Origin of the sequence: Bacteroides sp. AF32-8BH (assembly GCF_003435205.1) — a bacterium.
Lineage (GTDB): Bacteria > Bacteroidota > Bacteroidia > Bacteroidales > Bacteroidaceae > Bacteroides > Bacteroides ovatus.
Genome location: NZ_QVLZ01000013.1, coordinates 1 through 115,343, shown reverse-complemented (window position 1 = coordinate 115,343; position 115,343 = coordinate 1). Strand labels below are relative to the sequence as shown.

General features: G+C 41.6%; 89 protein-coding genes and 3 pseudogenes (1 of these 92 running past the window's edge). 35 read left to right on the top strand and 57 right to left on the bottom strand.

All coding sequences use genetic code 11. The features are described from left to right. A protein-coding gene (locus DWZ47_RS11460; protein ID WP_004306028.1) for a family 43 glycosylhydrolase crosses the window boundary here: on the bottom strand, positions 1-687 show its 5' end (the start). It extends 729 nt beyond the left edge of the window; the window shows 687 of its 1,416 coding nt (coding positions 1-687); it begins with the start codon at positions 685-687; its stop codon lies beyond the left edge, outside the window. A 380-nt stretch (positions 688-1,067) separates the two neighbouring features. On the opposite strand from DWZ47_RS11460, the gene DWZ47_RS11455 reads away from it, so the two are divergent. The 8 genes from DWZ47_RS11455 (at position 1,068) to DWZ47_RS11420 (ending at position 10,628) form a co-directional block, all read left to right on the top strand. After that, positions 1,068-1,337, top strand: coding sequence for a hypothetical protein (locus DWZ47_RS11455; RefSeq protein ID WP_004306027.1), 270 nt, complete (start codon positions 1,068-1,070; stop codon positions 1,335-1,337). Positions 1,338-1,344: 7 nt separating this feature from the next. Continuing rightward, positions 1,345-1,899: a 1-acyl-sn-glycerol-3-phosphate acyltransferase gene (locus DWZ47_RS11450; protein WP_004312020.1), complete on the top strand. Its 555-nt coding sequence runs from the start codon at positions 1,345-1,347 to the stop codon at positions 1,897-1,899. A 94-nt stretch (positions 1,900-1,993) separates the two neighbouring features. Then, positions 1,994-2,770 (top strand): amidohydrolase, encoded by a 777-nt coding sequence (locus tag DWZ47_RS11445; protein WP_004297370.1) that lies wholly within the window; start codon positions 1,994-1,996, stop codon positions 2,768-2,770. A gap of 148 nt (positions 2,771-2,918) precedes the next feature. Then, positions 2,919-4,910 (top strand): glucosamine-6-phosphate deaminase, encoded by a 1,992-nt coding sequence (locus DWZ47_RS11440; RefSeq protein ID WP_117513184.1) that lies wholly within the window; start codon positions 2,919-2,921, stop codon positions 4,908-4,910. Positions 4,911-5,104: 194 nt separating this feature from the next. Continuing rightward, positions 5,105-8,014 (top strand): xanthan lyase, encoded by a 2,910-nt coding sequence (locus DWZ47_RS11435; RefSeq protein WP_117513182.1) that lies wholly within the window; start codon positions 5,105-5,107, stop codon positions 8,012-8,014. Positions 8,015-8,093: 79 nt separating this feature from the next. Further along, positions 8,094-8,411, top strand: coding sequence for a hypothetical protein (locus tag DWZ47_RS11430; protein WP_117513180.1), 318 nt, complete (start codon positions 8,094-8,096; stop codon positions 8,409-8,411). Beyond that, complete coding sequence (locus tag DWZ47_RS11425; protein ID WP_004306023.1) at positions 8,411-8,635, top strand: sulfurtransferase TusA family protein; 225 nt, start codon at positions 8,411-8,413, stop codon at positions 8,633-8,635. The genes DWZ47_RS11430 and DWZ47_RS11425 overlap by 1 nt, the downstream gene beginning before the upstream one ends. Positions 8,636-8,741: 106 nt before the next feature. Then, positions 8,742-10,628, top strand: a complete 1,887-nt coding sequence (locus DWZ47_RS11420; protein ID WP_032843728.1) for a YgiQ family radical SAM protein — start codon at positions 8,742-8,744, stop codon at positions 10,626-10,628. 286 nt (positions 10,629-10,914) lie between these two features. Here the strand turns inward: DWZ47_RS11420 and mfd are convergent, their stop codons facing one another. Beyond that, positions 10,915-14,289: a transcription-repair coupling factor gene (mfd, locus tag DWZ47_RS11415; RefSeq protein ID WP_117513178.1), complete on the bottom strand. Its 3,375-nt coding sequence runs from the start codon at positions 14,287-14,289 to the stop codon at positions 10,915-10,917. A gap of 186 nt (positions 14,290-14,475) precedes the next feature. On the opposite strand from mfd, the gene DWZ47_RS11410 reads away from it, so the two are divergent. From DWZ47_RS11410 to DWZ47_RS11395, 4 genes are all read left to right on the top strand, one after another. Continuing rightward, on the top strand, positions 14,476-15,219 hold the full coding sequence (locus DWZ47_RS11410; RefSeq protein WP_004306020.1) for a polyprenol monophosphomannose synthase: 744 nt from the start codon (positions 14,476-14,478) through the stop codon (positions 15,217-15,219). Continuing rightward, entirely contained in the window at positions 15,216-16,553 is a 1,338-nt protein-coding gene (locus DWZ47_RS11405; RefSeq protein ID WP_004312024.1) for a dihydroorotase, read from the top strand. Before DWZ47_RS11410 ends, DWZ47_RS11405 begins: the two co-directional genes overlap by 4 nt. 25 nt (positions 16,554-16,578) lie before the next feature. After that, the gene (locus DWZ47_RS11400) at positions 16,579-17,487 is read left to right on the top strand and encodes a vitamin B12 dependent-methionine synthase activation domain-containing protein (protein ID WP_004297356.1); all 909 of its coding nucleotides are present in this window, start codon (positions 16,579-16,581) and stop codon (positions 17,485-17,487) included. Between the two features lie 68 nt (positions 17,488-17,555). Continuing rightward, entirely contained in the window at positions 17,556-18,068 is a 513-nt protein-coding gene (locus DWZ47_RS11395) for an RNA polymerase sigma factor (protein ID WP_004297355.1), read from the top strand. Positions 18,069-18,140: 72 nt separating this feature from the next. Here DWZ47_RS11395 and DWZ47_RS31380 read toward each other — a convergent pair. From DWZ47_RS31380 to DWZ47_RS11380, 3 genes and pseudogenes are all read right to left on the bottom strand, one after another. Beyond that, a pseudogene (locus DWZ47_RS31380) lies at positions 18,141-18,185 on the bottom strand (hypothetical protein); the annotation flags it as partial. 509 nt (positions 18,186-18,694) lie between these two features. After that, a complete protein-coding gene (locus DWZ47_RS11385) occupies positions 18,695-21,562 on the bottom strand; it encodes an AAA family ATPase (RefSeq protein WP_117513176.1) in 2,868 nt (955 codons plus the stop codon). After that, positions 21,559-22,812 carry an exonuclease SbcCD subunit D gene (locus DWZ47_RS11380; protein ID WP_044917747.1) on the bottom strand — a complete coding sequence of 418 codons (1,254 nt, stop codon included), beginning with the start codon at positions 22,810-22,812 and terminating at the stop codon, positions 21,559-21,561. Before DWZ47_RS11380 ends, DWZ47_RS11385 begins: the two co-directional genes overlap by 4 nt. Before the next feature lie 120 nt (positions 22,813-22,932). On the opposite strand from DWZ47_RS11380, the gene DWZ47_RS11375 reads away from it, so the two are divergent. Next, the gene (locus tag DWZ47_RS11375; protein WP_004297350.1) at positions 22,933-23,691 is read left to right on the top strand and encodes a lysophospholipid acyltransferase family protein; all 759 of its coding nucleotides are present in this window, start codon (positions 22,933-22,935) and stop codon (positions 23,689-23,691) included. 98 nt (positions 23,692-23,789) lie between these two features. Here DWZ47_RS11375 and DWZ47_RS11370 read toward each other — a convergent pair whose 3' ends face one another. The 3 genes from DWZ47_RS11370 to DWZ47_RS11360 all read right to left on the bottom strand — a co-directional run bounded on the left by DWZ47_RS11370 (position 23,790) and on the right by DWZ47_RS11360 (position 26,963). Next, entirely contained in the window at positions 23,790-24,266 is a 477-nt protein-coding gene (locus DWZ47_RS11370) for a hypothetical protein (protein WP_004306016.1), read from the bottom strand. A gap of 165 nt (positions 24,267-24,431) precedes the next feature. Then, a complete protein-coding gene (locus DWZ47_RS11365) occupies positions 24,432-26,186 on the bottom strand; it encodes a hypothetical protein (RefSeq protein WP_044918213.1) in 1,755 nt (584 codons plus the stop codon). Positions 26,187-26,228: 42 nt separating this feature from the next. Beyond that, on the bottom strand, positions 26,229-26,963 hold the full coding sequence (locus DWZ47_RS11360) for a DUF4369 domain-containing protein (RefSeq protein ID WP_117513174.1): 735 nt from the start codon (positions 26,961-26,963) through the stop codon (positions 26,229-26,231). A gap of 157 nt (positions 26,964-27,120) precedes the next feature. Here DWZ47_RS11360 and DWZ47_RS11355 point away from each other — a divergent pair, with 157 nt between their 5' ends. From DWZ47_RS11355 to DWZ47_RS11345, 3 genes are read left to right on the top strand one after another with little or no spacing between them, the layout of a single operon-like run. Next, positions 27,121-28,365 (top strand): anaerobic sulfatase-maturation protein, encoded by a 1,245-nt coding sequence (locus DWZ47_RS11355; protein WP_004319514.1) that lies wholly within the window; start codon positions 27,121-27,123, stop codon positions 28,363-28,365. Positions 28,366-28,397: 32 nt separating this feature from the next. Then, the gene (locus DWZ47_RS11350) at positions 28,398-30,557 is read left to right on the top strand and encodes a S46 family peptidase (protein ID WP_004306012.1); all 2,160 of its coding nucleotides are present in this window, start codon (positions 28,398-28,400) and stop codon (positions 30,555-30,557) included. Then, positions 30,558-32,714, top strand: a complete 2,157-nt coding sequence (locus DWZ47_RS11345; protein ID WP_004306011.1) for a S46 family peptidase — start codon at positions 30,558-30,560, stop codon at positions 32,712-32,714. 86 nt (positions 32,715-32,800) lie between these two features. Here the strand turns inward: DWZ47_RS11345 and DWZ47_RS11340 are convergent, their stop codons facing one another. Both DWZ47_RS11340 and DWZ47_RS11335 read right to left on the bottom strand, forming a co-directional pair. After that, entirely contained in the window at positions 32,801-32,983 is a 183-nt protein-coding gene (locus tag DWZ47_RS11340) for a type II toxin-antitoxin system HicB family antitoxin (RefSeq protein ID WP_004306010.1), read from the bottom strand. Further along, entirely contained in the window at positions 32,980-34,107 is a 1,128-nt protein-coding gene (locus DWZ47_RS11335; RefSeq protein WP_004297338.1) for a glycosyltransferase family protein, read from the bottom strand. The genes DWZ47_RS11340 and DWZ47_RS11335 overlap by 4 nt, the downstream gene beginning before the upstream one ends. Positions 34,108-34,275: 168 nt before the next feature. Between DWZ47_RS11335 and trxA the strand changes: the two genes are divergently transcribed. Further along, entirely contained in the window at positions 34,276-34,575 is a 300-nt protein-coding gene (trxA, locus tag DWZ47_RS11330; RefSeq protein WP_004306008.1) for a thioredoxin, read from the top strand. Between the two features lie 17 nt (positions 34,576-34,592). After that, a complete protein-coding gene (locus DWZ47_RS11325) occupies positions 34,593-35,057 on the top strand; it encodes a thioredoxin domain-containing protein (protein WP_004306007.1) in 465 nt (154 codons plus the stop codon). A 109-nt stretch (positions 35,058-35,166) separates the two neighbouring features. On the opposite strand, the gene DWZ47_RS11320 is transcribed toward DWZ47_RS11325, so the two are convergent. From DWZ47_RS11320 to DWZ47_RS11265, 12 genes and pseudogenes are all read right to left on the bottom strand, one after another. Next, positions 35,167-35,802, bottom strand: coding sequence for a SagB/ThcOx family dehydrogenase (locus DWZ47_RS11320; RefSeq protein WP_004306006.1), 636 nt, complete (start codon positions 35,800-35,802; stop codon positions 35,167-35,169). A 94-nt stretch (positions 35,803-35,896) separates the two neighbouring features. Continuing rightward, positions 35,897-36,457, bottom strand: coding sequence for an NADH peroxidase (locus tag DWZ47_RS11315; protein ID WP_004297333.1), 561 nt, complete (start codon positions 36,455-36,457; stop codon positions 35,897-35,899). A 22-nt stretch (positions 36,458-36,479) separates the two neighbouring features. Then, complete coding sequence (locus DWZ47_RS11310) at positions 36,480-36,908, bottom strand: Fur family transcriptional regulator (RefSeq protein WP_004297332.1); 429 nt, start codon at positions 36,906-36,908, stop codon at positions 36,480-36,482. Between the two features lie 203 nt (positions 36,909-37,111). Further along, positions 37,112-37,606 (bottom strand): lipocalin family protein, encoded by a 495-nt coding sequence (locus tag DWZ47_RS11305; protein ID WP_224440799.1) that lies wholly within the window; start codon positions 37,604-37,606, stop codon positions 37,112-37,114. Between the two features lie 21 nt (positions 37,607-37,627). Then, complete coding sequence (locus tag DWZ47_RS11300) at positions 37,628-38,386, bottom strand: DUF1573 domain-containing protein (protein WP_004297329.1); 759 nt, start codon at positions 38,384-38,386, stop codon at positions 37,628-37,630. Between the two features lie 8 nt (positions 38,387-38,394). Further along, positions 38,395-40,464: a S8 family peptidase gene (locus DWZ47_RS11295; RefSeq protein WP_008648327.1), complete on the bottom strand. Its 2,070-nt coding sequence runs from the start codon at positions 40,462-40,464 to the stop codon at positions 38,395-38,397. A gap of 10 nt (positions 40,465-40,474) precedes the next feature. Then, positions 40,475-42,181, bottom strand: a complete 1,707-nt coding sequence (locus tag DWZ47_RS11290; RefSeq protein ID WP_008648328.1) for a BACON domain-containing protein — start codon at positions 42,179-42,181, stop codon at positions 40,475-40,477. 27 nt (positions 42,182-42,208) lie between these two features. Further along, complete coding sequence (locus tag DWZ47_RS11285; RefSeq protein WP_008648329.1) at positions 42,209-44,866, bottom strand: DUF4458 domain-containing protein; 2,658 nt, start codon at positions 44,864-44,866, stop codon at positions 42,209-42,211. A 12-nt stretch (positions 44,867-44,878) separates the two neighbouring features. Then, on the bottom strand, positions 44,879-46,396 hold the full coding sequence (locus DWZ47_RS11280; protein WP_008648330.1) for a DUF5003 domain-containing protein: 1,518 nt from the start codon (positions 46,394-46,396) through the stop codon (positions 44,879-44,881). A 19-nt stretch (positions 46,397-46,415) separates the two neighbouring features. After that, positions 46,416-47,306, bottom strand: coding sequence for a DUF4984 domain-containing protein (locus DWZ47_RS11275; protein WP_004305993.1), 891 nt, complete (start codon positions 47,304-47,306; stop codon positions 46,416-46,418). A 25-nt stretch (positions 47,307-47,331) separates the two neighbouring features. Next, positions 47,332-48,852 carry a RagB/SusD family nutrient uptake outer membrane protein gene (locus tag DWZ47_RS11270; protein ID WP_004305990.1) on the bottom strand — a complete coding sequence of 507 codons (1,521 nt, stop codon included), beginning with the start codon at positions 48,850-48,852 and terminating at the stop codon, positions 47,332-47,334. A gap of 12 nt (positions 48,853-48,864) precedes the next feature. Further along, a pseudogene (locus tag DWZ47_RS11265) lies at positions 48,865-51,677 on the bottom strand (SusC/RagA family TonB-linked outer membrane protein). 766 nt (positions 51,678-52,443) lie between these two features. Between DWZ47_RS11265 and DWZ47_RS11260 the strand changes: the two are divergent. Then, positions 52,444-54,369 carry an NAD(+) synthase gene (locus tag DWZ47_RS11260; RefSeq protein ID WP_004296903.1) on the top strand — a complete coding sequence of 642 codons (1,926 nt, stop codon included), beginning with the start codon at positions 52,444-52,446 and terminating at the stop codon, positions 54,367-54,369. Between the two features lie 117 nt (positions 54,370-54,486). On the opposite strand, the gene DWZ47_RS11255 is transcribed toward DWZ47_RS11260, so the two are convergent. The 17 genes from DWZ47_RS11255 to DWZ47_RS11170 all read right to left on the bottom strand — a co-directional run bounded on the left by DWZ47_RS11255 (position 54,487) and on the right by DWZ47_RS11170 (position 76,327). Beyond that, positions 54,487-55,047, bottom strand: a complete 561-nt coding sequence (locus tag DWZ47_RS11255) for a dual specificity protein phosphatase family protein (protein WP_032852123.1) — start codon at positions 55,045-55,047, stop codon at positions 54,487-54,489. A gap of 29 nt (positions 55,048-55,076) precedes the next feature. Further along, entirely contained in the window at positions 55,077-56,201 is a 1,125-nt protein-coding gene (gene hisB, locus DWZ47_RS11250) for a bifunctional histidinol-phosphatase/imidazoleglycerol-phosphate dehydratase HisB (protein ID WP_117513172.1), read from the bottom strand. A gap of 3 nt (positions 56,202-56,204) precedes the next feature. After that, positions 56,205-57,302 carry a histidinol-phosphate transaminase gene (gene hisC, locus DWZ47_RS11245; RefSeq protein WP_008648343.1) on the bottom strand — a complete coding sequence of 366 codons (1,098 nt, stop codon included), beginning with the start codon at positions 57,300-57,302 and terminating at the stop codon, positions 56,205-56,207. Beyond that, entirely contained in the window at positions 57,262-58,551 is a 1,290-nt protein-coding gene (hisD, locus tag DWZ47_RS11240) for a histidinol dehydrogenase (RefSeq protein ID WP_008648347.1), read from the bottom strand. Before hisD ends, hisC begins: the two co-directional genes overlap by 41 nt. Positions 58,552-58,592: 41 nt before the next feature. Next, a complete protein-coding gene (hisG, locus tag DWZ47_RS11235; protein WP_004296908.1) occupies positions 58,593-59,444 on the bottom strand; it encodes an ATP phosphoribosyltransferase in 852 nt (283 codons plus the stop codon). Positions 59,445-59,702: 258 nt separating this feature from the next. Next, positions 59,703-60,194: a PaaI family thioesterase gene (locus DWZ47_RS11230; protein ID WP_004296910.1), complete on the bottom strand. Its 492-nt coding sequence runs from the start codon at positions 60,192-60,194 to the stop codon at positions 59,703-59,705. 73 nt (positions 60,195-60,267) lie between these two features. Beyond that, a complete protein-coding gene (locus DWZ47_RS11225) occupies positions 60,268-62,172 on the bottom strand; it encodes a fimbrillin family protein (RefSeq protein ID WP_117513197.1) in 1,905 nt (634 codons plus the stop codon). Positions 62,173-62,478: 306 nt separating this feature from the next. After that, positions 62,479-63,135, bottom strand: coding sequence for a DUF2490 domain-containing protein (locus DWZ47_RS11220; protein WP_022199201.1), 657 nt, complete (start codon positions 63,133-63,135; stop codon positions 62,479-62,481). A 206-nt stretch (positions 63,136-63,341) separates the two neighbouring features. After that, positions 63,342-64,709, bottom strand: coding sequence for an MFS transporter (locus tag DWZ47_RS11210; RefSeq protein WP_004310809.1), 1,368 nt, complete (start codon positions 64,707-64,709; stop codon positions 63,342-63,344). Between the two features lie 12 nt (positions 64,710-64,721). After that, complete coding sequence (locus DWZ47_RS11205; RefSeq protein ID WP_004305975.1) at positions 64,722-65,621, bottom strand: glycerophosphodiester phosphodiesterase family protein; 900 nt, start codon at positions 65,619-65,621, stop codon at positions 64,722-64,724. Positions 65,622-65,641: 20 nt separating this feature from the next. Beyond that, the gene (locus DWZ47_RS11200; RefSeq protein WP_004319543.1) at positions 65,642-66,700 is read right to left on the bottom strand and encodes an MBL fold metallo-hydrolase; all 1,059 of its coding nucleotides are present in this window, start codon (positions 66,698-66,700) and stop codon (positions 65,642-65,644) included. A 1-nt stretch (position 66,701) separates the two neighbouring features. After that, positions 66,702-67,583, bottom strand: a complete 882-nt coding sequence (locus DWZ47_RS11195; RefSeq protein WP_004310806.1) for a sugar phosphate isomerase/epimerase family protein — start codon at positions 67,581-67,583, stop codon at positions 66,702-66,704. Positions 67,584-67,589: 6 nt separating this feature from the next. Continuing rightward, the gene (locus tag DWZ47_RS11190) at positions 67,590-69,554 is read right to left on the bottom strand and encodes a PQQ-binding-like beta-propeller repeat protein (RefSeq protein WP_022199199.1); all 1,965 of its coding nucleotides are present in this window, start codon (positions 69,552-69,554) and stop codon (positions 67,590-67,592) included. Between the two features lie 27 nt (positions 69,555-69,581). After that, the gene (locus DWZ47_RS11185; protein ID WP_004305970.1) at positions 69,582-70,973 is read right to left on the bottom strand and encodes a RagB/SusD family nutrient uptake outer membrane protein; all 1,392 of its coding nucleotides are present in this window, start codon (positions 70,971-70,973) and stop codon (positions 69,582-69,584) included. Positions 70,974-70,996: 23 nt separating this feature from the next. Continuing rightward, positions 70,997-74,440 carry a TonB-dependent receptor gene (locus DWZ47_RS11180; RefSeq protein WP_117513170.1) on the bottom strand — a complete coding sequence of 1,148 codons (3,444 nt, stop codon included), beginning with the start codon at positions 74,438-74,440 and terminating at the stop codon, positions 70,997-70,999. Positions 74,441-74,648: 208 nt separating this feature from the next. After that, positions 74,649-75,638, bottom strand: coding sequence for a FecR family protein (locus tag DWZ47_RS11175; protein ID WP_004310803.1), 990 nt, complete (start codon positions 75,636-75,638; stop codon positions 74,649-74,651). 86 nt (positions 75,639-75,724) lie between these two features. Continuing rightward, on the bottom strand, positions 75,725-76,327 hold the full coding sequence (locus DWZ47_RS11170) for an RNA polymerase sigma-70 factor (protein ID WP_004305965.1): 603 nt from the start codon (positions 76,325-76,327) through the stop codon (positions 75,725-75,727). A gap of 195 nt (positions 76,328-76,522) precedes the next feature. Between DWZ47_RS11170 and DWZ47_RS11165 the strand changes: the two genes are divergently transcribed. Continuing rightward, entirely contained in the window at positions 76,523-77,227 is a 705-nt protein-coding gene (locus DWZ47_RS11165) for a pirin family protein (RefSeq protein ID WP_004296925.1), read from the top strand. A gap of 105 nt (positions 77,228-77,332) precedes the next feature. Here DWZ47_RS11165 and DWZ47_RS11160 read toward each other — a convergent pair whose 3' ends face one another. Both DWZ47_RS11160 and DWZ47_RS11155 read right to left on the bottom strand, forming a co-directional pair. Beyond that, a complete protein-coding gene (locus tag DWZ47_RS11160) occupies positions 77,333-79,390 on the bottom strand; it encodes a protein-disulfide reductase DsbD family protein (RefSeq protein WP_009000895.1) in 2,058 nt (685 codons plus the stop codon). A 15-nt stretch (positions 79,391-79,405) separates the two neighbouring features. Beyond that, entirely contained in the window at positions 79,406-79,705 is a 300-nt protein-coding gene (locus tag DWZ47_RS11155; RefSeq protein ID WP_008774925.1) for a Dabb family protein, read from the bottom strand. 108 nt (positions 79,706-79,813) lie between these two features. Here DWZ47_RS11155 and udk point away from each other — a divergent pair, with 108 nt between their 5' ends. Together udk and DWZ47_RS11145 are read left to right on the top strand one after the other, a co-directional pair. Then, positions 79,814-80,425 (top strand): uridine kinase, encoded by a 612-nt coding sequence (udk, locus tag DWZ47_RS11150; RefSeq protein ID WP_032848574.1) that lies wholly within the window; start codon positions 79,814-79,816, stop codon positions 80,423-80,425. A gap of 24 nt (positions 80,426-80,449) precedes the next feature. Continuing rightward, complete coding sequence (locus DWZ47_RS11145; RefSeq protein ID WP_004305959.1) at positions 80,450-81,841, top strand: transglycosylase SLT domain-containing protein; 1,392 nt, start codon at positions 80,450-80,452, stop codon at positions 81,839-81,841. A gap of 36 nt (positions 81,842-81,877) precedes the next feature. On the opposite strand, the gene DWZ47_RS11140 is transcribed toward DWZ47_RS11145, so the two are convergent. The 9 genes from DWZ47_RS11140 to DWZ47_RS11100 form a co-directional block, all read right to left on the bottom strand. Then, a complete protein-coding gene (locus DWZ47_RS11140; protein ID WP_004296930.1) occupies positions 81,878-83,425 on the bottom strand; it encodes a sodium:solute symporter family protein in 1,548 nt (515 codons plus the stop codon). Next, positions 83,422-83,547 carry a symporter small accessory protein gene (locus DWZ47_RS30945; protein WP_004296931.1) on the bottom strand — a complete coding sequence of 42 codons (126 nt, stop codon included), beginning with the start codon at positions 83,545-83,547 and terminating at the stop codon, positions 83,422-83,424. Before DWZ47_RS30945 ends, DWZ47_RS11140 begins: the two co-directional genes overlap by 4 nt. 71 nt (positions 83,548-83,618) lie before the next feature. Continuing rightward, a complete protein-coding gene (locus tag DWZ47_RS11135) occupies positions 83,619-84,218 on the bottom strand; it encodes a nitroreductase family protein (RefSeq protein WP_004310800.1) in 600 nt (199 codons plus the stop codon). Positions 84,219-84,229: 11 nt separating this feature from the next. Further along, the gene (gene metH, locus DWZ47_RS11130) at positions 84,230-86,977 is read right to left on the bottom strand and encodes a methionine synthase (protein ID WP_117513168.1); all 2,748 of its coding nucleotides are present in this window, start codon (positions 86,975-86,977) and stop codon (positions 84,230-84,232) included. An 89-nt stretch (positions 86,978-87,066) separates the two neighbouring features. Continuing rightward, positions 87,067-87,519 (bottom strand): SsrA-binding protein, encoded by a 453-nt coding sequence (gene smpB / locus DWZ47_RS11125; protein ID WP_008643258.1) that lies wholly within the window; start codon positions 87,517-87,519, stop codon positions 87,067-87,069. Between the two features lie 9 nt (positions 87,520-87,528). Then, positions 87,529-88,074: a Yip1 family protein gene (locus DWZ47_RS11120; RefSeq protein ID WP_008021718.1), complete on the bottom strand. Its 546-nt coding sequence runs from the start codon at positions 88,072-88,074 to the stop codon at positions 87,529-87,531. Positions 88,075-88,100: 26 nt separating this feature from the next. Next, a complete protein-coding gene (locus tag DWZ47_RS11115; RefSeq protein WP_128857879.1) occupies positions 88,101-88,883 on the bottom strand; it encodes a hypothetical protein in 783 nt (260 codons plus the stop codon). 82 nt (positions 88,884-88,965) lie between these two features. After that, positions 88,966-89,466, bottom strand: coding sequence for a DMP19 family protein (locus DWZ47_RS11110; RefSeq protein WP_004310795.1), 501 nt, complete (start codon positions 89,464-89,466; stop codon positions 88,966-88,968). 611 nt (positions 89,467-90,077) lie between these two features. After that, a complete protein-coding gene (locus DWZ47_RS11100) occupies positions 90,078-90,482 on the bottom strand; it encodes an HsmA family protein (RefSeq protein WP_117513166.1) in 405 nt (134 codons plus the stop codon). 238 nt (positions 90,483-90,720) lie between these two features. On the opposite strand from DWZ47_RS11100, the gene DWZ47_RS11095 reads away from it, so the two are divergent. The 5 genes from DWZ47_RS11095 to DWZ47_RS11075 all read left to right on the top strand — a co-directional run bounded on the left by DWZ47_RS11095 (position 90,721) and on the right by DWZ47_RS11075 (position 94,940). Beyond that, positions 90,721-91,422 (top strand): iron-sulfur cluster assembly scaffold protein, encoded by a 702-nt coding sequence (locus DWZ47_RS11095; RefSeq protein ID WP_004296942.1) that lies wholly within the window; start codon positions 90,721-90,723, stop codon positions 91,420-91,422. Positions 91,423-91,441: 19 nt separating this feature from the next. Continuing rightward, positions 91,442-92,452, top strand: a complete 1,011-nt coding sequence (locus DWZ47_RS11090; protein ID WP_008648383.1) for a GGGtGRT protein — start codon at positions 91,442-91,444, stop codon at positions 92,450-92,452. A gap of 341 nt (positions 92,453-92,793) precedes the next feature. Then, on the top strand, positions 92,794-93,147 hold the full coding sequence (locus DWZ47_RS11085) for a DUF1622 domain-containing protein (protein ID WP_004296944.1): 354 nt from the start codon (positions 92,794-92,796) through the stop codon (positions 93,145-93,147). Between the two features lie 128 nt (positions 93,148-93,275). Then, complete coding sequence (locus DWZ47_RS11080; protein WP_004325522.1) at positions 93,276-94,388, top strand: AraC family transcriptional regulator; 1,113 nt, start codon at positions 93,276-93,278, stop codon at positions 94,386-94,388. Between the two features lie 165 nt (positions 94,389-94,553). Continuing rightward, positions 94,554-94,940, top strand: a complete 387-nt coding sequence (locus DWZ47_RS11075; RefSeq protein WP_117513164.1) for a LytTR family transcriptional regulator DNA-binding domain-containing protein — start codon at positions 94,554-94,556, stop codon at positions 94,938-94,940. 24 nt (positions 94,941-94,964) lie between these two features. Here DWZ47_RS11075 and DWZ47_RS11070 read toward each other — a convergent pair whose 3' ends face one another. Continuing rightward, on the bottom strand, positions 94,965-95,366 hold the full coding sequence (locus DWZ47_RS11070; RefSeq protein ID WP_009000886.1) for an FKBP-type peptidyl-prolyl cis-trans isomerase: 402 nt from the start codon (positions 95,364-95,366) through the stop codon (positions 94,965-94,967). Between the two features lie 99 nt (positions 95,367-95,465). On the opposite strand from DWZ47_RS11070, the gene DWZ47_RS11065 reads away from it, so the two are divergent. From DWZ47_RS11065 to DWZ47_RS11035, 7 genes are all read left to right on the top strand, one after another. Then, positions 95,466-101,096, top strand: coding sequence for an alpha-2-macroglobulin family protein (locus tag DWZ47_RS11065; RefSeq protein WP_117513162.1), 5,631 nt, complete (start codon positions 95,466-95,468; stop codon positions 101,094-101,096). A gap of 14 nt (positions 101,097-101,110) precedes the next feature. Beyond that, complete coding sequence (gene pbpC, locus DWZ47_RS11060; protein WP_117513160.1) at positions 101,111-103,534, top strand: penicillin-binding protein 1C; 2,424 nt, start codon at positions 101,111-101,113, stop codon at positions 103,532-103,534. A 26-nt stretch (positions 103,535-103,560) separates the two neighbouring features. Beyond that, positions 103,561-104,736, top strand: a complete 1,176-nt coding sequence (locus DWZ47_RS11055; RefSeq protein ID WP_004305938.1) for an MFS transporter — start codon at positions 103,561-103,563, stop codon at positions 104,734-104,736. A 46-nt stretch (positions 104,737-104,782) separates the two neighbouring features. After that, positions 104,783-105,217, top strand: a complete 435-nt coding sequence (locus DWZ47_RS11050) for a hypothetical protein (protein WP_004305936.1) — start codon at positions 104,783-104,785, stop codon at positions 105,215-105,217. Positions 105,218-105,373: 156 nt separating this feature from the next. Continuing rightward, the gene (nhaC, locus tag DWZ47_RS11045) at positions 105,374-106,801 is read left to right on the top strand and encodes a Na+/H+ antiporter NhaC (RefSeq protein ID WP_117513158.1); all 1,428 of its coding nucleotides are present in this window, start codon (positions 105,374-105,376) and stop codon (positions 106,799-106,801) included. Between the two features lie 67 nt (positions 106,802-106,868). Further along, complete coding sequence (locus tag DWZ47_RS11040; protein ID WP_004305931.1) at positions 106,869-107,459, top strand: DUF4251 domain-containing protein; 591 nt, start codon at positions 106,869-106,871, stop codon at positions 107,457-107,459. Positions 107,460-107,548: 89 nt separating this feature from the next. Then, on the top strand, positions 107,549-108,208 hold the full coding sequence (locus tag DWZ47_RS11035; protein WP_052587863.1) for a response regulator transcription factor: 660 nt from the start codon (positions 107,549-107,551) through the stop codon (positions 108,206-108,208). Between the two features lie 42 nt (positions 108,209-108,250). Here the strand turns inward: DWZ47_RS11035 and mnmA are convergent, their stop codons facing one another. Next, the gene (mnmA, locus tag DWZ47_RS11030; protein ID WP_117513157.1) at positions 108,251-109,318 is read right to left on the bottom strand and encodes a tRNA 2-thiouridine(34) synthase MnmA; all 1,068 of its coding nucleotides are present in this window, start codon (positions 109,316-109,318) and stop codon (positions 108,251-108,253) included. A 180-nt stretch (positions 109,319-109,498) separates the two neighbouring features. On the opposite strand from mnmA, the gene DWZ47_RS11025 reads away from it, so the two are divergent. Further along, a complete protein-coding gene (locus tag DWZ47_RS11025) occupies positions 109,499-110,947 on the top strand; it encodes a S41 family peptidase (RefSeq protein WP_117513155.1) in 1,449 nt (482 codons plus the stop codon). Between the two features lie 621 nt (positions 110,948-111,568). Here DWZ47_RS11025 and DWZ47_RS11015 read toward each other — a convergent pair. The 5 genes and pseudogenes from DWZ47_RS11015 to DWZ47_RS30940 form a co-directional block, all read right to left on the bottom strand. Beyond that, positions 111,569-112,150 carry a DUF4948 family protein gene (locus DWZ47_RS11015; RefSeq protein ID WP_014774583.1) on the bottom strand — a complete coding sequence of 194 codons (582 nt, stop codon included), beginning with the start codon at positions 112,148-112,150 and terminating at the stop codon, positions 111,569-111,571. A 6-nt stretch (positions 112,151-112,156) separates the two neighbouring features. After that, entirely contained in the window at positions 112,157-112,897 is a 741-nt protein-coding gene (locus tag DWZ47_RS11010; RefSeq protein ID WP_008144979.1) for a toxin-antitoxin system YwqK family antitoxin, read from the bottom strand. A gap of 105 nt (positions 112,898-113,002) precedes the next feature. Beyond that, on the bottom strand, positions 113,003-113,461 hold the full coding sequence (locus DWZ47_RS11005) for a hypothetical protein (protein ID WP_008765525.1): 459 nt from the start codon (positions 113,459-113,461) through the stop codon (positions 113,003-113,005). A gap of 46 nt (positions 113,462-113,507) precedes the next feature. After that, a complete protein-coding gene (locus DWZ47_RS11000; protein ID WP_014774581.1) occupies positions 113,508-114,245 on the bottom strand; it encodes a DUF1266 domain-containing protein in 738 nt (245 codons plus the stop codon). Between the two features lie 336 nt (positions 114,246-114,581). Next, positions 114,582-115,343 (bottom strand): annotated as a pseudogene (locus DWZ47_RS30940) (mobilization protein); the annotation flags it as partial.

Sequence of the window (115,343 nt, the reverse complement as noted above, 5' to 3'; positions counted from 1 at the left end):
AATACCCTTCTTTTTAAACATGGCAGGCGACTCGCCACCAGGAGCCATATTCTTCACGAGTCTTTTTTCTGCAGAATGATAATCCTCGCTAAGACGATAGATATCTCCTTCATGAATCAACAAATAGCCCGTCCCATCGGTATCCTGAAAAGTTCCCATATCCCACATTCGGATAGGTTCATTCCCTATTTTAAAAGGTCCTTGGAATATGTACTCACCATTAATCGTTTTACTAGTGGCATACCCGATACAAGGATCACAGTATTTTGTATCATCGGTATGCATGTACATCACATATTCTCCAGTAGAAGGGCACTTCATGACCTTCACACGTTCACCAATCCTATTAGGACCTAACAATCCCTCTTTTTGTATTGGAAGCACGATACGTTCAAATTTCCAATTTGATAAATCGTCGGACGAATAGCAACTAAAACCAACAAAAGAATTCGTTTCATCCGAACGGTATTCTCCGAATAAATAATACCGTCCGGCATCTTCCACAATACATGCTCCATGAGCATTTACAATTCTTCCCTGATCATCAAACCAAGGAATACCATTACATATTATTTTCTCCAGATTTTGTGCACCACTACTCTGACTAACCAAACTAAAAGACATCCAAAGTAATATCATAGATATAAAATAGGAATGCCTTCTCTCCATCAAAAAACTTAAATCCATTGTCTTCCTTTTAATTTATTTAGATAAAAATTTGCCTGCTTATCACCTAGAAATAAGAATACTGTAAAAATACTCCTTTTATCTATTCCAAAGGTTCAATAATCTGTCAAAAAGGAATAGAAATAAATAAAGTTCTCCACATATTCATACCATTATACAATATCAGGACATATTCCATTCAATAACGTCTAAATTTAATTCATATCATATATCCCATACTCTGATTTAATACCACAATAAAGAAATGTTTATATACATATAAAAAAGATATTAAAAAACTCCCTTATCTTATTTTTTCCCCGTATAATTCGCCCAAATCAAAGAAAGTACCTATCTTTACCGCAAGTATTTTTTATTATTCACCATTAAATGTAAAGATTATGGCAAGTAGAAGAGAACTCAAAAAGAATGTAAACTATATCGCAGGAGAATTATTCACCGAGTGTTTAATCAACAGTATGTTCATCCCTGGCACAGACAAGGTGAAAGCAGATGAACTGATGGCAGAGGTACTGAAGATGCAGGATGAATTTGTTACTCGCATCAGCCACACAGAACCGGGCAACGTGAAAGGTTTTTATAAGAAATTCCGTGCTGATTTTAATGCAAAGGTAAACGAGATTATTGAAGCTATAGGGAAATTGAACTAACAACAGAATGAAAAAAGCAATTTATAGCTTTATCTATTACCGCCTGTTAGGGTGGAAGACAAACGTTACGGTGCCTAATTATGATAAATGCGTGATATGTGCCGCTCCACACACAACAAACCTTGATTTATTTATTGGAAAACTATTTTATGGTGCTATAGGCCGTAAGACAAGTTTCATGATGAAAAAAGAATGGTTTTTCTTTCCACTTGGAGTTTTTTTCAAAGCAGTTGGCGGAATTCCCGTCGACCGTAGCCGAAAAACTTCGCTAGTAGATCAGATGGTTCATAATTTTGCTAAATATAAAAAGTTTAATTTGGCTATCACTCCCGAAGGAACCCGCAAAGCGAATCCAAACTGGAAAAAAGGTTTTTATTTTATAGCTTTGAAAGCACAGGTTCCTATCGTCCTGATTGGTATTGATTACAGCAAGAAAACGATTTCGGCAACGAAAGCTATCATGCCGTCAGGAGATATTAATAAGGACATGAGAGAAATCAAACTTTATTTCAAGGATTTCAAAGGAAAACATCCGGAGAATTTTGCTCTTGGAGAAATATGATTTAAGTATTAGGTATTAAGTATTAATCGTAGCTTTTGATATACTTATCCGCACGGCTTAATACTTAATACTTATTACTTAATACTTAGTTATCATGGAGTCTATCCGTATTTCTATCATACAAACCGATATTGTTTGGGAAAATAAACAAGAAAATCTCCGTTTGCTCCACGAAAAGCTGCAAAGTCTTCGTGGAATAACGGAGATTGTTGTTTTACCGGAGATGTTTTCCACCGGATTCAGCATGCAGAGTAAAATGCTGGCAGAGCCGAACTCCGGAGCAACCATTACAATACTCAAACAATGGGCTGCCCAATTTCAGCTAGCCATTTGTGGAAGTTATATAGCAACTGAAAACGACCAGTTCTATAATCGGGCCTTCTTCCTGACACCGGAAGGAGAAGAATTCTATTATGACAAACGTCACCTGTTTCGTATGGGAAGGGAAGCCGAACATTTTTCGGTCGGTGACAAACGACTTATCATCCCCTATCGTGGATGGAATATCTGCCTGTTGGTTTGCTATGATCTCCGTTTTCCTGTATGGAGCCGGAACGTAAACAACGAGTACGACCTTTTAATATATGTAGCCAACTGGCCTATCCCCCGCCGTCTGGTTTGGGACACTCTGCTCCGGGCGCGTGCTTTGGAAAATCAATGCTATGTATGCGGTGTCAACAGGGTGGGTATAGACGGATATCAGCTTACATATAATGGAGGAAGTAGAGTTTATTCTGCTTTCGGAGAAGAAATCGGCTCATTTCCAGATGAAAAGGAAGGAATAGCTACTGTGAGTCTTAATCTGAACACTCTCAACCAATTCAGAGAGAAGTTCCCGGTATGGAAAGATGCAGACGAATTCCATCTGTAACATTGGCAAAATAACAAATGTTAAAAACAGATTCTTGCAGCAACAATACCTAGAACTCGGTAGTTAATTATATAGACTTCTTTTGTATCTTTGTCGTGAAAATACAGTCGTAAGGACGCTAATCTTACATAACTTAATTAACAACTTTATGAAAACAAATCTTAGTTCTCAAATCAGTCTCCACCGGGTCTCCCCCAGATACTACAGACCGGAGAATGCATTTGAAAAATCAGTCTTGACAAGACTCGAAAAAATCCCTACGGACATCTACGAATCCGTAGAAGAAGGTGCTAACTATATTGCGCGCGAAATAGCACAAACCATCCGCGAGAAACAAAAGGCAGGACGTTTCTGTGTATTGGCTCTTCCCGGAGGAGATTCACCCAGCCACGTATATACCGAGCTTATCCGTATGCATAAGGAAGAGGGACTTAGCTTCCGCAATGTGATCGTATTTAATATGTATGAGTATTATCCGTTGTCTCCCGATGCAATCAACAGTAACTTCAATGCTTTGAAGAGTATGCTGCTGGATCACATCGACATTGACAAGCAGAATATATTCACTCCCGATGGAAGCATTGCCAAAGATACCATCTTCGAATATTGCCGTCTGTATGAACAACGCATTGAAAGCTTCGGAGGTATTGATATTGCTTTGTTAGGGATTGGTCGTGTAGGTAACATTGCGTTCAACGAACCGGGTTCCCGACTGAATTCTACCACTCGTCTGATTTTGTTAGATAATGCATCACGAAACGAGGCATCCAAGATTTTCGGAACGCTGGATAATACGCCGATCAGCTCCATTACAATGGGAGTAGCTACTATTCTTGGCGCAAAGAAAGTTTATCTGCTTGCATGGGGTGAAAACAAAGCAGCTATGATTAAAGAGTGTGTGGAAGGTCCGATCACTGACACAATTCCTGCTTCTTATCTGCAAACTCACAATAATGCACATGTAGCTCTTGATCTTTCAGCCGCTATGAACCTGACACGTATCCAACGTCCATGGTTAGTCACTTCTTGCGAATGGAATGATAAATTAATCCGCAGTGCAATCGTTTGGTTGTGTCAGTTGACCGGCAAACCGATTTTGAAGTTGACAAATAAAGACTATAACGAAAACGGTTTGAGTGAACTTCTGGCACTTTACGGTTCTGCGTACAATGTAAATATCAAAATCTTCAATGATTTGCAGCACACCATTACCGGATGGCCGGGCGGTAAGCCTAATGCTGATGATACCTATCGTCCGGAACGCGCAAAACCGTATCCGAAACGTGTGGTCATCTTCTCTCCGCATCCGGATGATGATGTTATTTCAATGGGTGGTACGCTTCGCCGTTTGGTAGAACAAAAGCACGAAGTACACGTAGCTTACGAAACTTCCGGTAATATCGCCGTAGGTGACGAAGAAGTAGTTCGTTTCATGCATTTTATCAATGGATTCAATCAGCTCTTCAATAATAGCGAAGATTTGGTTATCAATGAAAAATATATAGAAATACGCAATTTCCTGAAGGAGAAGAAAGACGGTGATATGGACAGTCGTGATATTCTGACTATCAAAGGTCTGATTCGTCGTGGTGAAGCCCGTACAGCTTGTACTTATAATAATATACCGCTGGAACGTTGCCACTTCCTCGATCTGCCATTCTATGAAACAGGTAAGATTCAGAAAAACCCAATCAGTGAAGCAGACGTAGAAATTGTACGCAACTTGCTCCGTGAAATAAAACCTCACCAGATTTTTGTTGCTGGTGATTTAGCCGACCCACATGGAACTCACCGTGTATGTACAGACGCTGTATTTGCTGCTGTCGATCTTGAAAAAGAAGAAGGTGCCAAATGGCTAAAAGACTGTCGTATCTGGATGTACCGTGGTGCGTGGGCTGAATGGGAAATCGAGAATATTGAAATGGCAGTGCCTATCAGTCCGGAAGAACTTCGTGCAAAACGTTACTCTATCCTGAAACATCAGTCGCAAATGGAAAGTGCTCCGTTCCTGGGTAACGACGAACGTTTGTTCTGGCAACGTAGCGAGGATCGTAACCGTGGTACAGCTACTTTGTACGACCAATTGGGATTGGCTTCTTACGAAGCAATGGAAGCATTTGTAGAATATGTTCCATTATAAGAGTAATCATTCTTAATTAAGAGAATATAAAACAATGAAAGAAGAGTGGGAAGTTTCGATACTTCTCGCTCTTTTTTGTTTATTTTTGCGGGGAGAATTAAACGCGGATTAACGCAGATTTTCGCAAAGAAAAATAGAATAAAACAATCTGCGATAATCCGTGATAATCTGCGTTTAGCAAAAAAGCAACAAGTATGAAGAAAGTAATAGTATTTTTTCTAGGCCTTACATTCTGTGCAACTTTTCTTTTTGCGCAGGATATTGAAAGAAATGTAAAAGAGCGGCTGACGGATTACTTCAACCAATATACCGCAACAGCCAAAATCAGCACTCCTAAACTGAATAGCTTCGATATTAATTACGACCGTAAGACGATTGCAATCTATGCATCGGAGAGTTTCGCCTACCAGCCTTTCCGTCCGGAAACTGTAGAAAACATTTATAATCAAGTTAAAGAATTGCTTCCGGGTCCCGTTCATTATTACCAACTCACCATTTATGCGGATGGGAAACCCATTGAAGATTTGGTACCTAATTTCTACCGGAATAAGAAAAAGGATAAGGAGCGGTTATCCTTAAATGTAGATTATAAAGGAGCTCCCTGGGTAAAAAACACTTCACGTCCTAATGAAATCTCACGCGGACTACAAGACCGCCACATTGCAATCTGGCAAAGCCACGGCAACTATTTCAAAAATGATAAAAACGAATGGGGATGGCAACGTCCCCGATTATTCTGCACCACAGAAGACATGTTCACTCAATCTTTTGTCCTTCCTTATGTAATTCCAATGCTGGAAAATGCAGGAGCGATTGTCTATACTCCCCGCGAACGAGATACACAAAAGAATGAAATCATTGTAGATAATGATACCCCCAATGCTTCCCTTTATTTGGAAATGGGGGGTAAAAAGATTAATTGGGCAAATGCTCCGGTAAGAGGATTTGCTCAGAAGAAAACAATCTATAAAGATGGAGAAAATCCTTTCACTGACGGAACCTGTCGTTTTATTCCGACAGAGAGAAAGAAAAAGAAGAATAAAGACCAGGTATTTGCCGAATGGGTGCCTACTCTACCGGCAACAGGCAAGTATGCAGTTTATGTTTCCTACCAAACATTGCCCAACAGTGTAAGCGACGCCAAATATCTGGTATTCCATAACGGAGGAGTAACCGAATTTAAAGTTAATCAGAAAATAGGTGGAGGCACATGGGTTTACCTCGGAACTTTTGAATTCGATAAAGGGAGCAACGACTACGGCATGGTGGTACTTAGTAACGAGAGCAGCGAACATGGGGTTGTATGCGCCGATGCAGTACGTTTTGGAGGGGGAATGGGAAACATTGCCCGTGGAGGAAAAATCAGCGGGCTACCGCGTTACTTGGAAGGAGCACGCTACTCTGCTCAATGGGCGGGAATGCCATACGAAGTATATGCCGGACGAAAAGGTGAAAACGACTATACAGACGATATCAACACACGCTCTAACGTTATCAATTATTTATCGGGCAGTTCCGTCTATAACCCACAACAGTCGGGTCTGGGCGTACCTTTGGAAATGACGATGGCATTGCACAGTGACGCCGGATGTAGCAAAACAGACGAACTGATTGGATCACTCGGCATTTACACCACAGATTTCAATAATGGCAAACTGAATGCAGGAACAGACCGGTATGCCTCACGTGATCTGGCAGACATTCTGCTGACACAAATTCAGAAAGATATTTATTCAAGCTATAGCTTGCCTTGGATACGCCGCAGCATGTGGAACCGGAATTATAGCGAAACACGTCTTCCGGCTACACCTTCTACGATTATTGAATTACTCTCCCACCAGAACTTCGCAGATATGCAGTTAGGACATGATCCGAACTTTAAATTTACAGTGGGACGTGCCATCTACAAAGGAATTTTGCAGTTCATTACCAACCAGCACGATAAAGAATACATTGTTCAGCCTCTGCCTGTGAGCAATTTCGCCATTCAATTTGGAAAGAAAAAGAATACATTAGAACTTTCATGGAAAGGCGAAGACGATCCGCAAGAACCGACTGCACGACCACGGGAATACATTGTATATACCCGCATCGGTTATGGAGGTTTTGACAATGGCACTTTAGTCAGCAAAACGTCCCACACCGTTAAGATAGAACCGGGACTTGTTTATTCATTCAAAGTAACTGCTGTAAACCGGGGTGGGGAAAGTTTTCCTTCTGAAATCCTCTCCGCTTATAAAGCCAAACGTGAACAGGGAAAAGTAATCATCATCAATGGCTTTGACAGAATCAGCGGTCCGGCGGTCGTTAACACTTCTGATAAAGCTGGATTCGATCTAATGCAAGATCCCGGCGTTCCGTATATATCGAATATTTCATTTTGCGGAGCACAAACCGGCTTCGACCGTACACAAGCCGGTAAAGAAGGAAAAGGAAGTCTGGGACATAGCGGAAACGAATTAGAAGGAATGAAAATTGCAGGAAACACGTTCGACTATCCTTTTATTCACGGAAAAGCAATTCAGGCAGCCGGAAAATATAGTTTCGTATCATGCAGCGACGAAGCAGTAGAGAACGGGTTGGTTACATTAGAAGATTATCCAGTAGTAGATTATATTTTGGGACTGGAAAAAGAAGATCCTGCAAGTAAAGCATATTACAAGACATTCTCTTCGGCTATGCAACGGATTATGACCAGTTATTGCCAAGCGGGAGGTAACCTGTTTGTCAGTGGTGCTTATGTAGGAAGTGATATGAGTGGAACACAAGGAAACCGGGAGTTTACAGAGAAAATACTGAAATATGGTTATCAAGGTAGCCTGACGGATAAGAGTTCGAATCAGATTAAAGGATTGGGCCGTACTATTACAATCCCACGTCTGCCTAATGAAAGCAGTTATGCTGTACCTGCTGCCGATTGTATTGTTCCCGTAGATACTGCCTTCCCCGTATTTACGTATGCACCCGGCAATCAGAGTGCAGGTATTGCCTACAAAGGAAACTACCGTACTTTTGTATTGGGCTTTCCTTTTGAAAGTATCCAGTCCGAAGCAGACCGGGCAACCATTATGGCAGGCATCCTGGGATTCTTTACTCAAAAATAAAAAATATCCTTTTTTTTAATCCGTTTCTCATTTTAAATTCTATCTTTGCTACTATAATAACCTTTAAAACTAAAAAACAATGTATACTATACAAGCAAATCCCAGCGGTACACGCAGCATAGAAGTATCTAATGAAAACTTGAGAACGATTGAAAAATATGCTCTGTTCCGTCATCTTATCGACAGTACCGGTATTGTAGATGAAGCAGTTCTGGATAAGTTGAAACTTAATATCCGCTCCCTTATCGCCAGTCAGGAGGAAGACAGTAAAGACTTGCTGGACATTTGTATCGACGTGATTTATCACAATAATATGAAGGCATTCGGCTTGCAACAGCTCATCAAGCTTTATCTTACCTGGCTCTCCAGTCCGGAAGCGGAAGAAGAGGAGGAATAATGATTACGGTAGATACCTGCGGAATAACAGCATACAGTCCGCTGATTCCTGCAATAAAAGCGATGTGCACTGCCTCTCCGGGTGAAACGATAGAGATTATCATGAACCATGCTGATGCGTTTCAGGATCTAAAGGAATATCTGTCCGAGCAAGGTATCGGCTTCCGTGAAATCTATGACGGAGAACAAATGACATTACAGTTCACAATCAACGGGAAGTTTTAAGAAAACACTCCAATGATTGGAAGAAAACATCCTGATGATTGAAGTTAAACATCTCAATGAATAAAAAAATCATTGGGATGTTTTTTATTATCCGTATCTTTGCAGCATGAAAGAATATCAATTGACCGACTGGTTACCCACTACCAAAAAAGAAGTAGAACTTCGCGGATGGAATGAATTGGATGTCGTTCTATTCAGTGCTGATGCTTATGTGGATCATCCTTCTTTTGGTGCTGCCGTTATCGGACGCATTCTCGAAGCGGAAGGTTTGAAAATAGCCATCGTTCCCCAACCTAACTGGCGTGACGACCTGCGCGACTTCAAGAAGTTGGGACGTCCACGGCTATTCTTCGGTATCTCCGGCGGATGCATGGACTCAATGGTTAATAAATATACCGCCAACAAACGCCTACGCAGTGAAGATGCTTATACTCCGGACGGCCGACCGGATATGCGCCCGGACTATCCTTCTACAGTTTACAGCCAGATACTAAAGAAACTTTTTCCGGATGTTCCGGTAGTCATTGGAGGAATCGAAGCTAGCTTAAGGCGATTGAGTCATTACGATTATTGGCAGGACAAAGTACAAAAGAGTATTTTGTGCGACAGCGGAGCAGATCTGCTCATCTACGGAATGGGAGAAAAGCCTCTTGCAGACCTGGTGAAAAATATGAAAAGCCTGCTCACCACTGAAGAACCTGTACTGACAAGCAGCAAATTTAGAACAATTATCGGATCTGTGCCCCAGACAGCCTATCTTTGTCGTGCAACAGAATGGATATCTGCCGAAGACGATCTTCAACTTTATTCACACGAAGAATGTCTGGCAGATAAAAAGAAACAGGCTAGTAATTTCCGACATATCGAAGAAGAATCCAACAAATATTCGGCTTCACGAATCACACAAGCAGTAGGAAATAAGATAGTCGTAGTCAATCCTCCCTATCCTCCGATGAGCCAGAAAGACCTCGATCATTCGTTTGATTTACCATATACCCGCCTGCCTCATCCAAAATACAAAGGGAAACGGATTCCGGCATACGATATGATTAAATTTTCCATCAACATTCACCGAGGATGTTTTGGTGGCTGTGCATTCTGTACCATTTCCGCCCATCAGGGAAAGTTTATTGTCAGCCGAAGCAAAGAGTCTATACTGAAAGAGGTAAAAGAAGTTATTCAGTTACCCGATTTCAAGGGATATTTAAGTGATTTGGGCGGTCCTTCCGCTAATATGTATCAGATGAAAGGAAAAGACGAAGCTATTTGCAAGAAGTGCAAACGACCGTCATGTATCCATCCGAAAGTTTGCCCGAATCTAAATACCGACCATCGCCCCTTACTGGATATTTACCGTGCAGTAGATGCCTTGCCCGGAATAAAAAAATCGTTTATCGGTAGCGGAGTACGCTATGACCTGTTACTTCATCAAAGCAAAGATGAAACTACCAACCGTAGCACTGCCGAATATACCCGTGAATTGATAGTCAATCACGTGAGTGGCCGGTTAAAAGTGGCTCCGGAGCATACCAGTGACCGGGTATTATCTATAATGCGCAAACCTTCTTTTGAGCAATTTGAAACATTCAAAAAGATATTCGACCGCATTAACCGGGAAGAAAATCTGCGTCAACAACTGATTCCGTATTTTATCTCTTCGCATCCCGGATGCAATGAAGAAGACATGGCGGAACTTGCCGTTATCACTAAACGTCTGGACTTCCATCTGGAGCAAGTGCAGGACTTCACTCCTACTCCGATGACAGTGGCTACTGAAGCCTGGTATAGCGGATTCCATCCATACACGCTAGAACCGATATTCAGTGCCAAAACCCAACGGGAGAAACTTGCACAACGACAGTTCTTTTTTTGGTATAAACCGGAAGAACGAAAAAACATCATCAATGAGTTGAGACGTATCGGACGTTCAGATTTGATAGACAAGTTATATGGAAAAGGAAAGGACATGGAAAGAGGGAAAGGAAAAAGATAGAATGAAATAAATTATAAATCAAGCATAAGGCATGATTATGAATCAATTATAACTTGTGATCTTATTGGCTACTTTTAAGTTAGCGCTCTCCAATTGATATGTATTTGATTACCTAGTAAGTTTTCGTTTGACAATAGTCAAACGATAGTTCAACTATTGTCGGGCGTTAGTTCAACAACTGTCAAACGAAAACTCATTAGGCAATCGAGAAAATAATATAGGTAAGAGAAAGAAATAAAAGCTACATAGTAATGAGTTGTTGCCAATGATAGCATCTTCAACTCATTTATGCTTCCTTTACCGGCAAAGCCACAATCTCCTGCAACACACTGACCGCCGTTTCCACATTAGTAACATCCTTAATCAGCATACTCCGTCTGCCGTTCTGTTCACGCAAATCACAACGACGAGTATATTTCATCATATAGTCTATCACTTTACCAAAAGCCTTACTTTGATAGAACGGACTATCCGGATTGGAAACAAAGAACAAGGTCATCCGCCCACCTTTCAGGAAGATTTTCTCTGCACCCAAACGGGCTGCAAGACGGCGTAGAGGCACAATACGGAGTAGTTCTTCCGTTTCCCGGGGAACCGGTCCGAAGCGGTCTTCCAGACGAGCACGGAAAGCTTCCACATCTTTGTCCAATGTCAGTCCATCCAGTTCGCGATAGAGCAACATACGTTCGCTGCTGCCTGTTACGTAGTTGGCAGGCAACAATAGTTCGAGGTCGCTTTCTACCTGACACTCGTCTACAAACTCTTCTCCACTAATTTGTCCTTCGCCCTTGATTTCATCCGCATACAGTTCTGCAAACTCGTCTGTCTTTAACTCATGGACAGCTTCAGTAAGAATTTTCTGATATGTCTCATATCCCAAATCGGCAACAAATCCGCTTTGTTCGGCTCCCAGCAGATTTCCGGCTCCACGAATATCCAAATCCTGCATGGCGATATGAATGCCACTTCCCAAATCACTAAAGTTTTCAATTGCTTGAAGACGTCGCCTTCCTTCGGCTGTCAAACTACCTAACGGAGGAGCCAGCAGATAACAAAAAGCTTTTTTATTACTACGTCCTACCCGTCCACGCATCTGATGGAGATCACTCAATCCAAAGTTTTGCGCCTGATTGATAATGATAGTGTTGGCATTCGGAATATCAATACCACTTTCGATGATTGTAGTTGCCAAGAGTACATCATAGTCGTAGTTGACAAAATCCAGAATAATCTTCTCCAGCTCTGTCGGTTCCATCTGTCCATGTCCAATCGCTACACGGCAATCCGGGATATGACGTTCGATCATCGCTTTCAATTCCGGCAAGTTCGCAATCCGGTTATTGACAAAGAAGACTTGACCATTGCGGCTCATCTCAAAATTGATGGCATCCGTTATCACTTCTTCATTAAAAGTATGCACTTCGGTCTGAATCGGATAGCGGTTGGGTGGCGGAGTAGAAATCACACTCAAGTCGCGTGCACCCATCAATGAAAATTGAAGGGTACGGGGAATTGGAGTAGCAGTCATAGTCAGTGTATCCACATTCACTTTCAACTGGCGCAGCTTTTCTTTGACAGAGACACCGAATTTCTGTTCTTCGTCCACAATCAACAATCCCAAGTCTTTAAACTGGACATCTTTTCCCAAGATACGGTGGGTACCTATCAGAATACCGACATCTCCATCTTTCAATCCCTTCAATACAGCTTTGGTCTGTGCGGCAGTACGTGCGCGGCTTAAATATTCCACCCGACACGGTAACCCTTTCAGACGCTCACGGAAAGTCTGAAAATGCTGGTAAGCAAGTACTGTTGTCGGAACCAGAACGGCTACTTGTTTATTATCGGCAACGGCTTTGAAAGCCGCACGAATCGCAACTTCTGTTTTTCCAAATCCTACATCTCCGCAGATCAGACGATCCATCGGACGGTCACTTTCCATATCCGCCTTGACATCAATCGTCGCCTTACTCTGATCCGGTGTATCTTCATAAATAAAGGATGCTTCCAGCTCACGCTGCAAAAAACTATCGGGACTGTAAGAGAAACCTTTTTCCTGACGACGCTGCGAATACAATTTTATCAAATCGCGGGCAATGTCCTTGATTTTACTCTTTGTACGTTCTTTCAGTTTCTCCCATGCACCTGTACCTAATTTGTTAAGCCGGGGAGCCTCTCCTTCTTTACCTTTATATTTGGAAACCTTATGCAAGGAATGAATAGAAACGAACACCACATCTTCATTTTGAAACACCAGTTTCAAAACCTCTTGCGTAGTATCACCGTTCGGAATACGTACCAAACCGGAAAAACGTCCGATACCATGATCCGTATGCACCACATAGTCTCCCGGAGTGAACTGATTCAGTTCTTTCAAGGATAGTGCCACTTTTCCCGAACGGGCTTTATCACTTTTCAGATTATATTTATGGAAACGATCAAACAACTGATGGTCTGTGAAGATACAGAGCCGCAGTGTGTTATCTACAAAACCTTCGTGAATGGTACGTTCTACGGGAGTAAAATTAATCTTATCACCCCGATCTTCAAAAATCGCTTTGATACGATCTGTTTGCTTCATGCTGTCACTGCAGATATAAAGCGAATAGCCCTTTTCCAGATAATCCTTGAAAGAAGAAGCTACCAGATCGAAATTCTTATGAAAAATAGGCTGGGCAGATGTATTGAAAGTAACGCTGGCATTGGGCGTTCCGGTCGGTTTATTACCAAATTCCAACCGGCGGAAATCGAGTGCCCGTACAGTAAACTCGCTGCCGTCTATCAATTTCCCTTCCAATGTAATGCCACCATTCTCTTCGGCCTCCTGAACGGCTATTGCCTGTGGAGTCAGCGCCTCATCGTGTACCACCTGGATTCGCTCGCGCAACCAAAGAAAATCGCGCATTGCCAAAGTAGTCTCTTTCGGGATAAAATCCAGAAAAGAAGTCGTTACATCTCCTGTCACCGCCAAATCGGGAACGATAGACACTCCATCTTTCTTCTCACGGGATAATTGAGACTCCACTTCAAAGGTACGAACACTTTCCACTTCATCACCAAAGAAATCGATGCGATAAGGATATTCCGAAGCAAAAGAGAAAACGTCGATAATACTACCGCGAACAGCATATTGTCCCGGCTCATATACGTAGTCTACATATTCAAAACCATAACTATGCAACACATCGGTGATGAAAGTGGTATCCACTTTCTCTCCTACATTCAGCTTCAGCGTTTTATTACTCAATTCCTTGCGCGACACCACTTTCTCCGCCAATGCATCCGGGTACGTAACGATACATAATCCCTCTTCCCCCTTTTGCAAGCGGCTAAGTACTTCTGTACGCAAAATCTCATTGGCCGCATCTTTTTGTCCATACTTGATGGAGCGACGGAATGAAGATGGAAAGAACAATACTCTTTCCGTACCCAATATCTGCGTCAAGTCGTGATAGAAATATCCGGCTTCTTCAAGATCACCTAAAATAAATACAAACGGGCAACCACCCTCTTGCACCAGTACAGAAGAAAAAAGAGAAGCGGCGGATGCACACAGTCCTCCGCAAAAAACAGTCTGAACGGAAGTGTCCTTCAACAAGCGCTTCATTACTGCCATATTGGGATGGGCAGCATATTGTTGTTGCAACTCAGTTATTGTCATACCTATAAAATTTCCCCGCAAAATTACAAAAAAGATTGGGAGTATGCACCCAAAGAACAGAAGTATTATAATAAGGTATCTGCCGTCTTATTCCGCATGGGGCATGAAACACGTTAAATTTTCCTTAGTTCAGCTATAACTAAAGGAAAAAGAACTACTTTTGTTTCTAAATTTTATAGTATCTATATGCAGACATCGGATAGCATTGTAATTATCCCCACCTATAATGAACGGGAGAACATAGAAAATATCATCCGTGCCGTTTTCGGCCTTCCCCAAGTATTCCATATTCTGGTCATAGAAGACGGCTCTCCGGACGGAACGGCAGCCATCGTAAGAAAACTGCAACAAGAATTTCCCGAACAGCTTTTCATGATAGAACGTAAAGGAAAACTGGGACTGGGTACTGCCTACATTACCGGATTTAAATGGGCACTGGAACATGCATACGAGTATATTTTTGAAATGGATGCAGACTTCAGTCATAATCCGAATGATTTACCCCGTTTGTATCAGGCTTGTTCGGAACAAGGAGGAGATGTATCCATCGGTTCCCGTTATGTCAGCGGAGTGAATGTAGTGAATTGGCCGATGGGACGGGTATTGATGTCATACTTTGCCTCTAAATATGTGCGGTTTATCACCGGAATACCTGTACATGACACCACTGCCGGATTTGTTTGCTACCGCCGCCAGGTGTTGGAAACAATCGATTTAGATCATATTCGCTTCAAAGGATATGCCTTTCAGATTGAAATGAAATTCACTGCTTACAAGTGTGGTTTCAAAATTATCGAGGTTCCCGTTATCTTCATTAATCGTGAATTAGGGACTTCTAAAATGAATAGCAGCATCTTTGGAGAAGCCATATTTGGTGTGATAAAATTAAAAGTAAATAGTTGGTTCCATAAATTCCCACAAAAGAAATGAAACGTACACTGATTCAAAACGCCGTTGTTGTCAACGAAGGAAGAAAAGTTCTGGGTTCAGTAGTAATCGAGAATGAAAAGATAGCCGAAATATTGGTTGGCGGAGAAAACGCAACTGCCCCCTGCGACGAGATAATAGACGCAACCGGGTGTTATCTTTTGCCGGGTGCCATCGACGAACATGTGCATTTCCGCGATCCCGGACTGACTCATAAGGCAGATATCACCACAGAAAGTCGTGCTGCGGCAGCAGGAGGTGTCACCTCTATCATGGATATGCCCAATACCAATCCGCAAACTACCACATTGGAGGCTTTGGAGGAAAAATTTGTTCTGTTGGGTGAAAAGTCAGCAGTCAACTATTCCTGCTATTTCGGAGCAACGAATAATAACTATACCCAGTTTGCACAACTGGATAAACACCGGGTTTGTGGAGTGAAGTTATTTATGGGTTCAAGCACCGGCAATATGCTGGTAGACCGGATGGCCAGTCTGCGTAATATATTCGGTGGAACCGATCTGCTCATCGCTGCTCATTGCGAAGATCAGGGAATTATCAAAGAAAACACGGATAAATATAAGAAAGAATACGGAGACGACGTACCTTTGGCTCTTCATCCGCTCCTTCGTTCGGAAGAAGCTTGCTATCGTTCATCCGAACTGGCAGTGCAGTTGGCACGTGAGACAAACGCCCGCCTGCACATCATGCATATTTCCACAGCTAAAGAGTTGAGCCTGTTTTCTAATGTACCTTTGGTACAAAAAAAGATCACGGCAGAAGCCTGTGTTTCTCATCTGCTCTTTACGGAAGAGGACTATCAGACACTGGGTGCCCGCATCAAATGCAACCCTGCCATTAAGACAGCGCAAGACCGGAAAGCTTTGCGAGAGGCTGTCAATAGCGGTTTGATTGATGCTATTGCCACAGATCATGCCCCACATTTACTTAGCGAAAAAGAAGGCGGTGCCTTAAAAGCAATGTCCGGAATGCCGATGATTCAGTTCTCACTCGTCAGCATGTTGGAGTTGACAGAAAAAGGAGTGTTTACTATCGAAAAAGTAGTAGAAAAGATGGCTCATGCTCCTGCGCAGATGTATGAGATACAAAACAGAGGATTCATTCGCAAAGGCTATCAGGCTGACCTGGTATTAGTCCGTCCCGGAAGCGAATGGACTGTAACAACCGATTGTATTCTAAGCAAATGTAAATGGAGCCCATTAGAGGGACACACATTCGACTGGAAAGTAGAGAAAACATTTGTAAACGGACATCTGTTATATAACAACGGAGAAATAGACGAGACTTATCGCGGACAGGAATTAAGATTCAGATAAACAGCAGCTCGCTTTCAACAAGCCTATGAGTACCATTTTGTCTTATAAAATACATACAGTCACTCCCTACATCAACTGGATTTACTTTTTCCACGCATGGGGGTTCCAGCCACGTTTTGCAGCCATCGCCAACATTCACGGATGTGATGCCTGCCGTGCTTCGTGGCTGACAACTTTCCCGGAAGAAGAACGTAATAAAGCTTCCGAAGCAATGCAGCTATTCAAAGAGGCCAACCGGATGCTCGATCTGCTTGACCGGGATTATGAAGTAAAGACCATCTTCAAGCTTTGCAAGGCAAACTCTGACGGGGATAACCTGATTATTGAGAAAGAAAAAGACCGGTTCATCACTTTTCCTTTACTGCGCCAGCAAACGCCGAAAAGAGACGGTAGTCCTTTTCTTTGTCTAAGTGACTTTATCCGCCCGATCTCTTCCGGCATCCCGGATACCATCGGTGCTTTTGCCTCTTCCATTGATGCGGACATGGAAGGATTGTACGAACAGGACCCTTATAAACACCTGCTTGTCCAAACCCTCTCCGACCGACTGGCAGAAGCAGCAACAGAAAAGATGCATGAATATGTGCGCAAAGAAGCGTGGGGATATGCCAAAGACGAGAATTTAGGCATAGCGGACTTACTGGTCGAAAAGTATCAGGGCATTCGTCCTGCTGTCGGCTACCCGTCTTTACCGGATCAATCTGTCAACTTCCTGCTGGATGAACTGTTGGACATGAAGCAGATAGGCATTTCGCTGACCGAAAACGGAGCTATGTACCCGCACGCTTCTGTTTGCGGGCTTATGTTCTCACACCCGGCTTCCGAATACTTCTCCGTCGGAAAGATTGGAGAAGACCAATTGGAAGATTATGCCCGCCGTCGGGGAAAAAGTATCGAAGAAATGTGTAAGTTTCTGGCAGCTAATCTCCAATAGTCCTTATTCCCCTGTGATTTTTCTCCTTTTCTCACGACTAACTAACCAGAAAAGTAATCATAGATTCCATGAGAGAACAAACAGCAGAGGTTAGCGCCCCTATTGAACAAGAGTTTTTGTCGGTGATCCGCGAATATGAACGGGTGATCTACAAGGTATGCTATCTGTATGCCAATCCCAATGCTCCTCTCAATGATCTGTATCAGGATGTGGTATTGAACCTTTGGAAAGCCTATCCCAAATTCAGAAAAGAATGTAAGGTTTCCACCTGGATTTACCGTATTGCCCTCAACACCTGTATCAGCTTCTATCGTAAAGAAAAGAATGTGCCGGAAATAGTCAGCCTCACCAGAGATACCGACTGGGCCATAGAAGCACACGACCCGATCAACGAAATGTTGAAACAGCTTTATCAGATGATTAACCAACTGGGACAACTCGACAAATCAATTATCCTGCTTTATCTCGAAGACAAAAGTTACGAGGAAATAGCAGAAATCACCGGACTGACGGTTACCAATGTAGCGACCAAACTAAGTCGCATCAAAGACAAACTTAAAAGAATGAAAAAGGAGGAATAAGATATATGGAACTGGAAGAACTTAAAAAATCTTGGAATGCCCTGGATGAACACTTGAAAGACAAAGAGTTCATCAAAGAAGAAGAGCTTGAAAAGCTGATAAGGCATGCGGACAAAGGTATCCATGCCATTGCCAGACTGAACATCAAGCTTATTCTGATTTCTCTGCCGATACTGATCTTATTTTTAGCGGAGGTACTGTTGCACAACAGATTGAACCCGATCTATATCATTATCATTTTCGCATGGATTCCTGCCCTTTGCTGGGATATCGTCACCACCCGTTTCCTCCAACGGACACAAATAGACGAGATGCCTTTGGTAGAAGTAATCAGCCGCGTGAACCGTATCCATCGATGGACCATCAGGGAACGATTGATTGCTATTGCCTTTCTCCTGGTCCTGGCTATACTTTCATTTATCTACTGGCAAGTGTGGCAATATGGAATGGGGATGATCGCTTTCTTCATCCTGTTATGGGGCGGAGGACTGGGATTGATCTTATGGATTTACCGCAAGAAGTTCTTAAATCGTATCCACGAAATCAAAAAGAATTTAAGCGAACTGAACGAATTAATGTAAAAGAATCCAACCTGAATAATTCATACTAAGTAGTAAGGAGTGTGCTTACCCCACCACGGTAAGCACACTTTTTCCATTCACTTTCTTATGTACCTGCACCTGAACAGAAATCCGTTCACTCATCTCCTGCACATGAGAGATTACTCCTATTTTCCGCCCCTGCATCTGTAATTGTTCCAATGCTTCCATCGCTGTACGCAAACTTTCCGCATCCAAAGAGCCGAAACCTTCATCAATAAAAAGAGATTCAACTTTCAGATTATTACTTGACAAGGAAGACAAACCTAAAGCCAGTGCCAAAGAAATCAGGAACGATTCACCTCCTGAAAGAGAGTACACGGTCCGTATTTCATCACACATATCGCAATCTATTACCTGAAGTGCCAACGTATCGGGTACCTGTTGCAGCTTATAGCGTTTAGAGAGATAGGATAAATGTTGATTGGCATGAAGCAGCAACAAATTCAAAGTATAACTTTGAGCAATCACTTTAAATTTCGCTCCATCCGCACTGCCAATCAGTTTATTCAATTTTGCCCAACGTTCAGCAACAGTTTGTTTCTCTGCCAGTTCCTTCGCAATCTGTTCCACAGTCAGTTTATTCTTTGCTTGTTGTAGCAGGCGGGCTTCCATAGTAGAAAGGGCACGTTCTATATTCAGGTTTTCTTCCTGTTGCTTCTTTATTATTTCGGGAAGCAGTTCGGGAGACTCTATCTTTTTATACTGTTCCTGCAACTCTCCTATAGCTAGTGCAATTTGCTTCATCTCTCCTTGCAAACCGGAAAGCCGGTTGTGTACCGCCTCTACTTCTTTACGTGCTTTCTCCAAAGCGAGATTCAGTTCTTTCTCTCTTTTTGCTACGGCAGCTTCCGCTTCATCCGCACTTTTTCCTTTCAATAGCTGCGAACGTTCCTGACGAAGCACATTCAGCGCTTTCTCTATCACTTCAAATCTCTTTAGTTCGGCCGAAGCAGCATTCTGTAAGATTACCAGCTGTTCTTTGGCAGACGATACTTTCTGCATAGCCAAACGGCAGAGAGAAACATTTTCACGAAGAGCTTCACAATGTGCACGCATCTTTTTAATTTCTTCATCGCCGAGCTGCCATTCTGCGTAAAGATTACGATATTCCAAAATACATTTTGCCAGTTCCGCCAAACGGTGTTGTATTTGCTCTTCGTTTCCGGCTTCAATCCCTGCTTTATATAATGCTGCCAACTGTTCCGCGATCTGTCCGTCCACCGTTTTTTGATGCGCCAAATCACGTTGCAGAGCAATGCTCCGGTTATTCATCTGCTGATAGTTGGTTGATGCTACATTATACTCCTGCTCTATACTCCGGAAAAGAGTATCTACCACCTCCTGTTCCTGATGATAAGGATGCGCTGTGCTACCGCAAACCGGACAAGCCTCCCCTTCCTGTAATTGCCGGCGCAATGCTTTCACGTCTTTTCCCACTGCCATACGTGCATTTTCGTAAAGACGTTGAGTAACTTTCAATGCGGTTTCTTGCTCCGTCAATTGTTTCAGACAATTGGCCACTTCTTTCTCCAGTCTTTCTATTTCCGTCTTTGCTTTCGTCTGCGTTTCCGTTAATTGCCGGATATTCTGCTGACGAGTCAACTCTTTTTGCAACTTCACCTGTTCTTCGGCCAATAGCGGATATCCGAAAGAATTTAAGCGCAACAAACGTTCCTCATTCGTACTGGTAGCGGCAGCCAGTTTACTTTCTTCTTGCCGTAGAATCTCTTCCACCTGTTCAAGTTGCAGTGCTTCTTCTATCCCTACATGGCTTAATAAGCGGTTCAGAGAAGAATAAGACACCTGTAATTGTTCCGCAGCCACTCGCATTTTTTGCTCCTGCTCCGCCACCTGCCTGTTAGCCGCTTGTAAAATCTGCTGCGACTGTATATAGCTGCTTTGTTGAGACTGTATCTGTACATCCAATTGACGTGCTTTCTTCAAGTCTGGCTGTATGGCCTCCCATTGTGCCTTAAAATGCACCAATCCTTCCTCTTGGGAAGCCAATGCACCCTGCAATACTTTCTCCCTGGCCTGTTCCTCCTGTTCTTCCTGCTGCTTTTTCTTCCAAAGTTCTTCCTGTATTTTTAATGAACGAACCACATTCAGTTGTTCATTCTGTTCTGCCAGCAGTTTAATCCCTGCCGCGCGCTTTTCAATTGATAGTTCTTTCTCTTTTTGCAGAGCAAGCAGCTCTTCTTCCGGCATCAATTCGATCACATTCATTCGATTCTGAATCAAGGTCACCTCCTCTTGTGCCGCCTTATTCCGGGCATAGACCTCTTGAGAAATCCGGGAATACACGCCGGTTCCTGTCAACTTCTCCAGTAATTCTGCTTTTGCCGCCCCTTTTGATTTCAGAAATGTAGCAAAATCATTTTGTGCCAATAATACTGTACGGGTGAACTGTTCATACGTCAGGCCAACCAACTCCACCAACTGAATCAACAACTCTTTCTTGGTACCTTGAAATTCTTTCTCCGTATCCAGTTCTTTCACTTCCAGCGTTTGTGGCTGCAAAGAACCGTTTATCTTGTTTCTTGTCCGCCTCACCGACCAACGAGAACGGTAACGCCGTCCGTCAATACCTAAAAAATCGACTTCCGCATAACCGTCACTTGTCCCCCGGCGCAGCAAATTTCTAACATCAGACTGATTAATCTGATTGTCTCCCACATCTGCCAGATTCACATTTTCCACTGAAGTAGCAAAGCGGGGAGCCTTATCATACAATGCCAGGCATAAGGCATCTAATAAAGTAGACTTACCTGCACCGGTAGGTCCTGAAATGGCAAAGATACCTGCAGAATGTAATGGTTCTGCCATAAAATCCACTTCTACCGTTCCTTCTATCGAGGTCAGATTCTTCAATCGTATAGCTAGTATTTTCATTCTTCTTCCTCCTCTTCTTTACGGGTAGCAGCCAAATAGGCCTCTTCAAACAAACCTGTCAGTTCTACAGGCATTTCCACCTGATAAATCTTCTCAAAGGCAGACTGTGCAATCTGTAAGGGAGACATTTCCTGCAACCCCCTCTTCCAGTTTTCATTTTCTTTCGTCGTATTTCCAGTTTCAGTGCGATAGGTAGAAACAATACGCGCCAACCGATAGTTTTTATCTGCCAGTGCATCTTCAATCTCCTGCCGAAGCATGGGTTCCGGTTCCTCCAACAATACCTTTACTTCCAGATATGGGGCTACGGCTTCTGTCTCGGGTAGTTCCTTCAAGGCTTCCAAGATGGCTTCCGGTGAAACAGGTTCTCCGTTCGGGACACTCAACAAAGGTATTAATTTCGGGCATTCCAACCGTTCAATGTCCACCGCACAACCTCCGTCGAAAGTCACCATCACGACTCCATGATGATAATGTTTCTCGGCAAAAGACATCGGAATGGGACTTCCGGCATACCGCACATTCTCTCTTCCGGACACTCGCTGCGCTTTATGTATATGTCCCAATGCCGTATAAGCTATCTGTTCGGAAAAAGCTTCCGGAGATACGCACTCCAACCCACCAATCACGGTACGCTCGCTATAATCCTTCTCTGCAATCTCCGATCCTGTAGCCTGCAAATGACCGATGGCAAGAATCGCCTGATTCTCCGTCCTTCGCTTCCATAGCCTTTGCAAAAGTTGTGCATAAAGTTCGCGAACTCCCTCCGCATACGGATTGCCTTCCGTTTGCACGGCCGGATAATCTCCCTGACGCAGAAAAGGAACTGCCATGCAAAGCAATTCCACTTCCCCTTTCCGATTCTTCAGTTCCACAGTCAAATGGTCATAATCGATTTCTCCGCCTTCGAGCTTGCGAACTACCCCTCTGACTTCCGTCCGCATAGCTTGCAACAGAGGCAAAGGAGCTTCCAGGCGTGCTGCCGAATCATGGTTGCCGGCAACAATGACAATCTGCAAATACGGATTCTCTGCTGTCACCCGATAAATAAACTGATAATACATGCTTTGGGATGCAGCGGAAGGATTGGAAACATCAAAAACATCTCCGGCTATAATCAATGCATCAATCTCTTTCTGACGAATTTCTTCTGCCAGCCAATTCAGGAATACTCCATGTTCTTCCGTGCGATCATAACCAAAAAAGGTTTGTCCCAGATGCCAATCGGCAGTATGTAATATACGTATCATAATTTTATAACTATCTCTACTAACAAGAGGCAAAAATAACACAATCAAAAAGATTATATCACATCTGCCTCTCTTTTTTACCAATAATCATGTATATTTGCAGGATAAAAATCCAACCCTATGAAGATACTGTATTATATTTATCAGATTTGCATCGCTTTGCCTATTTTATTAGTGTTGACCATCCTCACGGCAATTGTCACTATTGTAGGTTCTCTCTTGGGAGGAGCCCACATCTGGGGATATTATCCGGGGAAGATTTGGTCACAATTAATTTGTCTGTTTCTATTGATTCCCGTGAAGATTGAGGGACGTGAAAAGTTGCATGACAAAACTTCCTATATTTTCGTACCTAACCATCAGGGTTCATTTGATATTTTCCTTATTTACGGCTTCATCGGAAGAAACTTTAAGTGGATGATGAAAAAAAGCCTGCGCAAACTGCCGTTTGTAGGAAAAGCCTGTGAAAGTGCAGGACATATCTTTGTAGACAGATCTGGTCCTAAAAAAGTATTGGAAACAATCCGGCAGGCAAAAGACTCATTGAAAGACGGGGTTTCTCTCGTAGTCTTTCCTGAAGGAGCGCGTACATTTACAGGACACATGGGATACTTTAAGAAAGGCGCTTTCCAGTTGGCTGATGATTTACAGTTGGCGGTTGTACCCGTCACCATTGACGGCTCATTCGAGATTCTGCCACGCACAGGCAAATGGATACACCGTCATCGCATGATTCTGACTATTCACGAGCCTATTCCTCCCAAAGGGAAAGGAATGGAAAATATCAAGGCAACCATGGCAGAGGCCTACGCTGCGGTTGAAAGCGCCCTGCCGGAACAATACAAGGGAATGGTGAAAAACGAAGATCAAGACCGATAGTCAGTACATAATCTTATATAAATATGGGGATGCTCACGCACCCCCATATTCCTAACCAGTTTTATGCATCAAACTATTAAATTAAGAAATTCAGATATTTAGATGTTTTGCAAGGTTATGGTTTGGTTTGACATCATTTGTAATTCTTGAAAAGTCAAATTAAAACTTTTATAAATTTCCTTTTCTAAATTCTCTAATGAGAAAGATTCATTTCTGACACCATTAATCTTCCCTCTAAACCGATTGTTATAATGCTTGCGGAATGTATCCGGAGTAACCAGACCTCCCAAGCCATAATCACCCACTACAATCACCGGCTTTCGGCGCAATACCCCTTCGTAAGCGGTAATCCCCGCACCAATAATCAAGTCGGCTTCTTCAATCAGTTTACCGATCTCACTCTCGGAGGATATATAATCCACCTGATACTCTGAATATTTACTTAATAGAATTCCTATCCGTAACCTGGTGCGAGAATTTGCTATTCCGACAACAATGCTGGCTTTTTGTTCTATTAACTGCAATTCGTCACCTCTCAAAGAAGAGGCGGCAGATAATTCATTAGGATTTTTCATATAGCTATTTGGTTTTTGTTGTGTCAAAAGTACAGCATGCATCCGAAAACACAAAAAAAGTCACCCGGACAAAATCAGTGCGCCTGATTTTTCGTAAACACTTACATTTCAATCAAATACAGATTAGCGTTCTATTAATGACCCGGACAATTCATTTTTTATTTATCAAAAATCCCTTAAAAACACATTCAAATCTTCTTGTGGAGAAATGCCTAATCGACCTTTCAGCCTTCCTTTTGCTTTGGTAACAGAATCGGAAGAGGTCTGAAAAATACGCGCCAGTTCTTCATTGGTCAGTCCAAATTTAAGAAAGCAACAGATCTCAAGATCATGTTTAGTTAATAAAGGAGTTTTGTCAAGCAACCGGGTAACGTAATTAGAATAGAGTAAATCAAACAGGCTAAACAATTTATAGCGTTCTCCATTAGACAATTTACCTCTTAATGTTCCCTCTTTGATAGCAAGCAGCAGACGAAAAGCGGATATGTACTGTTCAGAAGAGGGTCCGACAGTTAATTCTCCTCCCAGTTCTTTCAATAGTCCCGATAAGTTTTTGTTCTGCATACTTAGAAGTACAATCTTTCCATTCAACTCGCCTACCTTCATTCGATTTTCTTCCAGTATGCGGTTCTCTTCCAGTACTTGATCTTTCAACTCCTGGATTTCTTCCATCTCCTGCTGGTATCGCTTTATCTCCTCTTCATTATCTCTAATCTGGAATTCGATTTCGGCAATCTTCTTCCTGTGATTTTTACTTTTGTAGTAGTAATAACACATATAGAAGGCCACAATCAGGAAAATAACCGTACCGCAAAATATAAAAACTGTACGGTCCACTTTCAGTTGTAGATTATCATTCCGGAGTTTCTCGTTCTCGTACTGCTTTTGCAGTTCTGTTATCAACTCCTGCGAATCGACTTCATCCAATACATTCACGATAGAGTCCGCTTTTTCATGGTAGATAATCGCTTCTTCAAAATTATCAATATCTTTTTCAAGAAAGTATAAATTGTTATATGCGTCAATACGGGTATATTCTTTAGAAGAATTGATACTCATCTTAAAATATTTCCGGGCATTCTCTACATCGCCCATCTGTATATACAAATAGCCGAGAGACATACACTCCACGTATTTCCTTTCTTCATCCGTTTCTTTTTCATAAGCAGCAAGAAAATAGCGTTCTGACTTTTTCAGTTCTCCCATGGAACGGTACAGTATCCCCAACTCATGTAAAATGGAAACTTCAGACGGATATTGCTTTTCCCTAGCTAGTTCTAAAGCGTAAGTATAATAGAAATAGCAGCTATCCCATTTATTCTGAAACAAATAAGCCCGGCCTATATTTTGCCCGGCTCTGACAAGACTCAAAGAATCTTTCAACTCTTCATAGATCGTATATGACTCCCGAAAATTCTTCAACGACTCCTGATACAATTTCTTTTTCCGGTTAATCATCCCTATCTCATCAGTAGCCATTGCAAACATCTTACAACATTGAATATTCCCGAACATTTCTTTTGCCGAAGATAAAAACGTCAAAGCCTCTTCATCTTTGCCCAATTCACGCAGCACTCTTCCATAATAATACTGCGCTTTAGCACGCGTAACAGAGTCACCACGCTCTACAGTATAGTAATTCAGCGCCAGTGCAATCAATGAGTCAGAAGTAAACTTCACATAGTTCTGATCCATCGCCTGCGTCAATAAAAGTGCATAATCCGCCTGCAACTTTCCACGCAATTTTTCAGTATGAGGTATTGACTTTAATAGATACAGAGCTGTATCCGGAAGAGATTCCATGCACATTTCAATCCTCTGGAATGCCGCATCAGGGGCCTCCGAATCTCTATGACAAGAAACCGATAAGACTAAAATAAAAAAGAAAGCGGCGTATACCGAAACAGTAGTCGTTTTCACTTTACTTGAGTTTTGTGCAAAAATACACAAAAAACTCAAGTATTACTTATTTGTTGAAGCATTTTGTTCCAATCGTTGATGTTCTTCTATCAACTTCATGTTTTCTCTTGCTTTAGACAGGAACTCTCTAACCAGCTTATTATCTTTAAAAGAATAAGGAGCATCCTTGATTATATCATCAATCTGCGGAGTCATAATGGGATAGGGCAAAGAGCTGCAGAGCATCATAAACACACTGGGTCCCAGCACATTTTCGTAATTATCGGAGATGAACGTTTTCACATACTGATTCATCGCTTTCATCAGTGAGTCTCCTTCCACCACCAACTGACCGTGAATCTCATCCAGATCGCCTCCATCCAGTACCATACGGGTTTCCTTCTGCTCCAGTTCACCAATGTTTTCTTCCAATTGGTTTCTTTTGCTGATAAACTCGTACAGTGCATTATTTAAAGATGTTCCGACTGCCTTGAGGTCCGTATTGCTAATGGTAACAGTTATCTTCCCACTTTCCAACACAATCGGCATAATGCTTTCTTCATCCATATAAAGTGTCACCATCTGTACGGAATCTATTTTCCCTTTCATTGAGAACAGACCATGCACTACTTCAGCTGAATCCAGCTTCACCCACTCTCCATCACGAAGGGACTTAAGATACAACATCTTTCCATCCAGACTATTCACTGAAGAGGTTCCTTCAATCTTGTACTTACTGGTGCAGGAAGCCAAAAACGGAAGCAAAAGCAAAAAAGGCAAAATTTTATTCACGTTCATCTATTCATTAAATTCTGGGTACAAAGGTACAACTGATTCAGAATTCAAAGAAACATTTTATCAATATTTAAATCTTGTAAGACTCTTTTCTTTAATAATCCTTATAAACATAGGTATAAGGCTATTTTTTTCATTTAGTTTATCTAATTTTGCGGTCATGAAAACATCAACATTTGCCCCTTTTGCCAAACCGCTTTATGTAATGGTAAAGCCTGTAGGTGCCGTATGTAATCTAGCATGCGATTATTGCTACTATTTGGAAAAGGCCAACCTATACAAAGACAATCTGAAACACGTAATGAGCGATGAACTTCTGGAAAAGTTTATCGACGAGTACATTAACTCACAAACCATGCCGCAGGTGCTTTTCACCTGGCACGGAGGAGAAACGCTGATGCGACCGCTCTCCTTCTATAAAAAGGCGATGGAACTACAAAAAAAGTATGCCTGCGGACGAACGATCGACAACTGCATCCAAACCAACGGAACCATGCTCACCGACGAATGGTGCGAGTTCTTCCGTGAAAATAATTGGCTGGTAGGAGTCTCTATCGATGGTCCCCAGGAGTTTCATGACGAGTATCGCAAAAATAAAATGGGAAAACCCTCTTTTGTGAAAGTGATGCAAGGCATCAATCTTTTGAAAAAACATGGGGTGGAATGGAATGCGATGGCAGTTATTAATGACTTCAATGCCGACTATCCACTAGACTTTTATCGTTTCTTCAAAGAAATCGGTTGTCAGTATATCCAGTTCGCTCCTATCGTTGAACGTATTCTCTCACATGAGGACGGTCGTCACCTCGCTTCTCTTGCAGAAAATAAAGCTGGAACCCTTGCCGATTTTTCGATCACTCCGGAGCAATGGGGCAACTTCCTTTGTGCTCTTTTCGACGAATGGGTGAAAGAAGATGTAGGCAAGTACTATGTACAAATATTCGATTCGACTTTGGCGAACTGGATGGGCGAACAGCCTGGTATATGCACAATGGCAAAGACCTGCGGTCATGCCGGTGTGATGGAATTCAACGGAGATGTTTATTCGTGCGACCATTTTGTATTTCCCGAATATAAATTAGGTAACATTTATAGTAAAACTCTGGTGGAAATGATGCATAGCGAGCGTCAGCACAATTTCGGGAACATGAAATATCAGTCTCTCCCTACTCAATGCAAGGAATGTGAGTTCCTGTTTGCCTGCAACGGAGAATGCCCGAAAAATCGTTTCAGCCAAACGGCAGAAGGCGAACCGGGATTGAACTACTTATGCAAAGGCTATTACCAGTTCTTTAAGCATGTAGCTCCTTATATGGACTTTATGAAAAACGAACTGATGAATCAACGTCCGCCTGCTAATATCATGGAAGCACTGAAGAACGGAGATTTGAAAATTGAATACTAACCAATCATATATTTTAATTTTATCATTAAATAATGAACAGACTAAGACTTTATCTATTAGCGCTGGCTGCGCTTTTTGTATGTTCCGTTAAAGCGGATGAGGGTATGTGGCTATTGCAACTGATGCAACAGCAACACTCCATAGACATGATGAAAAAACAAGGATTAAAACTGGAAGCACAGGACCTATATAATCCGAATGGAATTTCTCTTAAAGATGCCGTAGGTATATTCGGAGGCGGATGTACCGGAGAAATTATCTCACCCGAAGGTTTGATTCTGACCAATCACCATTGTGGCTACGCCTCCATCCAGCAACATAGTAGTGTTGAGCACGATTATCTGACTGATGGTTTCTGGGCTACTTCCAGAGACAAAGAACTCCCTACTCCGGGATTGCAATTCACATTTATCGAACGTATCGAAGATATTACGGATATTGTCAATGCCAAGATTGCGGCGAAAGAAATCACCGAATCCGAATCATTCAGCAATATATTCCTTCAAAAGCTGGCTCATGATCTTTATTTTAAAAGTGACCTGGCAGACAAAAAGGGAATTGTTCCGCAAGCTCTTCCGTTCTATGCCGGAAATAAATTCTATCTTTTCTATAAGAAAATATATCCGGATGTACGTATGGTAGCCGCTCCACCCTCTTCTATCGGTAAGTTTGGTGGTGAAACAGACAACTGGATGTGGCCGCGTCATACCGGCGACTTTTCCATGTTCCGTATTTATGCAGATGCAAATGGTGAACCGGCAGAATACAGCGAGAGCAACGTCCCACTGAAAACCAAGAAACATTTGTCTATCTCTATCAAAGGATTGAAAGAAGGAGATTATGCAATGATTATGGGATTCCCCGGAAGTACGAGCCGCTACCTGACTGTATCAGAAGTAAAAGAACGTATGGAATCGGAAAACGATCCACGTATCCGTATTCGTGGTGCACGTTTGGCTGTCCTGAAAGAGGTAATGAATGCCAGTGACAAAATCCGTATTCAATATGCTAACAAGTATGCGGGTTCCAGCAACTATTGGAAAAACTCCATCGGCATGAATAAGGCCATCATCGATAATGATGTATTGGGAACAAAAGCTGCACAAGAAGCCAAATTCGCAGAGTTTGCAAAAGCACAAAACAATGCTGAATATGCAGCGGTAGTGAAGAACATTGATGACCTGGTAGCTAAGACAACTCCTCTCAACTATCAGTACACCTGTTTGAGAGAGACTTTCTTCGGAGCTATCGAATTTGGCAATGTGATGTTGACTAAAACACGCGAAGCATTGCTTGAGAAAAACGATTCTGTAATCGAAGCACGCATGAAAGCCTTGGAAAGCACTTACGAAAGCATCCATAACAAAGATTACGATCATGAAGTAGACCGCAAGGTAGCGAAAGCCTTGTTCCCCTTATATGCTGAAATGATTCCGGCAAACCAACGTCCTTCTATTTATAAGGTTATTGAGCAGAAATATAAAGGCGATTATAACAAATTCGTTGATGATATGTATGACAACTCTATTTTTGCCAACCGGGCAAACTTCGAGAAGTTTACAAAGAAGCCTTCAGTGAAAGCGATTGACAATGATCTGGCACTACAATACTGCCAGTCTAAATACGACTTGATGGATACACTGGCTTCCCAGCTCAAGGATATGGATCAGGAACTAGCTTTGCTGCACAAAACTTATATCCGTGGTCTAGGTGAAATGAAGTTGCCTGTACCTTCTTATCCGGATGCAAACTTTACCATTCGTCTGACCTATGGTAACGTGAAACCTTATGATCCGAAAGACGGCGTACACTACAACTACTATACAACCACTAAAGGTATTCTTGAAAAAGAAAATCCGGAAGACCGTGAATTCGTTGTACCTGCCAAACTGAAAGAACTGATCGAAAAGAAAGATTATGGCCGCTATGCTTTGCCAAATGGTGATATGCCTGTCTGCTTCCTGTCGACCAACGACATCACCGGTGGTAACTCCGGCAGCCCGGTACTGAATGAAAACGGAGAACTGATCGGTTGCGCTTTTGATGGCAACTGGGAATCATTAAGCGGTGACATCAACTTCGACAACAACCTACAACGTTGTATTAACCTGGATATCCGTTATGTCCTGTTCATTTTGGAAAAGTTAGGAAACTGCGGACACCTAATCAATGAAATGACAATCGTAGAATAAATGAGAAAACAAATCCTATTTGTCCTATTTTCACTGGCAACTCTTAGCATCCACGCCGACGAAGGCATGTGGATGCTAACCGATCTGAAAGCACAGAACGCTGTTGCCATGCGCGAACTTGGTCTCGAAATTCCGATAGAGGAAGTATACAACGCAAATGGCCTTTCTCTAAAAGACGCTGTTGTACACTTCGGAGGAGGATGTACGGGAGAAGTTATCTCTTCCGAAGGACTGGTACTGACTAACCATCACTGTGGTTATGGAGCTATCCAGCAACATAGTAATGTAGAACATGACTATCTGACAGATGGTTTCTGGGCTATGAACCGTGATGCGGAACTCCCTACTCCGGGATTGACCGTCACTTTTATCGACCGGATTCTCGATGTGACGGATTACGTCAACGAACAACTGAAAAAAGATCCGGACCCGGATGGTGTTAATTATCTATCTCCAAGTTATCTTGGCAACGTAGCAGAACGTTTTGCCAAAGCCGAGAATATAGAAATAACTCCTGCAACAAAGTTGGAGCTCAAGGCTTTTTATGGAGGAAACAAATATTATCTGTTCATCAAAACAGTATACAGTGATATTCGTATGGTAGGGGCTCCTCCTTCTTCCATCGGTAAATTCGGAGCTGATACCGACAACTGGATGTGGCCTCGTCACACAGGCGACTTTTCTCTCTTCCGTATTTACGCGGACAAGAATGGAAAACCGGCAGAATATTCTAAAGACAACGTTCCTCTGCAAGTGAAAAAACATCTGAAGATCAGCCTCGCCGGAGTTCAGGAAGGAGATTTCACCTTTGTCATGGGATTCCCCGGACGTAACTGGCGGTATATGATTGCCGACGAAGTGGAAGAACGGATGCAAACGACCAATTTCATGCGCCAGCATGTACGCGGAGCCCGTCAGAAAGTACTTATGGAGCAAATGCTGAAAGATCCGGCAGTGCGTATTCATTATGCAAGCAAATATGCTTCTTCGGCCAATTATTGGAAAAATGCAATCGGCATGAATGAAGGACTGATACGCCTCAATGTACTGGATACCAAACGTGCACAGCAAGAAGAACTATTAGCCCGCGGCCGTGAAAAGGGAGATGATTCGTATCAGAAAGCCTTTGATGAGATTCGCTCTATTGTATCTCACCGACGCGATGCGCTATATCATCAGCAGGCTATCAATGAAGCATTGGTCACCGCCCTTGATTTTATGCGTATCCCTTCCACGACAGAATTGGTTACCGCTCTGAAATCGAAAGATAAAGAGCAGATAAAAGAAGCAAAACTAAAACTGAAGAAAGAAGGTGATAAGTATTTTGCTTCTGTCCCTTTCCCCGACGTGGAACGGATGGTAGCGAAAGAAATGCTGAAGACTTATGCCAACTACATTCCTGCAGAACAACGAATCAACATCTTCGAAATCATCAATTCTCGTTTCAAGGGAAGTATTGACGCCTTCGTTGATGCCTGTTTCGAACATTCCATTTTCGGCAATCCTAAAAACTTTGAGAAGTTTATCAAGAAACCAAGTTTGTATAAAATAGGATATGACTGGATGGTATTATTCAAATATTCTGTTACCGACGGAATTCTGAAAACAGCCATTGCCATGAAAGAAGCCAATCAGAACTATGACGCAGCTCATAAAGTATGGGTGAAAGGCATGATGGACATGAGACAGGAAAAAGGAACGCCGATTTATCCGGATGCGAACTCTACTTTACGATTGACATACGGCCAGGTGCTTTCTTATGAACCGGCTGACGGTGTGGTATATGATGCTCATACCACCCTCAAAGGTGTGATGGAAAAAGAAGATCAGGGAAACTGGGAATTCGTAGTGCCTCAAAAACTAAAAGAGCTATATAACTCCCAGGATTATGGACGTTATGGCAAAAACGGTGAAATGCCTGTCTGCTTTATCGTAAACACCGATAATACAGGAGGAAACTCCGGCAGTCCGGTATTTAACAGCAAAGGTCAGCTGGTTGGAACTGCTTTCGACCGCAACTTTGAAGGCTTAACAGGAGACATTGCTTTCCGTCCTTCATCGCAGCGAGCCGCTTGTGTTGACATCCGCTATACCTTGTTTATCATCGATAAATACGCAGGAGCCTCTCATATCATCGACGAACTTAGCATTGAGTAAGTTGAGAGTTGAGAATTAAAAATTGAGAAATAAAAGTTATGCCATCTGGCATTATATTTCTCAATTTTTAATTCTCTATTTTCAATTTATATAAACTCTTCCACCATATACATCTCGTCAATCATCTCATTCATTATATTCTGTAAATTCTGAACTGCTTCTTCAGGAGATTCCCCATAAGCATTACATTGCATATTTACAGTCAACCAGACATAGTAGCCACCATCTGATGCGCGTTCAAGCACATAATCCGTTCTGTTTAGTTTCATATTGGTAAATAATTAGTGAATGTTGGTATTGAAGTTATTTCTGAATGTGAAGCTGCCAGTTTCTCCAGTTCACGGATCATCCGACGTTCACAGCTACGAACCCAATAAACGAAATGACGGTTCGGAGTATATTCTCCTGCAAAACGAAGCAACGGCTGCAAATCAAAGGAATCACTGATTATTCCTGCCCCCGCTTTCATTGCATCATAGGCATTGCAGTCTTGTTCAATATGTGCTGGAACCATTAATACAGGTTTTCCAAGATACATTGCTTCGCAAATAGACTCGAAGCCTGCCGTACTGGCATAAGCCTTACAACCCGCCATAGCATTAAGAAACTTCACATCATCTATTTGATGGAAACTCAATGTTTCGTCAATCCGTGTCACCTCTTCAGCATCCGATCTATCCCAGAAAAAAGTTAAAGGAACTTCCGGATGTTTCGCATGAAAACTCTCCACGCTATCAGCAAACCCGGAATTAACCATATATCCATGAATATAATCACCCTTTTCCGGACGGATAGCGGTCACTTCCTGACGAATCAATGGAGGAACGGTCACTATTTGATTCATATCATCCTGTTCCATTTCCAGGAAAGACAAAGCCAGTTTCTTCGAAGATCTTAGAGCGGTCATCCGGGTAAAGAAACGCAGCATCCATAACTGGCACGAATTTTTATCCGGAAACTCGAAATCACGATGTAAAAACAGATACTGATGCCCAACACAAATATACGGAACGGAGGGACGGAAGAGTGCATAGGTAAGTCCGGTTAAAAGCTCGTAGAAGTTGATGACAACTTCCGCCCCTGTCTCCCTGATCCGCTGATTTATATAATACATGCTACGAAGATACTCCGGTAATCTTAATAAATTGTATGCAAAGCTTTTCGTCAGGTTCGCCCGTTTATTATCTGCCGTAGGCAGAAAGTTCGGACTAATGAATCGCTTCACCGGTGCATGAATACTCCGATTGAAAAATCCCGGCAAAGTACGTGTCGAGCTTTTCCCGACTAAGACTTCCACTACTTCATGCCCATTGCGCAATAACATTTCTTCGAGAGTGATTGCCTGTGTAAAATGCCCTCTCCCCTCACCTTGAACAATAAATAAAAATTTCATAGTTCCATTATTTTTAGATACGCAAAATTCCCTCTTTCACATTACAAGATGATGACTCTATGATTACTATTTCATGAACAAAATCAGCTTTTTCTCGTTATATAATAAAATAGAAATTATATTTGCGGTCTTCAAAGACTGCTTTTTAACTCTAAGAAAGAAAAGATTATGGAAAAATTTGAAGATTTAATACAGTCACCAGTGCCCGTTTTAGTTGATTTCTTTGCAGAATGGTGTGGACCTTGCAAAGCAATGAAACCGGTTTTAGAAGAACTAAAACTTATTGTGGGAGATAAAGCACGTATTGCAAAGATAGACGTTGACCAGCATGAAGACCTGGCTACTAAATATCGCATACAAGCTGTACCAACCTTTATACTGTTCAAGAATGGAGAGGCTGTCTGGAGACATTCCGGCGTAATCCATAGTAGCGAACTGCAAGGGGTTATCGAGAAGCATTATACATAAAAAGATAATAATAACGAATGAAGAAAGTATTAGTAATGGTAGCCCTCGTCATGGCAAGCGTAATTGTATACGCATTCAATGACAGTAGGGAAACTAATCAAGGTAAAAAAGAGGTAACAGGTAACGGTGAAGTCGTCGTAATGGACAAAGAAATGTTTCTGAAAGACGTCTTCGATTATGAGAAATCAAAGGAGTGGAATTATAAAGGTAATAAGCCCGCCATCATCGACTTATATGCAGATTGGTGCGGACCATGTCGCCAGACAGCTCCTATCATGAAAGAATTGGCAAAGGAATATGCCGGAAAAATTGTCATCTACAAAGTCAATGTAGATAAACAAAAAGAACTGGCAGCTTTATTTAATGCAACAAGTATTCCATTGTTTGTATTCATTCCCATGAAAGGAGATCCACAGCTTTTCCGTGGAGCTGCTGACAAGGCAACTTACAAAAAAGCGATTGATGAATTTCTCTTGAAGTAAAGAAGAAAATATAGTGACGCTATCCGGTCGGGATAGTAACGCTATAATAGGAAAAGAGTGACGGTATCCTTGCGGGATACCGTCACTCTTTTGTATATCTTGCCAATCCTTATTTGAAGTATCCCACAGGATGATTCATCATTGGCATTTGGCTATCTTTCAATTTCAAAACTTTCTTCAATTGTTCATTGTCCATCGAAGCGCGTGGCACTGTTGCTATGTTAGCAGCGGAACAGAATATTGAAATATTTTGAGAAACGATGCCGGAATCCATAGCCCCCATCAACTGGCTGCGTGCACTCTTCGCATCTCCAAATCTGGAAAGATCACTGATTAACACCAAGGACACCGGAGCTGTTTTCACAAATGCCTGTCCACCGGCTACTGCTCCACGATGATCTCCTTCAGCAACCAGAGTCAACTGATGATTTTTAGCATCATACAGATAACTTCCTTCAGGTAATACTACATATACATCCACATCCTGCTTATTCAACGCCGACGGAGCTGTTCTCATTCCGGATTCCTTACGGTTTATCCCATTAGCAGCCCATAACAAATCAGACAGATCCGACAGACTCAATGATTTAGAAGCATACTCGCGAGTTGAATGTCGTTCAGACAATGCCTTCATCACCGCACCGGTACGGTTTAAATTAGGCTTCGGCAATTTAATCACTTTGTCAGCAGCAAAAGCAGCCACCGAAAGCATTAAACAAACTAACAATAGTTGTACTTTTCTCATAACTGTGGTATTTAAAAATTGATAGACAAATATAAATAAAAAAGGTCTGTATTCGTTGCAGAATGCAGACCTTTTAAGAGTTTATTAGGCTTAATTATTTCTTATCACCGAAATAACGGTTGTACAATCCTTCAAAACCTTTACCGTGACGAGCTTCGTCTTTGCACATTTCGTGTACAGTGTCATGGATAGCATCCAGATTCAGAGCTTTAGCACGAGTTGCGATACGTTTTTTGTCTTCGCATGCACCTTGTTCAGCATCTTTACGTTTCTGCAGGTTCGTTTTAGTATCCCATACGCAGTCGCCCAACAATTCCGCAAACTTAGCAGCATGTTCAGCTTCTTCCCAAGCGTAACGTTTGAAAGCTTCAGCTACTTCAGGATAACCTTCACGGTCTGCCTGACGGCTCATAGCCAAATACATACCAACTTCAGTACATTCTCCCATGAAGTGATTGTTCAGGTCCTTAATCATTTCTTCGTCACAACCTTTTGCCACACCAATAACGTGTTCGTCAGCAAAAGACAATGCGCCACCTTCTACCTCAACAACTTCTACGAATTTGCTGGCAGGAGCTTTACACAATGGGCATTTTTCAGGAGCTGCGTCACCTTCATGAACGTAACCGCATACAGTACATCTAAATTTTTTCATTTTCTTCTCAATTTTAAATTAATTAGTCAATACGTGTTTCTTTATCTTTACTTAAGCAATTCTTGCAAATACCTTTATAATAATAATGAACTTCTGATACCTGGTGACCATCCATGTCTATATTCTCCACTTTCTTTATGGCTTCCGGGCATTTCAGATCATAAATGTGTCCACAACGCTTGCACAAAAAATGAGAATGTACGGAAGTATCTGCGTCAAAGTTCGTATTCTTCTCATCAATTGTAAGCATCAAGGCTGCTCCTTGCTCCGAAAACAATTTCAATGTATTATAAACCGTAGTTTTTGAAAGTGTCGGCATCGAGGGAGATAGTGCAGTATATATATCATCAGCTGATGGATGAATCGGATTATCCATCAGATATTCCATGATAGCGATACGCTGCATGGACGGCTTGATATTATGTTCTAATAATCGATCGTATGGCTTCATTATCTTCCCTTTCTTTCAAAGTTGTATTCATTACAATTATAAATTCAATGCAAAGATAAAGAGTTTCAATATTATTTCCAAATAAATCTTCGTTTTTTTATATATAATCTGTACTACTGAAGATTAATACAAAAACAAAACCGTTTAAGTGCAAGAAACTGACTTAAACGGTTTTATTATAAAAGATACTAAAAGTATCAAGATTAGAATGAAGTTCGTGTTCCGGTTAAGATATCTGATGGTATATCCTCACATCGAGTATAAACTTTTATTTCCCCCATATCCTCTTTAGCAGTCCATACCATTGAAATATCAGTTAACCCCGAAACGATATATGAATATTCCCATTCATCGTCCGTATCAAGCTGGTAATAATAAGTACCGCTAATAACATCTCCGTAATCCTCCTCTTTATTCAGAGTAAAGGAGCCGGGAATTTGCTGGGACGTAGCACTGTTGAGGTTTGTATAAATGGTATAAGAACGTTTTCCGTCTTTCTCTTTCCGGTCAAACTTGATATAATAGTATCGTGTATCACCGTCTATCTTTTCTCCATTCCATTCACTCAATCGCCAAGTCCCTGCAATATTCGCATAATTTACATCCTTCGTATCAGGAAGCTTCACTTCATCGTCGTCTCCACATGACATAAATAATGCCATAGTGAGCAGTAACATCATTTTGAATATATTTTTCATATACATATTTTATAATAATTATTATTGTAACAATAGTTTCACCTGTATTCTCCTTTCGCAAGGCCGGACAGGAATACCATCCAACATAAAATGAAATGTAATTTCATTCTTTTGAGGTAGTAAGCCCTTATCAATAGAAAGAACCATATCAGCTTCTATTCCCGGAGAAATAATTTCCGGTTCTGTATGGAAGTGAATGTATTCCGGTAACAACAAGGCTGATAACCTCAAAGGCTGTTTCCCTGTATTAACGCATACAAATCTTTCCACTTGCCTCCCTTCTCGGGAAAGTATCCTGACTTGCCAATCCTTTCTTTTCAGCCGTAATGTGTTCCCTATATATACAGGATAGTCCCTCCATCGGTCAGCGGTAGGCAATACCTTACCGACGAGTGCCAACTTAGCTGTAGGATGCTCCTTCGAAAGATCGGTATAAACAAACGCTTCCCTATACAAATCACCAGCCTGATCCATTGGATGAAAGACCAATATGATTTCTCCCTGCTCTCCCGGTTGCACTACCTTTTTATCATATTTGGCTACCGTACAACCACAGGAAGTAGTTAACTTGGAAAGGTATATAGGCTTCTTGCTTACATTATGATATTTAAAATGATACATTGCCGGATCATCGTCTTCTGATAAAGTTCCTATATTCATTACTGTATGTTCAAACTGCAAGACTTGTTCGACTGTTTCCTGCGCAAAGCTATGCACAGGAAACAGGTAAATAAGAAGGAACAGCCCAAGTTCGATGGTTTCGGCAAGATATCGTTTCATAATAGAGTTTACATCCAACTATCGTTCTTACGAACAGTGATGAAAAAATCTTGCTTGGTGCCGTCACTCGCCTTGACTGTAGCTTTTGTAGAACCAACTTTCAAGCCTTTCAAAGTGAAAGTAATGTTGTTCTCTGTCGTAAGGGTAGCAATTGAGTTATCATCAACTGTACAGGTAAAGGTCATATTCTCTCCATTTTTGAAATAACGGGAATAATTGATTTTACTTGTAGCTTCGACGGCCACATACATATTAGGTACAGTCATCTCCACACCACCTCCTTCAACTGCTTTCAACAGCTTATAGGCATCAATCAACCCTGTTCCCATATTGCCCGCATAAGCGGCAGGCTCCATTTGTCCGGCAGCTATTTGTCCGAACGAAGCATTTGTGTACCAATAAACTTTCGTTTCTTTAAAATAGGGTTCCACCGGATTGACAGACTCCAATATCATTTTACGGAATTCATCTGCACGGAAATGACGATGTAATTCAGCTGCATAAGAAAGTCCCAATGCCGCTACTCCCGAAATATGTGGACAAGCCTGCGATGTTCCTTCCATATATCCGTAATGAGAATTTTCCCCACCATCTTCATTGGCAGAAGGAGGTAATGTGGAATATATTTTTCCTTTCGAGCTCTGATGATAATCACTGTCACCACCCGGAGCTGCAATAGAAACGCCCATCGCATAGTTGGAGTAACAGGAAGGAGTCCCGTCGGCAGCCAAAGCGGCTACAGATATATAATCAGGATAAGCTCCCGGATATCCGGCCATAGCTGCATATTCATTACCTGCGGCAAATACAATGATACCTCCGTCTATGACATCGTTTGGCGAACCGGCATTATGAAGAAAATAATCGAAGGCTTCTTTTTCCAACGGAGCAGCATCGACCCAATCTTTATCAGAAGTAAACCCCGGGGTATACCCACTAATAGGATTGGAAAGCCCCGAATTATATCCCCAACTACACTGCAAAATAACGGCACCGTTATCTGCTGCATATTTCACAGCTTTCGCTTCCTGATACAAGTCACATCCTTTAGAACCGGAAAAGACCTGACAACTCATGATTTTTACACCACCTCTATTATTGGCTTTATCCCCTCCTGCAATGCCACTAATACCTTCACCATTATTCCTCACTGCACTGATAATCCCGGCCACATGAGTCCCATGTCCGGTATCATTCGGGTCGTCATAAGAGATATAGCCTTTATCATCTGTGAAGTTGTAGCCATAGCGGTCACCGGCATAACCATTTCCATCAGCATCTTCCTTTGAAGCAAATGTTTCATCCTCATTCACCCATATATTTCCTTCCAAGTCAGGATGGTCGTACATCACACCTTCATCAAGCACAGCAACAACAATGGAAGGATTACCCGTACAAAGCTTCCAGGCTTCCCCACAATTTACATCAACACCCATTACAGCAGGTACTACATTATCTCCTTTATCATTTTTTTCTCCATTCTGAAGAATAGAACCATCATTCTTACATCCCCATTGTAGATTAAAAAAAGGATCGTTCGCATCGGTATTCACAGCACGAGTTGTATGCACCACACGGGTCATTGCCTGCTTGGTGAGCACAGTTGCCCGTACATTCGGATCATAAGAACGCTGAATAGCACGAGTGAACTGGACTTTTGCTACATCCGCCACTTGTGACAAGTCCTTGGCTACCTGCTCCAAATCCGTATCTTCAGCAAAATGGATAATATACCAAAGATTCAATCCCGCTTTGCGAGTACGTTCTTCCGTACGACTGTCCACCGGAAAAATACGTTCCAGTTCAGAAATACCGATTCGCTGCAGAACTGCATCCATATCCGAAATTCCCGAACGGGTCAAAGCACCTCCGATAGAGCGGGTAGTAGCAGCATCCAAAAAGGATGCCGCTTCCGGTTTAAATTTTACCAAAATTTTACCCTGAGTAGCTCCTTCGGGTAAATCTATGATAGGAGCTCCCTGTCCTGTATCAGGTTTCACAGCATCCATATCCTGATCGGAACAAGATGCAAAAGTGATCGCTACAGCGGCTATTAGAATTAAATATATTCTTTTCATAATCAAAAAATCAATTATCTGTTAATGTAGGTCTGGCTTTCGGATAACGTTCATAGAACCATTCCAAATTTGACGGTTCATTCTTAAAACCAGGAATATTGCCACTCTTATCTTTACCTGAATCTTGCGTATAAATCAAGGTAAATGGATCAAAACGCGCAAAACGTGGATGATAGAGTAACCAATCCGGCAAATCATCACCAGTCAAGAAATTCAAGTTAATAGAGAAATGTTCGGCATTAGGCAGAATATTCGGAATTGTTTTTAGTTTTGCTTTCACCTCCTCGCTGGCACTCATTAATGTATCGTTTTGCTGGATATCCTCATCTGTGTAAGTAGATACACCATATTCAGGACTACCATTATAGCTATTAATAAATGTTGGGAGTTTACCATAAATCAAATTATAAGATAATGATAAAGATTTCAGATTTTTCCACTTCAATAAATTTTTTAATGTAGAAGAAGAAGCATCTATACATAACCCTGGATTGTCACGCGTTTCAGTACTTAAATCTGTAATTGTACTATAACGGCGATTACCTGTTAAACTTAAATTGAGCAGTCCCGGGAAATTAGCAGGAGTCAAATCATACGGAATAGTCGTGAAATTATTTCCACTCAAATCCAAGGTGATCAAGTCTTTACGCGAGCTTTCCAATTCTGTTTTCGAGATTGTTGTAATACCTAGTGCACTTATTGTCAGATTCCTTAGATATTTTAATCCTGCCAATGCATTTCCAATCCGATAAGGAGAAGGGAGCAACATAGTGTTCGTGTTACCATAAACAACCAACGTTTCCAGATATTTAATTTTACCGATTTCAGCAGGTAACTCTTCTTTTGTATTCAGCATCCTGAATTCAACGGAACGTACACGTCCCAGCTGCTCGGGTGTTACACCTTTATCTGTCTTTTCCCAAACGGTTACCCCCAACCAATAGTCAAGACGTTCACTAGCATCCCAGTTAGTCATTGAGCGCAATTTTGTACTTGCAATAACAATAGCAATAGAATCTCCTCTTCTATCATCCGTTATTTCCGGTGCGGCTTCCTGCTTTACCGTCAAGGTCACTTCTTTCTCCAATTCATCAGCTTCGTTCACTGGAAGAAATTTTATAGAAGCAATTCTTTCTTGGGGGTCTGTATTCATCTCCCACTTGAATCGCATCTTGATAGTACGGGGACGAGCTCCATAATCCAATGAAATATCAGGATTTCTTTTAGTAGTAGTTACCCAAGAGCCTATCAAAGGATAATCAACCTTAAACTCGACATTTGTAGTCACTGATATATCAAAATATCTTTTATCTGCATTCCCCATATTGGGCACTTCCACTTCATATTTATCCAGTCCAATCATCTTTCCATATCCGGTCTGATGTATTTTCAATTCCTGTTTCGGTTGTCCTTCCGGTACAAATGTCACGACAGCATGTCGCACGTCATTAGAAAGCGTAGAGTCTACTACAATTTCACAATTAGTACTTCCTACACCATTAGCGGGCATCACCTTCACCCAAGGTTTGTCTACCTTTGCCACCCATTTGGTACCTGAAGCCACTTTTACCGGCTCCATTCCTCCAGTAGCACCTAATGTAACTTCTTGAGTGTCAATGGTGAAACCAGTAATCCCCTCTTCATCCGAATCATTACAAGCTGCAATAAAAAGCAAACTTGCAAAGAGGCATAAATATATATTAAACAATGGTTTCATATAGATTCTTTTTTATTATTTATCCATTTAATTTTTCAAATAATCACATCCGCGAATATCCTGTTCCGGATCATAGATAAGGAGATACGCTCCTGCCTTAATCATATTGCAGACATTGGAAAGATTAAGAGAGATATTTGGATTATCCTTTATCTCAAAAACGATAACATACGGGGAAATCGTATCAGTAATCTTTCGCAAATCATTTCCACCAATGCAGAACTGCCGCAAACTCGGACATAAAGATATATTAGACGGCCATTTTCTCAACAAACGATTACCGTTCTCATCGCGCTGGCTACGGACAGCGTAAACAGTCAATGTAGCTGCATCCATCGGACCTGTAGGAACTTCCGTAAAACGGTTGTTACTTATATCTACTCCATAAAGGAAAGGCATGTTCTTTCCGTTGAAATCATCCGGCAACTTCGACAACTTATTATAAGTCAGGTCCAGCGTTTTCATCATATAAGAATATTTTGAAGCACTAAACGTACCTTTCGGAATCTCCTCTATACCGTTACCGTTCAATCCTAAAACAGACACTTGAGAATTTGTTTTGAATAGTATATCCGGGAATTTTTTCAGTTTATTACCACCTAAGGCAATCGTATTAGCATTCACGCCCTTAAATGTACCGTCTTCCTCACCTTCAAATCCATCTATCTCATTGAATGAGAAATTAACCGAAGACATTACATATATAGATTGTGAACTAAATATATTCGGGAATTTTTTCAATTTATTATGTGCAAAAGAGAAAGACTCCACATCTGCATATCCGCAGAAGCTTCCACTTCCATCACGCGGCAATTCTTCTATTTGATTATAATCCATTGACAATTGCACTAAGACCACATCGCTACCGAAAGCTTTCTCAATCTTTTTAATCTTATTGTATGCACAATCCAGTTTACCCAGTTTTTTCACCATCGACATATCCGGTAAGACAGTCAGATTATTGTAGGTCAAATAAAATATTTGTAATGTCTTACTTATATTTTCACTAGCTACAAACTCGCCCAAATCCTCATGAAAATCTCCCAAATTCGGATTGCTCGCCAAATTGAATGATTGAAGGTTAGGTAATTGTTGCAATTCCTCTGGAAGTTTTTTCATTGACGGACAATTGTAAATTTCAAGGTCTGTCAGATTTTCTAATTTGCTAAGATTAGTACCCGGTTCAAATCCCTCAAATTTGCCATTGGCAATGTATAAGTATTGCAAATTTACCAGATTTCCTATAGAAGCAGGAATTCTATGTATTCCATTTGTCAACCGATTAACCGGCACATCCTTCAAAGAAGGACGACTGGCTTCGCTCTTTACATCAGCCTGTGAAAAACGACTAGGTATCCCCTCTTTCTGCCATTTCAGCGCAGCTTGTATAGGTTCAGAGAAATATGATGCCATATCCTTTTTTACGAACTTATTATAAAAATCATTTCGTACAGAGTTCTTCTGTACTTCAGTCAGTTCAGTTCCTATTGTTTTCTCAATAATATTATCACCCACTTGTTCGGAGTGATTACCTAATGACAATGTTCTAAGTTCCGTCAATTCTCCTAAGGATGCTGGAATATCGCCTTCAGGACCGAACGCACCAATAGTAAGACCTATGACACGTCCTTTCTCATCCAATCCTACGCCAGGTTGCTCTCCCCATAAATCAATATCTTTATTAAAATCCCAGTTAGTTCCTAAAGGATATGTAACACCGGAATAACTCCATCCCTTTTGATTCTTTTCAGGAATAGCCGGACCTTTCAGGGCTTCCCAAATTTCTTTCAGAATCAGATAATCTTTAATACTGCCAGTAGTTTTACTGAAATTAACTGGAATTTTAACTTCAGTAGTCACATTATCCGAAACTTCAAAATCAGCCCCATTCACCTCTCCATACTCCAAAGAACTTTTGTTTTTCTTAATGGTCGTATAATTCTTGACTTTATACTTACCTGCAGGAAGTCGGAAAAGTGAATCACTGACGGCCACGGATATTTTTGTTCCATTGCCGTCCAGTTTCTCCGTATATTCTACACTAACATTACTAAAAGTCGTATCCTTTTTTGTAAATTGCTCCTGTACTGTTACATTAATATATTTAATATCAGAGAACAGATAATCCTCTCCCAATGTCGCACGAGTAGATGGTAGAAAATTCTTAGTCACGGTAAATTTCACTATACCTCGATTCACGACTTTCACATGTATATCTTGTACAGCCAATCCACCATTGATCACCGTGATAATCGTCTTTTCATACGGTTCTCCGGAAAGAATTTGTTTCAATTCCTGTGCTGTTCCATCTGCTTTAAATAGGTAGAAACCAACAATCTGGTAGGTTCCGGCCATCAACTGAAGTTTTTCACTTCGCAGGCCAAATTCACTATCATCTCCCATCGCCTCCAGACCCACAGTCTGCACAACTTCAGTACCATCGTCCTGATTGATGAGTACAATCTTCATTTTTTGCGCATCGCGCAAATAGTTCAGTTCATTCGTACTGGCACGCGTTTTTTTCGTTTCTGCCAACCCACTCTTATAGAGTTTGAACTGAGCATATCCATATCCTGCCTGAAGCACAGCATCATCGTCGTCAGAGCAACTTCCTACTGTAAACCCTAGAATAAACAGTATACAGGAAAGGACAAACATTCTTATAAATAATATCTTTGTTTTCATAAAATCATTCTATTAATCTTCATATCGTTTGGATATTATTAATACAGCATAAACTTCTCCACTAGAATCCATAAATGACAATTCCATATCCTTTTCACCATTTACATCGGGACCAATTCCATGAATAGTCACATCCACAAAAGGTTCTTCTTTTTCTATGCCATTCCATTTATAGCCATCTATGAAATTGACAGCCATTAAATAATGTGTCATTGTGATTCCTTTTGGAGCAATTATTAAAGGATCAAAACTAATTCCCAACGGCAATGATGCAATCCATACATTCTTCGTACCATATTTCTCCATCGCTTGCTCTTCTCCAACATTATCTGCATAAGAAGTTAATGTCACATTGGTCAATGCTCCACCATCACCATTCTTCAACACAAATCCCATAGAAGCACTCGCATCTTCCGCTTGCAGCACATTAGCTATAATATTTTCATCATAGGCTTGCGGAATACCCGTTTTAAGCAAAACAAGATCGGACAATTGGTCCTTAATTTCAGCATATACACTATTAGGAAATGCTAAGACATAGGCATTTCTTTTTTCCGAAGAATTCCGGCTTACGGCTATTTTGAGACTCCCTTTTTTATCATTATCTACCCAAAGCCAACGATCAGAACCACCTTCTATTATTTTATAGGTGTATTCATACTCCCACATCATATTCCGTTCTTCCAGATATTCTACACAAACCAAAGTATATTCATCATTCTTAGCCATTACCGTCACAGGAACTCCTTCCGAATCATAGCTATCATTCCCTACAGTATAACTTTCTCCATCAGCCGAAGCCTCTATATTACCTGTCAGAGTACCAATAATCCTATCAGCAGGGATGCCTTCATACTTCACAGGAACTTTTGCAATGGCTCCACTTCTACTTTCAGTTGTCAAAAAGCCGGTAATTTCATTCTTTTTATATTGCGTTATCATCTGCGGGGTCATCTTGACATTATCTCCTGCCCTACCGGATATAACTTCGCTACTGCGATTGAACTCCATCCATTCAGGTTTATCTTTCAACACCCAATCTTCATTGGCATCCAACACTAATATGTCAGTTCCATCGAAATTGATCACAAAGGGATTTTCCTCTGTATACATTACAGATTTATCCGCATTGAAAGCCCGAACTTCATAACCAATAGACAGACGCGTTACTTCTGCTATTACCTGCCGACTTCCCGCCATCGTCATTGTCAGTTCCGCCTTATAGGATTTCATCAGTTCCGTAGCATCATCACTAATATGAATGGTGACAGTCTGTTCGCCAGCACCACCTGAACAAGTGAAGGTCTGTTCACCCTCCTGTTCAAAATAGCACCACAACGACGAAGAAGTCAATATCCAGTTATCAATAGCTTTAAAAGTCAGCGTCTTGACATCCCCGACTTCACATTCTATTTTCTGTAAATCCGGGAACACAGGTGTTGCAGTCTCATCATCATCACTACAAGCAGACGTGAAGAGACAGAACGCCAACACAATCAATTGCAAATAATATTTTATTATATCTTTCATATTTATTTCCGATTATAGTTTAGAGTCCTTCCTCTTTTTTATACTGCTCCGCTTCTTCATCACTAATCCACTCCAAAATATTCACATAAGTACCTACCGTACCTTTACCCACCACATAAATAGTTGTATATAGGATTACAAATTTCTGGCATACATTGTAATAAGAATCGTATGCTACAGGCTGATCACACATTAGTTTTCCATTGCCATAAATAGTTCCGAAAGCTTCTGCTGTACTACCTATAATTTGTTCATCAAACTCTACAAATGGTTTTAACGGATCGGAAGGATCATACTTAATTTTAAGATCATAATTCTTATAGAAGAAATCATGTAATATGATAGTATTATCTTCAGCCTTGTCTCTTTCCGCTTGTAATAATCGATGTTCTGTATTCGTCATATATGCACTAAAGAAAGAAGAAGTCAATAGACAATAGCCTTCAAATGTACTAAGTTCGAAAGGACATGCTTTTTGCATTTGAACACGAGTACGTGTACCGTACAAATCCCATATATTTTCATCTTTCGCAAGCAAATTGAACGTAACCGATAAAGAGTCGGTTTTACCTATATTCTCATAAACACCTTTCATCCGGAACTTTGCTACCCGTTCCCCTGCTTTAATGGTTACCGTATTTGATTCAACCACATATTGCTTTTTTTCAATTGCATTACTAGCCTTATCGTCTACTTCTACGCCAAAAGAACGGTCATAATCGCATATATTTGTAGCTACTACCGGAATTTCAAACCATTTCTCGCTGTCCTGCACCGGATACATAGATAATGTATCGGAGAACATCACGTAGTCGGAACCGCTGTAAGTCGTTCGGGAGAGATCATTACATCCCCAGAATCCGACAGCCAGCGTTATCAGTGCTACTATTCCTGTTATTAATAGTTTCATTGTTTCTCTATATTATCTTTATACATTATTTATTGCTTTCATTAGGCATTAAATCCACACCTGGAGCATCCAACTCATGTTGCGGGATAGGCCATACAAAACGCGGATCGTCTTTCTCCAACTTCAGCGTATTGCCCGGAGAGACAGTCGAGGTTTGTTCTTTACGTTCAAATCCCTCATGCCAACGTTTCAAGTCATTAAGGCGGAAACCTTCCATAAAGAGTTCTTTCATACGTTCTTCACTGACAGTCTTAAACCAGTTCTCTTCTGTTAGTGTGGTAGAACCACCGTAGGAAGAATAACGAGCCATACGTAAAGTAGAAATATCAATTCCGGCTTTTCCATAATAAGCTGTTCCCATCCGGCAATAAGCCTCTGCACGAATTAAATATTGCTCTGCCAACCGAAACGGCTTCGGCATGGAAACACATAATACTCTTTGGCTTATAAAATCCTGATTACCCATATATTTGATCAAAAGCGGCCAGGTTAACGCATGGGAGAAGCCGGTTGTTACCGAACCAAAATAGGCATTGTAGCGTAAATCAGCATTAGCATAGGCATCCAATACCCATTTAGCCGGTACATAATCCGGTTTATAAGATGTATAATCATAATTGAGGAATACGGTACCCAATGCGCCTCCATAGGAATTTACCTCAAACATTACTTTCCAGATGATTTCAGTAGAATTATCATACTGCCACATATACGCAAAATCATTGTAAGTAACCGAATAACTGTTCTTTGTAGCATCAGCTAATGCATACTTCTTACTATCTATCACTTTAGTGGCATACTCAACGGCCTTCTCCCACTTCTGCATATACAGGTACATACGAGCATACAAAGCATTGACTGTACCAACCGTGAAATATGCAGAATTATAGATAACCGCAGTATCATCATCATCCGCAGCCAGATATTCGGCAGCTTTAGCCAAATCATCCAAAACAAACTGATAGGAATCTTTTAAAGAAGCACGTTTTACAGGTCCCGGATTAACGTAACTGGACTGTAATACAACTCCCAGTTCATTGGCAGCCTCTTCATCACTGTCATAAGCTTTACAGAAACACTTCAGCAGTTCCGAATAAGCCAGCGCACGGGCAAAATAAATATGTCCCTTGTAGTTATCCAACTTATCCAGTTGTTCGTCATCGGAAGTAGCCGCTTCTACGGCAGCCATGTTATCAAGAACGAAATTACAACGTCCGATAACGGCATACAAACCACCATACACATATTCCACCTGTTTATTGATAGCTAATATCTCATTACGCCATACATCACCATAGACATTCGTATATCCTTTAACAGCGTACACCTGATCTGCCTGAATATCAGGCAACAAGGTCAAGTAACCGCTATATAGGCTGCTGTTTTTAAACTGCGCATAAATACCGATCAAAGCTTGACGCACATCGCTCACTGTTTTAATAGCATCATCTTGCGGAATAGCATCTTGCGGATATTTGTCAAGACAGGAAGATGCCGAAAGCAATACCGCAACCAAAGCTATATATAATTTTATTTTTCTTATCATCACTGATTTATTTTAGAATGAAACTTCCAGTCCGAATGTGAACTGACGTGACATCGGATATTGGGCCTTATACACATTGGACGTAGACTCCGGATCCATACCCGTGAAATTTGTAAATGTCAACAAATTCTGTCCCTGCGCATAAATACGGGCACTATTCAAAAAGCTAGTCCGCTTCAACCATTTCTGTGGGAACGTATAGCTGAGCATCAAATTCTTTAGACGCAGGAAAGATGCATCTTCAAGGAATCGTGAATCCAGTTGGGGAGTTACTCCATAACGGGGAATATCAGTCACATCTCCCGGTTTTTTCCATCGGTCGTAAAGCATACGTTTTGACTGGTTATAGGCACTGAACAGTCCGTTACTCTCCTGAAAGACTCTGTCGTTGTTAAGCATCCAGCGATCAGCCACCCATGTGAACTGTGCGGAAAGTGAAAATCCCTTCCAGGAAAGTGTAGTACCAAAACCACCTTGCCAGGGAGCTTCATGTGTTTTGCCCAGCATCACCTTGTCGCTTTCATTATATTCCGTAGTAATTTCACCGTCTTTGGTATACCATAAAGCATCTCCATTAATCGGATTAACTCCCGCATAACGGTTCAGATAAAATTCTCCTAACGGATGACCTACCGCAACCATTCTACCGGTATCGGAAGCTACATATTCTGTCACCCCATTATAGAGCTCGGTTATTTCATTTTTATTATAGGATACATTGGCACTCACATTCCATTTAAAGTCTTTGATGCGGAGTACATCTGCGCCGACATTAATTTCTACACCACGATTCCGCATGGCTCCCACATTATCCCAACGGGTCCCAAAACCGGTAGATGTATAAGAAATAGGAACCGCCATCAACATATTGGTCGTTTTCTTATTATAAAACTCCACATCCAAATTGATACGATCAATAAAACCTAAATGCAACGCCACATTAGTAGCCCATGTAGACTCCCAACTCAATTCTTCATTTCCTAACTGGGAAATTGCAATACCTGATTCGTTATCATACTTATATCCACCGGAAACTAAAGCCAGATGCTCATAGTTATTAATAGAAGAATTACCGGATGTACCTGTATTAACCGCAATTTGCGCATTAGTAAGCCAATCATATTTTTGCATGAACTTCTCCTTACGAAGGTTCCACATAAAACCGACTGACCAGAAAGCTCCCCAATGGTTATCGGTACCAAAACGTGAAGATCCATCCCCACGAATCGAGAAATCAGCATAGTAACGGTCATCATAATTGTATTCGCCCCGGGCAAAGAAAGAGAGAAAAGAATATTCTGTGACAGGATCTGACCATGATGAAGCAGTTGAGCCTGAAGCTAAGTTTGTCAAAATATCATTTGTCTGTCCCCGAGTAGTTAACTGGAAACCTTCATAATGATAGTTTTCACCTTCCTGACCAACCATAAAATTGAATGAATGAACATCATTCAACATAAAACGGTAGTTTGCCGTATTTGTAATCATCAGGTTAAGCATATCAAACGAGCTACGCTGCGCACCTCCATAATTATTATTTGGCTTGTAACTGGGGAAACTTTGATAAAAAGAGGTAGTATGACCATAATCAGCACTTAGCTGTGAACGGATTGTCAGATTCTTTACCGGAGTAACCTCGGCATAAAAAGTGGATAAAAGTTTGTATTTCTTATTCGACAACGGATTATTTGCCATCCATGCCAACGGATTTTCTGTCGTTCCCTTCCAACTCCCGTCATCCTGAAGTGCCAGACTTCCATCTTCCTTATAAGGGTTCCAGTAAGGCAACATAAAAAAGACGCGGAAATAGGAGCCCATAACGCATACTCTCCATCATCACTCTGTTCAACTTCCTGATAGGCAAACATTGAATTTGTTCCTATCTTCAACCATTTATTAGCTTTTGCCTCTACATTGGCGCGAAAACCGACACGTTCGAATGTAGACCCTACTGCAATGCCATCTTGATCGTAATAACTTCCTGAAACATAATAATTCAATTTCTCCGTGCCTCCGTTTACAGATAACTCGTAATTCTGCAAAGGGGCAGTGTCATTGTACACTTTATCCAGCCAGTTGATATTTGTCTTACTCAACTTTTCATAATCTTGTCCTTTATCCAGTCCAACTTCTTTCTCAAATTGAATGCGTTCATCCGTATTCATCTGATCCCAATCTTTTGAGGCTAGTTGAGAAAATCCGAGCTGTGTACGGAAAGTAACCTTAGCCGCTTCCCCCATACGCCCGCGCTTGGATGTAATAACGACCACACCATTGGAAGCACGTGCCCCATAAATAGAAGTAGAAGAAGCATCTTTTAATACTGAAATACTTTCAATATCATTAGGACTAATTGTATTGAAATCCGAACTTGAAATAGCTACTCCATCCAATATAAAAAGAGGATCTTTTCCCGAATTAATTGAATTTGTTCCGCGAATACGAAAAGTGGCTGCCTTACTGGGTTCACCAGAATCAGAAAGCACCATTAATCCTGGCGCCTGTCCTTGCAGTGCCTGGTCGAAACTCGGAGCAGGAACATCTTCCATCTTTTCAGCTTTTACCGTAGATACAGAACCTGCGATTGTTCCTTTCTTACGTACACCATACGCGACAACTACCACTTCTTCCACCATCTGTGCATCGTTTTCCATTGTCAAATTTATACGAGTAGAAGCAGTCACCTGCTTATCTATCGTTTTCATACCGACATAAGAGAACTGCAAAGTAGCAGGAGACTTCGTCACTGTGATACTGTAATTACCATTGATATCGGTAATTACTCCGTTTGTTGTACCCTTCTCCAGAACAGACACACCAATCATCGGCTGATTATCTTCCGCCGAGATAATATGTCCGGTTACCTGATATCCACCCTGCGCAAAAAGCAACAGGGGGATACTTGTCAGAGTAAAGAGTACAAACAAGAGAATTGATTTTCTCATCTTTGATACTTGAATTAAAATTAATGAAATTGATTTATTTTTATAGATTTATCTACAATGAGGAATACGCTTATCTTTGCGTAGGAAATAACAATACACCCCTTCCCCCAAAATCGGTTTTAAGCATATTCTGCACCGACCCGGGATAGGCTATTATTATCTATAAATATAGAATAGGAATAGACTAACTTGGCAAATTCTTAATATTGCGCCAAATATCCAAATAGACTTTTCGTGTTGTTGCTGTGTGAATTAAAGGTTTGACCATCTGCTCTCTTAAGTTATAAATTAAACACTAATATCACTTGTTCTGTTTAGGTGTACTTCAATATCGTTTTATTTTGTCTACAAAGATATATATTATATTTAAATAAATGAAACTATATGTCGCATATTTTATACCATATTTCCACTAATGTCTTTTTGCTACATATTTAAGTACATATAGTCCATTAAAGAAGTAAATCCATAGTATATTTCAAGGATAATTAAATATTAACGTTCATTTTAATAGCTGTTTTAATTGTTTAAACAACAATATCGTAACTCATACCAAATAGCTTATTGAGAGGATTCAACACAGAAAAGATAATTATTCAAAACTATTTCCTATTTTTGCACCCATTATATATAAATAAGGTATAAGATGAACTACGGATTTGTAAAAGTAGCCGCAGCTGTGCCACACGTAAAAGTGGCCGACTGCAAATTCAATGTAGAGAAGATAGAAAGTCTGATTGCAGTAGCCGAAGGAAAAGGAGTGCAGATCATTATTTTTCCGGAAATGAGTATTACCGGATATACTTGCGGTGACTTATTCGGACAACAACTTTTACTGGAAGAAGCAGAAATGGGACTGATGCAAATCCTGAATAACACCCGCCAATTAGACATTATTTCTATTGTTGGCATGCCTGTGGTGGTCAACTCGACAGTGATTAATGCAGCTGCAGTGATTCAAAAAGGAAAAGTGTTAGGAGTTACCGCTAAAACCTATCTCCCGAATTATAAAGAATTCTACGAACAACGTTGGTTTACCTCGGCGCTTCAGTTGACAACAAATAATGTACGTCTCTGTGGACAAATCGTTCCGATAGGTTCTAATCTGCTTTTTGAGACTTCAGATACGACTTTTGGCATCGAGATATGCGAGGACCTTTGGTCTACTATACCTCCGAGTTCTTCATTAGCACTGCAAGGTGCAGAAATTCTTTTCAATATGTCTGCTGATAATGAAGGTATTGGAAAGAATAATTATCTTTGTTCTCTCATCAGCCAACAATCTGCACGTTGTATTGCCGGATATGTATTCTCGTCTTGTGGCTTTGGAGAATCTACTACCGATGTAGTATTTGCCGGTAACGGGTTCATTTATGAAAACGGTTCACTGCTTGCACACAGCGAACGTTTCAGCATGAAAGAACAGCTGATTATCAGCGAAATTGATGTGGAACGTATCCGGGCAGAACGCAGGATAAATACAACCTTTGCAGCTAATCAAGCAAACTTAGGGGATAAAAAGGCGGTTTCTATTGCGACTGAATTTGTCAACAGCAAAGAGCTAACCTTAACCCGGAAGTTTAATTCTCATCCTTTTGTACCGCAAGGAATAGAGCTAAATGAGCATTGTGAAGAAGTGTTCTCCATACAGGTAGCGGGATTGGCACAAAGGCTTGTCCATACAGGAGCTAAAACTGCTGTAATCGGTATCTCTGGCGGGTTGGATTCAACATTGGCATTACTTGTATGTGTGAAGACTTTTGATAAGTTGGGATTGTCCAGAAAGGATATTCTCGGCATTACGATGCCAGGATTCGGAACGACCGACCGTACTTATCATAATGCCATCGATCTAATGAAATCGCTGGGTATCTCTATTCGCGAAATCAGTATCAAAGATGCTTGCATTCAACATTTTAAGGATATAGACCATAATATTAATGTACACGATGTCACATACGAAAATTCTCAAGCACGCGAACGTACACAAATATTGATGGATGTGGCGAACCAGACTTGGGGAATGGTTATTGGTACAGGAGATTTATCAGAACTTGCACTAGGATGGGCAACATATAATGGCGATCATATGTCCATGTATGGAGTGAATGCGAGTGTCCCTAAAACTCTCGTAAAATACTTGGTACAATGGGTGGCAGTAAATGGCATGGATGAAAATTCGAAAGCGACTTTACTCGATATTGTAGATACTCCCATCAGTCCAGAACTGATTCCGGCAGATGAAAACGGAGAAATTAAACAGAAAACAGAAGATTTGGTGGGTCCTTATGAACTACATGACTTCTTCCTATATTATTTCTTACGTTTCGGTTTCCGGCCTTCCAAGATATTCTATCTGGCAAATATTGCATTCAAAGATATGTATGATGAAAAAACCATCAAGAAATGGCTTTCTACCTTCTTCCGTCGTTTCTTTAATCAACAGTTCAAGCGTTCTTGCTTGCCGGACGGTCCTAAAGTAGGAAGTATTTCTATCAGCCCGAGAGGAGATTGGAGAATGCCGAGCGATGCCAGTTCAGCCATGTGGCTTAAAGAAATAGAGGCCTTGTAAGGACGTCCTATCAATAGGCTTGTGCCACCGCATTGGCACAACTGTGCCAGCATGATGGCATGGTTGTGACAATACGGTGGCACAGCTGTGACAGAGCGATGGTAAAGATATGGCATATTATAACTCTCCACCTTCCATTACTTCTTTTCTTATTTGCTCCACATTTGCTTCCTTGATTCTTCTAATAATATTCTTATAAATTCGATGAAAGCCATAGCCTCCTTCAGTCATTTCATGGATTGCATCTTCTTTTGAAACATTCTGAAAAATGATACGATAAAACGCACAAACAGCCCCTGTACGGTCAGAGCCGTGGTGACAATGGAAAACAATAGGCGCTTTACGATTTTTAATAATGCGTAATGCCTGTATCAATTGCTTTTCACTAATCGAATGTGCTTTAGTTTTTACCCGGTGAAGTTTTATACTTGTTCCTTTTGCTTCGTCATCATCACTATGTCTGTTTCGTAGATTAAGTACTTCTCCAATACCATACTTTTCTAAAGCTTTAAAGCCCTCTTTTGAAGGTTGCTCCGAACGATATACGCCCGAATCTATTTGATACAAATTTGTCAAATCACTATCAGACAGAATAATCTTATCCGCTTTCAGATTTTGACCGAAAAGAGAGACGGATAAGACTATCGCCAATAAGCATAGTGGGATTTGCTTTTGCATAAGCAATATGGATATGATTCTAAAAAACATTAAAGCACACCCTTACTAGATGGAAGTTCAAAATGATAGATATCTCTTTTAATTGCCATTTTCAAAGCACGGGCAAGGGCTTTAAAAATTCCTTCTATCTTATGATGTTCATTCTGTCCTTCCGCTTTAATGTTCAAATTCATCTTTGCCGCGTCACTAAGTGACTTAAAGAAATGAAGGAACATTTCCGTCGGCATCTCTCCTATCTTCTCACGCTTGAATTCAGCATCCCAAACCAGCCAAGGACGACCACCGAAGTCCAGACAAACCTGACAAAGGCAATCATCCATCGGCAAGGCATAACCATAACGTTCAATCCCTCGTTTGCTACCTAAAGCCTGATAGATACATTCGCCCAATGCAATGGCGGTATCTTCGATCGTATGATGTTCATCTACTTCCAAATCTCCTTTTACACGAATGGTCAAGTCCATGCCAGAATGTTTTCCAATCTGCTCAAGCATGTGATCGAAAAAGCCAAGACCGGTAAAAATGTCACAAGTTCCATTTCCATCAAGATTCAAAGCAACATAAATATCTGTTTCTTTTGTAGTACGACGTACTTCCGCTTTCCGTTCTCCGGCAAAAAGGAATTCGGCTATCCGGTCCCAGTCAGTAGTTGCAAGAACACAGACTTCTTCTAATCCTTTTTCTTTCAAAGCGTCGGTCGAGTCTTGCAAATAAATTGCCCGGCAACCCAGATTTTTGGCAAGTTCCACATCTGTGGGACGATCGCCTATTACAAAACTTCCGGCAAGATCGTATTCCAGATTATCCAGATACTTCGTCAACATTCCGGTACGCGGTTTGCGGGTGGGCGCATTATCTTCAGGAAAACTACGGTCTATCAGAATCTCATCAAAAGTAATCCCCTCCCCTTCCAATGTTTTAAGCATCAAGTTATGGGCAGGCCAGAATGTTTCTTCCGGAAAAGAAGGTGTACCCAATCCATCCTGGTTAGTGACCATCACAAATTCAAAATCGAGCTTACTGCGGATAAAGCCCAAATTACGGAATACTTTCGGATAGAATTCCAGTTTTTCCAATGAGTCGAGTTGGTAATCTACAGGAGGTTCGATTACCAACGTGCCATCTCTATCGATAAATAATACTTTCTTCTTCATAAATTATCCTTGATAGTTTTTAAGAGCTGCCAATAGGGTATTATTTTCGACACGAGTACCGACAGTCACACGCAAACAGTTGCAGCAAAGTGAAATGTTATGGCGATTACGCACTATTATTCCTTCCCCTACCAAATAATTATAGATTTTCACGGCATCCGTCACTTTTGCCAAAAAGAAATTCGCATCGGACGGGAACAGTTTAATGGTACATGGAAGTTTTTCAAATTCCGCTTCCAGATAATCACGCTCTTCCTTCAACGTTTTCACCCAACGTTCTATCTCATAGTGCTTATGCAACATAGAAATAGCTTGTTGTTGAGTCAACTGATTGACATTATAGGGATATTTGATTTTACTAAGAATGTCTATAATTTCTTTGGAAGCAAAAGCCATTCCCAAGCGAATTGCAGCACATCCCCAAGCCTTGGAGAATGTTTGGAATACGACAAGGTTGGGATATTTATCCAGCTCTTCGAGGAAAGACGGAGCCTGGGAAAAATCATTGTAAGCCTCATCCAACATCACCAATCCTTCGAACTGACAAAGTACCTTTACAATTTCAGAACGAAGCAAATCATTACCTGTCGGGTTATTAGGCGAGCAAAGGAAAATCAATTTAGTGTGTTCGTCGGTAGCCGCCAGCAGTTTATTGGCAGAGAACTGGAAGTCATCATCCAGTAATACTTTCCGATATTCCACATTGTTCACATCGGCACAAACCTGATACATACCATAAGTAGGGTCGATGGCTACGACATTATCTTTTCCCGGTTCGCAGAATGCACGAAAAACCAAGTCGATGGCTTCATCGCTACCGTTTCCAAGAAAAATATGCTCGGGGGATACTTTTTTGATTTTCGACAACAACGTCTTCAGTTCGCACTGCATAGGATCCGGATAGCGGTTATGAGGTGTATTGTAGGGGTTTTCGTTTGCATCCAGGAAAACAGAGGCTGTAACTCCTTTATATTCATCTCGTGCCGAAGAGTAGGGTTTTAATTTCCAGATATTCGGTCGGGTTAGTTCTTGTAACGTTTTCACTTCTTTAAGTTTTAAATTATAAATTTTGAATTGCTTTGAGACGAACTGTGACGGCATTTTTATGTGCATCCAGCTGTTCATTAGCCGCCATCTCTTCAATAGCAGGACCGATAGCTTTTATTCCTTCCGGGAGAATTTCCTGAAATGTAATCTTACGGATAAAACTATCCAGACTTACACCACTATAGGCTTTGGCATAACCGTTGGTCGGCAGGGTGTGATTCGTTCCGGAAGCATAGTCGCCGGCACTCTCGGGAGTTAATGAACCTAAGAAGACAGAACCTGCATTTATCACACGTTCGGCCACTTCCATATAGTTCTCCGTTTCTATGATTAGATGTTCCGGAGCATACGCGTTAGTCAGTTCCAATGCTTCATCCAGATCCTTCACTAAAATCAATTTACTATTCTCCAGTGATTTCGCCGCAATTTCACGACGGGGAAGTTCTGCTAATTGACGCTCCACTTCTTCCATCACCTCTGTTTGAAGTTTCTCGGAAGTGGTAATCAATATAGCCTGGCTATCTATTCCGTGCTCTGCCTGTGACAAAAGATCTGCTGCTACAAAAACCGGATTGGCAGATGCATCAGCCAAGACTTCCACTTCTGAAGGACCGGCAGGCATATCAATAGCTACATCACGCAGGCTTACCAACTGTTTGGCAGCTGTCACATATTGATTGCCGGGGCCAAATATCTTATATACTTTGGGTACACTCTCCGTTCCATAGGCCATAGCGGCAATAGCCTGCACACCACCAGCCTTGAATATTTTGCTGACACCTGCCAGTTGCGCAGCAAAAAGGATAGCCGGATGAATATTTCCATTTTTATCGGGAGGCGTACAAAGTACGATTTCCTTGCATCCTGCAATTTTAGCCGGAACAGCCAACATTAATACAGTTGAGAAAAGCGGTGCTGTTCCACCCGGAATATATAAGCCGACCTTTTCGATTCCCACTGATTTTTGCCAGCAAGTTACCCCATTCATTGTCTCTACCTTCTTCCCGACAAAACGCTGGGAAGAGTGGAATGTTTCAATGTTTTGTTTAGCTAAAGAAATGGCAGCCTTTAGTTCATCGTTTACTAATGTCCCGGCGGCTTGAACCTCTTCAGGAGTCACAGCAAGTGCGGACAAGGTTACTTTATCAAAAGCAGCCTCATATTCCAATACTGCTTTATCGCCTTCTGTCCTTACCTTATTTATAATAGAACGAACAGTATCGAACAAACTTTCCGTATTTAGTGCCGGACGTTTCAAAAGTTCTGTCCATTGCTCTTTTGAGGGATATTTAATCAATTTCATGGTTCATATTTTATCAGGAACGAATTTTCGTTCCTATCTATTTATACAATCATCTTTTCAATCGGCAGTACCAAAATACCTTCTGCTCCCAGTCCTTTCAATTTTCCGATAATTTCCCAAAAACGTTTTTCATCAAGTACTGTATGAACAGAACACCAGCCTTCCTGTGCCAATGGCATCACTGTAGGACTCTTCATACCGGGCAATACAGCTATGATTTCTTCCAGTTTGTCTTTTGGAGCATTCATCAATACATATTTTTTATCTTCAGCTGTTTTTACTGCGTTCATACGGAACAGCAATTCTTCGAGCACTTCTTTTTTCTCTTCGCTCATGTTCTTGTTGCCAATCAACAATGCTTCCGACTTCATTACAACTTCCACTTCTTTCAAGCGGTTGCTGACCAAAGTAGAACCGGAACTTACAATATCAAAAATGGCATCAGCCAATCCAATACCCGGAGACACCTCTACCGAACCGGTTATCACATGTATTTCGGCATTTACGCTATTTTTTTTCAGGAAGTTACGAAGAATAACCGGATAAGAGGTAGCAATCTTCTTGCCTTCAAACCATGACAAACCGGGATATTCAATATCCTTCGGCATAGCCAGTGACAGACGACATTTGCTGAATCCCAGACGTTTGACAATTTCCGCATCTTCCTCCTTTTCCATAAACTCGTTCTCACCAACAATTCCCAAATCAGCTACCCCGGTAGCTACCGTTTGCGGAATATCATCATCACGAAGAAATAGAACTTCGATAGGAAAGTTAGAAGACTGTACCAACAAGGTACGTTTAGTAGTGCTTAACTTGATATCTGACTCTTCTAAAAGTGCCATTGTCTCTTCGAAGAGACGTCCTTTGGCTTGTACTGCGATTCTTAACATGACTTTATTTAATTACCAATTATTAATTACAAATACAATCTGCGTTGAAAAACAAAAAAGGCTTACCGCATTCGGTAAGCCTTCGTTATCGTTTATATAGTTATACACAATATCATCCACGCCCACCGATTATTCGTTAGGAAAATGATGATGATGATGTGTAGCTGTATATTTCATATTTCTTTTATTAACTGCGACAAAAGTAAAGTATTTGTTTGATACTACCAAACATTTATCACAAAAACTTAAGTTTTTATTTCAAATTAATGGTAATATCTCTTCCGATTCTACATCACATTTCGAAAAATGCATTTCATCTTTCGACTTTTCTTTCGAGAAAGTAAAGTAAGTACAAACTGATTCTGTACAGACTTCTCCATCCTTATTATATAACTTTGCTTCAACAATAACGATGTTCCGCTTTACCTCTTTAATAGACGCGCGTAATACGATATGAGAATCTTTGGTATCAATCGATTTTCGGTAACGAGTTTCCATCTTCGACGTCACCCCCGTGGTTTGTAGTTTACGAAGTATAACCCAGGCACAGATTTCATCCATCAAGACAGCTTGAATACCGCCATGCAAGGTATCAATCCAGCCTTGATATTCGGGACGTGGTTTCCAAATGCTTACCACTTCGTCACCATCTTCGTAAAATTCCATTTTTAATCCGGCTTCATTATTGGAAGCACAACCAAAGCAGTTGTACCCTTCCAAACCTTTCCAGGGATTTATTATCTTCTTCATAGTTCTCTCTTTTAGTTAGTTTTACTTCCCAAATATAAGCAATTTATGGAAAAGAGAAGCCTTTTTCGTCGATTTACTTTCTGATGCAACGAATGGCAAAGGCTTTTGTATCAACACCTGCATTAGATTCTTCAATGATATCCGTATCACTTTTCAGATAGAAAACCTTGATATCGATAGCGGCATTTGCATTATCCAGTGTCCAATATGCCAGATGTTTTTTCTCGTAATCAGTTTGAAAAGCCCCCACATACATTCCTACAGGTATTCCATTAAAACCGGATAAATTAGTTGCAGGCTGTACCTGTTCTCCCGCTTTCAAAGGTAACCAAGTACCTGATTTCAGCAAAGAAGCCTCTCCATTCAGATAGTCTTTTAAAATGTTCCAGTCTTTCCAATCCGGTATACTCCAATGAGCAGGCAGAATTTTATTAGAAAGTACTACATTAGCTGTATAAAAATAGTGTTCCGTAGTAGATTGCAGATATCCGACAACATTCGCTGTCACTGCATCCAGTCTGGGAAGTGCTTCACCGCCAACATACGAAGATGCCTCCAGATTATCCCGCATCCAATATTGTGTTCCAATCTTCACTAACGGATAATTATGAATGATTCCTCCACGTACATCACGAACGATATCTTCCAAAGCCAAAACAGATAGTACGTCATCTGCTGTCGTAACAGATAAAGAAACGGTTCCGTTTGCCATCACATATACATTATTACGAATCGGCAAAATTCCGTCAACATAGGCCAATGAGTAATCTTCCATATTCCATGATACGCTTCCTCCATTCACTTTTCCGGATTTCCCTAGCAACTGTGCTACAACACCTTGAGATAAGTCCACACTACCATCTTTTTTCATCGGATAGGCAACGATTGCCTGCGAAGAAAATTCCGGAGTAACAAGATACTCCTTACATATTTCAGCTACTTGCTTTCCCGAATGTAACACTTTATACACATTCGACTTTTCAAAAGTTAACTTCGAAACATCTATGTATTTATGAAGCGTGACTGATTCTGTATGATCTATTTCGGTTCCGTCCCAATCTCCGATTTCCCCATTCACTTTGCTCATTAATACATCTTCGGCTGATACAAACTTTATTTCCAATTCGCGCTGCTTTCCACTTTTTAATTGTAAAGTAGATGGTAATGGGCTTATATATAGCTTTCCTGCAGCTTCCAACGTTATGTATTGGTATCCCGGAGTCGCCTCCTGCGGTATCAAAATAAATTCCTTTCCTATCAGTCGTCCGTCTTTTATCTCCCATTCTCCTGCAGGAATAATATCTTTCTCTTCGGAATAACCAGAGAAAGTCTTTTTCTGAAAATCATAACTTGTTTTAGTATAAAAGCCACTCACCGAAAGCGTAGGCTTAACGGATAACATATCTTCCAAATTCTCCCCCTCTCCAGGAATAAGAACAATTTTCAGACGAAAAAACTGATGATTATAGGTCAGAGCGACCGCCTCCTTACTGGCTAAGACCTCTTCTTTAGAAGCAATTAGGAAATCAGAATGTGAATAATCGTCAGGAATATTTTGAGTCGTTGAAACCGCCACCTGCATGGTGCTCTCCCCTATCCCCACGCCACTCTTTTGATAAGGATAATAACTGATTAAATTCAATGTAACTCCATCATCCGGATAGTATACCGACTCGTTAGATTCAAACTCACCATTGGATGAACGTATGAAATGAAGATTATCCACATAACGTTCTTCTTGCATTGTAGTGGTTCCGGCAAGAGCAAACAGACCGACTTCATCCCCTTCAGCAAAGTTATTATTTGCCATACGGGTACCAACTGATTCACGAATATCGGCAATAAATTTCAATGGAATATCTCCATTATTAACACTATCCTCCTCTTTCTCCGAAATATGGTTCACACAAGCACTAAGCAAGATAGTACAAAAAACAAGTAAACCCACGCCCCTTTGTAGGTTATAAAATAGTTTCATCATATTTATTTTTTAATTTTCCAATAGAAACTTTTGATTGAACAGAAAGAATAGCATAAGAGGAAGTATTCGCTTTCGGTTATGGGATACTGAACAACACGTCTGTTGTACTGAGGAATCATCAATTTCAAGATATCATTTTGATGTCTTGAAAGCAAAAGTATATAATTATATTAAGTCGGAGTATAGTTTCTATAGGAAAATTTCACATTTTCATCTATAACGCAAACAATCAACAAGTTACAAACGACTAGTCAGGAACAAAGAATTAAACTCTCACATTATTATATTAAGAGCCTGCTAATTTCAGAAAGAATATCCCACTTCTATTCCGGCAATGTGTCTGCCTTGCGAAGATGCATATTGATAACAATAGAATGCATCCAACGACCAACGTTTGGCCAAAGCTATTTCTACTCCGGGACGATAACGCATACGATCGGCTCTCCAAAAAGAAACGTCATCCAAACTCTGATAGATTTCAACAGAGAAATAGGGAGAAACAATTCCTTTTGTAGGAGCATAAGATAATTTCAAGCGGGAACGCAAACGAGTTTCAGAGTTGCCACGATCAAAAGTCTGCTGAAATCTTTCCCTTACAGCTACTTTCAACCATTGATAACGAAAACTGACAGTAGCAGTTATATGATAGCGATGCCTGAACTTCCAGTCCGAGTCACCCAAATTCCGAAGATGGGTTTCATAGCCAACCCCCAGATTCAAAAATGAATAGGGTCGGTAACTTCCGCCAACAGTCAGCCCCCAACGATCCAATTTACTCACATCATCTTTCATGCGCAATTCCAAATCACCTGAAACTGAAAACCGGGAATCTATCTTATGGTTTACCTTGAATTTAGTCCATGTATTAAAATCGTCACTTTGTGCCCATGCAGAAAATGATATTCCAAACAACAGCACAAATAATAGCCAAGTCTTAGTATTTAATATTATTCTACTCATTGATTTTCGGGTTAAAGTTACAAAGATAACAAATTATCTCCGGCAAAGAAAAAGCATGATACTGAAATAATACTGAAAAACTGTTTGCGTTTCATTAAAAGGAACATGTTGTTTCTCGGTGTGAAACAGGTCGTTCCTTTAAAAGAAACGACCCGTTGGTTTAAAAGGGAAAAGTCCCTTTTTATAAAGCATTGTTATTCAAATCATTACTTCGGCTTCACATTCCACACCAATAAAGCGAAAAATACAGACAATAAAGCCGCTCCTATCCAAAACCAATTGATATAAGTGAAATCATAAACATCGACTCCATTCTGAACCGTCTTTTGCCCCTCTATCAGAACACCACTCATTACATCCTGTAATCCGGCCCCAATATAACTGGCAATGCCGACTACCCCCAATGCTGCTCCCGACGCATTACGGGGAGCAATATCGACTGCCATCAGGCCACCCAGAAAACAAATGAGAACTCCGATACCCAAACCGAAAAGAACCATAGCCAACACATCTATCCAAAAGTGTACACCGGGAACCAACAAGAACAGGCTAAGTGCAAGAACATTCATCAATCCGAAAATCAGGGCGGGAACATTTCGACGACCGCCAAATAACTTGTCAGAAATAACACCCGAAAATATGGTACCTACGATACCACAGACCGGACAGATGGAAATAATGAAGCTGGCATCCAACGTGGAATATCCTTTTTGCGCTTCTAGATAAAAAACACCCCAGCTATTGATAGCATAGCGACTGATATACATAAAAGCACTCGAAAGAGCCAGTATCCAGATGGCAGGCATCATCAATACCTGGCGTTGGGCTTTATTAAAGTCTGTCGTTTCCACCACACTCATCTCCTCTTTCTGTTTTGGAGCATTTACAGGAGGAAAGCCCTGACTCTCGGGAGTGTCATGGAAGAACTTCCACACAATTAAAGCACCAAGCAAACCAACAATACCGGCACCAAAGAAACCGTATCTCCACCCCAATACACTAACGATAGATGCAACAATTAGGAAGGTCAACGCTTCACCGATATTGTGGCTGGCAGACCAAAACCCGTAATAGGAACCCCGTTCTTTGTCCGTGAACCAACGGGAAAGTCCCACTACACAAGAAGCAGCACCCATAGACTGAAACCAGCCACTAATCCCCCAAAGGAGAGCAAACAGAATAAAAGAATGGGTAAAACCCAGGCACAAGTTCACTAAAGCAGTTACCAGTAAACCGGTAGTCATAAAGCGGTTGATATTGCTACGGTCAGCCAGAAAACCATTCGTAAATTTTCCAAGGGCGTAAGTAAAGAACAATACCGAACCGATAATTCCCAGTTCCGTTTCGGAGAAAATTCCTTCATCTACGATGGGCTTCTTCACGACATTCAGGCTAAGACGACAAACATAGTACATGCCGTAACCGAAAGTGGCTGAAAGGAAAGTAGACCATTTCAGGTATTTCAGACGACGGGCATCGGAATGAAGATGTTGTGAGCCGGATGAAGACAAAGCTTCCCCGTTACAAGGTCTCGGTGAAGAGACCTTGTAAAAGTTTATAAGTTGTTTCAACATGAAAAAGTCTATTTAGTCGTGAAGTTTCTTTTTGCGCAGATACTCCAATAAGAGGGCAGGACGGTCAGTTTGAATTAATTTGGCTCCCTGATTAATGATCCATCCCCAGCTTTCATCCGGTTGATGAAGTTCTACTGCACGGTCGTCATCATGACCACCACATAATTCGGGCCAAAGAGAGTTTATAAACAACTTAGAACCCGTATCACGCACTTTTTTTATCAGGTTAAGCACCTCAGGACTATCATTATCAAACACTAACTCATAAGCAGCAGGCTTCATGTGAGTCTTGTAACTGTCAATAATAGCTTCGGCTCCTTTTTTATGCAACTGTACAATAGGCATAAAAATCACTTTATCCAATACAGCACCGTTTTCGGCTTTCACTTGTTCATAAGGAAGGCCGGCTTTGATAACACACTGGTCAACCGTTCCCGTCTTTTCGAGTACAATATAAGCTTCCTGAAAATAATCATACCCCTTATCAATATTTACCATGATCTTACCTTTGCAGAGCAACATCACTTCTTCCAATGTAGGAATCTGATGTCTTGTCTTACAAGCTACTCCATTTTTAAGACGCATTGCTTTCAATTCGGCCAATGTATAATCTTCCACCAGTCCTTTTCCAGACATGGTACGATTGATCGTTTTATCATGCATCACTACTAAATGTCCGTCTTTGGTTCGTTTCAAATCGATCTCCACCATATCGACACCCATATCAATGCAATTCTGTATACCTTGCAATGAGTTTTCCGGGGCATTACGCCAGTCAGCCCGGTGGGATACAACCAATATTTTATCTGGATGATTTCCCAGCAGATTTTCTCTGATTTCAGCTATTCTATTTTGAGCAACAGCCAGTTGCACCAAACACAGAAGAAGTATGAAGTTACATATCCGTTTCATAAGTTCAAGCATTAAGAATTTTAATTCAGTTTATTGTTTTTCCAGACTAGTTTTTCTCCCCACATTGGTACATAAGTCTGTTCACAGTTAATCTTCGAAGCCCGTTCGAGTGCCATATCCAATGACCATCTTGATTCATCAACACCTGCATGAGCCAGTTCCAAGATATGTGATAACAAGACATAATCGGGCTCCACCTGTCCCGCACCTGAACCCAGAATATTATTTTCGGTCAGAGCATTGGGAGCATAACGCGGTATCAAAACATTCACATGAGAAGCCAGATTCGTATATTGTTCCGGTTTATAGTTAGAGTCTCCTACATGCATAAAAACGAAATTACCGGTATCTTCCCCACAATCGATCGAAAACACAGTCACAAAATTAGATAACCCGGCATTGTTATGGTCAGTGATACAGGTTTTAATCTTGAATTTTCCAATTTCATAATCTTTATCCCCCTTTGCAGTATAAGGATATGTCGTGTCTTTCAAATAGTTGGATAACACCGGTTTACCTAAATCAAACATAGCCTGGATAAGATCATTACTATAATGATCGGAGTGCTTGTGTGTAACACAGAGAAAATCAATATAAGGTGCCAGCTCTTTCGCCCAACGATGAGAAATGTCAATAGCAAAACATCCTGACGGAGTTTTTACCACATACCCCATATTATAGAGTAACCAGATCGCTGCCGTACCATTTTCTACTTTTGAGTTTTTAATTCCATCCATTACACGATCAAATGCACTCCGATAAAAATAGATAATCGGATCACACTTTTCCATACTCGTACTTGCCTGATCGAAGCCATTCAGATAACTGATGAAATAATCATCTTTACACTTATCCGCATATCCCTGGATCTTGGTCAAAGTAGTGGTACGTCCGGTATTGACAATCAAAGGAGAAGAACTCCACAACTGTTGTGCAGTGGCATCTACTTCCTCTGCCAATTGCGTAAGAATTCCTTCATGACCAGTTTCGGTACTGTTGTTGTCATCATCATCACAAGCAACAAAACCTATTGCCAAAAGACAAAACAGTAAATATTGTATTTTTCTTATTATATCCATCTTATTTCTGATTTTTATAGTCATTAATTATTTTATTGAAAGTCTCAACCACCCGTTCCGGTGTCGGACGCGTATTGTCGTTTTCATGGTCTTTGGTAGCTTCATACATGAAAACCCCTTCATAGCCGATTCCTTCGAGTGCATGCATTAACTTTCCCCATTGAATGTCACCTTGTGTAGGAAGCCAATGACACTCGTTGACAAAATCAAAGTCCGAAGCGTGTATAGTACCTATACGTTCACCAACAGTTTCTACAAAATGCCCTGTCGTCCCTTTAGTATAATGATTGGTATCAAAACAAACCTTCACACCCGGAGTATCTTTGATTATTTCCAAAAGCTCTTCAGGAGTATTACCCAGACAAGTTCTCGGCAGATTTTCGATGCACAACTGTGCTCCTATTTGATCCGCATATTTTTTCAGATAAGCGATAGACCTGGAAGCGTTAGTTATTCTTTGTGCCCGAATACTGTCAGCAATAGGCTCGGAACTAGGATGCAGTACCAAACATTTCGGCTGAAACTGAGCGCACTGTCCAATCATCTCCGCCATAAAATCTACATTTTCTTTCCTTTTCTTTTCATCCAGCACCGATATATCCAACGTGCGTGAGAAAGGAAGATGTATAGACCAGACCTTGATACCGGCACTATCAATTTTTGCTTTCATATCCCGGATACGAGGAACAACTTCATCTGCCGGAACTCCTCTATAACACTGGTTAAATGCTACTTCCACATACTCTACCCCCACAGACCGGGCTTGAGAAAAGTCTGTGGAAGCAGGTACTTTCCACAAAGCTGTAGTCGTACCTACTTTATATTTCTGTGCATATAAACCCATTGTCATCGCCATAAATAAGATAAAAACAGGAACTCTCATTATCGCTTACTTTTGACGGTTTGTACCTTGAATATCACCACCACGAATACTCCAGGAGTCTGTTGCTAATGTCTTATTGACAGCAAAAGCCTTTATCGAACCGATATTATTAGATCCGATCGTTCCGCAATAAAGCCGTCTGTCCGGACCAATGCTAACAGCTGCCATGACCTGTTGTCCCACAGTCTCTTCAAAAACAATGTTTCCATTAGTGATGTCAAGTCCCAGCACTTTGTTATTCGATTGGGTACCTATATAAAGAATACCATCCGTACTCAAAGCACCTCCACTGTAGTTCAAATTGTTACCCACATTTTTCTCCCAGATTTTAGATCCGCTGGCATTTACTGCATGAACAGTCTGCGATCCTTTTTCAGTAAAATAGACATTGCCATTTTTATCAGCAATCGGGAAATAAGCATCTCCTTTTGTAGTCGGATACGTCCATTTCTTTGTTCCGTTTGTCATATCAACAGCAACGAGTCCTCCGTTTTTCAAAGTCGCATAAAGTACCTGATCCTTCAAAGCAAACGTAGCCTGTTCTGTCACATTCACTTCTTCCAATTTCCAATTCTGCTCTTTATTCGATTTAAAAGAATAAATGGCTGCACTTGTACCTGCATAAACATTTCCGGCTTTATCAATAGCCACAGCACTACCGGTTGCTCCGTCAAGCGATTGTTGCCATTTAATAGCACCACTGGATGCATCCAGCGCATACAACGTACTCTTATTGGTGAGACAGTAAAGAACACCATCGGCCGACAATGCAGGGAAAGCTCCTATCGCAGCATCCAATTTTACTGCCCACTTTTGAGTTCCGTTCGGATTAATAGCATATACATTATTAATAGTGGCATTTCTTACACACTGATAGATTGTACCATCAGGAGCCACCAACGCACCTCCGCCATAAGTTATCTGACTGATAGCAAACACCCACTTGAATTCACCGCTCACTACGTCAATAGCAAATAAATGACCCGCAGGAGTAGATGTCGGGATATACATTGTTTTTCCATCCGGAGAGAACACCGGATTGGAGGTCTTTACATATCCGGTAAGTCCACCGAAGTTCAAATCGACAGAATTCCATTTATAATTGCCGACCGTGACAGTCAGACTGCCCGACTCGGTGGTATTATTAACATAAGTCACCGTTACAGCCACTGTATAAGTACCGGTAGTAGTAAAAGCATGCACCGGATTGTTTTCTCCCGATGTCGTACCATCACCAAAATCCCAACTTACCGATTTCACTTCACCAGCCATGAAATACATATCGTTATAAGCAAAGGTAGAAGGCTCCCACACAACCAGTTCCGTACTAGCGAGAATAGGATAGATCAATCCGGGAGTAGCAGAAGTTTCCACCGCAATAGAATTGCCTGTAGGATAAACACAGACTACATTGAATGTATATTCCTGATCGTTAGTCAAACCATCAACGATGTATTCTTCCAATGAAGTATCATCCAGATTGATAATCTGATTACCGGGATTCACGGTAACCTGATAGCGAGTGAAACGTTCACTCGCAGGTTTCGTCCATCTCAAACGCACTCTTTCATTGCCGGCTGCTGCCGTCAGATCAGAAATCGGATATCTTGCATTCTTCGGTGTACAGGCAGCAGTAGTTTTACTGGCCAATCCTCCCGCATAACGAGGTTGCACAGAAAAAGTGTAAGCAACATCGTTCACCAGATTATTGATAGTGGCAGTCATTGTTTTTGCATCCACAGTCATCTCGCCTCCTTCCGCTTCTGATGATCCGGAAGTCCAAAGAATCAAATATTCATTCGGACGGGCATTCTCGTATGCTTCCCAGGAAAGAGTCACATTCATATCTCCGGCTGTTGCCGTTAGTGACTTCAGTTCATATAAATCGAAACTTGCCTTTGGCAGATCTTCTTCACAAGCAGTAAAGACTACCGTGAAAATAAACAACAAGCTATATAGTATTTTTTTCATCGTTTGATTTCTTTTAGTTTAATCCTATTAATATCCCGTATTCTGCCACAACAGTTCTGTGTTGTTTATTCTTTCCAACTCCGTTTTTGGAATAGGATACAGGAATTGATAGTCCTGAATAATATGTCCTTCTGCTTTCATAGCCTCCTTAGCACCTCCCATACGTACCAAATCGAACCAACGCTGTCCTTCATAAGGAAACTCCTGTTGACGTTCCAACATAATCGCTTTACGGAAGCTATCCTGATCGGGAAGCTCTGTTATCTGAAGCGGAGACAATCCGGCACGAGTATGCACAGCATTCAAAGCAACCATAGCTTCTGAATTCTGCAAATTACTATAACTGATTTCATTCAAAGCTTCAGCGTACATTAACAGCACATCGGCATAACGGAGAATAATCTGGTCATTACCGACTGTATTATAGGTCGCACTTTTGACATCCTTAAATTTATTCATCACGCATACTTTATCTTCCACCTTTACATAGGTAATCAGATTCTTGCGCTTATCCCCATCTTTGTAGCACTCTTTCAGAGACTTTGTCTGATTGGTATCATCAGTCAGATTAATAATAGAGAACCAATATCCATGTCCTTCTCCTTCAACATCCTTATTAAAGCGAACAGCAAAAATAATCTCATCGTTCATTTTATTGTTCACGTCAAACACCTGTTCGGGAGTAGTCATTAAAGAATACCGACCCACTAGTTGAGATAGCACATTGCGAGCCTCCGTCCATTTATGGAAAGTCAGGTAAATCTTGCCGAGCAATGCCATTGCAGCACCGGAAGTCACTCGTCCCATATCGGCACTTGTATAAGAAGACGGCAACATATTTTCATTAATAACCTGATTCAAATCACCGACAAGAAAATCATAAACCTGTTGATCGGAACTGCGCCCGATTTTAAGAGCTTCAGCCACCGTCACCACTTTATTAGTCATCGGTATCCCTCCCCATAAACGATACATATTAAAATAAGTAAGGGCACGGATAAAAAGAGCTTCGCCTTTATATTGTTTTTTCAGAGTTGCGTCGAAGTTGGCCTCATCAATTCTATCTAATACAAGATTGCAACGATAGACTCCATTATTAAAGTTCGCCCAGGCATCTTCCAAAATTCCGTTAGAGGCTTTATCTGCAAACTGATCGATATCATAACGGTCTTGTGTTCCGGCAGTGGGCGCACTCAATGTCAAATTATCACTCCGATATTCGCAACACTCTGTAAAATAGGAAACTTGTGTCTGCAATTTGGAGTAACATCCTATCACGGCTACATTAAAATCTTCCGCCGTCTTATATACCTTGTCGGTAGGCACACTGCTACTCGGTTCTAAATCGAAGAAACTATCTGTACAAGCAACTGATAACAAAGCAGTTGACAGGAATAGTATTAGTTTATATTTTTTCATATAACGTGTATTTTAAAGGATGATTAAAGTGTTATGTTCAGCCCGAACAAGAATGTTTTAGCCAATGGATAAGTTCCATAATCCTCACCCGGTGAAAGAGAATTACTCGGACGTGCATTTACTTCCGGATTATATCCGCTATAATTAGTCGAAGTCCATAAGTTTTGTCCGGAAACGTAAACTCTTAATTTTTCCACGAAAAAGCGTTGAGTCAAGTTCTTCGGCAAAGTATATCCTAGTGTCACATTCTGCAGTCGCAGATAAGAACCATCTTCAAGATGCCAAGTTGAAGTACGACCATTATAACCCTTTGACTTACGATTGGCACGGTTCACCTGACCGTTTCCCGGATCTTCCGGACTTTTCCAACGATTCAAGGCTATAGTGGTGCCATTGGTATTACCTTCCAGATTATCAATGTAACGACGATTCAGATTCAGAATCTCATTACCATATACTCCTTGAAAATTAAAATCAAGGTCAAATCCCTTAAACCAGACTTTACCACCAAACCCATAGGTAAAATCGGGCATATAGTTACCCACGATTGTACGATCTTTATCCAAATCCATCACTCCATCCCCGTCTACATCCACAAAGCGGAAATCTCCCGGCTGGGTATTGCTGAAATGAGGATACTTTTTTAATTCTTCTTCATTGGAGAAAATTCCATCCTGCACCAACAGATAATAACATCCGATGGGTTCACCGACTTTCGTTATGTAATAAGCATGATCTACGCTACCGGTAGATATGATAGGAGCATTACCCGGACCGAGTGCCTTCACTTCGTTCGTATTAGTGGCATAATTAGCATTAAACGAATAACCGAAATCTTTAGTTATATTCTTCTGTGAGGTCAAAGCAACTTCCCATCCCCTATTATTCACTTTACCGATATTCATCAATGCAGTGCTATATCCGGTCAAGTGGGGAACTGGTACATTCAACAACATATTAGAGGTATTGGTATTATAATAATCCACAGTCAGTCCCAGCAATCCTTTGAACATCTGCAAATCAACACCCACATTCACCATCGCATTCTTTTCCCAACTCAAATCTTCATTCTTTATGGTACTTGGCTTATAACCATTCACCAATTGTCCGTTACCTGTGCCAAGCACATAATTATCCAAAGCCATCAGAGACAAATGATCATAATTACCAATCTGGAAGTTACCGGTCACTCCATAACTCGCTCTTAACTTCAAATCATCAACAAACGACAGACACTTAGCCTTCATAAAGAAGTCTTCTCCGCTTATTCTCCACGCCAAAGAAGCTGAAGGAAAATATCCCCACCGATTATTCTTGCCAAAACGGGAAGAACCGTCTGCACGAATAGCCGCCGAAGCCATATATTTACCTTTATAGCTGTACTGCATACGCGCCAGATAAGAAGCAATCGTCCATTGGGTTTTATCGGATGCACCTTTCGTCACCGTACCTCCGGAAATTGTTTGTATATAGTCGTTCGGGAAATCGGTCGCCGTCACATTATCTCCTTTATATGTCTCTTTTTGAGCCGACTGTACTAAGACCACATTGATGGAATGAGCATCTTTAATCGTTGTGTTATAATTGATTTTATTCTCCACCAACCAGTTGAAATAAAAACCTGATGAACTGTAGGCTGTCGGATTTGACTTTACATCATAATACTTTTGTCCCAATAAAGGAAGTTCCGAAGAACGATATTGGTCATTATGCGAACCATAATAATCGCCACCAAAAGAAATGTTATAAGTAAGCCCCTTATACAACTCCAATTCGGCAAAAACTTTTCCGACAATCGCCATACGGTCTACAACATCCGATTGTAAGTTTGCCATGGCTACCGGGTTCAATACGGCATTATGCTGATAGTCATTTCCAATTCTCCAATAGCCGTTTCCCTGATAATTATAGCTGCCATCCGCATTATACACCGGCCATACCGGAGGCATCATCAATGCCGATTGCACAATACCATTAGATCCGGAAGCATCTACCCGATTGGAAGTAGAATAGGAAGGCGAGAAATTCAGACCAAATTTCAGTCTTTTATATTTCCCGTCCAAATTCATACGCATACTATATTTCTTAAAGTCGGAATTAATTATAATACCCTCTTTATCATAATAGTTGGCAGAAATGAAATAGCCGACTGTTTTTCCTCTGCCGGAAATAGAAACATTGTGGCTGGTAGTAGCAGCAGTACGAAAAATAGCATCTTGCCAATCCGTATCCGTCAACCCCTTATCACCATTCAGATAGGGAAAGAGTTCGGTAGGAATACGTTCCCATGAGTTCGGGCGCATTCCGTTCGGGTCATCCGGTGACCCTCCGGGATTAGCATCCAGATAAGCGTTGTCATGACCATCCTTTGCAAATTCGGCAAACTGATATGCATTCATCATTGAAAGTTTCTTCGAAACACTCTGGATGCCATAATATCCATCATACTGCACTTTCATCTTTTCCGATTGTCCCTGCTTGGTCGTGATAATAATGACACCGTTGGAACCGCGACTACCATAAATAGCTGCCGACGAAGCATCTTTCAAAACTTCCACAGATTCGACATCATTATTATTCAGATTGGCAAATCCACGTTCTACCGGCACGCCATCAATAATATAAAGAGGATCACTACCGGCATTAACCGTACTGATACCACGAACACGGATACTTACACTTCCCTCCGGATCACCACTTGGCTGTGTAACCTGTACCCCCGGCATCTTACCCGCCAACGCCTGACGAAAGTCTGAAGCAGAAACGTCCGCAATTTGTTCAGCTTTCACGGAAGAAATAGAAGTAGAGACGTCTCTTTTCCTCTGAACTCCATATCCCACCACTACTACCTCATCAATCATCTTACTATCTTCTACCAACGTGATTTTCGCCGTATTTTTATCCTTTGCAGAGATATTTACCGTTTTATATCCAATATAAGAGATGGTCAATGTTGCAGACTCCGGTACATTCATGATTGAGTAACGTCCGTCGATATCGGTAATCGTACCACTACCCTCTCCCTTAATCTGCACACTGGCACCAATCACCGGTTCTCCTTTATCATCTGCAACAATACCTTGTATAGTACGTGTACGTTGAACAGTTTCTTCTTTCTTAAGCGGCTGTTTGCTAACAGCAATTGTATGATCGGTCCTATTGAAATAAAGCTTGGCCTGGGAAGTAATTTCTCCCAGAATCTGTTTTAATGAAGCATTTTTAATGTCGAAAGAAACTCTCGGAGTCTTGTTCACCGTCTCCTGATCATAGAGAAACTTAAAATTAGTCTGTTTGCTGATTTTATTGAAAACACTCTCTACCGGCTCGTTTTGCACACGAAGCGTAATATCATGCTCTTTCAATGTCTGAGCAGCAGCCGGAGCTATTAAAATGAAGGTGAATAGTAAAAAAGCTAAAAACGAACAGCTATTTTTACTTATCCCTTTACAAATAAGAAGATTATTCATAAATTTGTGCGTTTTAGTAATTGACTAAAGTTATTAAAAACAAGCAATGCGCGATACGTTATTCATTTGGGTCGAAGCTTATGAATATCCGTCCGGATTGCGGATAGAGGCATTCCTTTGGAGTGCTTCTATCATTTTGGGGAGGTTCATGAAGGAGCTGTTTTCATCTATTATTTTTTAAAAGGTTAAACATTATCTATTATTCATCTCATTCTTTATAAAGAAGCACATGGATGCCCTCTTTCTTATATTTGATATCACCGCTGATAAATTCAATGGATTTAAGTACCGCTTCCAAACTCTTGTTATCATGTTCGCCGGTAATCAAGTTGTTGAAATCCTGACCGGAAGCAAAAGTAATCCGGCAATTATATACCCGTTCCAGTTCCTTTGCCACATCGCGGATAGGTGTACTGTAAAAACGTAACCCGCCTTTCATCCAGACAGCCACTCCCCTATCCTCCGTTTTCTTACTATATTCTCCGGAAACAGTATTGATAAGCACCTGTTCTTTAGCAGTCAGCCTCATCATCGCTTCCGGTAAATCAACCTGTACCTTACCACTCTCCACACTCACAGACACTATTTCATCTGTTGAATAGGATTTTACATCAAATCGGGTACCTAACACCTGAACATCCAGCCGCTTCGTCCTCACAATAAATGGCATCTTTTCATTGCGGGCAACACGGAAATATCCCTCACCTTCAAGTTCCACTTCACGGAGATCTCCAACAAAACGATCCGGATAACGCACTTGCGAACAAGAGTTCAGAACCAAAAGAGTTCCGTCCGGCAAAGTCACTTGTCTTTTCTCACCAAAGGAAGTGGTGATTTCAGCCAGTGTGACCTGTTGTGCATTCATATACCGGAAAAAGTTGACACTCCCTATGATAATGGCTATTACAGCCGCTGTACTGACTGCCACCACAGAAGCCCGGCGGAACCATGTACGTTTTTTGTGTTCAATACGCTTCAGTAATTGGCGTGCCTCTCTCTTATATTTTTCCCGCTCCAAATCATTACCAGGTTGCAGGTTCCCGGATTCTTCCCAAACCTCTGCTGCCAGTTCGTCCAATATATCTTGGTTTTCTGAATCCTTAATACTTTGCAACAACTGTGAAGCATCATCCCGGGTATAAAGATCATCCAGATAGCGATGCAATTTATCTTTTTCTGTTTTAGTATCTTTCATCATATATTCAAAATAAGGATATTAATTTCCTTCCCTTTGTATAAGTAATACACAAAAGTAAGAAAGAGCTAGGGTGTGATTAACATTTATTATAAATTCAAGCACAATAGAATCAAAAGTACATCGGCTGATGTACTTGAATATTTAGTCAAATAGGAACGAATCACTTTTAGAGAAAGAGAAATATGTTCTTGCACTGTATGAACTGAAACGCCCAATGCTTCGGCTATTTCTTTATGAGACATCTGTAGTTCACGACTCATTTTAAATACCTCACGCTGGCGGGGCGTTAATTGCTCCAATGCACGGGCAATAATCTCTTTCAAATCATTGAGCAGAATATGATTATTCGTTTCGTTCGTTGAATCGATCGCTTGAGAAAGAATCTGCTCTTTCAGCTGATCTTCATTAGCCATATCCCGCAACTGATTCAAAATACGATTACGCACAATAGTATAAAGATAGGAAGAAAAAGAGGCTTCGGGATTGATGAAACGACGGGTTTGCCAAACTACCGTAAACGCATCCTGAAATATATCCTCCGCAAATTCATGCGACTTGACGAATTTCAGGGCGAAGTAGAGCAAACGATTCTTATAAGCGGCATAAAGTTCGCAAAAGGCCTCTTCATCTCCGTCTATCAGACGGAGAACCACTTCCCGTTCATCCATTAGAGTGTCTGTTGCGTACATACTTTCTTTATTTTTGGCCACAAAGGTATTGTTATGATGTTACAAACGTATGTATTTTTTCTGAAATAAAAAAATAAAGCTCCCTTCTTATTAAATCTCCCGTTAAGAACTTTATCTACCTTTCCATTGTTATTAGTAATAGTAAAGTGCAAATAAGACGCACACCAAAATTCTATTAAAAAAGAAAGGAAGATTATGAAAAAAGTAATCGACAGAGCTTCATCAAGAGGCTATTTCAATCACGGCTGGCTCAAGACCCATCACACATTCAGTTTTGCCAACTATTATAATCCGGAAAGAATTCATTTCGGAGCATTACGAGTGCTGAACGATGACAGTGTAGACCCGTCTATGGGATTCGATACACATCCGCATAAAAATATGGAAGTGATTTCCATCCCCCTAAAAGGATACCTGAAACATGGTGACAGTGTACAAAACACAAAAACCATCACTCCGGGTGATATTCAGGTTATGAGTACAGGCAGCGGCATTTATCACAGTGAATACAATGGCAGTGATAAAGAACAACTGGAATTCCTGCAGATATGGGTATTTCCACGAGTTGAAAACACCAAACCGGAGTATAACAACTTCGATATTCGTCCGCTCCTGAAACCAAATGAACTGGCGCTAATCCTGTCTCCGAACGGGAAGACTCCAGCTTCTATCAAACAAGATGCATGGTTCTCTATGGGAAGTTTCGATACGGAAAAAACAATCGAATATAAGATGCATCAGGAAGGTAACGGGGTATATATCTTCGTACTTGAAGGAGAAATCACAGTGGCGGAAGAACGGCTGTCCAAACGTGATGGTATCGGTGTTTGGGATACAAAAGAATTCCCGATACATATATTAAAAGGAACCCAACTTCTATTAATAGAAGTACCCATGTAATTTTCGCTAAAATTTCAATTTATTCTATTCAAAAAGCGGCCTCATCGAAAAGATGAGACCGCTTTTTTATTCATTATCCAAGATTGGTCATTATCGGAGAAATCATTATTTTCCTTTCTTATAATTCTCCAATCCGGTCTGTAAGAATTCAATATACTTAGGAATATCTTCGTTATAAGCATACGACTTATTCAACGGTTTACCCTGATTGTCCAGCAATACATAGAAAGGCTGGGCATTAGCTCCGAATTTCACACGTTGCAGATAGCTCCATTTATCGCCGACAGTACGCAAAGTACGTTCTGTACCGTTTTCGATAATCTTCACAGGTTCAGTCAACGGAGTTTTATTATCTACATAAAGTGTAATCAATACGTAGTCGTTATTAATCAAATCACTCACTTTCGGGTCAGTCCATACCGCTGCTTCCATCTTACGGCAGTTTACGCAACCATATCCGGTAAAGTCGAGCATAACCGGTTTTCCGTTCAGACGGGCATATTCCATTCCTAAATCATAGTCATCGAATTTCGCGTGTACATCATTCTTATGCAGATTGAAATCTTGCGTCTGCATAGGCGGAGCAAATGCAGATACGGCTTTCAATGGTGCTCCCCACAAACCGGGAACCATATATACGGCAAATGCTAAAGAGATTAACGCCATAAAGAAGCGGGTTACTCCCACCTTATTATCATCGTCATCGTGCGGGAATTTGATCTTGCCCAACAGGTAGAATCCAAGCAAAGCAAAGATGACAATCCATAAAGCCAGGAATGTTTCGCGGTCAAGCAATCTCCAACCATAAGCCAAATCAGCAACTGACAAGAATTTAAGTGCAAATGCTAATTCGAGGAAACCCAGCGTAACCTTGATAACATTCATCCATCCGCCGGACTTTGGCATCGATTTCAGCCAAGACGGGAACAGGGCGAAGAGTGTAAACGGCAATGCCAAAGCGATGGCAAATCCTAACATACCGATTGCCGGAGCAACTACGCTTCCTGTTGTAGATACCTGTACCAGCAAGAAGCCGATAATCGGACCTGTACAAGAGAAAGATACCAATGAAAGCGTGAAAGCCATCAGGAAAATACTTAGCAATCCGGTCGTAGATTCAGCTTTGCTATCTACTGCATTTCCCCACTTCGACGGCAGCCTGATTTCAAACGCTCCAAAGAATGAAGCAGCAAAAATCACCAGCATCAGGAAGAAGAGAATGTTGAAAATAGCATTGGTAGATAAAGCGTTTAATGCACTGGCTCCGAAAATCAAAGTAATAGCCAAGCCCAATGCCACATAAATCACTACGATAGATGCACCGTATGTCCACGCATCACGAATTCCTTTCTTTTTGTCTTTACTACGTTTTAAGAAGAAACTGACTGTCATCGGAATAATCGGCCATACACAAGGGGTAAACAATGCCAATAATCCACCCAGAAAACCTGTTATGAATATATATATCCAGGACATGTCTTCCTGACCATGTTCTTCTCCTAAGGCTTGTAAATCACTGATTACCGGTTTCCAAAGATCACCCGATGCAACAGCAGGCTGAATATCCGTAGCAGCTTCGGTTGTAGTTGCAGGCACCAGTTCCATCATCGCAGAAGAATCTTTCGTAGCAGCAGGAACGGGTTCTTCTTTTTGCTTATCCGCTACCTTTTGCTCCGGTTGCTCTGTTTTTGTTGCAGCGGCATTTCCGGCTTTTGCTACTCCGGAATACTTAAACGGCACCTGAGTAGGAGGCAGACAACTCTCGTCATCACAAGCTCCATATTCCAGATAACCTTCGATTGCGTAAGCTCCACCCGTGAATTTTACTTTCTGCACAAACTTTGCTGTATTCTCGAAATAGCGTACCTTCATTTCGAACAATTTATCGAAAGTAGATACTTCTTTGCCTACAGGCTTCAGTTTGCCTACAAGCTCGACACCCGATTTATTATCAACATTGAATGTTGCGGAAATAGGGCCGCCATCTCCCAGATCGGTAGAATAAACATGCCAACCTTTATCCATGGTAGCTGTAAACACCACCTCTGCCTCCGTATCGGAGAGAGCTGTCAGCTCTGTTTTAAACTTTACCGGATCTTTGATCTGCGCTTGCAATGCATATACAACAAAGCTTAAAAGCAGGAAAGAAATTATTTTTCTCATCTTTATTTTTGGGGTTTATAATTCATAGTCTACGCACGCACGGCTCTCCTTCGTTTCAGCCAGAATCTTTCCGGCAGCTACGTGATCGGGATGTGTTGCGTAGAATCTAACATCTTCTAGTGTATCAAACTCACTGTAAAGCGCAATATTCCATGTTTCACCAGGATTCATATTCAATCCGACCTCCACTTTGCGAATTACAGAAATTTTAGCAGGAAGAGCTTCTATCGCTTCCTTGAATTTAGTCATGACTTCCAGTTTCCCTTCAGCAGGAACTTCGTCTTTTAACTTAAATAATACAATGTGTTTTACCATTACGTTGTTATTTTAATGAATTGTTTCTATATTTGTCTTGTTAATGCGTTTACCACATTAATAGTAATGCAAAAATACTCTATTTGGTTCAAATATACATTTAAAGAGATGTTAATTATAGGAATAGCAGGCGGAACGGGCTCCGGAAAGACCACCGTCGTACGGAAAATTATAGAAAGCCTCCCCGCAGGAGAAGTAGTACTCTTACCACAGGATTCATACTACAAAGACAGTAGTCATGTCCCGGTTGAAGAACGCCAGAATATCAATTTTGACCATCCGGATGCTTTTGAATGGAGTCTGCTATCCAAGCATGTCATGACGCTGAAAGAAGGGAAGAGTATCGAACAGCCCACCTATTCTTATCTCACATGCACGCGCCAGCCCGAAACCATTCATATCGAACCTCGTGAGGTGATTATCATTGAAGGAATCCTTGCCTTATGTGATAAAAAGCTGCGCAATATGATGGACCTCAAAATATTTGTTGATGCCGATCCCGACGAACGCCTGATTCGTGTCATTCAGAGAGATGTCATTGAGCGCGGACGTACTGCCGAAGCTGTAATGGAACGCTATACACGGGTTTTAAAACCTATGCACCTGCAATTTATCGAACCTTGCAAACGATATGCCGACCTTATTGTACCGGAAGGAGGCAGTAATAGGGTAGCTATTGATATACTGACTATGTACATCAAGAAGCACCTTAAGAATTAAAAATTGAAAATTAAAAATTAAGAAATGAATGTCAAGACACTGAGTATTCCTTTATTTCTTATTCTATTTTGTTGTATGCTCGGATGCCGGAATAAGCATCATAACAAGATGGATGAGACAGCGCGTGATCTTCCACAAATAAAAGATAGTGGCGAACTCGTTGTATTGACATTATATAGCTCTACTTCCTATTTCATTTACCGGGGACAAGAAATGGGGTTCCAATATGAACTTAGTGAACAGTTTGCCAAAAGCCTGGGACTAAAACTTAGGATTGAAGTAGCCAACAGCGTCGACGAAATGATCCAAAAATTATTGGCAGGTGAAGGAGACATGATTGCCTATAATCTGCCAATCACCAAAGAGTGGAAAGATAGTCTTCTTTATTGTGGCGAAGATGTAATTACTCACCAGGTAATTGTTCAGCAAGGAAGAGGAAAACAGAAGCCGTTGAAAGATGTAACCGAACTGGTAGGAAAAGATATATACGTAAAACCAGGGAAATATTATGACCGCCTCGTCAATCTGAATAGTGAATTAGGAGGAGGTATCCGGATTCATGAAGTCACCAATGACAGTATCACTATTGAGGACTTGATTACGCAAGTAGCGCAAGGAAAAATTCTGTATACGGTGGCCGACAATGATTTAGCCAGACTTAATAAGACCTATTATCCCAATTTAAATATCGGCCTGTCCATCAGTTTCGATCAACGTTCTTCGTGGGCGGTACGAAAAGACAGCCCCGAGCTCGCAGCCGCCGCTACCCAATGGCATCAGGAAAACATGACTTCTCCTGCTTACACAGCCAGTATGAAACGTTATTTTGAGAATAGTAAAATGATGCCGCACTCTCCTATCCTCTCCTTAAAAGAAGGAAAGATATCTCATTATGACCATTTATTCAAAAAGTATTCCAAAGACATCGGTTGGGACTGGCGTATGCTTGCATCATTAGCGTATACAGAATCCAATTTTGACACTACCGCTGTATCTTGGGCAGGTGCCAAAGGACTCATGCAGTTAATGCCTGCCACAGCACGTGCAATGGGAGTACCTCCCGGCAAAGAGCAGAATCCGGAGGAAAGTGTGAAAGCGGCTATCAAATATATTACTGCCACCGACCGGAGTTTCAGCATGATTCCCGATAAGCAGGAACGGCTCAATTTTATCCTGGCATCTTACAATGCCGGTTTGGGACATATATATGACGCAATGGCACTAGCCGAAAAATACGGGAAAAACAAATTAGTATGGAAAGATAATGTAGAAAACTTCATCTTGCTTAAAAGCAATCAAGAATACTTCAACGATCCTGTCTGCAAAAACGGATATTTCCGTGGCATCGAGACTTACAATTTCGTTCGAGATATTATGTCGCGCTACGAATCCTACAAAAAGAAAATAAAAGCATGAGATAAAGTATTAAGTATTAGGTGTAATACCTAATACTTATTTCCTATAGGTCATCAGACTGATTACGACAATAGCCAATACAGATAATGGTAAGGCAAATAATATCGGGTCAATCACAGGGAAAGGATAAGTGGTAATCAACACATCCCGTCCGAATAACGCTTTACAGATACCTAATGCTTCAGATTCTTTCTGATGAAGAAACACAAGAGCAAACAGACTGCCGATTGTTCCCACCCAAAGACTTGCCATGACACCTTGTTTAGTAGCTTTCTTCCAATATAAAGCACAGAAATAGGCCGGAAGAAAAGCGGCTGCACAAATTCCCATAAAGATAGAAGTTCCGCGGGCTATAATATCATGAGGCAACATATAACAAATAATATAGCTGACCAGGATAGAGAATAATACGCCCAGACGGATCACATTGGTAAGTTTATTCCGTGAACGGGGTTTATAAGTTCCGTAAATATCAGAGCCTACCGAAGCACCCATCGTATGGAACTGCGAACTTAACGTAGACATACTGGCTGAAAGGATGCACAACATAAAGAGTGCGGCAAACCAGTCGGGCATCGCTTTATTAATAAAATATGGAATTATCTTATCAATATCCTGCACAACTTCGGTAGCAACCGCTCCTTCTGTTTTCAGGAAGAAAAGATTACTCAAGGCTCCAGCATGATAGATAGCCCCTACTGTTATAATCAGAAAGAAACAACCGATAAATACACCGCGGTTCAACTGCTTGCTACTCTCCACGGTCATAAAGCGAACCACTAACTGCGGCTGTGCAAGACAGCCGATTCCTACTCCTAAAATGAGAGAAGTTACCAGCGAATACCATTGTGGAGAACCTGTGATGGGCATTGCAGTCCATCCTTGATGTCCTAGCGCTTTAAACTTTTCCGGAACTAGCGGAGCAATGGCAGTCAATTCTTTATTAGCTTCGATAAAGTTCATATCAAGCACCTGATACAAAGAAAACAACAGAAATAACATACAGCCAAACATGATAACTCCTTGCAAAGCATCTGTATACATTACTCCTTTCATTCCCCCTGCTATGACATAAGCAGCAATAACCAAGGTAAATATCAATAAGGAAACATTGAAATCAATCTGAAAGATTTGTTCGATGAATACGGCTCCACCTTTCATTACAACCGCTGCATAAAGCGGCATTCCGATGAAAATAACAGCAGCAATAAATACCTGTATATTACGGGAACGGAAATGACGGCCTAATAATTGAGGGAAAGTACTCACATTCAACTTCGCCCCCATACGCCGGGTACGCAAACCGAAAAAGATAAAAGCTATAACCACCCCAACAAACATATTGAGGAAACAGAGCCACTGAATACCCATTCCAAAAGCAGCCGCCACTCCTCCAAAACCTACAATAGCAGATGCAGAAATAAACGTAGCACCATAAGAAAGTGCCATTACGATAGGATTCATCTGACGTCCGCCTACCAAATAGTCACTGGTATTCGTTGTTTTCTTATATCCCAAAAAGCCGAGGTAGGCCAGTGACAGCAGATAAGCTACCACAATTAGTCCAAGAGTAAATGTATTCATCGGGTTTCGTCTTTTTCGTCGTCCTTATTCCAATATTTCAGCCCAAACCAGGCAGCAAAAATCACACATACCACCGAAAGCAGGTAAGGCAGAATAATAAAAGGGTCGTCTATTCCAAACATTTGCGTATCAGATTTTAATCAATTTAGACGCAAATGTAAGGAAATTATTGAAAAGACAAAACTTTTGTTTACTAATACTGATTATAATGTATCTTTTTCTCGTCAAATTTCTGTTTCGGGTTCTCTTTTGTAGCCGGATAGCCAAAAGGAATGACACAAAGCGGAAGAATATTATCGGGCAGGTTAGTATATTTACGCACTACTTGCATACGGTCTTCATAAGGATAGGCCGCTGTCCATACAGCACCCAATCCCAGACTTTCAGCAGCCAACAAAATATTCTGTGCTGCTGCAGAACAATCTAAATACCAATATGACGAGCGTACTGAATCTCCACAGACGATGATGGCGTTACGGGCCTGCGTCAGCATTTTGGCATAAGGAAGTGCTGCTGCCATTGAATCTAGTTTGGCACGATCAGATACTACCACAAATTCCCATGGACGGATATCCCTACCCGTAGGAGCAGCCATTCCGGCACGAAGCATAAAGTCGATTTTCTCTTTCTCTACTCCTTTATTCAGATAAGCACGCACACTTTTGCGCTCGAAAATATTATCCAACACAGCATTTCCGGTTCCGGATGTTCCTTTTTCTTCTTTTGCAGAAGAACAGGAGGTCATAGCAGTGACTGCTACAATCAGACATAAGAAAGAGAAAATCTTTTTCATTGTGACAATGTTTAAAACAGGTTCAACTTATTTTTCTGTGCTTCTTCCAACGAAACAGTTTCACGCTTCATCAGCCCACTCTTTTCACGGAGTGCTTCATATTCTGTTTCCAATTCATTCACCAGCTCGGCTTTTGCCTGCGGGTTGAGCAATTTGGAAGCGACACTTGCATTTTGGGAAGCATCTTTCAGGTGTACTACCGGAGCATGATAGACAGGGGCAATCTTTAATGCCGTATGCATCTTCGATGTAGTGGCTCCACCAATCAAAAGAGGAATATCCAACCCCGCTTTTTCGAGTTCAACAGCCACGTGAGCCATTTCTTCCAGAGATGGAGTAATCAGTCCACTCAACCCGATCATATCTACCTTTTCTTCAATAGCACGCTGAACGATGGTTTCTGCGGGAACCATTACTCCTAAATCCACAATATCATAACCATTGCAAGCCATCACTACAGCTACAATGTTTTTTCCGATGTCGTGCACATCTCCTTTCACAGTTGCCAGCAACACTTTACCTGCCGAAGCACTTCCTTCCACTTTTTCCGATTCAATGATCGGTTGCAAGATAGCTACGGCTTTCTTCATGGTGCGGGCAGTCTTCACAACCTGGGGAAGAAACATCTTACCGGCACCAAACAGTTCACCAACATGGTTCATTCCATCCATCAGCGGTCCTTCAATTACATCGACAGCTTTATCATAAAGAGGCAATGCCTCTGCCAAGTCCTGTTCCAGAAAATCTCCAATTCCTTTCATCAAGGCATACTTCAAACGTTCCTGAACAGTTCCTTCTCTCCAGGCATCTTGCTTGACAGCCGGTTGTCCGGCAGTTTCGCTCATGTTTGCTTTCAGAGATTCCGCTAATTCGATAAGCCGTTCCGCCGCATCCGGACGACGGTTTAAGACAACATCTTCTATCTTTTCCAAGACATCAGCCGGAATATCAGTGTACAATACGGAAGTTCCCGGATTCACAATCCCCATGTCCATTCCTTGTTGGATGGCGTGATAAAGGAACACTGCATGCATGGCCTCACGGATATAATTGTTGCCACGGAAAGAGAAAGAGAGGTTGCTGACTCCTCCGCTGATGTGTGCACCAGGGAGATTTTTCTTTATCCAAGCGGTAGCTTCAATAAAATCTACAGCATAGTTATTATGTTCTTCAATCCCCGTAGCTACAGCAAGCACATTGGGGTCAAAAATAATATCGTGAGGATTAAAACCAATTTTGTCAACCAAAAGACGGTAAGCCCGTTGGCAAACTTCGATTTTACGGGCGGCTGTATCTGCCTGTCCTTTCTCGTCGAACGCCATGACCACAGCAGCGGCTCCATATTGCCGGATGATTCGGGCATGTTCAAGGAAAACTTCCTCTCCCTCTTTCAAAGAAATAGAATTGACGATTGATTTGCCCTGAAGACACTTCAGTCCGGCTTCAATAACTTCCCATTTGGAAGAATCGATCATAATCGGAACACGGGCTATTTCCGGTTCGGACATGATAAGATTCAGGAAAATAGTCATCTCTGTCTTTGCATCCAGCAATCCGTCATCCATATTGACATCGACCACTAAAGCACCGTCCTCCACTTGTTGGCGGGCGATAGAAAGAGCCTCATCGTATTTTTTTTCATTGATGAGACGAAGGAACTTGCGCGAACCGGCTACGTTGCAACGTTCGCCGACATTCACAAAGTTTATTTCCGGCTTCACCTCCAACAGTTCAAGTCCGGAGAGCCACATACAATCCGGCGCAGAGGCAGGAACGTGTGGTTTAGCTCCTTCTACAAGGGCGGGATATTCAGCAATATAAGCATCTGTCGTACCACAACAGCCACCAATAATATTGATTAATCCTTCTTCAATATATTCTCTCACTTCATGAGCCATATCCGCAGGTGTCTGGTCATACTTACCCAGACTATTCGGTAACCCGGCATTCGGATAGGCACTAATATAATAAGGTGCACGGGATGCCAGCTGTTCCAGGAACGGCTTCAACTGACGGGCACCGAATGAGCAATTCAAACCGACTGAAAATATATTGGCATGTTGCACAGAAGCCAGAAATGCATCCAATGTTTGTCCGGACAATGTTCGTCCGCCAATATCAGACACTGTTACAGATAACATGATCGGCACTTCTATGCCTGTCATTTTCATGGCTTGTTCGGCAGCAAAAATTGCAGCTTTGGCATTTAGGGTATCAAAGATTGTCTCAATCAGAATGGCGTCTACCCCACCTTCGAGCATTGCTTCCATTTGTTGCTGATAGGATGCAGCCAGTTCGTCGTAACTCAAAGCACGATAAGCCGGGTTGTTCACGTCCGGGCTCATAGAACAGGTTTTATTGGTAGGTCCTACGGAGCCGGCCACAAAACGTGGTTTATCGGGATTCTTGGCTGTATACTCGTCAGCAAGGTCACGAGCCAGTTTTACGGCTGCAAGATTCATCTCACGCACGTATTCTTCTACGTGATAATCAGCCATAGAAACTGTGGTTGAACTGAATGTATTGGTCTCGATGATATCCGCACCTGCTTCCAGGTATTTACGATGAATATCTTGAATCACGTCGGGACGTGTGAGACACAATAAGTCGTTATTCCCTTTCAACTGTCCGGGGATATGCGCAAATCGTTCACCACGAAAATCTTCTTCCTTGAGGTTATATTGTTGAATCATTGTACCCATTGCCCCATCCAGAATAAGGATGCGCTCGGATACGACTTGAGAAATTGTCTTTTTCATTACCCTATCACATTAATTCCTAATTACCTACTCTGCCATCATCTGCCAGACTCTTCGCAGTCCGGCGTTTATCTTATAGCGGTTTTTAGTTACCGCTTGAACATTCTTGCCATATCTCTACGGTCGTCTTTCTCCTTTATAGATTCCCGTTTATCATATTCTTTCTTACCTTTCGCCAAAGCGACTACCAGTTTCGCCAAACCTTTTTCATTGATAAACAAGCGTACAGGAACAATCGTAAAGCCGGGATTTTTCATCTCCCGCTGAAGTTTTTCCAATTCTTTTTTATTAAGCAACAACTTCCTCTCTCTACGTGCCGTATGGTTATTGTACGATCCATAGAAATATTCGGCGATGTGCATATTCTTCACCCACAATTCGCCTTTCGTAAAATAGCAAAACGTATCTACCAGACTGGCTTTTCCCAAACGAATGGATTTTATTTCCGTACCGGTCAATACAATACCTGCTGTGTAGGTATCTATCAGCTCGTAATCAAACGTAGCCCGTTTATTCTTTATATTTACAGGAGGTTGTTTCATCTTTACTCATTAATTAAGTATAGCCGTCAGTCTATTAAACACGATCTGTATCACCGCCGGACATAGTATTAACAATACAGACGACAAAAGGGTGTATTTTAATCGTTGTTTTTCTTCTACTCCCATCAGTATAGGAACTCCCTCCCATACCACATAGACGATGTAGAACTGCAGCAACCAAGCAATAATTCTAAAATCAGGTAATAGTCCGGTTACTATCTGAAGCAGGAAAGACACAACCAATGCATATCCTGCAAACTGTTGTGTCAACGGCATATTGCTATGCAGACCAAACATCCTTGTTCCCATTTCATTGATGGCATAAGCTGCCAGAAAATAGCCACCGAACAGGGCTACAGCTACGGCGCAACAATTGGTCATAGCTATCTGGAAACTTTGCGGACCTCCCCACCCATTCGTCAATAACGAACCGATGAATACGGACAGACCGCATAAACCAATCATAGGATAGACAAAAGCCATAAATACTTTTCGCCTATCCTCTTCCATAGAAATTTCCTCCCAAGCCTTGGCCGGAGAGGAAATCAATTTCATTGCTATGTTAAATAGTTCTTTGTAGTTCAATTGTTAGTTACGTATTTATCATAATCATTAATAGTATAAGTTGCATCCTTATACCCATTATTTGAACCTTCTTCAATTTTAGGTGAATCACCCGTTTGTTCTGGTACTATAATTTTAATAGTTTTGAGTTTAGTACCTTCAAAACGACTTACAACATTAGCTATATTAAAAGCCCTATAACGAGTCACTACAGTCTTTTCTTTATCGGCATCTTCAGTAGAAGTATGGCGTAAACGTAATACCATAGTATTATCATCATTTGCAGTATTCTCCTTATCATACACTAAATAAAAAGTATGACTAGACACATTCTCTTCTTTTTCGACACAGAAAGGCATAGGAAATATTATCCATTTTGCACTGTAAAGATAAGGTGAAACACTAGAGCCATATCTACTCAGAGAAATTATAGAACGATTATACGTTACATCATCTGAAGAAACGTATGAGTTAACATTCAACTTTTCAGCTCCAGCAGCTTCCACAATGATCTTTTTTGTGTTCTGATCAACAGGTTGCGTTTCCGTATCATATTGTGCATTCAGCAGAACAATATCCCCACTATATGCATCACTAGATAAACCAGGGATTGACATTGAACTAGCCTCAAATATTACGTTACTACCTTCTACTTGAAACTGGTATGGGAATGTATTTACTAAAGTAATCACACCATATACAGGTACTACTGTATTATTTTCTCCTTTCATACAAGAAGTAACTGACATACCCATAACCACAGCCATCAAAGCCACCAAGAAAAATTTCACTTGTTTCATAAACATATTTTTTAGATTTTGCAAAGATATAAATTCTAATTCATAATTAATAAATGCAAGTACTTAAAAAATACTGCATCCGTTACTTTATTATTTTTGCAAAAAGTTCCAAATGATCATCTACGTAGCTTGCAATCAATGCTGTGACTTGTTCTTCCATCTCTAAATAAGCTTCTTCCAACTCATCAAAAGCTTCATATTGCTCGTACATAGCCATAAATTCATCATCCGTCCGTTCCTTTTCCAAATCTTTCCGGTTGGAATCAAAGATTTTCTTAGCCTTATAAACTAATTTAGAGAATTCTTCCGCTCCCCACAAACGCATCACTTTCGCAAACGGATTATCAAAGATATAGCCACCATAGCCATTCTGAATCAATTGGCAGAATCCCCCTACCATCACCTCATCACGAAAAATCTGATATGCCAGCAAAGAATGTTGTTCTCCTGTCAGCAGAGGCATTGTTTCGGCAGTTAGTTCGCCACCGATAATCTCTTTATATTTATCTGTAAACGCTTGGATAAATTCATCCATTCCTTCACCCGCAGCCTTCTGTAAAGCAGACTCTAAAACTTCGATCATATCTTCATTTAATATTTGAAGCAACAAAGTTACAACTTTAATCCCATATCTAATAATGATACGCCTACAATCTTACTAAAAACAATTATCAATCCGTTTCATTCCTTCCGGTACGGTTTTGAAGCAAATGATACTTTAGCAAACAAGTATTGAAGCGGTAGCCCGTGAAATAATATAGAATTTACCTAACGTACAAACGTAGGTTATCTACCGTGTGAATGTCCGTTACCTACCGGGCGAGCATCAACAACCTACCAGACAAAAGTCGGTCATCTGCCGGACGAACAGTTCATGAGGGACACGGGAACAGAAACGGTACCGACGAAGTGATCCGAACCGACAACGGCAGCATCCAAAGCCATCTTCTCTGCCCAGTATTATTGCTGTTGCTTATAACAGAAATAATACTTTTACTTACTCTTCTTTACTCTTCTCTTCTCTTCTCTTCTCTACTCTACTGGTTTTCATTGGCTTTTCCCCCTTTACTGGTGGGCGTTTCAGCGCTTTGTACACCCCTCTCCGAACACCCTCATTTTTGTATCCTTTTGAACTAAATAACGTAAGCTTTTAGCGGAATAATCCCTCTCCCCCTATTTATCTGCTGCCTAATCCTATACGTGTAATCGCATCCCCAAATAAACCCCTATTAAATAAGGTATAAGCCAAATGCACCAAACTACAATGCTGAAACGATTAAAATGTCTCTTTTCTATAGGCGTTCCCTTCACATAGGTCCATATCGCCCATAACGCATGTACAAACATCAGAAGAATAGCAATTGCCCCTGTCACCGTATGCATTTCGTCATGCAGATGAGTCAGTTCGGCAATATGCTCCATCAGGCTTATACCCACCGTATCAGCCAACAACCCGAGAAGAAAGAAAATGAGATGCCAAAACTTTAATTTCCTTTGAAGACGTTCTCCCCAAACACCTATCGTATAAAAAATAAGTGCAGATGAAATAACGCAAATTGCCGCTATTAAATAATGTATATCTACTTGATTCAGTTCCATAAATTTTCTTTTTCTAATAACAACAAAGCAAAGAATAGATAGTTCTCCCGGTCTCAATCTTTCACAAATGCAATCCCGACTTTACAAACGACAAAAAAACGTAAACAGATTTGTCACTTTTCACAAAAAAGTAATAAAAGGCGATTTGCAGAAACAAATAAATCGACTACCTTTGTGGGCGATTTAGAGAATCGTGACTACGTATTTTTAATTATATCACTTAAAAAAAGAGCTAATTATGACTTATTCACACGAAGTGGAACACATGTGTGTTGTAAAGAAGGGTCCTAACCATGGACCGGCTCCCATACCCGAAGAAGGCAAATGGGTAAAATCTAAAGAAATCGTTGATATTTCTGGTTTGACACACGGTATCGGTTGGTGCGCTCCTCAACAAGGTGCTTGTAAACTGACACTGAACGTTAAAGAAGGTATCATCCAGGAAGCCTTGATCGAGACAATCGGTTGCTCTGGTATGACTCACTCAGCTGCTATGGCTTCTGAAATCCTTCCGGGTAAAACAGTTCTTGAAGCATTAAACACTGACCTTGTTTGCGACGCTATCAATACTGCAATGCGCGAACTTTTCTTGCAAATCGTATACGGACGTACTCAATCGGCTTTCTCTGAAGGTGGTTTGATTATCGGTGCAGGTTTGGAAGACTTAGGTAAAGGTCTGCGTAGCCAGGTAGGTACTCTTTATGGTACTTTGGCTAAAGGTCCTCGTTACCTTGAAATGGCAGAAGGTTATATCAAGCAAATCTTCTTGGACAAGAACGACGAAATCTGCGGATACGAATTCGTACACATGGGTAAGTTCATGGACGAAATCAAGAAAGGTACTGATGCTAACGAAGCTTTGAAGAAAGTTACAGGTACTTATGGACGCGTAACAGCAGAACAGGGAGCAGTTAAATCTATTGATCCACGTCACGAATAATATAAGGAGGAAAGAAACTATGATTAGAGAAGTAAAATTCGAAAGCCAAGACCGTCGTATCAAAGGTATCATTGCAGCCTTGAACGCTAACGGCATCAAAGACATCGAAGAAGCTAACGCTATCTGCGAAGCTGCCGGACTTGATCCTTATAAAACGTGTGAAGAAACTCAGCCTATCTGCTTTGAAAATGCAAAATGGGCTTATGTAGTAGGTACTGCTATCGCTCTTAAGAAGAACTGCACAAACGCTGCTGAAGCTGCTGAAGCTATCGGTATCGGTTTGCAAGCATTCTGTATCCCGGGTTCTGTAGCTGACGACCGTAAGGTTGGTATCGGTCATGGTAACCTGGCTGCTATGTTGCTGCGCGAAGAAACTAAATGTTTCGCTTTCCTGGCAGGTCACGAATCTTTCGCTGCTGCTGAAGGTGCTATCAAAATCGCTGCAAAAGCAGACAAAGTACGTAAAGAACCGTTGCGTTGCATCCTGAACGGTCTTGGAAAAGACGCTGCTCAGATCATCTCTCGTATCAACGGCTTTACTTATGTTCAGACTCAATTCGATTATTTCACAGGTGAACTGAAAGTTGTTCGCGAAATCGCTTACTCTGACGGCCCTCGTGCAAAAGTAAAATGTTATGGTGCTGACGACGTTCGCGAAGGTGTAGCTATCATGTGGAAAGAAGGTGTAGACGTATCTATCACAGGTAACTCTACTAACCCGACTCGTTTCCAACACCCAGTTGCTGGTACTTACAAGAAAGAACGTGTTCTTGCTGGCAAACCTTATTTCTCTGTTGCTTCTGGTGGTGGTACAGGTCGTACTCTTCACCCGGATAACATGGCTGCCGGTCCTGCTTCTTATGGTATGACGGATACGATGGGTCGTATGCACTCTGATGCACAGTTCGCTGGTTCTTCATCAGTTCCTGCTCACGTAGAAATGATGGGATTCCTAGGAATTGGTAACAACCCGATGGTAGGTTGTACAGTAGCTTGTGCGGTTGATGTTGCTCAGGCTTTAGGTAAGTAATTCAGGTTACTTTATATAGATAAAGAACTCCTGTAATCTTAACGATTACAGGAGTTCTTTTTATTTGTAATAATTTGATATGGATAAATTTATTCTGAAATGTATTACTTCATATAAACCATATCATCTTTTCTTTCTCCTTTGTACCAATCAGTGTTTGATTTACATCCACTTTCAACCCACTTTGAATACCCTCCAGACACTATTTAAACTGGACAAATAGGTAGCTTTTAACTTGAATATACAAATATAAACCTGTAAGAGCAAATAATGTAGCTAATTCGAGAACTTTTGTATGACTTCGCCTGTTTACATAACAGATACTAAAACATTATACAACAATGCTACTCACATTCTTAAATACACTTGCCACTATTATCAGTGTTATTAGTCTGCTAATTGTCACTTACGGAGTATTAGTCTGCTTCATCGCCTTTTTACGCAATGAAATAAAACGATTCAACGGAACATATACGGTTAACAATATACGGCAGTTGAGGGCGGATTTTGGCACTTACCTTTTGCTTGGATTGGAATTTCTAATTGCTTCCGACATACTAAAAACTGTGGTTGATCCAACATTGGACGAATTGGCAATCCTGGGTGGAGTGGTTGTAGTAAGAACTGTGCTTTCTGTATTTTTGAATAAAGAGATCAAAGAATTGGCCGAAAATGATTCAGCGAAAGAAATATAGCATATCGCCGCACAACTAAGTTTCTCCAAAGCCATATCTTTTTTATTGCCTGATATTTCTATTTTGCCTACCTTTGTACGGGAAACATTTACACACTGACTGGCAAGGAATAGAAACACGTCAAAAAAATGGGAATTACACATCTATCTATTGAGCTTACACTTGATCTGATTGCGTTAATTATAGGAATCATCCTTATTATACGTGCTAAAGACAATTATCCGAAATTATATTGGGGAATTATAGCAACCGGCATCGGCATTATGTTTTCATGGGAAAATATCGGATGGTTGACAATTGTCACAGACACTCCGGAATACAACTTCACAGAATTGCTCAACATAGAGAAAATGCTCAAATGGTATGCTTTAGCAAATATTGTAGCCCTGTTCCCTATCGCTTCTTTATCGCCGGGCTATCTGAACCATTTCAGGATATTTACTTTTCTGTTATTACCTATCATTACGATAACGGTAGGAATCAGTTATTTAGGTTTCAATGGGAATATCACCCCCATCCACTCCATAGATGAAATTATTCCGAATATCCATCAAATAGATGTCAAGCTTAGGGCTTGCATATTCCTGTTATCCGTTTTTACCCCACTCGTTCTTCTTATTTATCCGATGATGAATAACAAGACCTACCGCAGGATAAATAATAACATGTATCTATTCATCGGTTTTCTATTCGTATTTTTAGGGATATACATTTTGTTCACTCTAAATATCAATGAATTTGTTTTCAATCTGTTCGGCATTATGGCAATCGTTTTTACGGTCTTATTCTCCATACAATATTTACGTTATGAGAATCCGTTTTCGAACCATATAAACATGATTCATAATGCAAAGAATACGGAAAGCACTATAATGCTACAAGCTGGAAAGCCATCTCCTACTCTCCCGCTCTTCTCAACGATTGAAGCCTATCTTCAGGAACAGCATCCCTATACCGATCAACGGTATAATATAGAACTTTTAGCCAAGTCCCTGAATAAACAGGAACATGATATTTCAGCAGCAATCAAAAGTCAGGGCTTTACAGGTTTCCGGGAATACATTAATTATCTTCGACTGGAATATTTCAGACAGTTAGCCGCCGAAAATCCAAAGAGTAATGTAAAAGAACTTATGTTTGCATGCGGTTTCACCTCCCGGGCAACTTTCTATCGTAACTTTTCAGAAAAGTATGGTGTATCACCCAGTAAATTCATTGAGAATCAAAGAGTAGAACAATAATTTCCTTTTTTAAAAGCACAATTCTTAATAGTAAAAAGTGTCTCATTTCAGGAATGAGACACTTTTTATTTTTATAGCTAAAAGCAATCCGTTACTTTTGATGCAAAATAAAACTACGACGTTGGCATCATCAACAGATTAATCGAATACTAAGATAAATAGAATATGAATATTGACAATTGTAATCACACCGACACAGAAAAACATCAAGAAGAAAAGATCTTTTTATATACTACCATTACTGGAAACTTGCAACTAATCCATTTAGAACAGATTGGCTATTTCCGGTATAACTCCAAGAGTAAACTATGGGAAGCTGTATTAAATAATAATCATACCCTGGCACTCAAAAGAAATACAAACTCACAAAATATATTGAGTCTGCATCCCTATCTTATCCAGATTAGCCAGTCACACATTATCAATATAAGCTATCTGGTTTCGATTGAAGACAACAATTGCATATTGCTTCCTCCATTTAATGAGATGGAACTTTTACAAGTAAGCAAGTCTTTTATGAAAAAGCTAAAAGAAAAATATCCATGTATCTGATTGTATATAGATCATCTTTATGTTCTATGCAACGCCAAGCAGTTCCACTTCGAAGATCAATGTCGAGTAAGCAGGAATAGAATCAAAAGATTTGATACCGTATCCCATTGCATAAGGAATATAAATAATCCATTTATCACCAACATGCATTTTCTGAAGTGCCACCTGCCACCCTTCTATTACATCACTAAGACGTAAGGCATCGGGACAAGTACGCTCATAAGAATTATCAAACACCCGACCATCAATCAGACTTCCTTTGTAATGCACGGTAACAATACTCCGCGCACCCGGAGAAATCGTACTTTCGCCAGTTTCCAAAACTTTGTAATAGATTCCACACGGCAACGCGAAAACACCTTCCTGAAAAGACAGTTTTTTCAAAAATCGCCGATTGGCCTCTTTGTATTCTTTCTTTTTCCCCATAAATAAATTGATTAAGAACTTGCAAAAATAATCAGAATAACAAAGGATTTAGCATAAAAACTGTATATTTGTTTGTTGAACTATAAAAAACTTCTCACTATGGGACAAACAAAGACTACACGTAGCATCAGTGCTACCGGACTATTCTTACTTATCATGATGACTGTGGGCCTATATTCATGCACACGCACTCAAAAAGACATCATTCCTTCTGCCGATTATGCACCGTATGTAAATGCGTATACGGGAGGAGTCATCTCACAAAATTCGACCATACGTATAGAACTGACCCACGACCAACCCATGGTGGATATGAACAATGAGTTAAAAAACAACCCATTTAGTTTCTCACCTTCATTAAAAGGAAAAGCATATTGGGTTAGCAACAATACCATTGAATTTGTACCCGAAGAAGGAGCGCTGAAACCGGGAACACTTTACGAAGGAACTTTCCGACTCGGAGACTTCATCGAAGTGGACAAAAAGCTGAAAGAGTTCAACTTCTCATTCCGTGTACAGGAACGTAACTTCACCCTGCAACTGGAATCATTGCCGATTACAGCTACCCAACCGAATGAAATAAATATTAAAGGAGAGATACGTTTCAGCGACGTAGTGAAAAAGGAAGAGGTAGAAAAGATGCTGACTGCCAGTGACGGAAAAAAGAGTTATCCGGTGGAAGTCACCGCAACCGACAATCATACCCGGTATTTGTTTAGTATCAGACAAATCCCCAGAGAAGCTGATGATTACCCCTTGACTATCACAGCCAACGGCAACGCAGCCGGCATCGACCGTAAACAAAGCGAAGAAGTACTGATACCGGCGAAAGATTGTTTCCGTTTCATGTCTGCCGAACGCATCGACCAACCGGAAAATGGAATCGAGATTGTTTTCTCCGCTCCCTTATCCACTACTCAAGATTTAAAAGGACTGATTGAGATCCCGGAAATCTCCTCATCGATCTTCCAAATCAGTGAGAACAGAGTTTTTATCTATTTCGAAGCAAACACACAGAACAAACTGACGTTGAATATCCATGAAGGAGTCAAAGACAGTCAAGGTAAAGCGTTGGGAACTTCTCATACGATCTCATTCAGTGAAGTAAGTCTGAAGCCACAAGTGGAAATGTCTACTACCGCCGCTATCCTGCCCGATTCGAAAAGTCTGATTATTCCTTTCAGGGCTGTCAACCTATACGCTGTGGATTTGAGCGTGATCCGCATTTTCGAGAACAATGTATTAATGTTTATGCAAACCAATTCATTGGCCTCGGCCAATGAGCTACGCCGTTCGGGAAGACTGGTTTACAAGAAAACGTTATGGCTTGCCAAAGATGCTTCCAAAGACATTCATCATTGGGGAGATTACTCGATAGACCTTGCCGGATTAATCCACCAGGAACCGGGTGCCATCTATCGTGTCATACTTTCATTTCGTCAGGAATACTCCGCTTATCCTTGTGGAGGAGGCGAGAATCAGGATATGAAATTCGCCGACAGCAGCACCTCCGACGGGCTGACCAAAGTAAGTGGAAGTGTTTTGTCCGAAGAAGATGAAGCAATCTGGAATACCCCCGAAGCCTACTATTATTACAATGGCGGAACAATGGACTGGAGTGTGTACCGATGGACGGAACGCGACAACCCCTGCCATCCGTCTTATTATATGGATTCAGACCGGGCAGCTGCCTGCAACGTTTTTGCTTCCAACCTGGGAATGATTGTAAAACGGAACTCACTGAATAAACTGTGGATTGCCGTTAGTAATATTTTGGATACAAAACCGATAGGGAAAGCACAGGTAACAGCGTATAATTTCCAGTTACAACCCATAGGGAAAGGAGAAACCAATGGAGAAGGATTCGTTGAAATCACTCCGAACGGTGTGCCTTTCATTATCGTGGCAGAATCGGACAAGCAAAAAGCGTACGTCCGCGTTGTGGACGGTGAAGAACAGTCCGTCAGCAGATTCGACGTGGGAGGAAAAGATATTCAAAAGGGACTGAAAGGATTTATATATGGCGAAAGAGGAGTATGGCGCCCGGGAGACACGCTGCACATTTCCTTTATATTGGAAGACCGCGAAAAGAGAATCCCCGACAAGCACCCCGTAGCACTGGAGATTTACAATCCGAGAGGACAGTTCTACACGAAAATGATTTCAACACAAGGAATGAACGGATTCTATACATTCGACGTTCCGACACAGACAACAGACCCGACCGGACTTTGGAATGCGTATATTAAGGTGGGAGGAACCACCTTCCACAAAGGTCTGCGTATCGAAACCATAAAGCCCAACCGCTTGAAAATAAATCTGGCATTGCCGAAGGTTCTTCAAGCCACGGACAAGGATTTCTATGCCCCACTCACTTCAACCTGGCTGACAGGAGCAACTGCCTCCAAACTGAAAGCCAAAGTAGAAATGTCTTTATCGAAAGTGAATACACAGTTCAAGAATTACGGACAATATATCTTTAACAATCCGGCTACGGATTTCACGACTATCAAAACCGATATATTTGATGGCACACTGGATGCAGAAGGAAAAGCAAGCGTCACGCTGAAAGTTCCGACCGCAACGGAAGCACCGGGTATGCTGAACGCCACCTTCACCACCCGCGTGTTCGAACCGGGAGGAGATGCCAGCATCTACACTCAAACAATTCCATTCTCACCATTCACCTCTTATGTCGGTATCAATCTGAACCAGCCAAAAGGCAAATATATTGAAACTGACAAAGATCATGTATTCGATATTGTAACTGTAAACACGCAGGGACAGTTAGTGAACAGTTCTAATCTGGAATACAAAATATACCGCATCGGCTGGAGTTGGTGGTGGGAAAACAGCGGTGAATCTTTCGGAACGTATATCAACAATAGTTCCATCACTCCTGTTGCCAGCGGCAATTTACAGACAAGAGGCGGAAAAGCATCTTTCAAATTCCGTATCGATTATCCGTCATGGGGACGCTACCTGGTTTACGTGAAAGATAAAGAGAGTGGACATGCCACCGGAGGTACAGTTTATGTTGACTGGCCGGAATGGCGGGGACGTTCGAGCAAGACTGATCCTAGCGGTATCAAAATGCTTGCTTTCTCGCTGAACAAAGATTCTTATGAAATAGGAGAAACAGCCACAGCAATCATTCCTGCAGCAGCGGGAGGACGTGCACTGGTATCCATAGAAAACGGTTCTACCGTATTACGACAAGAATGGATAGAGGTTTCCAACGGAGGAGATACGAAATATACATTCAAGATTACACCGGAGATGACTCCGAATGTATATCTGCATATCAGTCTGTTACAGCCTCACGCGCAAACAGTCAATGACCTGCCTATCCGTATGTACGGCGTTGTTCCGGTATTCGTGACTAACAGTCAGACGGTGTTGCAACCGCAGATACAGATGCCGGAAGTGTTACGCCCGGAAACCAACTTCAATGTGACCGTCAGCGAAAAAACCGGAAAACCGATGACTTATACATTAGCTATTGTAGACGACGGTTTGCTGGATCTTACCAATTTCAAGACCCCGGATCCATGGAATGATTTCTATTCACGCGAAGCACTCGGCATCCGGACATGGGATATGTATGATAATGTATTGGGAGCTTCCGCCGGAAGTTACAGTTCACTTTTCAGTACAGGTGGAGACGCGACATTGAAGCCTGCCGATGCAAAAGCAAACCGCTTCAAACCAGTAGTCAAGTTTATAGGTCCTTTCTATCTGGGAAAAGGTAAGAGCCAGACACATACGCTGAAACTTCCGATGTATGTAGGTTCGGTACGTGCCATGGTAGTTGCCGGACAAGAGGGAGCGTACGGCAATGCGGAAAAAACGGCTTTCGTACGGACTCCGTTAATGATGTTGTCCACCTTGCCCCGTGTGCTTAGTATTCAGGAAGAAATCACCGTTCCGGTAAATATCTTTGCGATGGAAAATCAAGTGAAGAATGTAACCGTATCACTTCAGGCGTCCGGTGGAGGAGTACAGATTGTAGGGGCCAATCAACAGTCGCTCAAATTTAGCCAACCGAGTGACCAGCTCGTGTTCTTTACCTTAAAAACAGGTAGTAAAACAGGAAAGGCTACCATCCATCTGACAGCCAATGGTGGCGGACAACAAACTAAAGAAACCATTGAAATAGAAGTACGCAACCCGAATCCGGTAGTAACCCTGCGCAACAGTCAATGGGTAGAAGCCGGACAAAGCAAAGAACTTTCATACAATCTAAGCAGTTCTTCTGCAAATAACCAGATAAAGCTGGAAGTATCACGCATACCTTCGGTTGATATCAGCCGCCGGTTCGACTTCTTATACAACTATCAGCATCATTGTACGGAACAGTTGACTTCCAAGGCTTTGCCTCTTCTGTTTGTCGGCCAATTCAAAACAATAGATAAGATAGAAGCCGAAAAGATAAAGACAAATGTACAGGAAGCTATCCGGCAGATTTATGGTCGTCAACTCCCCAATGGCGGATTTGTATATTGGCCGGGAAATGCTGTTGCCGACGAATGGATCAGTTCTTATGCAGGAATGTTCCTGACACTGGCACAAGAAAAAGGATACGCCGTTCATTCGAATGTACTGAACAAGTGGAAGCGTTTTCAACGTGCTGCCGCACAGAACTGGCGGATGCCGCAGGATGCAAGCGGCTGGCAACAATGGCAGTCGGAATTGCAACAGGCTTTCCGTTTATATACGCTTGCATTGGCAGGAGCACCGGAATATGGGGCCATGAACCGGATGAAAGAACAGGCAGGATTATCCATTCAGGCTAAATGGAGACTGGCAGCAACCTATGCACTGACCGGAAAGATGAAACCGGCTGAAGAACTGGTGTATAATGCGGAAACAACAGTAAGCCCCTACTCTTCCATGAATCAGATTTACGGTTCCTCCGACCGTGATGAAGCTATGATTCTGGAAACACTGATCCTGATGAACCGGGAACGGGATGCTTTGCAGCAGGCAAAAGTCGTTTCAAAGAATCTGTCACAAGAGGAGTGGTTCAGTACACAATCCACCGCTTTTGCTCTTATGGCAATGGGACGTCTGGCTGAAAAGCTATCAGGCACACTGGATTTCGTATGGACATGGAACGACAAACAACAACCTGCCGTGAAATCGGCTAAAGCTGTGTTTGAAAAGGAAATCGCCACCACTCCCAAATCCGGTATGATTGCTGTGAAGAATCAAGGAAAAGGAGCGCTTAGCGTAGACCTTATCACACGCACACAGTTGTTGAACGATACATTACCGGCCATCAGCGACAATCTTCGCATGGATATAAGATATGCCAACCTGAACGGTACACCAATCTCTGTCAATGATATTATACAGGGAACTGACTTTATGGCTATCACTTCCATATCCAATATTAGCGGAACTTCCGATTACACCAATCTGGCACTGACGCATATCATACCGTCCGGTTGGGAAATATACAACGAAAGAATGGTTGCCCCCGAAACGGAAAGCGGAGCAGCCGACGGTTCCGGTAAATCCGTCAGCAAATATAATTATCTGGATATACGCGATGACAGGGTATTAACTTATTTCAATTTGCGTCGTGGTGAAACAAAAGTATTCACTGTCAGACTGCAAGCGACTTATGCAGGTAACTTTATTCTTCCTGCCGTTCAATGTGAAGCAATGTATGATGTAAACGTACAGGCACGCAGCAAAGCGGGAAGAACAACTGTCAGTCAATAGCTCTTAACATTTAAATGAATCCTATATATAAATTCTTCAAACGATTATCTGTTACTAAGAAAGTAATGACAATAAGCATTGCTCTTTTGATGATAGGATACATCTTTTGCCTTCCCCGGCAACTGTTTCATGTACCCTACTCCACCGTTGTGACTGATCGAAACGAAGAATTACTGGGAGCACGTATCGCTTCGGATGGTCAATGGCGGTTTCCTCCCCGAAAGACAACACCCGAGAAAATCAAACAATGCCTTATTACCTTTGAAGATAAACACTTTTACCACCATTGGGGAGTTAATCCGCTATCTACCGGAAGGGCACTCTATCAGAATTTAAAGAATAAACGTGTTGTAAGCGGAGGCAGTACCCTTACTATGCAGACCATTCGTCTCGCCCGAAACAAACCCAGAACTATCGGAGAGAAAGTCATCGAAATGATCTGGGCTACCCGTTTGGAGTTCCGGACTTCCAAAGAGGAAATCTTATCCATGTATGTCTCCCATGCACCATTCGGAGGAAATGTAGTAGGACTGGATGCTGCTGCCTGGCGCTACTTCGGTCATTCTGCCGAAGATTTATCATGGGCGGAATCAGCCATGCTGGCCGTCCTACCCAATGCCCCCGCCATGATTCATCTATCCAAAGGACGAAAAACACTACTTTCCAAACGCAACCGTTTATTAAAACAACTTTTTGAAGAAGAGATTATTGATGCGTCCACCTATGAATTGGCTATCAGCGAACCGTTACCCGACGAACCACATCCTCTTCCTCAAATAGCCCCCCACCTGGTTACCCGCTTTTATCAAGAAAGAAACGGATTATATACCCGCTCAACCATCGATAAAGGAATACAAACCCATATAGAGAGTTTGGCGGAACGGTGGAGCAATGAATTTAATCGAAGTGATATCCGTAACCTGGCTATCCTAATTATAGACATTCCCACCAATCAAGTGGTAGCATACTGCGGAAATGTACATTTCGACCGTAAGCAAGGGGGGAATCAAGTAGACGTGATTCAAGCTCCCAGAAGTACAGGCAGTATTTTAAAACCCTTTCTCTATGGTGCCATGCTACAGGAGGGAAGTCTATTACCGCAAATGCTGTTACCGGACGTACCCGTTAATATCAATGGCTTTACTCCACAAAACTTCAGCCTGCAGTTTGAAGGAGCCGTCCCCGCTTCCGAAGCTCTTGCCCGCTCATTGAATATCCCGGCTGTCACCATGTTACAAAGATATGGAGTACCCAAATTTCATCACATGCTGCAACAAATGGGGTTCAAGACTATCAACCGATCAGCCTCCCATTATGGATTATCACTCATTTTAGGAGGTGCCGAAGCTACTTTATGGGATGTGACGAATGCTTATGCACAAATGGGACGAAGCCTCTCCAACAGTCATTCCAACGACCTTCCCCAAGAAAAGGAAGTGCAGATACTACTGGGAACAGAAGAAAAGACTGTTTCGGAAAGAGATGGTTCAAGAAAAGTTACTTCAGGAAAGATCATTTCAAGAAAAACAACTTCGAGAAAGGATATATCAGAAGGAGTTATTTCAGAAGGAGTCATTTCGGCAGGAGCGGCCTGGCTCACCCTTTCCGCCTTAACAGAAGTCAACCGCCCTGAAGAAATTGACTGGAAATCAATCCCCTCGATGCAGACTATCGCATGGAAGACCGGAACGAGTTACGGATTCCGTGACGCCTGGGCCGTTGGCGTGACTCCCCGTTATGCAGTAGGCGTATGGGTAGGAAATGCAACCGGAGAAGGAAAACCCGGATTGGTCGGTGCACAGACAGCCGGTCCCGTATTATTCGATATATTCAATTATCTCCCATCTTCACCCTGGTTCGAACGTCCCACAGGAATTTTCGTTGATGCAGAAATATGCCGTCAATCCGGTCATCTGAAAGGACGTTTCTGTGAAGAAACCGACACTGTACTGATCCTTCCCGTCGGATTACGGACGGAGGCTTGTCCTTACCATCATCTCGTCACACTATCCGCCGACGAAAGCCACCGCATCTATGAAAACTGTGCAAATACGGAACCTACCATTCAGAAATCATGGTTTGCCCTGCCGCCCGTATGGGAATGGTACTATAAACAACACCATCCAGAATATAAACCGCTGCCACCTTTCAAAGCCGGCTGCGGAGAAGATTCTTTCCAACCCATGCAGTTCATCTATCCTCCGATGAACGCCCACATCAAGCTGCCCAAGCAACTGGATGGCAGCAAAGGCTTTATCACGGTGGAACTGGCACACAGCAATCCCAATGCCACTATCTTCTGGCATCTCGACGACACCTATCAGACACAGACACAGGATTTCCACAAAATTTCCCTGCAACCTGCTCCCGGCAAACATTCCCTGACGGCAGTAGACGGAGAAGGCAACACAGTTTCCACCACTTTCTTCATCGAATAAACATCTTATTTTATTATCTTTGCCGCATGAAACAGCCATTAAAAGAAAACGGGGGACTACCGGCATCTATCCTCTGGACACTTGCTATTGTGGCCGGTGTCTCGGTAGCCAACATCTATTATATTCAACCCCTATTAAATATGATACGCCATGAACTTGGCATATCAGAGTTCAGAACTAACCTGATTGCCATGGTCACGCAAATAGGCTATGCGGCAGGATTGTTGTTTATCACCCCTCTGGGAGATTTATATCAGCGTAAGAAAATCATCCTGGTCAACTTCACCGTTCTGATATTCTCCCTATTGACTATCGCCCTGACGCACAATTTTCATTTGATACTTATCGCTTCATTCCTCACGGGAGTTTGTTCGATGATTCCACAAATATTCATTCCGATAGCCGCCCAGTTCTCCCGTCCGGAAAATAAAGGCAGAAATGTAGGGATTGTCTTATCAGGACTATTGACCGGCATTCTGGCTTCACGTGTCGTCAGCGGATTTATCGGTGAACTGATTGGCTGGCGGGAAATGTATCACATCGCTGCAGGCATGATGTTTATCTGCGCAATCGTTGTATTAAAAGTCCTTCCTGACATTCAGACCAACTTTCAGGGAAAGTATAGCGGCCTGATGAAATCTCTGTTAGCCTTAGTGAAAGAATACCCGCAACTGCGCATTTATTCGATCCGGGCGGCACTGAATTTCGGTTCCCTCCTCGCCATGTGGTCCTGTCTGGCTTTTAAAATGGGACAAGCCCCGTTCTTCGCCAACAGCGACGTAATCGGTATGCTGGGACTTTGCGGAGTGGCCGGAGCATTGACTGCTTCTTTCGTAGGAAGATATGTAAAGCAAGTAGGTGTACGCCGCTTTAACTTTATCGGTTGCGGATTGATTCTCTTTGCCTGGTTACTGTTCTTCATCGGTGAAAACACTTTTATTGGTATCATTGCCGGAATCATCATCATTGACATAGGGATGCAATGCATCCAACTTAGCAACCAAACAAGTATCTTCGAACTAGACCCGCGCGCTTCGAACCGTATCAATACAGTTTTCATGACTACTTACTTTATTGGCGGTTCAATGGGAACATTTCTGGCGGGCAGCTTTTGGCAACTGTATGGTTGGCACGGAGTTATCGGTACCGGAGTCGTTTTAACCGGAATTTCTTTATTAATTACGACTTTCTACAAGAAGTGAGTCAACAAAACGGACGGTCAAACCGTTTATTACAATAAAAAAGCCAATGAAATACGGAGTTAACAGACAAATCTTACTTATCACAGCCGGCACCGTCTGGATTATAGCCGGTGCGAATATTCTGCGAATAGGAATTGTAACCTGGTTAAACACCTCCCAAGATTGGATGTTCAAAATAGGAGAAGCCACCGTCGTTTTCTTGTTATTCTTCGTTCTGGTGTTCAGAAGACTTTATTATAAACATACCCAACGAATCGAACAAAAGAAAGAACACAAAAATTGCCCGTTCTCCTTTTTCGATGTGAAAAGCTGGATTACAATGATCTTCATGATTTCTCTGGGAATTACTATACGTAGCTTCCATCTTCTGCCCGAAACGTTCATTTCTGTTTTCTATACCGGATTATCCATTGCCCTCATCCTGACAGGGGTACTTTTCATCCGTTACTGGTGGATAAGGCGTAAGACTTTCGCTAATTAAGCCGGTCTTATACATATTCCAATCAAATACAAACTTATAATAATTTTTATTGCCTGACGTTTTGAAGCAAAAGATTTCATTCTTTTTTGTTGTATCTTTGCGCGGCTATAAACAAAACAGTAGCCGAAAAACAAATAAAAGGTTATAAGAATCAACATGAAGAAAGCCCCCTCTCCCTTTGTATCATTGATGCCGATCATTGTACTGGTGTTATTATTGTTTGCCACTATCCGCACATTTGGCAGTGATGCCCTAAGCGGCGGAAGCCAAGTGTCACTACTCACCACTACAGCTATTTGTATCCTTATCGGTATGGTGTTTTATAAAATTCCCTGGAAAGATTACGAGCTTGCCATAACCAACAATATTGCCGGAGTGGCAACAGCCATTATTATTCTATTGATAATCGGTGCGTTGAGCGGGATCTGGATGATTAGTGGAGTAGTGCCTACGCTAATCTACTACGGGATGCAAATTATCCATCCCAGTTTCTTCCTGGCATCTACCTGCATCATCTGCGCATTGATTTCCGTTATGACCGGAAGTTCGTGGACTACCATTGCTACCATCGGTATCGCCCTGATGGGTATCGGAAAGGCGCAAGGTTTTGAAGACGGCTGGATTGCCGGAGCCATTATTTCAGGAGCATACTTCGGAGATAAAATATCTCCTTTATCCGAAACCACCATCCTGGCCTCTTCTATCACAGACACTCCCTTGTTCCGTCACATCCGTTACATGATGATTACTACGGTTCCATCTCTTGTCATTACACTAATTATTTTCACCGTAGCAGGATTCTCTCATGATGCCAACAATACACAACACATCGCAGAAGTGGCAACAGCTCTGAATGAAAAGTTTCATATCACTCCGTGGCTGCTGATAGTTCCCGTAGCAACCGGGATATTGATAGCGAAGAAAGTGCCGTCTATCGTTACGCTGTTCCTGTCTACCCTGCTGGCTGCTGTTTTTGCTTTGATCTTTCAGCCGGATTTGTTGGAAGAAATTTCAGGAATTGCCGCTTCCGGATTCGATTCACTGTTTAAAGGACTGATGATGACTATCTACGGAGAGACAAATTTGCACACGGATAATGCCGTTCTGACAGATTTAATTGCCACACGCGGCATGTCAGGAATGATGAATACGATTTGGCTGATACTATGTGCCATGTGTTTCGGCGGAGCAATGACAGCAAGCGGTATGGTGGGAAGTATCACTTCCATCTTTGTGCGCTTTATGAAGAAAACAGTCAGCGTGGTCAGTGCGACGGTTTGTTCCGGTCTATTTCTTAATCTGACCACTGCCGACCAATATATCAGTATTATTCTGACGGGAAATATGTTTCGCGATATTTATGCCAAGAAAGGATATGAAAGTTGCTTACTAAGCCGTACCACGGAAGATGCAGTAACCGTTACATCCGTATTGATCCCGTGGAACAGCTGTGGAATGACTCAAGCCACTATCTTGAGTGTACCCACACTTGTGTATCTCCCTTATTGTTTTTTCAACATTATCAGTCCTTTAATGAGTATCACCGTGGCAGCCATCGGATATAAAATTACACGACGTTCGTGAACAATCTGGCATACACTTTGTTTTTGCAATAAACGAACAACATATTAAACCTAAACAAAAAAAAGTTATGAAAAAGTTTATTGCATTAGTAGCATTAGTATTAGTGAGTGCAAGCACAATGATGTATGCACAAGAAAGTAACGCAGCAGCACGCCGCGCAGAAAGAAAAGCTCAAAGAGATGCAGAGAGAGCGAAACTCCGTGCCGAAGAAGAGGTGCAGGACATGGCAGCCTATCAACAAGCTGTACAGGCTTTGAAAAACAAGCAATTTGTATTGGAAGCTAATCAGGTTGTCTTCCGCAACGGTATGAGTGCTTTTGTTACTTCAAATACCAACTTCGTCCTGATGAACGGCAACAGAGCTACCGTACAGACTGCTTTCAACACTCCTTACCCAGGTCCTAACGGAATCGGTGGTGTTACAGTAGATGGTAATTCTTCGGATATGAAGATGAATATCGACAAAAAAGGAAATGTGAACTGTTCATTCAGTGTTCAGGGTATCGGCATCTCCGCTCAAGTATTTATTAATATGAGCAGCGGAAACAATACAGCTTCGGTTAGTATCAGCCCGAACTTCAGCAACAATAACCTGACATTGAACGGAAATATCGTTCCGCTTGACCAGTCAAATATCTTCAAGGGACGTTCCTGGTAATCCGGATACAAGAATCTTATCATAACTCCGCTACAAATTGCGCAAAATGCGTACATTTGTAGCGGAGTTTTTTTTATTCATCATTGCTTATGAGAGAATTTATCATCGCAGACAATCAGGATATCAGTAAGGCGGGAATGATGTTTCTGCTAAGTAAACAGAAGGAAGTATCCCTCCTTTTAGAAGCTGATAGTAAGGCTGAACTGATTCAGCAGTTACGATTGCATCCGCAAGCGGTGATTGTATTGGATTATACATTGTTCAATTTTGCCGGGGCGGATGAGTTGATTGTCTTGCAGGAAAGATTCAAGGAAGCCGACTGGATTCTTTTCTCTGACGAACTAAGCCTGAACTTTCTCCGTCAGGTATTATTCAGCAGCATGGCTTTCGGAGTAGTGATGAAAGATAACTCAAAAGAAGAAATCATGACTGCCATTCAATGCGCCACCCGCAAACAACGGTATATATGCAACCATGTCAGCAATCTGCTGCTTTCGGGAGCTTCTTCTCCGCTGGCAATGTCAAGCATGGACGACCATTTGCTGACGCAGACAGAAAAGAATATCCTAAAAGAAATTGCATTAGGGAAAACGACGAAAGAGATTGCTGCAGAGAAAAATCTTAGTTTCCATACGATCAACAGCCATCGTAAGAATATCTTTCGCAAATTGGGGGTGAATAATGTGCACGAGGCTACTAAATATGCGATGAGGGCAGGAATTGTGGATTTAGCGGAATATTACATCTGATATATTGCTATTCACCGATCTCTACCACCCTAAGGAAACAAGTTAGCAGATGATCTCACCGCTTCCCACGCAAACTTTCGCCTCTTCATCATAAATCACCCCAAACTGTCCCGGAGCAATGCCTTGTAGCTTTTCAGAGGACAAAATATAGAATTGCTTCTCCCCTTCCTGTATCAGTTTTCCTTTGGTAAAGTCGGGAGTGTGGCGAATCTTGAAAGTGATGTCTATCTCCTTCTCCTGCCCTTTCCAGGGATTATCAGTAATGAAATGGAAATCATGCATCCGGAATTCATTGCCGTACTGTGTTTCCACACCGTAGCCACGAGATACATAGATGGTATTTTCCTCAATATCCTTCTTGACTACAAACCAGGGACCACCACTCAATCCGAGCCCTTTACGCTGGCCGATTGTGTGAAACCAATAGCCGCGATGTGTACCCAATTTCTTTCCGGTTTCCAATTCAATAATCACCCCTTCCTTTTCTCCTAAAAAGCGACGGACAAAATCATTGTAGTTTATCTTTCCGAGAAAACAGATACCCTGACTATCTTTCCTTCTGGCACTCGGCAATCCGGCTTTATTGGCAATCTCACGTACTTCCTGTTTCATCAAACCTCCAATGGGAAACATGAGTTTGGAAACTTGCAGATAATCAATCTGTGCAAGAAAGTCTGTCTGGTCTTTCACAGGGTCTTTCGCTGTACCCAACCAAGTTTTACCGTTGCGTTGCAAGGTGGTGGCATAATGACCGGTTGCCGTAAAGTCGAAGTCTTTCCCGACTCGCTGTTCAAAGCAGCCGAATTTGATAAGCTTATTACACATCACATCCGGATTAGGCGTCAGTCCCTGCCGGATTTTATCAATGGCATAGGATGCCACATTCTCCCAATACTCCTGATGCAAATCCACCACCTCCAAAGACAGACCGTACTTACGTGCCGTAGCAGTAGATAATTCAATATCTTCCTCTGCCGAACAGTCCATATATTCCGCTCCGTCCATGCCTATCTTAATATAAAAAAGAGTGGGCTTATATCCTTGCTCACAAAGGAGATGTACAACAACCGAACTGTCGACACCTCCCGATAATAATGCAGCTATATCCATGAATAATGATTCGTCTATTAATAACGTTCTATATGTAAGCTAATACCTATTAAAAATTTCTATGCTACAAAGATAAGGCAAGAATCTCTAACAGCCAATCACATATTGAAGGCATTTTTATACCATAAATGTGGTAGATAAGCAAAGTATTTCCTACATTTGCACAGTAAAAAGCTTTTTATGATGACGAAATTAAGAAAGATAATCCTCATACCTGCCCTGATCCTCGTATCTATCAGTGGTTTCTTCTCCTGTGGCGTCGACCGCTGGCCGGAGTATGCCCATCAAACTGCACTGGATACATGGATGTACGACATCATGCAACAGAACTATCTGTGGTATCAAGATCTACCTTCCTACGATGATGTGAATCTGTTTTTGGAACCTGCCTCGTTCTTGTCTAAAGTGAAATCGAAAAGCGACAGTTACTCGTTTGTAGATTCTGTGATGGAAACTCCCCTACCTACCTATGGATTTGATTATTCACTAGTTCGAAGTGCGGATATTGATACAGCTTATAATGCGTTAATTACTTACGTCATTCCCGGTTCACCGGCAGAAGCGGCCGGATTGGTGCGCGGTGACTGGATTATGAAAGTCGATACTTCTTACATCAGCAAAAAATACGAGACTCAATTACTGCAAGGGACCAAAGCCCGAGATTTAGTGATGGGAGTATGGAAAGAAGTTCCTGTTGAGCCGGCAGAGGGGGAAGAAGAAGTAGAAGAAGAATTTGTATACAAAGTAGTACCTAATGGCATAACATTAAAACTACCTGCGGCACGATCCGTTGAAGATAATCCGATACATAAGACCAAAATACTTACAGTAAAAGAAAATAATAGAGATATCAAAGTAGGGTATCTCATGTACAGTAGTTTCACAGCCGGCACCAACAGTGATCCGGACAAGTACAATAACGAACTGCGACAAATTTCACAAGAATTCAAGACAGCAGGCGTAAAATATGTTATACTTGACTTACGTTATAACGCCGGTGGTTCATTGGATTGCATTCAGCTATTAGGTACAATTTTGACTTCAGAAGTACGATTAAATAAGCCGATGGCCTATCTGGAGTATAATAATAAAAACAGGGACAAGGATGCCACCATCAACTTTGATAGTGAAATATTAAAGAGCGGTGTTAATTTAGACCTGCCCGGTCTGTTTGCTATCACAAGCAGTACAACAGCTGGAGCACCGGAAATGTTAATCAGAAGTCTCTTCCTGAAAGACAGCTATCCTGTCGTAACCATCGGTGGTGTCACAAAAGGACAAAACGTAGCAACAGAACAATTCATTAATGAAGAATTTCTGTGGTCAGTCAACCCGGTAGTATGTACTGTTTATGATTCCAATCACGATGCCGGAGGAGCTATCTCACCTGCAACAGATCTTAAAATCAGTGAAACGACCATTGATGGAGTTACTAATTACAGTGAGTTTCTGCCATTCGGTGATCCAAATGAAAGATTATTAAAAGTAGCCATCGGTGTTATAGAAGGCACTTATCCCCCGGAAAAAGAAGAAGATACAACTACAAAAGCACAATTCAAGATTGAGAAAAGTGTTATTAGTCCCGCAAGTAGGCGGTTTGTCGGTGGTGGCGGTCTAAAGATTAAATAGAAGCAAAGCAAGAACCAAATAGAATGAAAAGAAGTGCTCCCCAAAAGTTATATAAGAAACTTTTGGGGAGCACTTCTTTTCGTTTTTCACCACACTTCTTGTCAATAGCAGATTTACGCATCATTAACAAAAGAATCCCATTATTCCACCTTTTCAAAACAGACCGTCTGATTCTACTAAACAAAGCGTCGGTTTACATCTAACAAAGCATCGGTTTACACTTAACAGAGCGTATGATTTACCCTGATAAAACACCTGATTTACCGTCCCCCAGCAGCTAAAGAGTCTTTAGACCCGGGCTTACAACCGCTACAAGCCGGGGTGAGATTCTCCGTCACCGCAGCATACAACAAAAAAGGAGAAAGCTTCCGCTCCCTCCTTCTATCGTAGTTTAACCTCAATCTATTTTAGATTTTTCTCGGTTTGACTTAACCGATTGAGAAATAAACTTTTAGCGAATTATTTGAGAAATAGAGGTAACGATTTAGCAACTGTGCGAATTTCAGCGTTTTACATTGCTATGCTGTCAAATAACTCTTTCATTTGCAAATATAACATCTTTTTCCGAAAGTACGAACTTTCGGTGACAATTTTATAAAATCGACTTGCGAAAAAAGAAAATTATCGTGAATGGTCTAACTCTATATACCAGCCTTCCTTGACGGGCTTGTATAGCGTAGTGTCATTGTATGTCCTGCGGTAAATTTCGTTCAGGTCGCCGTGTTCGGTGATACGGATGTCACGGCGGCTTCTCAATTCGAGATCGTAAACGAAACTCTTGGATGTTCCCGCATCCACGATGCCGTGGGAGTAGTACAGCATAAATAAGCTCACATATACCGAATCTGCCGTTTCCTGCTCCCTGCGGTCAACAAGGACAAGACCGCATCCAATCTCTGACAACAAGGAGTCGAGTTGTATTCGGTCAGATCTTGATAACCCGTGTACCGGCGTGTCCTGCACTTGGTTCGGTTGGTAGGATATTTGTTCTGCCGAATCAAGGATGAGAATATCGCAGGGAGAGAGCGGCGGATAGTGAAAGCTTCCCTCCGAACTCTCCGCCATGATTTTGCGTATCTTGTCGAATGCCGCCTCGTGCGTGGCGAAGTGGCGTATCATTTCCTCGTCCGTCGGCGGCATGGGTGGCTCGCAGCTTACGACCGATGCAAGCGTTAAAAGTAGTATTATGATAACTATCTTCATCTCTGTTTAAGCCCCACCTTCACCATGCCATGTGCAGGTTTGGGTATTGTTATCATAGTTATGTTCTATCCATTGCCCCGATTTCTCGCCGTCAGTGTATTGTCCCTCGATAGTTATATAGGGTTTGCCGTCCCGTGTCGATTCCACACGATAAGAGCCGTCAAGTTTTCCGTTACGGTAGTGGCGTATTATCCTGCTGCGAAGCGTGCTCGCATCCTCGAAGATTTCCCACTCCTCGCCATCTTTTTTCCCGTCGATATAATGAGATTCAAAAATCTGCTCTCCTGTCTTGCTGTCAAAGCGGCGTTCCCGCCCGCTCTCCACACTCTGCTTATATTCCTTTTCGGCTTCTATTTTGCCGTTACGAAAATAGGTCTTTACAGTTCCGTCTATCTTGCCTTGCTGCATGGGTGTTTCCTTTCGGGGAGTAACGCCGTCTTGGTAATACTCCGTGAATGTGCTGTTACGCTTGCCTTTGGCATATATACCCGATTCACGCAGCACCCCATCACGATAGCGGCGATAATCACCGTTTATCATGCCATCGGAAAATTTAACACACTCCTCGTCAAGTCCTCGTATAATGCGATATTTTCCCCGTAACGGCTGTTTTCTGCCTTTTTTATAATAGACCGTGCGCCGTGAGTTATCTGTTATAGTCTGCAAATCGCTCCATTCTACGATTTGTTGTGCGGAAACCGTGCCACACAATAGTAAAAAGATGTATAGTGCCAATATTCTATTCATTGTATTTTTTGTTTTTCAAGGTTGCGGCTAACACGTGGCTCAATCACCACGAAAAGCGATTGAGCCACACACCATTATCCGCATAAATCGAACTTGTTAGCCTCTTCACTTCTTCAACAAAGCGAAAAATTCCTCGTATCGCTCGAAAGATTCAAAGAATCCTGCATGCAATGTTATTTGTGTATCATCCGTCAAGAAGATTTCCAATTCTCCTTCTTCATCGTCATATTTAAGATGTTTTATATCCGATATTTTAAATATTTTGTCGGTTTTCTCCCCTTTCTTTATTATAGGATAGGTTACACTATCTGCATCGACAACGATTTTTCCTCCGTTCGCCGCCAAAGCACGGGCAAGACGAACCTTGTTCAATGTTATTACCAAGAGAACGAGTCCTCCGATTATAAAAACAATGGCAGTACTCGTAGGGCCAAGTATTCGGGTACTGCCTATTCTTATACCGAATGGATAAACGAGCGGCACGACAACCATACCGACTGATACAGCCAACATTGTAATGTTATCCTTGATAGGAGAGGCTGGAGCATAATTAAACGTTTTCATAATTCAAAAAAAAATGTAGAGTTAATAAATGTTTTTTAATAAAATATCACCATTTTATATAAGTCCAAGGGCTTTTGGTATCTGTCAGTAAATCTTCTGCCAATCCAATCATGTTGGTAGTTCCCATCGACAAAGTACGACCAAGAACATAACTATAAGCATAGTCTTTCCAATTGGTATAAACTTCTTTGGTCATCTCGTAAGCGGCATTGATACACTGCATACATTCTTCTTTTACAATGTACTCTTGCTCAAGGCAAAGTCTGCTGATAAAGTTTAATCTTCCTGCATCCCACGCAAGTACTCCGAGTTTGCCCATTTCTTCTTTGGATGCGACAATTCCAGCTTGTTCAATGTCCGGATATTTTTCCTCCATCGTTTCCAACTTTTCCAAACAGTCATTTCGGAAATCGGTGTGTTCTTTCAATTCTTCATTTTCATTAAGCCACTTCCTGCTTATATTACCCCCTCCTTGAAGAAAAGCCGTATAAGCATAGTGAAACATTGTTTGCGAGGGAGCTTGCGACAACCAATTCAAAGTTTCGATGGCACTATCCCTATCCGTTATACCAAAGTATTCACCTAAAATAACTTTACGAACAGAGGGAGTTACGCCAGTTTCGAATGTGTTCAATACACCTTGTTGTTGATATACATACAGATTGCCAAGACTTATCTTGCGTAAATCCGCTTCTGGCAAATGTGAATTTTCATCCACATTCAAACCATCCTGAAAGAAACTCTGCAATTTTGCAAGTCTTCCCCAAAGAGATGTCATGTCCATAGTACTATGTTTGTCTTTCCAGCTCCTTAAGACCTTTTTATTATTAAACCACGAAGCGTGGAACTGCAATGCCACGTCTTTGTTGAAGGTCGTAGGAAAAACCTAATGAGCAGATGTAGTAATAGCAGCCCACGCTATAGCGTGAGAACCACTATGCCATCCTTGCTCATTTTGAAAATTTCCTACGTTTTCAACAACAAGATAAGCATAACGCTTCTTTCTTTTCTAATATGTCTTGGACGGAGTTTCCCTAATCCAACCACAAAGGTAGTGAAAAGTTGTGATAATCACTTATGTTGCAATAGATTTATTTGCTCGCTGTATAAAATTGGAGCTTTACAGTTTCATACCCCTGCTTTTCCTTTGCTGCTGTATAGGTTGCCGTATGTTCTGCCTTAACTTCTCGAACTGTTCCTTGAACCACTCGGCAATGGGCTTTCGGTTGATGGCAAGAACCAATTTAGTCCCGTCCGTGGGGTCTTTCACGACTTGAACCCCTGCCCTTTCGGTCGTGAATTTCCGTCCGTGTTCCTCCGAGTAGAGTTCCCCCGCATACTCCAACGGCTTTCCCTTGACGAGCGTTGCGGTCTGCCTTTCATCGAACCCGACAAGGCGGCAGAGGTTTTCGATACGGAGCATTTCACGGAAATAGGGAAACCATGCCGCCGCCCTTGCGATTACCGTTTTCAGAAACGATATTTCCTGCTTGTGCCTTGTGTCCTTGTCTGCTATCTCCCTGCCGTGCTTTTGCTGCATTTCCCGTATCTCCCTGCTGTGGTCTGCCTGCATGGTCTGTATTCTGTCTTGCAGGGCTTCGATGGTTTCCTCGTGGTCGGCTACCTCCCTATGCAGGGCGGTGTTCTCTTTTTCCAATGTCTTGACCTTGTTGCTGCCGAAAAGAGAACCGACACTCTCGGCGATGTTGGTGGCTGCGGTGGTTGCCGCCCCTTTCAGCTTCTCGGTCTGTATTTCTTTTTTCGCCCGTCTTAGTTCCTCCCGTGCCATTTCTTTCTGCTGCTGCAAGTCCACCACTTCCGCTTTGAGATTGTCGGCGAGTTTCTGTATATCCCGATAATACTGCTGCGTGGACTTGTGGCG

Bases quoted from the DNA above. Each gene is read 5' to 3' on its own strand.
- DWZ47_RS11455 (WP_004306027.1), top strand. From the start codon at position 1,068: ATGGCAAGTAGAAGAGAACTCAAAAAGAATGTAAACTATATCGCAGGA.
- DWZ47_RS11450 (WP_004312020.1), top strand. From the start codon at position 1,345: ATGAAAAAAGCAATTTATAGCTTTATCTATTACCGCCTGTTAGGGTGG.
- DWZ47_RS11445 (WP_004297370.1), top strand. From the start codon at position 1,994: ATGGAGTCTATCCGTATTTCTATCATACAAACCGATATTGTTTGGGAA.
- DWZ47_RS11440 (WP_117513184.1), top strand. From the start codon at position 2,919: ATGAAAACAAATCTTAGTTCTCAAATCAGTCTCCACCGGGTCTCCCCC.
- DWZ47_RS11435 (WP_117513182.1), top strand. From the start codon at position 5,105: ATGAAGAAAGTAATAGTATTTTTTCTAGGCCTTACATTCTGTGCAACT.
- DWZ47_RS11430 (WP_117513180.1), top strand. From the start codon at position 8,094: ATGTATACTATACAAGCAAATCCCAGCGGTACACGCAGCATAGAAGTA.
- DWZ47_RS11425 (WP_004306023.1), top strand. From the start codon at position 8,411: ATGATTACGGTAGATACCTGCGGAATAACAGCATACAGTCCGCTGATT.
- DWZ47_RS11420 (WP_032843728.1), top strand. From the start codon at position 8,742: ATGAAAGAATATCAATTGACCGACTGGTTACCCACTACCAAAAAAGAA.
- mfd (WP_117513178.1), bottom strand. From the start codon at position 14,289: ATGACAATAACTGAGTTGCAACAACAATATGCTGCCCATCCCAATATG.
- DWZ47_RS11410 (WP_004306020.1), top strand. From the start codon at position 14,476: ATGCAGACATCGGATAGCATTGTAATTATCCCCACCTATAATGAACGG.
- DWZ47_RS11405 (WP_004312024.1), top strand. From the start codon at position 15,216: ATGAAACGTACACTGATTCAAAACGCCGTTGTTGTCAACGAAGGAAGA.
- DWZ47_RS11400 (WP_004297356.1), top strand. From the start codon at position 16,579: ATGAGTACCATTTTGTCTTATAAAATACATACAGTCACTCCCTACATC.
- DWZ47_RS11395 (WP_004297355.1), top strand. From the start codon at position 17,556: ATGAGAGAACAAACAGCAGAGGTTAGCGCCCCTATTGAACAAGAGTTT.
- DWZ47_RS11385 (WP_117513176.1), bottom strand. From the start codon at position 21,562: ATGAAAATACTAGCTATACGATTGAAGAATCTGACCTCGATAGAAGGA.
- DWZ47_RS11380 (WP_044917747.1), bottom strand. From the start codon at position 22,812: ATGATACGTATATTACATACTGCCGATTGGCATCTGGGACAAACCTTT.
- DWZ47_RS11375 (WP_004297350.1), top strand. From the start codon at position 22,933: ATGAAGATACTGTATTATATTTATCAGATTTGCATCGCTTTGCCTATT.
- DWZ47_RS11370 (WP_004306016.1), bottom strand. From the start codon at position 24,266: ATGAAAAATCCTAATGAATTATCTGCCGCCTCTTCTTTGAGAGGTGAC.
- DWZ47_RS11360 (WP_117513174.1), bottom strand. From the start codon at position 26,963: ATGAACGTGAATAAAATTTTGCCTTTTTTGCTTTTGCTTCCGTTTTTG.
- DWZ47_RS11355 (WP_004319514.1), top strand. From the start codon at position 27,121: ATGAAAACATCAACATTTGCCCCTTTTGCCAAACCGCTTTATGTAATG.
- DWZ47_RS11350 (WP_004306012.1), top strand. From the start codon at position 28,398: ATGAACAGACTAAGACTTTATCTATTAGCGCTGGCTGCGCTTTTTGTA.
- DWZ47_RS11345 (WP_004306011.1), top strand. From the start codon at position 30,558: ATGAGAAAACAAATCCTATTTGTCCTATTTTCACTGGCAACTCTTAGC.
- DWZ47_RS11340 (WP_004306010.1), bottom strand. From the start codon at position 32,983: ATGAAACTAAACAGAACGGATTATGTGCTTGAACGCGCATCAGATGGT.
- DWZ47_RS11335 (WP_004297338.1), bottom strand. From the start codon at position 34,107: ATGAAATTTTTATTTATTGTTCAAGGTGAGGGGAGAGGGCATTTTACA.
- trxA (WP_004306008.1), top strand. From the start codon at position 34,276: ATGGAAAAATTTGAAGATTTAATACAGTCACCAGTGCCCGTTTTAGTT.
- DWZ47_RS11325 (WP_004306007.1), top strand. From the start codon at position 34,593: ATGAAGAAAGTATTAGTAATGGTAGCCCTCGTCATGGCAAGCGTAATT.
- DWZ47_RS11320 (WP_004306006.1), bottom strand. From the start codon at position 35,802: ATGAGAAAAGTACAACTATTGTTAGTTTGTTTAATGCTTTCGGTGGCT.
- DWZ47_RS11315 (WP_004297333.1), bottom strand. From the start codon at position 36,457: ATGAAAAAATTTAGATGTACTGTATGCGGTTACGTTCATGAAGGTGAC.
- DWZ47_RS11310 (WP_004297332.1), bottom strand. From the start codon at position 36,908: ATGAAGCCATACGATCGATTATTAGAACATAATATCAAGCCGTCCATG.
- DWZ47_RS11305 (WP_224440799.1), bottom strand. From the start codon at position 37,606: ATGAAAAATATATTCAAAATGATGTTACTGCTCACTATGGCATTATTT.
- DWZ47_RS11300 (WP_004297329.1), bottom strand. From the start codon at position 38,386: ATGAAACGATATCTTGCCGAAACCATCGAACTTGGGCTGTTCCTTCTT.
- DWZ47_RS11295 (WP_008648327.1), bottom strand. From the start codon at position 40,464: ATGAAAAGAATATATTTAATTCTAATAGCCGCTGTAGCGATCACTTTT.
- DWZ47_RS11290 (WP_008648328.1), bottom strand. From the start codon at position 42,181: ATGAAACCATTGTTTAATATATATTTATGCCTCTTTGCAAGTTTGCTT.
- DWZ47_RS11285 (WP_008648329.1), bottom strand. From the start codon at position 44,866: ATGAAAACAAAGATATTATTTATAAGAATGTTTGTCCTTTCCTGTATA.
- DWZ47_RS11280 (WP_008648330.1), bottom strand. From the start codon at position 46,396: ATGAAAGATATAATAAAATATTATTTGCAATTGATTGTGTTGGCGTTC.
- DWZ47_RS11275 (WP_004305993.1), bottom strand. From the start codon at position 47,306: ATGAAACTATTAATAACAGGAATAGTAGCACTGATAACGCTGGCTGTC.
- DWZ47_RS11270 (WP_004305990.1), bottom strand. From the start codon at position 48,852: ATGATAAGAAAAATAAAATTATATATAGCTTTGGTTGCGGTATTGCTT.
- DWZ47_RS11260 (WP_004296903.1), top strand. From the start codon at position 52,444: ATGAACTACGGATTTGTAAAAGTAGCCGCAGCTGTGCCACACGTAAAA.
- DWZ47_RS11255 (WP_032852123.1), bottom strand. From the start codon at position 55,047: ATGCAAAAGCAAATCCCACTATGCTTATTGGCGATAGTCTTATCCGTC.
- hisB (WP_117513172.1), bottom strand. From the start codon at position 56,201: ATGAAGAAGAAAGTATTATTTATCGATAGAGATGGCACGTTGGTAATC.
- hisC (WP_008648343.1), bottom strand. From the start codon at position 57,302: ATGCCGTCACAGTTCGTCTCAAAGCAATTCAAAATTTATAATTTAAAA.
- hisD (WP_008648347.1), bottom strand. From the start codon at position 58,551: ATGAAATTGATTAAATATCCCTCAAAAGAGCAATGGACAGAACTTTTG.
- hisG (WP_004296908.1), bottom strand. From the start codon at position 59,444: ATGTTAAGAATCGCAGTACAAGCCAAAGGACGTCTCTTCGAAGAGACA.
- DWZ47_RS11230 (WP_004296910.1), bottom strand. From the start codon at position 60,194: ATGAAGAAGATAATAAATCCCTGGAAAGGTTTGGAAGGGTACAACTGC.
- DWZ47_RS11225 (WP_117513197.1), bottom strand. From the start codon at position 62,172: ATGAAACTATTTTATAACCTACAAAGGGGCGTGGGTTTACTTGTTTTT.
- DWZ47_RS11220 (WP_022199201.1), bottom strand. From the start codon at position 63,135: ATGAGTAGAATAATATTAAATACTAAGACTTGGCTATTATTTGTGCTG.
- DWZ47_RS11210 (WP_004310809.1), bottom strand. From the start codon at position 64,709: ATGTTGAAACAACTTATAAACTTTTACAAGGTCTCTTCACCGAGACCT.
- DWZ47_RS11205 (WP_004305975.1), bottom strand. From the start codon at position 65,621: ATGAAACGGATATGTAACTTCATACTTCTTCTGTGTTTGGTGCAACTG.
- DWZ47_RS11200 (WP_004319543.1), bottom strand. From the start codon at position 66,700: ATGGATATAATAAGAAAAATACAATATTTACTGTTTTGTCTTTTGGCA.
- DWZ47_RS11195 (WP_004310806.1), bottom strand. From the start codon at position 67,583: ATGAGAGTTCCTGTTTTTATCTTATTTATGGCGATGACAATGGGTTTA.
- DWZ47_RS11190 (WP_022199199.1), bottom strand. From the start codon at position 69,554: ATGAAAAAAATACTATATAGCTTGTTGTTTATTTTCACGGTAGTCTTT.
- DWZ47_RS11185 (WP_004305970.1), bottom strand. From the start codon at position 70,973: ATGAAAAAATATAAACTAATACTATTCCTGTCAACTGCTTTGTTATCA.
- DWZ47_RS11180 (WP_117513170.1), bottom strand. From the start codon at position 74,440: ATGAATAATCTTCTTATTTGTAAAGGGATAAGTAAAAATAGCTGTTCG.
- DWZ47_RS11175 (WP_004310803.1), bottom strand. From the start codon at position 75,638: ATGATGAAAGATACTAAAACAGAAAAAGATAAATTGCATCGCTATCTG.
- DWZ47_RS11170 (WP_004305965.1), bottom strand. From the start codon at position 76,327: ATGTACGCAACAGACACTCTAATGGATGAACGGGAAGTGGTTCTCCGT.
- DWZ47_RS11165 (WP_004296925.1), top strand. From the start codon at position 76,523: ATGAAAAAAGTAATCGACAGAGCTTCATCAAGAGGCTATTTCAATCAC.
- DWZ47_RS11160 (WP_009000895.1), bottom strand. From the start codon at position 79,390: ATGAGAAAAATAATTTCTTTCCTGCTTTTAAGCTTTGTTGTATATGCA.
- DWZ47_RS11155 (WP_008774925.1), bottom strand. From the start codon at position 79,705: ATGGTAAAACACATTGTATTATTTAAGTTAAAAGACGAAGTTCCTGCT.
- udk (WP_032848574.1), top strand. From the start codon at position 79,814: ATGTTAATTATAGGAATAGCAGGCGGAACGGGCTCCGGAAAGACCACC.
- DWZ47_RS11145 (WP_004305959.1), top strand. From the start codon at position 80,450: ATGAATGTCAAGACACTGAGTATTCCTTTATTTCTTATTCTATTTTGT.
- DWZ47_RS11140 (WP_004296930.1), bottom strand. From the start codon at position 83,425: ATGAATACATTTACTCTTGGACTAATTGTGGTAGCTTATCTGCTGTCA.
- DWZ47_RS30945 (WP_004296931.1), bottom strand. From the start codon at position 83,547: ATGTTTGGAATAGACGACCCTTTTATTATTCTGCCTTACCTGCTTTCG.
- DWZ47_RS11135 (WP_004310800.1), bottom strand. From the start codon at position 84,218: ATGAAAAAGATTTTCTCTTTCTTATGTCTGATTGTAGCAGTCACTGCT.
- metH (WP_117513168.1), bottom strand. From the start codon at position 86,977: ATGAAAAAGACAATTTCTCAAGTCGTATCCGAGCGCATCCTTATTCTG.
- smpB (WP_008643258.1), bottom strand. From the start codon at position 87,519: ATGAAACAACCTCCTGTAAATATAAAGAATAAACGGGCTACGTTTGAT.
- DWZ47_RS11120 (WP_008021718.1), bottom strand. From the start codon at position 88,074: ATGAAATTGATTTCCTCTCCGGCCAAGGCTTGGGAGGAAATTTCTATG.
- DWZ47_RS11115 (WP_128857879.1), bottom strand. From the start codon at position 88,883: ATGAAACAAGTGAAATTTTTCTTGGTGGCTTTGATGGCTGTGGTTATG.
- DWZ47_RS11110 (WP_004310795.1), bottom strand. From the start codon at position 89,466: ATGATCGAAGTTTTAGAGTCTGCTTTACAGAAGGCTGCGGGTGAAGGA.
- DWZ47_RS11100 (WP_117513166.1), bottom strand. From the start codon at position 90,482: ATGGAACTGAATCAAGTAGATATACATTATTTAATAGCGGCAATTTGC.
- DWZ47_RS11095 (WP_004296942.1), top strand. From the start codon at position 90,721: ATGACTTATTCACACGAAGTGGAACACATGTGTGTTGTAAAGAAGGGT.
- DWZ47_RS11090 (WP_008648383.1), top strand. From the start codon at position 91,442: ATGATTAGAGAAGTAAAATTCGAAAGCCAAGACCGTCGTATCAAAGGT.
- DWZ47_RS11085 (WP_004296944.1), top strand. From the start codon at position 92,794: ATGCTACTCACATTCTTAAATACACTTGCCACTATTATCAGTGTTATT.
- DWZ47_RS11080 (WP_004325522.1), top strand. From the start codon at position 93,276: ATGGGAATTACACATCTATCTATTGAGCTTACACTTGATCTGATTGCG.
- DWZ47_RS11075 (WP_117513164.1), top strand. From the start codon at position 94,554: ATGAATATTGACAATTGTAATCACACCGACACAGAAAAACATCAAGAA.
- DWZ47_RS11070 (WP_009000886.1), bottom strand. From the start codon at position 95,366: ATGGGGAAAAAGAAAGAATACAAAGAGGCCAATCGGCGATTTTTGAAA.
- DWZ47_RS11065 (WP_117513162.1), top strand. From the start codon at position 95,466: ATGGGACAAACAAAGACTACACGTAGCATCAGTGCTACCGGACTATTC.
- pbpC (WP_117513160.1), top strand. From the start codon at position 101,111: ATGAATCCTATATATAAATTCTTCAAACGATTATCTGTTACTAAGAAA.
- DWZ47_RS11055 (WP_004305938.1), top strand. From the start codon at position 103,561: ATGAAACAGCCATTAAAAGAAAACGGGGGACTACCGGCATCTATCCTC.
- DWZ47_RS11050 (WP_004305936.1), top strand. From the start codon at position 104,783: ATGAAATACGGAGTTAACAGACAAATCTTACTTATCACAGCCGGCACC.
- nhaC (WP_117513158.1), top strand. From the start codon at position 105,374: ATGAAGAAAGCCCCCTCTCCCTTTGTATCATTGATGCCGATCATTGTA.
- DWZ47_RS11040 (WP_004305931.1), top strand. From the start codon at position 106,869: ATGAAAAAGTTTATTGCATTAGTAGCATTAGTATTAGTGAGTGCAAGC.
- DWZ47_RS11035 (WP_052587863.1), top strand. From the start codon at position 107,549: ATGAGAGAATTTATCATCGCAGACAATCAGGATATCAGTAAGGCGGGA.
- mnmA (WP_117513157.1), bottom strand. From the start codon at position 109,318: ATGGATATAGCTGCATTATTATCGGGAGGTGTCGACAGTTCGGTTGTT.
- DWZ47_RS11025 (WP_117513155.1), top strand. From the start codon at position 109,499: ATGATGACGAAATTAAGAAAGATAATCCTCATACCTGCCCTGATCCTC.
- DWZ47_RS11015 (WP_014774583.1), bottom strand. From the start codon at position 112,150: ATGAAGATAGTTATCATAATACTACTTTTAACGCTTGCATCGGTCGTA.
- DWZ47_RS11010 (WP_008144979.1), bottom strand. From the start codon at position 112,897: ATGAATAGAATATTGGCACTATACATCTTTTTACTATTGTGTGGCACG.
- DWZ47_RS11005 (WP_008765525.1), bottom strand. From the start codon at position 113,461: ATGAAAACGTTTAATTATGCTCCAGCCTCTCCTATCAAGGATAACATT.
- DWZ47_RS11000 (WP_014774581.1), bottom strand. From the start codon at position 114,245: ATGGACATGACATCTCTTTGGGGAAGACTTGCAAAATTGCAGAGTTTC.